Origin of the sequence: Herbaspirillum sp. DW155, assembly GCF_037076565.1 — a bacterium.
GTDB lineage: Bacteria > Pseudomonadota > Gammaproteobacteria > Burkholderiales > Burkholderiaceae_D > Herbaspirillum.
Genome location: NZ_AP029028.1, coordinates 3,844,558 through 3,959,900, shown reverse-complemented (window position 1 = coordinate 3,959,900; position 115,343 = coordinate 3,844,558). Strand labels below are relative to the sequence as shown.

98 protein-coding genes, 1 tRNA gene and 2 pseudogenes (2 of these 101 only partly in view) are annotated in these 115,343 nt (G+C 61.1%); 54 read left to right on the top strand and 47 right to left on the bottom strand.

Features of this window, described 5'->3' with window-relative positions; all coding sequences use genetic code 11:
• Both AACH55_RS17980 and AACH55_RS17975 read left to right on the top strand, forming a co-directional pair.
• A protein-coding gene (locus AACH55_RS17980) for an MlaD family protein (protein WP_338716029.1) crosses the window boundary here: on the top strand, nt 1-1,402 show its 3' portion. The gene continues 227 nt to the left of window position 1, outside the view; the window shows 1,402 of its 1,629 coding nt (coding positions 228-1,629); its start codon lies off the left edge, out of view; the stop codon is at nt 1,400-1,402.
• Nucleotides 1,399-2,037 carry a PqiC family protein gene (locus AACH55_RS17975; protein WP_338716028.1) on the top strand — a complete coding sequence of 213 codons (639 nt, stop codon included), beginning with the start codon at nt 1,399-1,401 and terminating at the stop codon, nt 2,035-2,037. The genes AACH55_RS17980 and AACH55_RS17975 overlap by 4 nt, the downstream gene beginning before the upstream one ends.
• Nucleotides 2,038-2,115: 78 nt before the next feature.
• On the opposite strand, the gene AACH55_RS17970 is transcribed toward AACH55_RS17975, so the two are convergent.
• Nucleotides 2,116-3,624 (bottom strand): DEAD/DEAH box helicase, encoded by a 1,509-nt coding sequence (locus tag AACH55_RS17970; protein WP_338716027.1) that lies wholly within the window; start codon nt 3,622-3,624, stop codon nt 2,116-2,118.
• 401 nt (nt 3,625-4,025) lie between these two features.
• A complete protein-coding gene (gene fabI / locus AACH55_RS17965) occupies nt 4,026-4,808 on the bottom strand; it encodes an enoyl-ACP reductase FabI (RefSeq protein WP_013235368.1) in 783 nt (260 codons plus the stop codon).
• 369 nt (nt 4,809-5,177) lie between these two features.
• Between fabI and AACH55_RS17960 the strand changes: the two genes are divergently transcribed.
• The 4 genes from AACH55_RS17960 to AACH55_RS17945 are packed head-to-tail and all read left to right on the top strand — an operon-like array spanning nt 5,178 to nt 10,741.
• The gene (locus tag AACH55_RS17960) at nt 5,178-6,995 is read left to right on the top strand and encodes an extracellular solute-binding protein (protein ID WP_338716026.1); all 1,818 of its coding nucleotides are present in this window, start codon (nt 5,178-5,180) and stop codon (nt 6,993-6,995) included.
• A gap of 58 nt (nt 6,996-7,053) precedes the next feature.
• Nucleotides 7,054-8,109: a microcin C ABC transporter permease YejB gene (locus AACH55_RS17955; protein ID WP_338716025.1), complete on the top strand. Its 1,056-nt coding sequence runs from the start codon at nt 7,054-7,056 to the stop codon at nt 8,107-8,109.
• Entirely contained in the window at nt 8,106-9,155 is a 1,050-nt protein-coding gene (locus tag AACH55_RS17950) for an ABC transporter permease (protein ID WP_338716024.1), read from the top strand. The genes AACH55_RS17955 and AACH55_RS17950 overlap by 4 nt, the downstream gene beginning before the upstream one ends.
• Complete coding sequence (locus tag AACH55_RS17945) at nt 9,152-10,741, top strand: dipeptide ABC transporter ATP-binding protein (RefSeq protein WP_338716023.1); 1,590 nt, start codon at nt 9,152-9,154, stop codon at nt 10,739-10,741. Before AACH55_RS17950 ends, AACH55_RS17945 begins: the two co-directional genes overlap by 4 nt.
• Nucleotides 10,742-10,898: 157 nt before the next feature.
• On the opposite strand, the gene AACH55_RS17940 is transcribed toward AACH55_RS17945, so the two are convergent.
• Both AACH55_RS17940 and gloB read right to left on the bottom strand, forming a co-directional pair.
• Nucleotides 10,899-12,419: a transglycosylase SLT domain-containing protein gene (locus AACH55_RS17940; protein ID WP_338716022.1), complete on the bottom strand. Its 1,521-nt coding sequence runs from the start codon at nt 12,417-12,419 to the stop codon at nt 10,899-10,901.
• Between the two features lie 341 nt (nt 12,420-12,760).
• Nucleotides 12,761-13,555 carry a hydroxyacylglutathione hydrolase gene (gene gloB, locus AACH55_RS17935; protein ID WP_338716021.1) on the bottom strand — a complete coding sequence of 265 codons (795 nt, stop codon included), beginning with the start codon at nt 13,553-13,555 and terminating at the stop codon, nt 12,761-12,763.
• Between the two features lie 62 nt (nt 13,556-13,617).
• Here gloB and AACH55_RS17930 point away from each other — a divergent pair, with 62 nt between their 5' ends.
• From AACH55_RS17930 to AACH55_RS17910, 5 genes are all read left to right on the top strand, one after another.
• On the top strand, nt 13,618-14,412 hold the full coding sequence (locus tag AACH55_RS17930) for a methyltransferase domain-containing protein (RefSeq protein WP_338716020.1): 795 nt from the start codon (nt 13,618-13,620) through the stop codon (nt 14,410-14,412).
• A gap of 100 nt (nt 14,413-14,512) precedes the next feature.
• A complete protein-coding gene (gene rnhA, locus AACH55_RS17925; protein WP_034350828.1) occupies nt 14,513-14,947 on the top strand; it encodes a ribonuclease HI in 435 nt (144 codons plus the stop codon).
• Between the two features lie 60 nt (nt 14,948-15,007).
• On the top strand, nt 15,008-15,742 hold the full coding sequence (gene dnaQ, locus AACH55_RS17920) for a DNA polymerase III subunit epsilon (protein WP_338716019.1): 735 nt from the start codon (nt 15,008-15,010) through the stop codon (nt 15,740-15,742).
• Between the two features lie 148 nt (nt 15,743-15,890).
• Nucleotides 15,891-15,965: transfer RNA gene (locus AACH55_RS17915), tRNA-Val, on the top strand.
• A gap of 118 nt (nt 15,966-16,083) precedes the next feature.
• On the top strand, nt 16,084-17,493 hold the full coding sequence (locus AACH55_RS17910; protein WP_338716018.1) for a DUF2130 domain-containing protein: 1,410 nt from the start codon (nt 16,084-16,086) through the stop codon (nt 17,491-17,493).
• 28 nt (nt 17,494-17,521) lie between these two features.
• Here the strand turns inward: AACH55_RS17910 and AACH55_RS17905 are convergent, their stop codons facing one another.
• From AACH55_RS17905 to AACH55_RS17830, 16 genes are all read right to left on the bottom strand, one after another.
• Nucleotides 17,522-17,788: a PAAR domain-containing protein gene (locus AACH55_RS17905; RefSeq protein WP_338716017.1), complete on the bottom strand. Its 267-nt coding sequence runs from the start codon at nt 17,786-17,788 to the stop codon at nt 17,522-17,524.
• A gap of 9 nt (nt 17,789-17,797) precedes the next feature.
• Nucleotides 17,798-18,877 (bottom strand): DUF6708 domain-containing protein, encoded by a 1,080-nt coding sequence (locus tag AACH55_RS17900; RefSeq protein ID WP_338716016.1) that lies wholly within the window; start codon nt 18,875-18,877, stop codon nt 17,798-17,800.
• Nucleotides 18,878-18,880: 3 nt separating this feature from the next.
• Complete coding sequence (locus AACH55_RS17895; protein WP_338720340.1) at nt 18,881-19,690, bottom strand: hypothetical protein; 810 nt, start codon at nt 19,688-19,690, stop codon at nt 18,881-18,883.
• Nucleotides 19,691-19,897: 207 nt separating this feature from the next.
• Nucleotides 19,898-20,974: a DUF6708 domain-containing protein gene (locus AACH55_RS17890; RefSeq protein WP_338716015.1), complete on the bottom strand. Its 1,077-nt coding sequence runs from the start codon at nt 20,972-20,974 to the stop codon at nt 19,898-19,900.
• A 2-nt stretch (nt 20,975-20,976) separates the two neighbouring features.
• A complete protein-coding gene (locus tag AACH55_RS17885) occupies nt 20,977-23,478 on the bottom strand; it encodes a T6SS effector BTH_I2691 family protein (protein ID WP_338716014.1) in 2,502 nt (833 codons plus the stop codon).
• The gene (locus tag AACH55_RS17880; RefSeq protein ID WP_338716013.1) at nt 23,475-24,146 is read right to left on the bottom strand and encodes a DUF4123 domain-containing protein; all 672 of its coding nucleotides are present in this window, start codon (nt 24,144-24,146) and stop codon (nt 23,475-23,477) included. Before AACH55_RS17880 ends, AACH55_RS17885 begins: the two co-directional genes overlap by 4 nt.
• Before the next feature lie 240 nt (nt 24,147-24,386).
• On the bottom strand, nt 24,387-26,873 hold the full coding sequence (gene tssI, locus AACH55_RS17875) for a type VI secretion system tip protein TssI/VgrG (protein WP_338716012.1): 2,487 nt from the start codon (nt 26,871-26,873) through the stop codon (nt 24,387-24,389).
• A gap of 179 nt (nt 26,874-27,052) precedes the next feature.
• Entirely contained in the window at nt 27,053-28,534 is a 1,482-nt protein-coding gene (gene xylB / locus AACH55_RS17870; protein WP_338716011.1) for a xylulokinase, read from the bottom strand.
• 32 nt (nt 28,535-28,566) lie between these two features.
• Nucleotides 28,567-29,448, bottom strand: a complete 882-nt coding sequence (locus tag AACH55_RS17865; protein WP_338716010.1) for an AraC family transcriptional regulator — start codon at nt 29,446-29,448, stop codon at nt 28,567-28,569.
• Nucleotides 29,384-30,607: a sn-glycerol-3-phosphate ABC transporter ATP-binding protein UgpC gene (gene ugpC, locus AACH55_RS17860; RefSeq protein ID WP_338716009.1), complete on the bottom strand. Its 1,224-nt coding sequence runs from the start codon at nt 30,605-30,607 to the stop codon at nt 29,384-29,386. The genes AACH55_RS17865 and ugpC overlap by 65 nt, the downstream gene beginning before the upstream one ends.
• A gap of 2 nt (nt 30,608-30,609) precedes the next feature.
• On the bottom strand, nt 30,610-31,647 hold the full coding sequence (locus AACH55_RS17855; protein ID WP_338716008.1) for an NAD(P)-dependent alcohol dehydrogenase: 1,038 nt from the start codon (nt 31,645-31,647) through the stop codon (nt 30,610-30,612).
• A 9-nt stretch (nt 31,648-31,656) separates the two neighbouring features.
• Entirely contained in the window at nt 31,657-32,469 is an 813-nt protein-coding gene (locus AACH55_RS17850; protein ID WP_338716007.1) for a carbohydrate ABC transporter permease, read from the bottom strand.
• The gene (locus tag AACH55_RS17845; RefSeq protein ID WP_338716006.1) at nt 32,457-33,335 is read right to left on the bottom strand and encodes a sugar ABC transporter permease; all 879 of its coding nucleotides are present in this window, start codon (nt 33,333-33,335) and stop codon (nt 32,457-32,459) included. Before AACH55_RS17845 ends, AACH55_RS17850 begins: the two co-directional genes overlap by 13 nt.
• Before the next feature lie 77 nt (nt 33,336-33,412).
• Complete coding sequence (locus AACH55_RS17840; RefSeq protein ID WP_338716005.1) at nt 33,413-34,684, bottom strand: sugar ABC transporter substrate-binding protein; 1,272 nt, start codon at nt 34,682-34,684, stop codon at nt 33,413-33,415.
• Between the two features lie 363 nt (nt 34,685-35,047).
• Complete coding sequence (locus tag AACH55_RS17835) at nt 35,048-36,427, bottom strand: sensor histidine kinase N-terminal domain-containing protein (protein WP_338716004.1); 1,380 nt, start codon at nt 36,425-36,427, stop codon at nt 35,048-35,050.
• Complete coding sequence (locus AACH55_RS17830; protein WP_338716003.1) at nt 36,420-37,091, bottom strand: response regulator; 672 nt, start codon at nt 37,089-37,091, stop codon at nt 36,420-36,422. The genes AACH55_RS17835 and AACH55_RS17830 overlap by 8 nt, the downstream gene beginning before the upstream one ends.
• Before the next feature lie 298 nt (nt 37,092-37,389).
• On the opposite strand from AACH55_RS17830, the gene AACH55_RS17825 reads away from it, so the two are divergent.
• The 4 genes from AACH55_RS17825 to mdtD all read left to right on the top strand — a co-directional run bounded on the left by AACH55_RS17825 (nt 37,390) and on the right by mdtD (nt 41,897).
• A complete protein-coding gene (locus AACH55_RS17825) occupies nt 37,390-38,403 on the top strand; it encodes an ABC transporter substrate-binding protein (protein WP_338716002.1) in 1,014 nt (337 codons plus the stop codon).
• A gap of 124 nt (nt 38,404-38,527) precedes the next feature.
• A complete protein-coding gene (locus AACH55_RS17820) occupies nt 38,528-39,355 on the top strand; it encodes an ABC transporter ATP-binding protein (protein ID WP_338716001.1) in 828 nt (275 codons plus the stop codon).
• Between the two features lie 170 nt (nt 39,356-39,525).
• On the top strand, nt 39,526-40,380 hold the full coding sequence (locus tag AACH55_RS17815) for an ABC transporter permease (protein WP_338716000.1): 855 nt from the start codon (nt 39,526-39,528) through the stop codon (nt 40,378-40,380).
• Nucleotides 40,381-40,481: 101 nt separating this feature from the next.
• Nucleotides 40,482-41,897 carry a multidrug transporter subunit MdtD gene (gene mdtD, locus AACH55_RS17810; protein WP_338715999.1) on the top strand — a complete coding sequence of 472 codons (1,416 nt, stop codon included), beginning with the start codon at nt 40,482-40,484 and terminating at the stop codon, nt 41,895-41,897.
• Between the two features lie 47 nt (nt 41,898-41,944).
• On the opposite strand, the gene AACH55_RS17805 is transcribed toward mdtD, so the two are convergent.
• Together AACH55_RS17805 and AACH55_RS17800 are read right to left on the bottom strand one after the other, a co-directional pair.
• Nucleotides 41,945-42,631: a Fe2+-dependent dioxygenase gene (locus AACH55_RS17805; protein ID WP_338715998.1), complete on the bottom strand. Its 687-nt coding sequence runs from the start codon at nt 42,629-42,631 to the stop codon at nt 41,945-41,947.
• A 16-nt stretch (nt 42,632-42,647) separates the two neighbouring features.
• Entirely contained in the window at nt 42,648-44,855 is a 2,208-nt protein-coding gene (locus AACH55_RS17800; protein ID WP_338715997.1) for a TonB-dependent siderophore receptor, read from the bottom strand.
• 360 nt (nt 44,856-45,215) lie between these two features.
• Here AACH55_RS17800 and AACH55_RS17795 point away from each other — a divergent pair, with 360 nt between their 5' ends.
• The 8 genes from AACH55_RS17795 (at nt 45,216) to AACH55_RS17760 (ending at nt 54,748) form a co-directional block, all read left to right on the top strand.
• Nucleotides 45,216-45,878 (top strand): response regulator transcription factor, encoded by a 663-nt coding sequence (locus tag AACH55_RS17795; RefSeq protein ID WP_338715996.1) that lies wholly within the window; start codon nt 45,216-45,218, stop codon nt 45,876-45,878.
• 16 nt (nt 45,879-45,894) lie between these two features.
• Nucleotides 45,895-47,331, top strand: a complete 1,437-nt coding sequence (locus tag AACH55_RS17790; protein WP_338715995.1) for a sensor histidine kinase — start codon at nt 45,895-45,897, stop codon at nt 47,329-47,331.
• A 108-nt stretch (nt 47,332-47,439) separates the two neighbouring features.
• On the top strand, nt 47,440-47,658 hold the full coding sequence (locus AACH55_RS17785) for a hypothetical protein (protein ID WP_338715994.1): 219 nt from the start codon (nt 47,440-47,442) through the stop codon (nt 47,656-47,658).
• 92 nt (nt 47,659-47,750) lie between these two features.
• Nucleotides 47,751-48,410 carry a DUF1345 domain-containing protein gene (locus AACH55_RS17780; protein ID WP_338715993.1) on the top strand — a complete coding sequence of 220 codons (660 nt, stop codon included), beginning with the start codon at nt 47,751-47,753 and terminating at the stop codon, nt 48,408-48,410.
• Nucleotides 48,411-48,682: 272 nt separating this feature from the next.
• A complete protein-coding gene (locus tag AACH55_RS17775; protein ID WP_338720338.1) occupies nt 48,683-52,165 on the top strand; it encodes a response regulator in 3,483 nt (1,160 codons plus the stop codon).
• Entirely contained in the window at nt 52,150-53,001 is an 852-nt protein-coding gene (locus tag AACH55_RS17770) for a CheR family methyltransferase (protein WP_338715991.1), read from the top strand. Before AACH55_RS17775 ends, AACH55_RS17770 begins: the two co-directional genes overlap by 16 nt.
• Nucleotides 52,998-53,633, top strand: a complete 636-nt coding sequence (locus tag AACH55_RS17765) for a chemotaxis protein CheB (protein WP_338715990.1) — start codon at nt 52,998-53,000, stop codon at nt 53,631-53,633. Before AACH55_RS17770 ends, AACH55_RS17765 begins: the two co-directional genes overlap by 4 nt.
• Nucleotides 53,630-54,748: a HAMP domain-containing sensor histidine kinase gene (locus tag AACH55_RS17760; RefSeq protein WP_338715989.1), complete on the top strand. Its 1,119-nt coding sequence runs from the start codon at nt 53,630-53,632 to the stop codon at nt 54,746-54,748. The genes AACH55_RS17765 and AACH55_RS17760 overlap by 4 nt, the downstream gene beginning before the upstream one ends.
• 88 nt (nt 54,749-54,836) lie before the next feature.
• Here AACH55_RS17760 and mgtA read toward each other — a convergent pair whose 3' ends face one another.
• Complete coding sequence (gene mgtA, locus AACH55_RS17755; RefSeq protein WP_338715988.1) at nt 54,837-57,599, bottom strand: magnesium-translocating P-type ATPase; 2,763 nt, start codon at nt 57,597-57,599, stop codon at nt 54,837-54,839.
• A 298-nt stretch (nt 57,600-57,897) separates the two neighbouring features.
• Nucleotides 57,898-58,065 (bottom strand): hypothetical protein, encoded by a 168-nt coding sequence (locus AACH55_RS17750; RefSeq protein ID WP_338715987.1) that lies wholly within the window; start codon nt 58,063-58,065, stop codon nt 57,898-57,900.
• Nucleotides 58,066-58,488: 423 nt separating this feature from the next.
• Here AACH55_RS17750 and AACH55_RS17745 point away from each other — a divergent pair, with 423 nt between their 5' ends.
• Nucleotides 58,489-58,671 carry a hypothetical protein gene (locus tag AACH55_RS17745; RefSeq protein ID WP_338715986.1) on the top strand — a complete coding sequence of 61 codons (183 nt, stop codon included), beginning with the start codon at nt 58,489-58,491 and terminating at the stop codon, nt 58,669-58,671.
• 134 nt (nt 58,672-58,805) lie between these two features.
• Here AACH55_RS17745 and AACH55_RS17740 read toward each other — a convergent pair whose 3' ends face one another.
• Nucleotides 58,806-60,122, bottom strand: coding sequence for a diguanylate cyclase (locus AACH55_RS17740; protein WP_338715984.1), 1,317 nt, complete (start codon nt 60,120-60,122; stop codon nt 58,806-58,808).
• A 336-nt stretch (nt 60,123-60,458) separates the two neighbouring features.
• On the opposite strand from AACH55_RS17740, the gene dacB reads away from it, so the two are divergent.
• The 11 genes from dacB to AACH55_RS17685 all read left to right on the top strand — a co-directional run bounded on the left by dacB (nt 60,459) and on the right by AACH55_RS17685 (nt 71,240).
• On the top strand, nt 60,459-61,898 hold the full coding sequence (gene dacB, locus AACH55_RS17735) for a D-alanyl-D-alanine carboxypeptidase/D-alanyl-D-alanine-endopeptidase (RefSeq protein ID WP_338715983.1): 1,440 nt from the start codon (nt 60,459-60,461) through the stop codon (nt 61,896-61,898).
• A gap of 251 nt (nt 61,899-62,149) precedes the next feature.
• Complete coding sequence (locus tag AACH55_RS17730; RefSeq protein WP_338715982.1) at nt 62,150-62,488, top strand: hypothetical protein; 339 nt, start codon at nt 62,150-62,152, stop codon at nt 62,486-62,488.
• The gene (locus AACH55_RS17725) at nt 62,457-64,316 is read left to right on the top strand and encodes a peptidase domain-containing ABC transporter (protein ID WP_338715980.1); all 1,860 of its coding nucleotides are present in this window, start codon (nt 62,457-62,459) and stop codon (nt 64,314-64,316) included. Before AACH55_RS17730 ends, AACH55_RS17725 begins: the two co-directional genes overlap by 32 nt.
• Nucleotides 64,273-65,724: an HlyD family type I secretion periplasmic adaptor subunit gene (locus AACH55_RS17720; RefSeq protein WP_338715979.1), complete on the top strand. Its 1,452-nt coding sequence runs from the start codon at nt 64,273-64,275 to the stop codon at nt 65,722-65,724. The genes AACH55_RS17725 and AACH55_RS17720 overlap by 44 nt, the downstream gene beginning before the upstream one ends.
• 107 nt (nt 65,725-65,831) lie before the next feature.
• A complete protein-coding gene (locus tag AACH55_RS17715) occupies nt 65,832-66,674 on the top strand; it encodes a hypothetical protein (RefSeq protein ID WP_338715977.1) in 843 nt (280 codons plus the stop codon).
• 25 nt (nt 66,675-66,699) lie between these two features.
• Nucleotides 66,700-67,266 carry a DUF5625 family protein gene (locus tag AACH55_RS17710; RefSeq protein WP_338715976.1) on the top strand — a complete coding sequence of 189 codons (567 nt, stop codon included), beginning with the start codon at nt 66,700-66,702 and terminating at the stop codon, nt 67,264-67,266.
• Between the two features lie 13 nt (nt 67,267-67,279).
• The gene (locus AACH55_RS17705; RefSeq protein WP_338715975.1) at nt 67,280-67,984 is read left to right on the top strand and encodes a hypothetical protein; all 705 of its coding nucleotides are present in this window, start codon (nt 67,280-67,282) and stop codon (nt 67,982-67,984) included.
• A 47-nt stretch (nt 67,985-68,031) separates the two neighbouring features.
• Nucleotides 68,032-68,598: a hypothetical protein gene (locus AACH55_RS17700; RefSeq protein WP_338715974.1), complete on the top strand. Its 567-nt coding sequence runs from the start codon at nt 68,032-68,034 to the stop codon at nt 68,596-68,598.
• 194 nt (nt 68,599-68,792) lie between these two features.
• Nucleotides 68,793-69,359 carry a DUF5625 family protein gene (locus AACH55_RS17695; RefSeq protein WP_338715973.1) on the top strand — a complete coding sequence of 189 codons (567 nt, stop codon included), beginning with the start codon at nt 68,793-68,795 and terminating at the stop codon, nt 69,357-69,359.
• An 11-nt stretch (nt 69,360-69,370) separates the two neighbouring features.
• Complete coding sequence (locus AACH55_RS17690; protein WP_338715972.1) at nt 69,371-70,075, top strand: hypothetical protein; 705 nt, start codon at nt 69,371-69,373, stop codon at nt 70,073-70,075.
• Between the two features lie 10 nt (nt 70,076-70,085).
• Nucleotides 70,086-71,240, top strand: coding sequence for a cupin domain-containing protein (locus AACH55_RS17685; RefSeq protein WP_338715970.1), 1,155 nt, complete (start codon nt 70,086-70,088; stop codon nt 71,238-71,240).
• A gap of 168 nt (nt 71,241-71,408) precedes the next feature.
• Here the strand turns inward: AACH55_RS17685 and AACH55_RS17680 are convergent, their stop codons facing one another.
• Genes AACH55_RS17680 through AACH55_RS17665 form a run of 4 tightly spaced genes read right to left on the bottom strand, consistent with a single transcriptional unit; the run spans nt 71,409 to nt 73,681 of the window.
• A complete protein-coding gene (locus AACH55_RS17680; RefSeq protein ID WP_338715969.1) occupies nt 71,409-71,639 on the bottom strand; it encodes a hypothetical protein in 231 nt (76 codons plus the stop codon).
• A gap of 31 nt (nt 71,640-71,670) precedes the next feature.
• Complete coding sequence (locus tag AACH55_RS17675; protein WP_338715967.1) at nt 71,671-72,204, bottom strand: TPM domain-containing protein; 534 nt, start codon at nt 72,202-72,204, stop codon at nt 71,671-71,673.
• 1 nt (nt 72,205) lies between these two features.
• A complete protein-coding gene (locus AACH55_RS17670; protein ID WP_338715966.1) occupies nt 72,206-73,066 on the bottom strand; it encodes a TPM domain-containing protein in 861 nt (286 codons plus the stop codon).
• Nucleotides 73,067-73,087: 21 nt separating this feature from the next.
• Nucleotides 73,088-73,681 carry a LemA family protein gene (locus AACH55_RS17665; protein ID WP_338715965.1) on the bottom strand — a complete coding sequence of 198 codons (594 nt, stop codon included), beginning with the start codon at nt 73,679-73,681 and terminating at the stop codon, nt 73,088-73,090.
• Nucleotides 73,682-73,846: 165 nt separating this feature from the next.
• Between AACH55_RS17665 and pyrF the strand changes: the two genes are divergently transcribed.
• The gene (gene pyrF / locus AACH55_RS17660; protein WP_338715964.1) at nt 73,847-74,665 is read left to right on the top strand and encodes an orotidine-5'-phosphate decarboxylase; all 819 of its coding nucleotides are present in this window, start codon (nt 73,847-73,849) and stop codon (nt 74,663-74,665) included.
• 73 nt (nt 74,666-74,738) lie between these two features.
• On the opposite strand, the gene AACH55_RS17655 is transcribed toward pyrF, so the two are convergent.
• The 3 genes from AACH55_RS17655 to thiL form a co-directional block, all read right to left on the bottom strand.
• Nucleotides 74,739-75,221 carry a CinA family protein gene (locus tag AACH55_RS17655; RefSeq protein ID WP_338715963.1) on the bottom strand — a complete coding sequence of 161 codons (483 nt, stop codon included), beginning with the start codon at nt 75,219-75,221 and terminating at the stop codon, nt 74,739-74,741.
• Nucleotides 75,222-75,360: 139 nt separating this feature from the next.
• The gene (locus AACH55_RS17650; protein WP_338715962.1) at nt 75,361-75,906 is read right to left on the bottom strand and encodes a phosphatidylglycerophosphatase A; all 546 of its coding nucleotides are present in this window, start codon (nt 75,904-75,906) and stop codon (nt 75,361-75,363) included.
• Nucleotides 75,903-76,868: a thiamine-phosphate kinase gene (gene thiL / locus AACH55_RS17645; protein WP_338715961.1), complete on the bottom strand. Its 966-nt coding sequence runs from the start codon at nt 76,866-76,868 to the stop codon at nt 75,903-75,905. The genes AACH55_RS17650 and thiL overlap by 4 nt, the downstream gene beginning before the upstream one ends.
• A gap of 414 nt (nt 76,869-77,282) precedes the next feature.
• On the opposite strand from thiL, the gene AACH55_RS17640 reads away from it, so the two are divergent.
• The 4 genes from AACH55_RS17640 (at nt 77,283) to AACH55_RS17625 (ending at nt 84,644) form a co-directional block, all read left to right on the top strand.
• The gene (locus AACH55_RS17640; protein WP_338715960.1) at nt 77,283-79,595 is read left to right on the top strand and encodes an NADP-dependent malic enzyme; all 2,313 of its coding nucleotides are present in this window, start codon (nt 77,283-77,285) and stop codon (nt 79,593-79,595) included.
• 415 nt (nt 79,596-80,010) lie between these two features.
• Nucleotides 80,011-81,396, top strand: a complete 1,386-nt coding sequence (locus tag AACH55_RS17635; protein WP_338715959.1) for an MFS family transporter — start codon at nt 80,011-80,013, stop codon at nt 81,394-81,396.
• A gap of 106 nt (nt 81,397-81,502) precedes the next feature.
• Nucleotides 81,503-83,311 carry an ATP-binding protein gene (locus AACH55_RS17630; RefSeq protein ID WP_338715958.1) on the top strand — a complete coding sequence of 603 codons (1,809 nt, stop codon included), beginning with the start codon at nt 81,503-81,505 and terminating at the stop codon, nt 83,309-83,311.
• Nucleotides 83,312-83,315: 4 nt separating this feature from the next.
• Nucleotides 83,316-84,644, top strand: a complete 1,329-nt coding sequence (locus AACH55_RS17625; protein WP_338715956.1) for a sigma-54 dependent transcriptional regulator — start codon at nt 83,316-83,318, stop codon at nt 84,642-84,644.
• A gap of 138 nt (nt 84,645-84,782) precedes the next feature.
• On the opposite strand, the gene AACH55_RS17620 is transcribed toward AACH55_RS17625, so the two are convergent.
• The 3 genes from AACH55_RS17620 to AACH55_RS17610 are packed head-to-tail and all read right to left on the bottom strand — an operon-like array spanning nt 84,783 to nt 86,507.
• Nucleotides 84,783-85,442, bottom strand: a complete 660-nt coding sequence (locus tag AACH55_RS17620; protein WP_338720336.1) for a DUF799 domain-containing protein — start codon at nt 85,440-85,442, stop codon at nt 84,783-84,785.
• A complete protein-coding gene (locus AACH55_RS17615; protein ID WP_338715955.1) occupies nt 85,442-85,813 on the bottom strand; it encodes a DUF4810 domain-containing protein in 372 nt (123 codons plus the stop codon). The genes AACH55_RS17620 and AACH55_RS17615 overlap by 1 nt, the downstream gene beginning before the upstream one ends.
• A gap of 25 nt (nt 85,814-85,838) precedes the next feature.
• Nucleotides 85,839-86,507, bottom strand: a complete 669-nt coding sequence (locus AACH55_RS17610) for a CsgG/HfaB family protein (RefSeq protein ID WP_338715954.1) — start codon at nt 86,505-86,507, stop codon at nt 85,839-85,841.
• A gap of 299 nt (nt 86,508-86,806) precedes the next feature.
• Here AACH55_RS17610 and AACH55_RS17605 point away from each other — a divergent pair, with 299 nt between their 5' ends.
• Nucleotides 86,807-87,445: a carbonic anhydrase gene (locus tag AACH55_RS17605; protein WP_338715952.1), complete on the top strand. Its 639-nt coding sequence runs from the start codon at nt 86,807-86,809 to the stop codon at nt 87,443-87,445.
• 35 nt (nt 87,446-87,480) lie between these two features.
• Here the strand turns inward: AACH55_RS17605 and AACH55_RS17600 are convergent, their stop codons facing one another.
• The 7 genes from AACH55_RS17600 to AACH55_RS17570 form a co-directional block, all read right to left on the bottom strand.
• Nucleotides 87,481-88,434, bottom strand: a complete 954-nt coding sequence (locus tag AACH55_RS17600; RefSeq protein ID WP_338720334.1) for an aldo/keto reductase — start codon at nt 88,432-88,434, stop codon at nt 87,481-87,483.
• A 149-nt stretch (nt 88,435-88,583) separates the two neighbouring features.
• Nucleotides 88,584-88,964 (bottom strand): helix-turn-helix transcriptional regulator, encoded by a 381-nt coding sequence (locus AACH55_RS17595; protein ID WP_338715951.1) that lies wholly within the window; start codon nt 88,962-88,964, stop codon nt 88,584-88,586.
• A 491-nt stretch (nt 88,965-89,455) separates the two neighbouring features.
• Nucleotides 89,456-90,109 (bottom strand): GntR family transcriptional regulator, encoded by a 654-nt coding sequence (locus AACH55_RS17590; protein WP_338715950.1) that lies wholly within the window; start codon nt 90,107-90,109, stop codon nt 89,456-89,458.
• 186 nt (nt 90,110-90,295) lie between these two features.
• Nucleotides 90,296-91,120 (bottom strand): ABC transporter permease, encoded by an 825-nt coding sequence (locus AACH55_RS17585; RefSeq protein ID WP_338715949.1) that lies wholly within the window; start codon nt 91,118-91,120, stop codon nt 90,296-90,298.
• A 21-nt stretch (nt 91,121-91,141) separates the two neighbouring features.
• Nucleotides 91,142-92,416, bottom strand: coding sequence for an ABC transporter permease (locus AACH55_RS17580; protein ID WP_338715948.1), 1,275 nt, complete (start codon nt 92,414-92,416; stop codon nt 91,142-91,144).
• A gap of 78 nt (nt 92,417-92,494) precedes the next feature.
• Nucleotides 92,495-93,526 (bottom strand): ABC transporter substrate-binding protein, encoded by a 1,032-nt coding sequence (locus AACH55_RS17575; RefSeq protein WP_338715947.1) that lies wholly within the window; start codon nt 93,524-93,526, stop codon nt 92,495-92,497.
• 67 nt (nt 93,527-93,593) lie between these two features.
• Nucleotides 93,594-94,781 carry an ABC transporter ATP-binding protein gene (locus AACH55_RS17570; protein ID WP_338715946.1) on the bottom strand — a complete coding sequence of 396 codons (1,188 nt, stop codon included), beginning with the start codon at nt 94,779-94,781 and terminating at the stop codon, nt 93,594-93,596.
• A gap of 216 nt (nt 94,782-94,997) precedes the next feature.
• On the opposite strand from AACH55_RS17570, the gene AACH55_RS17565 reads away from it, so the two are divergent.
• From AACH55_RS17565 to AACH55_RS17545, 5 genes are all read left to right on the top strand, one after another.
• Nucleotides 94,998-96,125: a phosphotransferase gene (locus AACH55_RS17565; protein ID WP_338715945.1), complete on the top strand. Its 1,128-nt coding sequence runs from the start codon at nt 94,998-95,000 to the stop codon at nt 96,123-96,125.
• A complete protein-coding gene (locus AACH55_RS17560) occupies nt 96,122-97,387 on the top strand; it encodes an aminotransferase class III-fold pyridoxal phosphate-dependent enzyme (RefSeq protein ID WP_338715944.1) in 1,266 nt (421 codons plus the stop codon). Before AACH55_RS17565 ends, AACH55_RS17560 begins: the two co-directional genes overlap by 4 nt.
• Before the next feature lie 51 nt (nt 97,388-97,438).
• Complete coding sequence (locus AACH55_RS17555) at nt 97,439-98,176, top strand: SDR family oxidoreductase (RefSeq protein WP_338715943.1); 738 nt, start codon at nt 97,439-97,441, stop codon at nt 98,174-98,176.
• Nucleotides 98,169-99,629, top strand: a complete 1,461-nt coding sequence (locus AACH55_RS17550; RefSeq protein WP_338715942.1) for an aldehyde dehydrogenase family protein — start codon at nt 98,169-98,171, stop codon at nt 99,627-99,629. Before AACH55_RS17555 ends, AACH55_RS17550 begins: the two co-directional genes overlap by 8 nt.
• Nucleotides 99,630-99,941: 312 nt before the next feature.
• The gene (locus AACH55_RS17545; protein ID WP_338715941.1) at nt 99,942-100,904 is read left to right on the top strand and encodes a porin; all 963 of its coding nucleotides are present in this window, start codon (nt 99,942-99,944) and stop codon (nt 100,902-100,904) included.
• 588 nt (nt 100,905-101,492) lie between these two features.
• Here the strand turns inward: AACH55_RS17545 and AACH55_RS17540 are convergent.
• Together AACH55_RS17540 and AACH55_RS17535 are read right to left on the bottom strand one after the other, a co-directional pair.
• Nucleotides 101,493-102,661, bottom strand: a pseudogene (locus AACH55_RS17540) (alpha-hydroxy acid oxidase).
• Nucleotides 102,627-102,869, bottom strand: a pseudogene (locus AACH55_RS17535) (MerR family transcriptional regulator); the annotation flags it as partial. The pseudogenes AACH55_RS17540 and AACH55_RS17535, both read right to left, overlap by 35 nt.
• A 175-nt stretch (nt 102,870-103,044) precedes the next feature.
• Between AACH55_RS17535 and AACH55_RS17530 the strand changes: the two are divergent.
• The gene (locus AACH55_RS17530) at nt 103,045-103,788 is read left to right on the top strand and encodes a fumarylacetoacetate hydrolase family protein (RefSeq protein ID WP_338715940.1); all 744 of its coding nucleotides are present in this window, start codon (nt 103,045-103,047) and stop codon (nt 103,786-103,788) included.
• 16 nt (nt 103,789-103,804) lie between these two features.
• On the opposite strand, the gene bla is transcribed toward AACH55_RS17530, so the two are convergent.
• Nucleotides 103,805-104,704: a class A beta-lactamase gene (gene bla, locus AACH55_RS17525; RefSeq protein WP_338715938.1), complete on the bottom strand. Its 900-nt coding sequence runs from the start codon at nt 104,702-104,704 to the stop codon at nt 103,805-103,807.
• A gap of 401 nt (nt 104,705-105,105) precedes the next feature.
• Between bla and AACH55_RS17520 the strand changes: the two genes are divergently transcribed.
• Both AACH55_RS17520 and AACH55_RS17515 read left to right on the top strand, forming a co-directional pair.
• Nucleotides 105,106-105,255, top strand: a complete 150-nt coding sequence (locus AACH55_RS17520) for a hypothetical protein (protein ID WP_338715937.1) — start codon at nt 105,106-105,108, stop codon at nt 105,253-105,255.
• A 278-nt stretch (nt 105,256-105,533) separates the two neighbouring features.
• Complete coding sequence (locus AACH55_RS17515) at nt 105,534-106,769, top strand: HD-GYP domain-containing protein (RefSeq protein WP_338715936.1); 1,236 nt, start codon at nt 105,534-105,536, stop codon at nt 106,767-106,769.
• A gap of 108 nt (nt 106,770-106,877) precedes the next feature.
• Here AACH55_RS17515 and AACH55_RS17510 read toward each other — a convergent pair whose 3' ends face one another.
• Nucleotides 106,878-107,867 (bottom strand): M48 family metallopeptidase, encoded by a 990-nt coding sequence (locus AACH55_RS17510; RefSeq protein ID WP_338715935.1) that lies wholly within the window; start codon nt 107,865-107,867, stop codon nt 106,878-106,880.
• Nucleotides 107,868-107,870: 3 nt separating this feature from the next.
• Nucleotides 107,871-108,992 carry a YjgN family protein gene (locus tag AACH55_RS17505; protein ID WP_338715934.1) on the bottom strand — a complete coding sequence of 374 codons (1,122 nt, stop codon included), beginning with the start codon at nt 108,990-108,992 and terminating at the stop codon, nt 107,871-107,873.
• 347 nt (nt 108,993-109,339) lie between these two features.
• Between AACH55_RS17505 and AACH55_RS17500 the strand changes: the two genes are divergently transcribed.
• The 5 genes from AACH55_RS17500 to AACH55_RS17480 all read left to right on the top strand — a co-directional run.
• Nucleotides 109,340-110,107 (top strand): dienelactone hydrolase family protein, encoded by a 768-nt coding sequence (locus AACH55_RS17500; RefSeq protein WP_338715933.1) that lies wholly within the window; start codon nt 109,340-109,342, stop codon nt 110,105-110,107.
• A 205-nt stretch (nt 110,108-110,312) separates the two neighbouring features.
• Nucleotides 110,313-111,035: a gluconate 2-dehydrogenase subunit 3 family protein gene (locus AACH55_RS17495; protein WP_338715932.1), complete on the top strand. Its 723-nt coding sequence runs from the start codon at nt 110,313-110,315 to the stop codon at nt 111,033-111,035.
• A 2-nt stretch (nt 111,036-111,037) separates the two neighbouring features.
• Complete coding sequence (locus AACH55_RS17490) at nt 111,038-112,819, top strand: GMC family oxidoreductase (protein ID WP_338715931.1); 1,782 nt, start codon at nt 111,038-111,040, stop codon at nt 112,817-112,819.
• Nucleotides 112,820-112,830: 11 nt separating this feature from the next.
• On the top strand, nt 112,831-114,156 hold the full coding sequence (locus tag AACH55_RS17485) for a cytochrome c (protein WP_338715930.1): 1,326 nt from the start codon (nt 112,831-112,833) through the stop codon (nt 114,154-114,156).
• A gap of 254 nt (nt 114,157-114,410) precedes the next feature.
• Nucleotides 114,411-115,343 carry the 5' portion of a type VI secretion system Vgr family protein gene (locus AACH55_RS17480; RefSeq protein WP_338715929.1) on the top strand. Its footprint extends 1,854 nt past the window's final position, so the window shows 933 of its 2,787 coding nt (coding positions 1-933); the start codon lies at nt 114,411-114,413; the stop codon falls past the right edge of the window.

Genomic DNA, 115,343 nt, shown 5'->3' with positions numbered 1-115,343 from the left:
TGTGGAAATCGGCCAGGTACAGAGCCTGAAACTGGCCGCTGACCGCTCGCACGTGCTGGTAGGCATCCAGCTCAACCAGGATGCCGCCGGCTTCAATGCCGAGGACACCCGCTTCTGGGTGGTACGTCCGCGCATTGCCGCCTCCGGCATCTCGGGCCTGGGTACGCTGCTCTCAGGCGCCTACATCGGCGCCGACGCCGGCGCCTCGGGCGAGACCAAGAAGAACTTCGTCGGCCTGGAACAGCCCCCCATCGTGACCCGCGATTCCTCCGGGCGCCAGTTCGTCCTGCATACCGATGACCTGGGTTCGCTGGACATCGGTTCTCCCATCTTCTATCGCCGTATCAAGGTCGGCCAGGTGGTGGCCTATGACCTCGACAGCGATGGCCGCGGCGTGACCTTGCGCATCTTCGTCAATGCGCCCTACGACAAGTTCGTTACCCCGACTTCGCGCTTCTGGCATGCCAGCGGCTTCGACATGGAGCTCAATGCCAGCGGCTTCAAGCTGCATACGCAAGCGCTGTCCACCGTGGTGCTGGGCGGCATCGCCTTCCGCGACCGCGATGAAGGACCGTTGGGGACGCCGGCCAAGGAAGGCACCGAGTATGCGCTGGTGGAAGACGAAAGCGCGGCCATGAAGGAGCCCGACGGGGCACCGCAAACCGCCTTGCTGTATTTCGACCAGTCGCTGCGCGGCCTGCAGCCAGGCGCCACGGTGGACTTCCGCGGCGTGGTGCTGGGCGAAGTCAAGAGCATCGGGGTCGAGTATGACAAGGCGCGCGCGGAGTTCCGCATGCCGGTGCTGGTGCAGATCTATCCGGACCGTCTGGATCATCATTTCCGTGACGAGACTGGTGCCGAGCGCCGCTCCAACGCACAGGTGATGCGCATGCTGGTCAAGCGTGGCATGCGTGCCCAGCTGCGTAACGGCAACCTGCTGACCGGCCAGTTGTATGTGGCCATCGATTTCTTCCCCAAGGCCGCGCCCGTGCAGTTCGATCCGGACAAGATGCCGCTGGAACTGCCGACCATTCCGGGCAGCCTGGACGAATTGCAGCAGCAGCTCTCGGACATTGCAGGCAAGCTCTCCAAGGTACCCTTCGATGAGATCGGTCGTGATCTGCAGACCACGCTGAAGACCTTGAACAAGACCTTGAGCACGGCCGAGCAGACCGCCGCGCGCATCAATAACGACATCGCGCCCGAGATGCAGGCCGCGATGAAGGATGCCCGCAAGACCTTGAATGCAGCCGAGCGTACGCTTTCGGACGACGCCCCGCTGCAGCAGGATATCCGCCAGACCATGCGGGAACTGACCAAGGCTGCGGCCTCGATCCGCATCCTCACCGATTACCTGCAACAGCATCCGGAATCGCTGATCCGGGGCAAACAGGAGCCATGATGCAAGCCACCAAGCGTTTTTCCCTCAAGACCCTGGGCGCAGTCGCCCTGGCCGCAAGCCTGCTGGCCGCCTGCGGCAGCACGCCGCCGACGCAGTTCTACACGCTGGCCATGCCCGCCGAGGGCGCTGCCTCTGCGCGCAGCGCCAGCCAGGGACCGCAGGCCTTCATCGAGGTCATGCCGGTGGCCGTGCCGGAGCGGCTGGCGCGTCCGCAACTGGTGGTGCGCAGCGATGCCACGCGCCTCGATGTGCTGGAGCAGGACCGCTGGTCCTCGCCCTTCAACAATGAATTGCGCGATGCGCTGTCCGCCGGCGTGGCCGCAAGACTGGGCGCCATCGACGTCTCCCGCGGCGCACGCCCGGCGGACCAGCCCAGCTACCGTATCAATGTGGAATTGCGCGATTTCGACGCCGCCCGAAACGGCCGGGTCCAGGCCAGCTTCGGCTGGACCATCACCCGTTCAGATGATCGCAGCAGCGCCGCTTGCCGCTTGACGGTAGTGGAGCGTGTGGCCGGTGGCAGCAATGCCGATGTGGTCGCGGCCACGCAGAGGGCGGTAGGGCAGGCGGTGCAGGCGATTGCCGATAATGTCCGAGCTTTGCAGGCGCGGCAGGGTGGGCAGTGCGCAAGTTGAGCAAGCACATTCTGTAGCACCAAAGAAAAAGCCGCTTCCTCGGAAGCGGCTTTTCAACATCAGCACTGCCTGCAGCAATCAACGATCACCGTAGGAGCGGCGCGGGCCGTCGGCGCGGAAGCCGCCGCCGTTGCCCTTGTAGCCACCGCCGCCACCTTCGCGACGAGGACCGTTGCCGGCCGGCTTGGCGCCGCCGAAGCTGCGGCCTTCGCGGTTGTAGCCGCCTTCGCGATGGCCGCCTTCACGATTGCCACCGAAACCACCTTCGCGATGACCACCGCCTTCGCGGTTGCCGGCGCCGAAGCGCGGGCCGTTGTTGCTACGGCCATCACCCGGACGCCAGCCGCCCGGCTTGCGCGGGCTGCGCGGTGCAGCCGACTTCTTCGGCTCGAAACCTTCGACCACATCCACCGGAATGGTCTGCTTGGTGAAGCGCTCGATGCGCTTGACCTGCATGCCTTCGGCGTGATTGACCAGCGAGATCGCCACGCCATTGCGGCCGGCACGGCCGGTACGGCCGATGCGGTGCACGTAGTCTTCAGCGAACTTGGGCAGGTCATAGTTGAACACGTGGGTGATGCCCGGCACGTCGATGCCGCGCGCTGCCACGTCAGTGGCCACCAGCATGCGCACCTGGCCGCGGCGCAGGCTGTTCAAGGTACGGTTGCGCGCGCCCTGGTGCATGTCGCCATGCAGTGCGGCGGCCGCGAAACCGGCGATGTTGAGGCGATCGGCGATGGTGTCGGCGTCACGCTTGGTGGCGGTGAAGATCACGGCCTGGTCGATGCTGGTGTCGCGCAGCAGGTGGTCCAGCAGGCGGTTCTTGTGCGACAGGTCATCCACGAAGTGCACGCGCTGCATGATGTTTTCATGACGGGTCGACGAGCTGGCGATCTGGATGGTCAGCGGGTTGTTGGTGATGCGCTTGGCCATGTTGCCGACCACGCCGTCCAGCGTGGCCGAGAACAGCATGGTTTGGCGCGTGGCCGGGGTGGCGGCGACGATCTTTTCGATGTCGTCGATGAAGCCCATGTCCAGCATGCGGTCGGCTTCGTCCAGCACCAGGATCTGCAGTTGCGAGAAGTCGATCTTGCCCGACTCCATATGGTCGATCAGACGGCCCGGGGTCGCCACCAGGATTTCCGGATTGCGCGACAGCAGTTGCATCTGCTTCGGATACGGCATGCCGCCCAGGATGGACACCACGCGCACACGGCGCATGTAGGCACCGTACTTGTCGGTGGCGGTGGTCACTTGCAGAGCCAGTTCGCGGGTCGGGGTCAGCACCAGCATCTTCGGCTGTGCCGGCTGGTAACGCGGACGCTCGCCACGGGCACGGCTGGCCTGGCGTTCCTGGTTGGGGGTACGGGCTGCTTGCGGCGCCTGCGGCAGGTCGGCCAGCTGGTGCAGCGACGGCAGCATGAAGGCGGCGGTCTTGCCCGAGCCGGTCTGCGAGGACACCAGCAGATCCTGGCCGCTGATGGCGGCGGGGATGGCCTTTTCCTGGACCGGGGTCGGGGAGGTATAGCCTGCTTCGGTCAGGGCTTTGATGATCGAAGGGTTCAGGCCGAGTGCTTCAAAAGTCATAATCTCTTTCGTGAATGTGAACGACAGGCACGAGACGGGCGCACGCAAGCGCGCCGGGCATCGAGTGCCTGAACGAAAAAAAGCAACGCCAACCGACGAAATGACTATGAAAAATACAAAGAAATTTCGGCACAAAAGCTTTGCGCCGGGACGGCATCATCAAAGGATGCCAGGGGCGGGGGGCTTTTACTGGGAACTTGTCGTAATGACAGGTAAGGCTTGCGAAGCTGCTTGGGCAAATACGGCGGGAAACTCTACAGGGCAGATTTCACATCCGATTCGCCTGTACATCGGTTATTGCGATGCACAAGGCGAATCATACCCTAAAACCTCGAAATTAGCACGAAGCTATTTCGAGAAACTGTCTCTTTATTGTGGGGGACGCTTGCAAATTTCAGCAATTACTCCGCCATGCCGCCCACCACGCGGGAGAAACCGCCATCCACGTAGGTGATTTCGCCGGTGATGCCCGAGGCCAGGTCGGAGAGCAGGAAGGCCGATGCATTGCCGACGTCTTCGATGGTGACGTTGCGGCGCAGCGGGGCGGTCGCCGCCACGGCACCCAGGATCTTGCCGAAGCCTTTGATGCCGCTGGCGGCCAGGGTCTTGATGGGACCGGCCGAGACGCCATTGACGCGCACGCCCTTCGGGCCCAGCGATTCGGCCAGGTAGCGCACCGAGGCTTCCAGCGAGGCCTTGGCCAGGCCCATGGTGTTGTAGTTGGGCACCACACGCTCCGAACCCAGGTAGGTCAGGGTCAGCAGGGCGGCGTTGGACGAGAGCAGCGGCATGGCAGCCTTGGCCATGGCCGGGAAACTGTAGGCGGAGATGTCGTGGGCGATCTTGAAGCCCTCGCGCGAGAAGCCTTCCAGGAAATCGCCGGCAATGGCTTCGGAGGGGGCGAAGCCGATGGCGTGCACCAGGCCGTCCAGCTGGCTCCAGGACTTGCCCAGGTCGGCGAACAGGGCATTGATCTGCTCATCGCTGCCGACGTCGCAGTCGAAGACGAGCTTGCTGTCGAATTCTTCGGCGAACTTGGTGATGCGGTCCTTGAAGCGTTCACCAACATAGGTGAAGGCCAGTTCAGCGCCTTCGCGCTTGCACGCCTGGGCGATGCCGTAGGCGATGGAACGGTTGGACAGCAAGCCGGTGATCAGGATTTTTTTGCCTTGCAGAAATGCCATGTTGACTCCGTAGGGGCCGCCGCGTGCTGTGCACTCCTGGCAGGCAGAAGCAGGCGCGGTGCGGCCGGTAAGTGATAGCGGCGCCGCGCGGGGCGGCAGCCGGGATGGGACAGACCCGGATTGTAGGGGCTTGCGGCAGGCGCGGCAACCTTTGCGGCGCTGGCGGGGCTGGGCGCAGTGGGGCCAAGCCGCATTTGTTAAGTTGCTTTAATTGCTTCCCTGTAATCGCTGCTCTCTTTACAATGCCCCGACACGGAAATCGTTTCCGGATCCCGGCCCACCCCTTCAGGCAGCAGGCATCAAGCCATCAGGCGCGGGACTTGCTTGCCAGAGACATCACAGCCCACGAGAGTTCAGACAGACAACCGCATGGTCCAGCCCCTGAAGACAGCCAAGATTTTCCTCTCCTGCCTGCTGGCCGCCGCCCTGGCCCATGGCACCCCGGCCGCCGCCGAGCATGCCTTTTCGCTGTATGACACGCCCAAGTACCGGCCCGGCTTCACCCATTTCGATTACGTCAATCCGGATGCCCCCAAGCGCGGCACCCTTTACCTGGCCAATCCGGACGCCCGCACCAGCTTCGACAAATTCAATCCCTTCTCGCTCAAGGGCGTGGCCGCTGCCGGCGTGGACCAGTTCATGTTCGAAACCCTGGCCGTGGGCTCGGCCGATGAAGTGGCCTCCATGTACGGCCTGCTGGCCGACGATATGGTGGTGGCGCCGGACCGGCGTTCGATGCGTTTCCATCTCAACCCCAAGGCACGCTTCAACAATGGCGATCCGGTCACGGCCGCCGACGTCAGGTATTCCTTCGATACCCTGATGAGCAAGGGCTCGCCGCAGTTCAAGTCGCTCTTCGGTGACGTGGAACGTTGCGTGGTGGTCGATCCGATGACGGTGCGCTTCGACTTCAAAAGCGACAACCATGAACTACCCCTGATCGTGGGCGGCCTGCCGGTGTTCTCGCCCAAGTGGGGCGCGGGCACGCCATTCGACCGCATCCAGCTCACCCCGCCCATTGCCAGCGGTCCTTATGCCATCGAAAGCTACGATCCGGGCCGCAGCATCATCTATCAGCGCCGTGCCGATTACTGGGGCAATGACCTGCCCACGCGGCGCGGCATGTACAACTTCGCGCGCATCGCCTATCGCTTCTACAAGGATGACCTGGCCCGGCTGGAAGCCTTCAAGGCAGGCGAATTCGACGTCGTGGTCGAGTACAGCGCCAAGAACTGGGCGCGTGGCTATACCGGTCCGAAATTTTCGGATGGCCAGATCGTCAAGCGCGCCTTCCCGCATCACAACGGCGCCAACATGCAGGGGTTCGTGATGAACCTGCGCCGCCCGCAATTCCAGGATGCGCGGGTGCGCCGCGCGCTGGGCCTGGCGCTGGACTTCCAGTGGATGAACCGGCAACTGTTCTACAACCAGTACACCCGCGTCGATTCCTACTTCGCCAATTCCGAACTGGCGGCCACCGGCAGCCCGTCGGCGGACGAACTCAAGCTGCTGGAACCCTTGCGTGCCCAGTTGCCGGCCGCCGTCTTCGGCCCGGTACCGGCGCCGCCCAATACCGATCCGCCCGGCTCCTTGCGGGCCAACCTGATGCAAGCGCGACGGCTGTTCCAGGAAGCCGGGTGGACTTATCGCGACGGCGCTTTGCGCAATGACAAGGGCGAGGTGTTCCAGATGGAAATCCTCGACGACCAGCCTTCGATGTCGCGCGTCATCAGCATCTATGTCCGCAACCTGGAGAAACTCGGGGTCCGCGTGAACCAGCGCACGGTGGATTACGCGCTGGCGCAAAAGCTGCTGGAGAACTTCGAGTTCGACATGACCAGCCTGGCCATCCCCGCCACCAACAGTCCGGGCAGCGAGATGTTCGACATCTACGGCTCGCGCGCGGCCGACGAATCCGGTTCCAACAATGTCTGGGGACTGAAGAATGCCGCGGTGGACCAGTTGATCGGCAAGGTGGTGGCGGCCCATTCGCGCGCCGAACTGCTGACAGCCACCCACGCGCTGGACCGGGTGCTGCTCAATCTCTACATCACCGTGCCGCACTGGTATTCGTCCACGCACCGCATGGCCTACCGCAACCGCTTCGGCATTCCTGCGGTACTGCCCAGGTACTACGAAGCCAATCCCTACGTGGTCAGCATGTGGTGGGAAGAAAAGCCGCGCTGAAAAAGCGCTGCCTTCCCATGACACCGATCCTGCCTCCGGAAACAAGAAAGCACTTGCCATGAATATCTGGGCTTACATTCTCAAGCGCATCCTCCTGATGGTGCCCACGCTGCTGGGCGTCATCGCCATTACCTTTGCCGTGATCCAGTTCGTGCCGGGCGGTCCGGTGGAGCAGATGGTGCAGGAGTTGCGCGGGCGCTCCGGCGTGCACGAATCGGCCGGTGGCAGCGGTGCCTATCGCGGTCGCCAGGGTGTGGATGCCGAACGCGTCAAGGAAATCAAGGCCCTGTACGGTTTCGACAAGCCACCGTTGGAGCGCTTCTGGCTGATGCTCAAGGGGTTCGCCACCTTCGACCTCGGCCGCAGCTTCTATCGCCATGCCGATGTCTGGGAGCTGGTGAAGTCGAAGATGCCGGTCTCCATCAGCATCGGTTTGTGGACCTTCTTCATTACCTACCTGATCTCGGTACCGCTGGGAATCGCCAAGGCTGTGCGCGAGGGCAGCCGCTTCGATTCGGTCACCAGCGCTGCGGTGCTGGTGGGCTACTCGATTCCCGGTTTCGTGCTGGGCGTGTTCCTGCTGGTGATGTTTGGCGGCGGCAGCTTCCTGCAATGGTTCCCGCTGCGCGGGCTGACCTCCGACAACTGGGCGCAGCTCTCCTGGTTCGGCAAGATCACCGACTACCTCTGGCATATCACGCTGCCCATCATTGCCTCGGTGGCGGGCTCGTTTGCCACTATGACCATGCTGACCAAGAACACCTTCCTCGAGGAAATCCGTAAACAATATGTACTCACTGCGCGCGCCAAGGGCCTCTCGGAAAAGCGGGTGCTCTACAAGCACGTCTTTCGCAATGCGCTCATTCCGCTGGTGACCGGTTTCCCGGCCGCCTTCATCGGTGCCTTCTTCGCCGGCAGCCTGTTGATCGAGACGCTGTTCTCGCTGGACGGACTGGGTTTGCTGTCGTATGAAGCCGTGATCCGCCGCGACTATCCGGTGGTCATGGGCACGCTCTACCTGTTCACGCTGATCGGCCTGGCGGTCAAGCTCATCGGCGACCTCTGCTATGTCTGGGTCGATCCTCGCGTGCAATTTGAAAGCCTGGCGAAATGAATCCCGCATCTCTTCCCACCACGCCCTCCGTCTCGCCCGGTCGCCGCATCTGGCTGCGTTTTCGTAGCAACCGCACCGGTTACTGGAGCTTGCTGATCTTCTCGGTGCTGTTCGTGCTCAGCCTCGGGGCCGAACTCTTTTCCAATGACAAGCCGCTGGTGGCCAGCTACCAGGGCCAACTGATCTTCCCGATGTTCAAGGATTATTCGGACAAGAGCTTCGGCGGCGACTTCGATACGCCGGCCGACTACCTCGATCCCTTTATCCAGGATCAGTTCAAGAAGGACGGCAACTGGGCCCTGTATCCCCTGAACCGCTACAACCACGAGACCCTGAACTATTTCGCCAAGTCGCCCAATCCGGCCCCGCCTTCGGCCGACAACTGGCTCGGTACCGATGATCGCGGACGCGACGTGTTTGCCCGGCTGCTCTATGGTTTCCGGCTTTCGGTGCTGTTCGGTCTGGCCTTGACGGCCATCGGCGTGGTGTTGGGCGTGCTGGCCGGGGCGATACAGGGCTACTTTGCCGGCCGTACCGACCTGTTGATCCAGCGCCTGCTGGAAATCTGGGGTTCGATGCCGGAGCTGTATCTGCTGATCATCTTCTTTTCCATCTTCCAGCCCAGCCTGCTGGTGCTGCTGGGCTTGCTGGCCGCCTTCGGCTGGATGGGCTTGGCTGATTACGTGCGCGCCGATTTCCTGCGCAACCGCAACCTCGAATATGTGCAGGCCGCACGTGCCTTGGGCTTGTCCAATCGCCAGATCATCTGGCGCCACGTGCTGCCCAACAGCATGACCACAGTGGTGACCTTCCTGCCGTTCCGCATGAGTGCGTCCATCCTCGCGCTGACCAGCCTGGACTTCCTCGGCCTGGGCGTGCCGCCTTCCACGCCCAGCCTGGGCGAGTTGCTGTCGCAGGGGAAGAACAACCTCGATGCCTGGTGGATTGCGCTGTCGACCTTCCTGGTGCTGACCGTCATGCTGCTGTTGCTGACCAATATCGGCGATGCCCTGCGCAACGCCCTGGACGTACGGAGGAAGGCATGAGCGCCGCCCTGCTGGAAGTGAAGGAGTTGACGGTGCGCTTCGGCGACGCCGTGGTAGTCGATCGCGTGAGTTTTTCGATTGCTCCTGGCGAGAAGTTCGCCCTGGTAGGCGAATCCGGTTCAGGCAAGACGGTTTCTTCGCTGGCCGTCATGCAGCTCAACCAGGATGCCCGCTACGAAGGCAGCATCCTGCTCGACGGCCAGGATGTGCTGAAGAAAAATGAGCGCCAGATGCAGCAGGTGCGCGGCAACGACGTCGCGATGATCTTCCAGGAGCCGATGACGGCCTTGAATCCGCTCTTTACCATCGGCAACCAGATCGCCGAAGTACTGATGCATCACGAAGGTCTCAATGCCCGCGATGCGGCCCGGCGCGCCGTAGCGCTGCTGGAAAAGACCGGCATCCCCGAACCGGCGCGGCGGGCACTGTCATATCCGCATGAACTCTCGGGCGGCCAGCGCCAGCGCGCCATGATCGCCATGGCGCTGGCCTGCAAGCCCAAGCTGCTGATCGCCGATGAACCGACCACGGCCCTGGATGTGACTATCCAGGTGCAGATCCTGGCGCTGCTGAACCAGTTGCAGCGCGAAGAAAACATGGCCGTGCTCATCATCTCGCACGACCTGAACCTGGTGCGCCACTTCGCCGACCGCGTGGGCGTGATGGAAAAAGGCAGGCTGGTGGAAAGCGCCAGCGTCACCGAACTGTTTGCCCACCCGCAGCAAGCCTATACGCGCAAGCTGCTGCAAAGCCGCCCGCAGCGCAATGCGGCCGATGTGGTGGCCGGGGCCCCGGTGGTGCTGCAGGCAGAAAAGCTGCGCTGCACCTATCACATCAAGCAGGGCTGGTTCGCCAAGCGCGCCTTCCATGCCGTCGATGGCATCGACCTGCAATTGCGGCGCGGTGAAACCATAGGCATCGTCGGCGAATCCGGGTCCGGCAAGTCGACCCTCGGCATGGCCTTGCTGCGCCTGTCGGCGGCCAGCGTGACCGGCAGCATCCGTTTCGGGGGCGTGCCGATTTCCGAGCGCAGCAGTCGTGAACTGCGGCCCTTGCGTGCGCGCATGCAGGTGGTGTTCCAGGATCCCTTCGCTTCCCTCTCGCCGCGCCGCACGGTGGAGCAGATCGTTGGCGAGGGCCTGGCCCTGCATCATCCCGACAAGAGCCCGGAGCAGCAGCGCCAGGCCATCATCGCCGCGCTCGAAGAAGTCGGCCTGACGGCGGCGGTGCTGGATCGCTATCCGCATGAATTCTCCGGTGGTCAGCGCCAGCGCATTGCCATTGCCCGTGCATTGGTGCTGCAACCCGAACTGCTGCTGTTGGACGAGCCGACCTCGGCGCTGGACGTGACCGTGCAGCAGCAGGTGCTGCAACTGCTGGCCGAGCTGCAGCGCCGGCACGGGCTGGCCTATCTCTTCATCACCCACGACCTCGCCGTGGTGCAGGCGATGGCGCATCAGGTCATCGTGATGAAGGATGGCAAGGTGGTCGAAAGCGGCCCTACCGAGCAGGTGCTGCAGCATCCGCAGCAGGATTACACACGCCGTCTGGTGGCCGCGGCCAGCTACGCCGAAGCGGCGCACTGAAACGCAGGCGGTAAAAGAAAAAGAAAACCCGAAGTCCGGATCAGCTCCGGGGCTTCGGGTCCATGCAGACTGCCATCTTTTTCTTCTTCCGTGCTTCGTGCGCGTCTTCTTGTGATGGGCGGTCAGGCCGCCCGGGTCTCCTCCGGCTTCCTCCGGATTATTGCTTGCGCGCGCCGTTTCCGGAGGCCAGCGTCAGCGGCTTGCCGGCGACCTTGCGGACCGGGGCAGGTGCGGCCTTGCGTACGGGGCCCTTGGCCGAGGCGACCTGGCGGCGCGCCGGTGCGGCGTGATGCGCGGCCACGCGAGTCGTCGCTGCGGCATTGGGCACATGCAGCTGCAGGCTCTGGCCGGCAGCCAGGGTGTCACGCTTCAAACCGTTCCATTCCTTGATCTGCGCCACGCTCACGCGATAGCGGCTGGCGATGCCGGCCAGGGTGTCGCGCTTGCCGGCCTTGACGTAGATGTGGCGGGTCTCCGGCACGTCCGGAGCGATGGCCAGGCGGGCGTTGTCAGCGATTTCCGGGGTCAGGTCGGTATCGAGGGAGGCGGTTTCCTCGGTCTTGGGCACCAGGATGGTGGAGCCAGCCTTCAAGACCATGCGCGGCGGGATCTGGTTGACGCTGCGGATCACTTCCGGGGTGGTGCCGAACTTGCTGGCGATGGTCTCGATGCGCTCGCGGGCGCTGGAGACGGTATGTGCGGTCCAGGTCGAGAAGGCCTGCGTCCACTTGGACATGTTGGCCTTGAACTTCTCGGCATTGCTTTCCGGCAGCAGGATCTTGGTGTCTTCGCCGCCGATGATGACGGGGCGGTTGAATTGCGGGTTCAGCGCCCTGAACTCATCGACCGACAGCTCGGCCAGTTGCGCCGCGACCTTCACGTCGATGTTGCGGGTCTTGCCGATGGTGACGAAGTAGGGCTGGTTGTCCACCTTGGGCAGGGCGATGTTGAAGGCGCCCGGGTTGGCGATGATGTTCTTGACCGCCTGCAGCTTGGGCACGTAGTTGCGCGTCTCGTTGGGCATCTGCGCCGACAGCGTATTGAAGTCGATCGGCAGGCCCGCCGCCAGGTTGCGGTTGACCGCGCGCTGCACCGAACCTTCGCCCCAGTTGTAGGCCGCCAGCGCCAGCTGCCAGTCGCCGAACATGCCGTAGAGCTTCTGCAGATAGGTCAGCGCGGCGTCGGTGGAGGCCAGCACGTCGCGGCGCTCGTCAGTGAACATGTTCTGCTTGAGGTTGTAGTCACGCCCGGTGGAGGGAATGAACTGCCACATGCCGGCGGCCTTGGCGGTCGACAGCGCTTCCGGATTGAAGGCCGACTCGATGAAGGGCAGCAGTGCCAGTTCGGTGGGCATGCCGCGCTTTTCCAGTTCCTGCACGACGTGGAACAGATAGCGCGAGGCGCGTTCCGTGGTGCGCTGGATGTAGTCGGGACGGGAGCTGTACCACTGGGTCTGGCTCTCCACCAGGGCGTTATCCAGATCGGGAATCCCGAAACCCTTGCGAATGCGCGTCCAGATGTCGATGTCGTTCATCCCCGGCAGGGCATTGCCGGCCAGTTCGGGATTGATCGCATTGAAGGGGGCGGGGTAGATCGAGATATCGTTGGCGTAGGAGAGCAGCGGGGTGCCAGCGCAAAACAGGGCGGCAATGGCGAATTGTTTCAAAGTACGCTGCATGTGGGCGATATCCTGTGCCAGAGGCAAAAGTTTGCGTGCGGCGCTTCCGTTGCAGAGCTGTGATGAAGCTCGACACCTCCTGCCGGCGGAGTCCGGATCAGTCCGATCACGGGCGCGTGCAGGTTGACGGTAATGCAAGGTCGGAAGCTGCGAGTTTCCCCGGCGTGGTGCTGGGCAGACAGCATTTCGTAAAAACGCGTAAAAGCGCTGGCGCCCAAATTGGGGAATTGGAGGAGTGTACGGAAGACCCTTTTAGCCAGTCAAGCAGAAATTGGCCTCTGTTACAAAGCCAAGTCCTTGATTTGGCAGGTTTTTGCGGCTAACTGTCCCTCAATTTGGCGCTATCTGTACGTATTCTTCCATTCGCGCAGTGCTGCAAAGCTGCTAACTTCGTCCAACTGCGCCAAACGGCCACTCTTTTGCAGGGATTCGAGAATTTCCTTTTCCTGGGTGCGCAGGAAGGGGTTAGTCTCGCGCTCCAGCGCAATGGTGGTCGGCACGGTAGGCTCGCCGCGTTCGCGCCGGGCGCGTTCGCCAATGATGCGCTCGGCCAGCGCGGCATTGCCCGGCTCGACCTCGGCCGCAAACTTCAGGTTGGAGAGCGTGTATTCATGGGCGCAGTAGACCTGGGTAGCGCCGGGCAGGCTGGCCAGCTTGCCCAGGGACTCCACCATCTGCGCCGGTGTGCCTTCGAAGACGCGTCCGCAGCCGCCCGCAAAGAGCGTATCCCCGCAGAACAGCAGGGCCTGCGCGGGCGCGTAATACGCGATGTGGCCCAGGGTATGCCCCGGCACCTCGATGACCTGCAAGGACAAGCCGAGGGAAGCGATATTCACCTCCTCATTCCCGTGCAGCGGGACCGTCATCCCCTTGATGCGGGATTGCTCGCGCGCCGGCCCGTAGACCGGGATGGTGGGGAATTCATCGCTCGCGGCAGCCCGTGCCAGCTCGACCACACCGCCAACATGGTCAGCATGATGATGAGTCAGTAGAATAGCGGCCAACGTCAGGCCCTCGGCCTGCAATGCGGCCAGGACGGGGACCGCGTCGCCCGGGTCGACCGCGGCGGCATGGCGCCCGTCATGGATGATCCACAGGTAGTTGTCGTCGAACGCCGGAACGGCCAGGACGTCCAATGAAGTTTTCTGATCTGCTTGAGCTGGCTTGGCTGGCTGGGTCATGAGGCGCGAAAGAAGAGATGGCTGACAAGGCTGAAACTGCTGTGACTGCGAACAACGCCGAAATTATAGACCTGGCCGCCTGGTTGCAGACGCCTATCGGCGACTACCTGCGCCAGTGGGAGCAGCGTCATCTCAACACCCTGACGGCCGACATCTTCGGCTTCAACGCCGTGCAGATCGGCTCGCCCCAGATCCACGCCCTGCAGGCCAACCGCATGCCTTATCGCTGGCTGGCCGACAACCGCATGCCGGTGGAAGGGCAGTCCGAGCTGGAAATCCCCCAGGTGGTCACGCAGAATTTCGGCGAACTGCCCTTCGCCACCCAGAGCCTGGACCTGGTGGTGCTGCCGCACGTGCTGGAATTCGCCGCCGAGCCCCACCAGGTGCTGCGCGAGGTGGAGCGGGTCTTGATCCCGGAAGGGCAGGTCATCATCTGCGGCTTCAATCCCAGTAGTCTCTGGGGCATGCGCCAGGTCGCCGGACGCCTGACCGGTGCCCACTTCCTGCCGCAGGATGGCGAATTCATCCGCCTCCCGCGCCTCAAGGACTGGTTGAAGCTGCTCAACATGGAAGTCAATCGCGGCCACTTCGGCTGCTACGCGCCGCCCTGCGAGACGGCGCAATGGCTGGACCGCTTCGGTTTCATGGAAAAGGCCGGCGACCGCTGGTGGCCGTATTTCGGCGCGGTCTACATCGTCCAGGCGATCAAGCGGGTGCCCGGCATGCGCCTCATCGGACCAGCCCTGCAACGCCAGAAACTGACGGCCCCGCGTGGCGTGCCGGTGACCAACCGCATCCATAAAACGGACTGAAAACCGACCGAATTTACCGGCCTGGTAGCGCGATCAGGTATCATCGCGGCCCGCCTACTGTGCGCACAAGTGCACAAGCAAACAGATTGAAGTGAAGAGTATGGATAAAGTAGAGATCTATTCCGATGGCGCCTGCAAGGGCAATCCTGGCCGTGGCGGCTGGGGTGCCTTGCTGGTAGCGGGTGGCAAGGAGAAGGAAATCTTCGGCGGCGAGCCCAACACCACCAACAACCGCATGGAACTGATGGCGGTAATCCAGGCCTTGAATGCCTTGAAGCGCCCGTGCGAAGTGGTGGTCCACACCGACAGCCAGTACGTGCAGAAGGGCATCAGCGAATGGATCCACGGCTGGAAGGCGCGCGGCTGGAAGACCGCCAGCAAGGAACCGGTCAAGAACGCCGACCTGTGGCAGGCGCTGGACGCCGCCCAGCAGCAACACCAGGTGGAATGGCGCTGGGTGCGCGGGCACAACGGCCACGCGGGCAACGAGCGCGCCGACCAGCTGGCCAATCGGGGCGTGGACAGCATAGGCTGATCCGCCCGGCTTTTTCTTCATATCGGCATTTTTCAGCATCAGAATCAGCAGGGAGCAAGCATGCGTCAGATCATCCTCGATACCGAAACCACGGGCCTTTCGCCGCGCAACGGCAACCGCATCCTGGAAATCGGCTGTGTGGAGGTGCTCAACCGCCAGCTTTCCGGCAAGAACCTTCACTTCTACATCAATCCCGAGCGAGACTCCGAAGAAGGTGCGCTGGCCGTGCACGGCCTGACCACCGAATTCCTGGCCGACAAGCCGACCTTCAAGCAGATCGCCGCCGAGTTCCTGGATTACGTGCGTGGCGCCCAGATCATCATCCACAACGCGCCCTTCGACGTCGCCTTCCTGGATGCCGAACTGGCCTTGCTGGGCCTGCCGCCGTTCAAGGAACACGTGATCGACGTGGTGGACTCGCTGCAGATGGCCAAGGAGCTGCACCCGGGGCGCCGCAATTCGCTCGATGCGCTGTGCGACCGTTACGGCATTTCCAACGCCCACCGCGTGCTGCACGGCGCGCTGCTGGATGCGGAGTTGCTGGCCGAAGTCTATCTGTCGATGACGCGTGGCCAGAACACGCTGACCATGGACCTGGGCGCCGAAGAAGAGGTCAGCGAAGGCGAGGGCAAGCTGGAACTGGCTCCGCTGGCCGAGGTGATCGTGGTGGCGGCCAGCGAGGAAGAACTGGGCCTGCACGAAGAGGTGCTCAACCAGCTCGACAAGGAAGCGCGCGGCAGCTGCGTGTGGCGCTTTGAACCGCCACCACCGGAGGCGGCTGCTGAAGCGGCGTGACGCGGCTGTTGGTCAGTTCTTTGTCGTCATCCGGCAGCGCTTTCGATAAAAAATGAAGAATTATTTACGAAGCACTTGCGCAGGTCGAAAAACGTTGGCATAATCTCGCTTCTCGATTGGCGCTGCAGCAAAAAAGCCAGTCAGGTACGGAAGGTTAGCTCAGTGGTAGAGCACTGCATTCACACTGCAGGGGTCGCAAGTTCAAACCTTGCACTTTCCACCAAATTCAGAAAAGCCCGCCTAGTGCGGGCTTTTCGCATTTCTGTTTTGTTTTCCTGTCAGCGCGGCGTGTCTGATCCGTTAAGCTAGCGCCCATCCGTCAAGAACAGGACCCAACAGCCATGCACGACATCATCTGCCCCCACTGCGGCAAAGCCTTCAAGATCGATGAAGCCGGTTACGCCGACATCCTCTCGCAGGTGCGCGACAGCGCCTTCGAGCAGCAACTGCATGAGCGTCTGGAACTGGCCGAGCAGGATAAGCGCAACGCCATCGCGCTGGCCAGCGCCAAGGCCGAGGCGCAATTGCAGAAGGCGGCAGCGGCCCGCGATGCCGAGATCCAGGAGCTGAAGGCCAGGCTGGAAGCCGGCGAGATGGCGCAGAAGATGGCCGTCGCCGAAGCCATGGCCAACGTCGAGCGCGAGCGTGACAAGCTGGCCAACGAACTCGAACAGGCCAGAAAAGAAAAGCTCGCCGAACAGCAACTGGCTGAGGCCCGCCTCGCCCAGCAATTGCAGCAGACCGTCAGCGAAAAGGATGCCGAGATCCAGGCATTGAAAGCGAAGATGGATTCCATCGCGCTGACCCAGAAGCTGGCCGTGAACGAAGCCGTCGGCGTGGTCGAGAAGGAGCGCGACGAACTCAAGAGCAAGCTGATGCACGCCGAGCTGGAAAAGCAGCTGGCCGAGAAATCACTGAAAGACAAATACGAGACCCAGCTCAAGGACCGCGAAGACATGATCGAGCGCCTGCGCGACATGAAGGCGCGGCTCTCCACCAAGATGGTCGGCGAGACCCTGGAACAACACTGCGAGACCGAGTTCAACCGCATCCGCGCCACCGCCTTCCCGCGCGCGTATTTCGAGAAGGACAACGATGCCCGCAGCGGCAGCAAGGGCGACTACATCTTCCGTGATACGGATGAGGCCGGCACCGAGATCGTCTCCATCATGTTCGAGATGAAGAACGAGAGTGATCGCACCGCCACCAAGAATCGCAACGAAGACTTCCTCAAGGAACTGGACAAGGACCGCCAGGAGAAAGCTTGCGAATACGCCGTGCTGGTCTCGATGCTGGAGCCGGAGAGCGAGCTGTACAACACGGGGATCGTGGATGTGTTCCACCGCTACCCGAAGATGTACGTGGTGCGTCCGCAGTTCTTCATTCCCATCATCACGCTGCTCAGGAACGCCGCGCTCAACTCGCTGAAATACAAGACCGAACTGGCGCTGGTGAAGGCGCAGAACATCGACATCACCAATTTCGAATCCGAGCTGGACACCTTCAAGGCGGCGTTCGCCAAGAACTACGACCTGGCCTCGCGCCGCTTCCAGACGGCCATCGACGAGATCGACAAGTCCATCGACCACCTGCAGAAGACCAAGGAAGCCCTGCTCGGCACCGACCGCAACCTGCGCCTGGCCAATGACAAGGCGCAGGATGTGACCATCAAGCGCCTGACGCGTGGCAATCCGACCATGGCGGCGAAGTTTGCGGAGGTCAAGAAAGAGCAGTCTGGCGAGGGGCAGTGAATATTCTGGCCGTGCTGACTTTTTGATGCTATGACAGCGAAGCGATCAGGCTTGCACCGCAGGCAGTCGTATCTCCGTCATACGCCACCTGCTTTCCATGATGCTTGCGGGTGCTATTGCCACCACCGGGCTGGATGGCGAACTGGCCCTTGCACTTGGGACAGTGCGTCATATCGCCTTCGAGCGCGACGCCTTTGCCCATGGCCTTGAGCGTGTCACTGGCTGAAATCACTTCACCGCCGTGAGAGGTTTTGTCGCCGAGGCGGATGACGGCTCGGCCTTGTTCGTCTTTCATGTGAGGCTTTCAGTTGATGTGGGGAGGAGTGTCTTGTGCCCAGAGACGTGCGTTGGCGGCGGGATCTTTTTTGCCGTACCAGTTGGGCATTTCTCTTCTATCGCCATCGGGATACTCGTTGCGATCAATGGCATGTGTCGTTTCCGCCCAACCCACCGGAGTGCGCCCAGAAGGTTGGTCGAAAGGATCATCGGGTTCAATGACGCTGACCTTGTTTATCGAGTCGGGCCAGATCGGATCGCGGCAGGTCCAGAGTGCCATCAGGCGGTGAGTGGTCATCAAGAGGATGGCCGGCATCATCATGGTGCGATAGGCGGGGCTCGCCCGCATGCCGAAGTCATACATGCAAAATAGAAAGCTCTCCAGGATGTCCTCTTTTTCTTTGAAGAAGAGTAGAGGCTTGGGTAACTCCGCGGGGCCGTGATTCATGTACCAGCACCAGTAGTTCCATTGCGACAGGAGATCTTCCAAGCTCTCATCACCTTCCCATTTCCGACCTATCGCGAATGCGCGAACGACGTTGCCATTTTGATCTACGTCGTAGTATCGAATATGGTAGACGTTTCGGTGATCAACTACTCCACGATGGATGCAGAAGATCGAGTTTTCATTCCAAGGAGCCTCCCATGTAATATCACCCTCGCCCGATTCGGCGAAGAATCTCCGGCGCCGGATGGCATAGATTTTTCTCTCTTTTCGATGGAAGCGTATAGGGCGTCGTTTCAGTGAGAAGAATTCATCTCGGCCATATTTGACGACGAAAAATCCGAATGTCGAAATTGCGCTCAGTACCAAAAGTGCTGTCGTGATCAGATAACTATCAATAGTGTTGTTTGGATTTTTTATGACACTGGTGCCATAAAAAATTGATGCAGCAATCCCCAGGCACAGCGTGAGTACCCCACCGGCCTGCCATTGACGATCCCGATACGGTTGATCTGTCACATCCATGTGGCACGAATTGATTCTGAAGATCGTAGATGAGTCTTTCATCTCGGGGCCAACAGGTCTATGAATATCGAGACGATGATTTAGGTCCCATTCAGGAATGGGCTGGCATGCTTTGAAGTGAAATACGCGCTCATCCATAGTTCATCCTCCGGTCGCATCCCGAAGTGCTTTCAATTGCATCTCGAACGAGCTGTATTTTTCTCCGGTTGAAAATTCACACCGGGAAATCCAGCTCTTTAAAGCACTGGCGTTGTGATGAGCTATTGCGATTCCTACCACGAACGAGAATACGAATAGTGGCCAGATTATTGCACCTACCGAAAAATAAATTGCGGCCGGGAGAACGATTCCTAATATTCCATTGATGAAATAGAGCTGAGATAGCCGCTCGTCTCCGGCTTTATCAGCATTTATGGAATTGATCAAGATATCGTATGCTCCCGCGAAAATGCCTGCGAGCATTCCGAAAATCCTGGCCCCTTTTATTATTCTCTCTAGGTGTTTTTCGGTTGCAGTCCATTGCTTCCGGATAAATGCTCCTAACGGATGCTCAGTTGATTGGGCACCGCTCACCGCCGCCATTTCTATAATGGTTGCTGTCAGGCTAATGATCGCCAGTGCTGCTTTGATCCGTGTTTCCTGTTGATTGAATTGGTCGCTCTTCACTAGATCCTTCATCGCAAAATTCAGCGCCACCATCTGGACAATCATGGTCACCACCCCAAGTCTGAAATCTCGCGGTACCCCGGACCCCAGCCATTTCTGCGTCAAGGCAAAACCCGGAAGTCCAATCCCCTTGATGCTCCCAGGCGCAATCCGTCCCTCCTTCTCCAGCTTGGCGATATCCAGTTCGTAGACGACATGCTTCTCCACTTTGGCTCGCTTGACAGCCCTGCCAGCCTCGGTTCGAGCATAGGCTCTGGTTTCCCGGCGCTTGGCTTCCGGTTTGATGCCTTGCTCTTCGATTCTGTAAGGCTTTCAGTGGAGGCGGGGAGGGATTTCTGCTGCCTAGACATGTACGTTGGTGGTGAGGTCTCTTTATCGTGCCAGCGGGATTTCTCTCTTTTGGGCCTGTCGATTGGTACGCCCCGCCTCAAATCTCATGCATAAGCAGGCTGGCTCATCTTGTCGGGGCAGGAGCTTCTATCCATAAGAAATCTAATACGTTGGCGGAATGTCTTGAGCCCACAGCAGCGCATTCACTGCCGGATCTCGTTCTCCCCGCCAATCCATGATTTCCATCTTCGGATCCTCTGGATAGTCACCTCTTTGCTTGGCAAGGACGGTCTCTCCCCAACCGATTGGAGTATGCATTTGCGGCTCGTCATAGGGATCATTTGGATCAATGACGCTGACATCCTCGACTTCCTGCGGCCATACAGGATTGCGGCATGTCCATAGCGCAAAAAGTCGATACCCTGTCATGATCAGGATGAATGGCATCATCGAAATGCGGTAGGCAATGCTTGCCTGCATCCCGAAGCCATACAGGCAAAAGAGGAAGCTCTCCCTCATGCTTTCGTTTTCACTGAAAAACAATGGTGGCTTGGGTAATTCCCCAGGTCCGTAGTTCATGTACCAGCACCAGTAATTCCATTGAGATAGCAGTCCTTGAAGGTTCTCGTTCTCTTCCCATTTGCGGCCAATTGCGACACTGCGAATAACTTTATTTTCGTTGTCCACTTCGTAATGACGGATGTGATAGACCGGCCTGCCTTCTGCATATCCCCGGTGAATGCAGAAGATGGATTTTTCGTTCCATTCCATCTCCCATGTGATGTCGCCCTGACCTGTAGTTGCAAAGAATCTGCGACGCCGAATAGCATAGATTTTTTTTTCTCTACGATTGAAGCGGATAGGGCGTCGCCTCAGCGCGAAGAACTCATCACGTCCATATTTAAATGCCAGATATCCGAATGCAGAGATGCCAACTAGTACCAAAAGGAGCGTCGTAATCAAATAAGTGTCAAGGTGATTATTAGGATTTTTTATGACGCTATAGCCGTGGTAAATCGCTCCAATGATTCCCAGGCAACAGAAAATTACTCCTCCCCCCACCCATTGACGGTCCATATAGGGCTGATCAGTGATGTCCATAAAGGTGGAATTGATTCTGAAGACCGTCGCGGTGTCTTTGCACTCGCCGCTAACCGGCTTGTCGATCGGTAGCCGATGTTGCCAATCCCAGTCCGGAATTGGATCGCCAGCTTTATATTTAAATACGCGTTCATCCATTTTTAAGCTCCAACCGCTCTTTCAAAGGAACTTAATTGTTCATCGAATGACCTGTATTTGTCCCCAGTGCTGAATTCACAGCGCGCAATCCAGATTTTTAGCGCACTGTCATTTAATGATGCGATCGCGATTCCAATCCCGATGGATATAACGAAGAGCGGCCAAAAGATGGCGCCTATCGAGAGGTAGATGGCAGCTGGAAGTGCTATTCCCACAAGGCCGCTAATAAAATAGAGCCGAGCAAGCACCTTGTCTCCTTCTTTATCCGCGTTGCGAGCGTTATAGAAAATATCGTAAAGCCCCGCAAGCACACCTGCTATTGCGCCCACTCTCTGCGCCATTTTTGCAATCCTGCCTGCTCTTTTGCTATCAATCTTCCATTGATCACGGATAAATGCTCCGAGTGGATGTTCTATGGACTTCTCTACACTGACAGCTATTGTCTCTACCAGGGTCGCGGCCAAGCTGACGGCGGCCACCGCGGCCTTGAACCGGGTCTCCACTTGATTGAAATGATCATTTCCCGCCAAGTCCTTCATCGCAAAATTAAGCGCCACCATCTGCACAATCATGGTCACCACCCCAAGCCTGAAATCTCGCGGTACCCCGGACCCCAGCCATTTCTGCGTCATGGCAAAGCCCGGAAGTCCAATCCCCTTGATGCTCCCCGGCGCAATCCGTCCCTCCTTCTCGAGCCTGGCGATATCCAGTTCGTAGACGACATGCTTCTCCACTTTGGCTCGCTTGACAGCCCTGCCAGCCTCGGTGCGTGCATCGGCCCTGGTCTTCTGTCGGGTGGTCTCCATTTTGATGCCTTGCTCTTTCGCTTCTGCGATCGCCCATCTGGCTACGTCAGTACTGCTCATGTTGCTGACCTTGATGGCAACGCCTGCCATCAATTGAAGATGAATATGCGCCAGCCCCTTTGCCAGCAAGCTGCCACTCTCGCTGATGGCCTTTGCAATGACGTTGCCCGTCGTCAGCGCCAGACGATCAATCAATTGTTCCGCGTGGCCCGCGTTGTGCAATCGCTCAATTGCGCCCTTGTAGATGTTGAGTATGTTCTCAATCTGGATATCGCTGCCCTTGAGCTGTATCTCGGTGGCCGCGATGATATCGGCCTGGTTGAGCAACAAGGCGCGGCCATACAGGTTGCGCGTGTCCTTGAGATTGTCGCTGGAGATCCAGCGCATGAGCTGGTCAACACAAGGCTTGGAGCAGGTGGCCTTGCCGATGCATTGCGCCATCGATTCGCTATAGGCATAGCCACTGCGGATATCGGCATCGTCGTGAACGCCTTCCATCCAGTTCGCCAACTGCTCGCTCTTGAGCCAGCCAAGGTGCGCCATCACCAGCTGCATCAAGCGCGGTTCAAACTCCTTGAGTGCTGCGTCGTAGGTAGCAGGAAAGGCCTTCAACCTCGCCTCATCCAGAATCGGCTTGTCATTGTCATGGGTCAATTCATGCCAGGCGTCATCGGCCGCTGCCTGCTGGCGTCCGGCCAGATCCTCGCCGTATTTCTTGCGCTGTTCGCGGAGCTTCTTCTCATGACGGTCTATCCCGCCCAGCTTGAACATGGCGCCCAAGGTCTTCAAGCCATTGTAGACATCGCCATCCGGATGGTGCGTGGCGGCTTCTGCAACGGCATCTCTGAAGGCCACTTCCTGGCGGGCCTCCTGGCGTACATGATGCTCGGTCAGCGCGAGCAGGTCAGCAATCATCTTGCCCTGATGCAGTTTCTCATCGAACCCGGCCTGCAGGTCCGGTATCGTCAATTCGCTCAAGTCGTTGGTCATTCCCACCGGATCATTGAGTGCGGCGATATAGCCCTTGTGATGCGGCCCGTGCTCCGCCATGATCGCCTTGAAGCGCACGGCCGAGGCGAGCTTGCGTGTCTCGGATTCAATCGGCGTGTTGCTGAAGGCGTAGGCTTTTTTCATGGTGGCTTCGTCCGCCACGAAATGTGCCACCTTGTCCGCACTCGCGTTGAACTCCCCGGTGTGGGCCGCACTGCCAGCCAACATGGCCGGGATATCGATGCACTGCATGTGCTTCTTGCGCCAGCCCGCGTCACTGACCTTCTTGAGCAAGGCCTTGGTCCACTGTACGTTGGACCAGCCTATCCAGAAATTGCCCGCCGGATCGGACGCCGTGTGGACAATATCGACACAATAGGCCCGCACCAGCTCGCCGGGATCAATGCAGGCAAAGCGAATCTTCGCCGGATGCGGCGCGTTGTACTCCAGCGGATAGTGCCAGAGATGCCCGGTCGGCATGACCACATAGGCTTTGAGCCGTCCTCGCTTCTCGTCATAGGTATAGAGATAGCCGGGACGTAGCGCGCGCAAGCTGTATTTCGCCCCACCCGCGGACTGCGGTGCACCCTCGATCTTGAAATTGCCGGACAGCCCCGGTACTCCTGCCGCGCCATACGGACTGGCCACGGCATAGCGTACTGGATAGATCAGCAAGCCTTTCTTGTCGCAAAAATTGCATCCGTTCATTGTGCTGCTCCTGTGGTAGGGGACATGAGATGGCACAGAGCGTCCATCTGCCGATAATCATCCGGACCGAGCCGCTGGAGCAGGGCGTTCCAACTGAGCTCGCCACTGGCCAGCGCAGGCCAGGCACCATGCAACGGGGGATGGTCCAGAATAGCGCTGCCATAACGCAGGCAAAGCAAGGCGTACCCCATCAGTTCACCAGGAACGGTGAGCTTGAGTACCTGACGTGCGTGCATCAAGGCCGAGTCGCCGCGCCGCAGATACAGCAGGATTTCCGGCGGCGTGCAGGCGGCCAGGCTCTCCGGCAGCTGCCGCAGAACCTTGTCGAGCACATCGCAGTGCGCCAGGCTGTGCCACTGGCTGGCGTCGGGCCAGGCCGGCTGACTGCCGCCCAGCAAATCAACCTCCTCGCCCGGACCGGTGACGCCCCACCAGTGGCCATTCCAGGGAAAGCGCCACTGCGTGACCGGCCCCATTAGGGCGCGGGTTTGCTCGCCAGAGAACAACTGCAGGGTCAATGCCAGCACGCGTGGGTCGTAATAGCGCCAGTAGACCTGACGGCCGTCCACGCCGGGTCCGATCAAGAAGCGTGTGAGGCCGCGCACGAGGCGCTCGGGATCCGCGGCGCTCTCCAGCCAGGCACACAGGATGGGGGGGCTCTTCTGCATGGGGTGCATTGCGCAGCGCCGCGGTCATCCATTGTTGTTGGTCGGCAGTGAGCGCGGCTATATCGATGAGCCTGGGGGTGAGGTCGTCCGCATCCTTGAGCCGCCCGACTTCGCACACTCGCATGGGCAGTTCGTGCAAGGGCGAGCGCGGGTCCAGATTGGACGGTTCCACCAGTACTTGACCATGGGTGATGACCTCGGCGGGAAACGAAATGGCTTGCATGCGTTCTCCTCGAACGATCAGGACAGCGCAACACTGGCGCTGCCAGACTGCGCCGCACCACTGGCACGCGAAGGACATAGCTGTGCCCCGGGGAACTCGGCGGGCTTGGCCTGCGGCCCCAAGGTCTGGTGATCGGCGGCGTGGACGTGATGCGCCCCCTGCGTGAAGCCGGTGATGCCCTCCGCGATCACCAGTTCGCTGCCGCCGCCGTTGAGGCGGATACCTTTCTTGGCCTTGAGATTGATCCAGTCGCGGGTGCTGATGATGTCCACCACCTTCTGCGCGAGGATTTCCATGCCATCGTTCTGTGCCTGAATCTCCACCCGGCCGCTGGCGGCGATCAGCTTGGCGCCCAGGCGATAGGCCAGCAGCGAGAGTTTCTCTGCGGCGCTGGCAAAGAAGGATTTGCCAGCAGTGACGGAGACGTGGCTGCCGGCGGTCAGGGCCGCATGTTCGGCACTGGCCAGATGAGTAGAGGCGCCGGAACTGGCTTCGATACCGCTCGGGCTGGAGAGGACCAGATGCGGTTCGGCCAGCTCAGGGAAGCGGCCGTTCTGGGCAGCGCCATCCCCCTTGATGGCCGCGTTCTGTGCCTGGATGGCCTGTGCGGCATCGTGCTGATCCGCATCCTTGTCCTGCGCCTGATGCTCCTGGGCCAGTTTGCTCAGGCTTGCCACGGTGCCTTGTGCCTGCGCCAGTCGGCCCACGGTCTCGCCCAGGTCGGTGACGTGTCCGCGCGCCTTGGGCCGTGGTTCGCTGGTGAGCACCAGGCCCTGTGCGGCACGCACCACGCCGTGGGCGTCGGTGCGCAACTCGAAACCTTCGCCCCGGGCATCCTGGCGTCCGCCATGATGTTCGATACGGGTTACGTGCCCCAGCGCGAGCTGGCTGTCGAAGGCATCGCTGCGCACCTGAGTCTGGATGGCCTCATGGGTGTCGTCGAAGAGCACATGGCCGGACCGTCCGCCCGGCGTATTGCCCGCCTTGGGCGCCAGTTCGCGGCTGCGCAGCCCGGACAAGGCTGCCTGCGAAGGCAGGGTCCAGGGCGGCATGTTGAGCTGGTTCACCACCGAGCCGGTGATGATGGGCCGATCTGGATGACCGCCCAGCCATTGCACGATCACCAGTTGCCCGATGCGTGGCACGGCTATCAGTCCCTGTTCTGCACCGGCCCAGCTGCTGGCTACCCGCATCCATGCCGTGCTGTGTTCATCATTGTGGCCCAGCAGGTCCCAGTGGAACTGCACCTTGACCCTGCCATATTCATCCACGTGCACGTTCTCACCGGAAGGGCCGACGACGGTGGCGGTCTGCATGCCGTGCAAGGCCGTCGGCCGGCTGTAGTAGCCACGGCCTGGTCGCCAGGGGACGGGCTTGCGCACGCAGCGCACGCGGTTGGCATAGAAGGGCGGCGTTTCCGAGTCCTGCAGATAATTGTTGGTTGCGCTGTGTTCCACGCTAATGATCAGGAATTCTTGCTGCTGGTGGCGCGCGGCGCTGTCGGCGCCCGGGCGGGGCTGGTCCGAAAAATGACCAGTCAGATGAAAGGTCCGCCCTGGCTGGAGAAAGCGGCAATTGCCCACGCCCTCGAATAGCTGGGCCGATGCCTCGAACTCCTCCATGCGCAGCCGGCTTTGCCGGTCGCCGTCGTCGAGATGGGAAAAACCATAGGCCCCCGCATATTCGTAATGCTCCACCGGCAGTACCGCGCCCTGCTGGTTCAATGTCGGTATATCTACCTGCTGTGGTCGTGTCGTCTTGAAGTCATAGCTGGAGAGCCGCGTGCTGGCAGGCTGGAACTGGCGCACCATCGACCACTGCGCCATGCCGTCTTCCTCGATGGCGCCACCGTGTTGCTGGAAGGGGACTTGTCCAGGACCGTCGATGGCTTGGGCATAGGTCGAATCATCCGACAGTCTCAGCTGATGGCCGTCTGCCTGGTGTTCGTAGTGGTAATGCCAGCCGGCGTCTTCCCAGCGGCGATGCAGCAGGTTGCTGTCGCTCTCGTCGAACTGGAACATTTCTGTGCGTACCGCATCACCGTGCCGCAGCTGGCAGTCCCATCGTGCATGCGAGGGGTAGGCGCTGAAGATCTCTGCGCTCAGGCCTTCCAGGCTCAGATGATGGAAGACGCGATTGTTCCTGCGTGATGCCAGGAAGGCCAGCCAAGGCACCAGTCGCGCCTCGTAGAAGGCGATACCGCCATCGCTGCGCAGGAACGCAAAGCGCTCTACGTAGCCGGTGAAATGGCGCAGCGTGCCGTCCGGGCGGACCAGTGCCACGCACAGCAGCTTGCCCATGACCGCCTCCAGCGCAATACAGGCATCATTGCTGAGCAGTTCCAGCGTATAGGCGTAATCACGGCTCAAGGCCTCGCTAGCATCAAGTCGATTGATCAGCAGTTCGGCGTCGGGAGCGTCGTCATTGACGAAGGAGAGTTGCAGGATGCGGTTGTGCTGGCGCTGCCGGGTGAGGCGGTCCCAGCGGGTGGTACTGGAATGCATGGATGTCCTTCTGCGGGAAAAATGGATGTCCCGAAGAAGGCGGGGAAGACGTCAGCAGGCCGAATCGGGAAGCGCAGATGGTGCCCGAGGACCCGCATGAAGTCTGTTGAATTGCTTCGATAAATGGCGGGTTTTTATCTCTGTCACAGAGCAGATCGGATGCCAGCACTCAGCCAGCATCAGGCCTGCGAGAAGGCCATGAATTCGTCCGCAAGACAGCGATAGAGGCGCCGGTATTGTGCCAGCCTGCGATGAAGTTGTGGCTGCCTTCCCATGTCGGGCCGATACCATTCCAGCACCTCGGGCGCCACGCACACGCGCCCCGCATCCTCCCCCGACTGCGCCAACCTCGCCAACCTGGCCGCTCCCATTGCCGCCCCCACTTCCGCTCCCGCATGCCGCCGCAGCGCAATACCCAGGGCCGTCGCACACAGCTCTCCCCAGAACGCACTACGCGACCCGCCGCCGACGAAGGCCGCACTCTCCAGCACCGTACCAGCCGCCTGCAAGGCTGCATAGCCATCGGCCATCGCAAAGGCCACGCCCTCCATCACCGCATAAGCCAGATGCGCAGGCTCATGTGCAGGCGTCATGCCAAACAGCACTCCCTTGGCCGCCGCGTCGTTGTGCGGCGTGCGCTCGCCATTCAGATAAGGGAGGAACAAAGGCGCCTGGGCCTGCTGCGTGGCCGTCAGCTGCTCCGCACCCGCCACCAGTTCGGCCACCGGCCGCGCCGTCACGCCAGCGAGCCAATGCAGGCTGGCCGCTGCCGACAGGATCACGCTCATCTGATGCCATTGCCCCGGCAGGCAGTGGCAGAACGCATGCACGCCCTGCTGCGGATTGGGCGCATGCCGCGCCGTAGCGGCGAACAAGACGCCCGAACTGCCCAGCGACAGGAAAGCATCGCCAGCCTGGATCACACCGATGCCCACTGCGCTGGCCGCATTGTCGCCTGCACCGCCGGCCACCACCACCGGTCCGCTGATGCCCCATTCACGGCGCAGTTCGTCGCGCAGATGGCCGGCCACCGCGCTGCCTTCGACCAGGCGCGGCATATGGCTGCGATCCAGTCCGGTAGCCGCCAGCATCCGGTCGGACCAGTCGCGTCGCGCTACGTCCAGCCAGAGCGTGCCGGCCGCATCCGACATCTCGGAGACAAATTCGCCGGTCAGCTTCCAGCCCAGGAAATCCTTGGGCAGCAATACCTTGTCGATGGCGCGATAGACGGCCGGTTCATACTTCGACAGCCACAGCAGCTTGGGCGCCGTAAAACCGGGCATGGCCCGGTTGCCGGTGATGAGGGCAGCGTCCGGCACCAGCGCTTCCAGTTCCACGCATTCGGCGTGGGCGCGCATGTCATTCCACAGGATGGCCGGGCGCAATACGTTGCCGTTGCGGTCCAGCAGGGTGGCGCCATGCATCTGGCCGGAGATGCCGATGCCGCGCAGCGCCTGAAAGGCTTGCGGGGTCTCGGCGCGCAGGGCGGCGATGGCGTCCAGCGTGGCATTCCACCAGGCCTGCGGTGCCTGCTCGGACCACAGCGGATGCGGATGGTCCACGCGCAGCCGGGCGCCGCTGCTGGCGATGACGCGGGAGTCGTCGTCGGTGAGGACGAGCTTGACTTCGGAAGTGCCGAGGTCGATGCCGAGATAGCTCAAATCGTTTTCCTTTGCATGCAATTGGATGGCCTTTACGCGACCGCACTAACTTCGTCATTGAGCCGGTGCAGCGCACGAAAGCGCGAGGGCGGCATGCCCTTGTAAGCCAGGAACTGGCGGTTGAAATTGGAGAGATTGTTGAAGCCGACGCGGTAGCACACTTCCGTCACGCTCAGGTCGGTACACATCAGCAATTCGCAGGCTTCGTTGAGCCGCAGTCCGTTCTGGTACTGGATGAAGGTGCAGCCCGTATGCCGCTTGAAGAAACGCGTGAAGCCGCTCACGCTCATGCCGGCCAGTTCGGCCACGTCGCTCTCGCGCAGGTTGCCGCCCAGGTTCTGGCGGATGCAGGAGAGTACCTGGTTGATGGTCGACGACATGTGGCGCTGCGCATCCAGGTCGTAGCCCGGTCCGGCCAGCGGCTTGCGTTCGCGGCAGGAGGCCAGCTGTTCCAGCACGGTCATCATCAGCACCACGCGGCGCGCACCGCTGGCCTGTGCCAGATCCTGCATGAGCGGGATGATGGCTCGCCCCAGCGCATCGGGAAACTGCAGTCCGCGCGCGGCGCCCTCCAGCAGATCCTGCAAGGGCGAGAGTTCGGCAATGGCGCCCAGCATGCGGTCGGCGAAGGAGCGCGAGAATTGCAGCACCAGATCGCGTGCGCCCACATGCTCACCAGCGGCGAGATTGCTGATCCAGTTGTGCGGCAGATTGGGCCCGGTCAGCACCAGGTTGCCGGGACCGAAGTCGCCGATGAAGTCGCCCACGAAGAACTTGCCGCCGGAAGCGGTGATGACGTGGACTTCGTATTCGGGATGGAAATGCCACTTGGCCACCGTGTGCGGGTAGTCATGCACCCAGGCCCTGAACGATTCGTCCTGGCGGGTATGGACCAGCTCCAGATCCGGACTCATGCTTTGTCTCCTTGCCATGCGGGCCGTCGTCATGTCCGCTGGCCGCCAGGGCAGCCTCGGGCAGCGACAGGTTCTCTCCGCTTTCTACATCGAACACGTGCAGCTCTTGCTGATCGAAGGCCAGATGCAGGCGTTGGCCCACTTGCGGCAGTTGCTGCGCGCTCACCAGGGCGGTCAGCGTCTGCGCGCCGCAGCGGGTGGTCAATAACGCATCGGCGCCCAGGATCTCCACCAGTTCCACGCTGACCGGGCAGGTCAGGCTGCGCGCTTGCTGTTCGTCCGCGCCCGCGATGCGGACGTAATCAGGACGCACCGCCAACTTTACCGCCATTGCCTGCGTCAGGCGTGAAAACCTTGCACCCTGCAGGGTCCAGCGCTGCTGTTCGCAGCGCACGGCTACCGTATCGCCATCGCGTTCGATCACACCGGAGAGGAAGTTCATGGCCGGCGTGCCGATGAAGCCCGCCGCAAAGAGCGTACGCGGATAACGGTAGAGTTCGGCCGGCGTACCGGCCTGCACGATCTGGCCGCCATGCATGAGGATCACGCGGTCGGCCAGGGTCATGGCTTCCAGCTGGTCATGCGTGACGTAGACGGTGGTGGTGCGCAGGCGCTGGTGCAGGCGCTTGATGTCGCCGCGCAATTGCGCGCGCAGCTTGGCGTCGAGGTTGGAGAGCGGCTCATCGAAGAGGAATACCGAGGGCGTCTTGATGATGGCGCGCGCAATCGCCGCGCGCTGCTGCTGGCCACCGGACATGGCGCGCGGCTTGCGCTCCAGCAGGGCATCGAGATTCAACATGGCCGCCACTTCCCGCACGCGGCGGTCGATCTCGTCGGCCGGGCGCTTCAGGCGTCGCAGTCCGAAGGCGATATTGTCATACACGTTCATGTGCGGATAGAGCGCATAGTTCTGGAACACCATGGCCACGTTGCGCTCCCGTGCCGGTAGCGCATTGACCACCTTGCCGCCGATGGAGAGGGTGCCGCCGCTGATCTCTTCCAGCCCGGCGATCATGCGCAGCATGGTCGATTTGCCGCAGCCGGAGGGGCCGAGCAGGACCACGAATTCGCCGTCACCTATCCTCAGGTCCAGCGGATGCAAGACCGGCGGGCCACCGGCGTAATGCTTGGACAAGCCCTGGCAGTGGATGTCGGCCATGATCAGCCTTCCATTTCGATCTGGATCTTCACATCCTGCGCACGGCCGCGCGCGGCTTCCTCGAAGGCCTCAATCCCCTGCGAGAAGGGGAAGCTGCGTGAAATGAAAGGCTTCACATCGATCATTCCGGAGCCCAGCAGCGCCAGTGCGCGCGGAAAGATGTTGGCATAACGGAAGACCGATTCCAGTCGCACTTCCTTGGTCTGCATGGTCACCACGTCCAGCGCCACCGGCTCCGGCGGCATGCCCACCAGCACCGCGCAGCCGCCGGGGCAGACCATCTGCAGCAGCGTCTGGTAGACACCGGCATGGCCCGACGCCTCGAACACCACATCCGCACCCCAGCCCTCGGTGACCTGCTGCACGACCTCGGGCAACGCCTGCTGCGTCACATCCACCGTGATGACGGCGGGATTGCCGGCGAAATGCGCAAGCTTCTCCGCCACCACATCGGCCAGGATCACGCGCGCCGCGCCCCCGGCCAGGGCGGCCAGCGCAGTCATGGCACCGATGGTGCCGGCCCCGATCACCACGGCCGTATCACCGGGCTTCATGCGCGCCTTGGTGGCGGCTTGCAGGCCGATGGACAAGGGCTCGACAATGGCGCCCTCGGCAAAGCTGACGTTATCCGGCAGGCGATAGGTAAAGGCCGCCGGATGCACCACGCTGCCGGTGAGGCAGCCGTGGATGGGCGGCGTGGCCCAGAAGCGCACCGACGGGTCGAGGTTGTAGAGGCCGCGCAGCGTGGCCGGCGAATCCAGGCGCGGGATGCCCGGTTCCATGCACACGCGGTCGCCCACTTTGAGCTGGCTGACTTCGCTGCCGACTTCGATGATGGTGCCCGAGGCTTCGTGCCCCAGCACCATGGGCGCTTCCACCTTGAAGGGACCGATGCGGCCGTGGGTGTAGTAGTGCAGGTCGCTGCCGCAGATGCCGACCGTGTGGATGCGGATGCGGACATCCTGTGGACCGAGCGCTTGCGGCAGGTCGATGTCGCGCAGCGACAGGGTGCGGGTGGCTTCGAGGACGAGGGCTTGCATACGATTCTCCTAGTGTGCTTTGAGCATGGAATTCAACAGCCGGCTCAGTACGCCGACAAAGATCAGCGGAGGCAGCGCGAGCAGGACGGTAGAGGCATTGATGACGCCCCACGGCACTTCCTGCCCCAGCGAAGTAAAGGCCGAGGCCACCACCGGCAGGGTGGCGCTGTTGGAAGAGGTCAGCGCCAGGGCGATCATCAGTTCGTTCCAGACCAGCACGAAGCTGAAGATGATCCCGCCCAGCAAGGTACCGGCGCAGTTGGGCAGGGCGATCTTCCAGAACACCGCGTAGGGGCCATAACCGTCGAGGGTGGCAGCCTCTTCGATCTCGCGCGGCATGCGCTGGAAGACGGGGATCGACAGCCAGGTGATGGTCGAGAGCGTGGTCAGCAGGTAAGTCACGATCATCGAGAAACGCGTGTCATACAGGCCCAGATCGACCCAGATCGCAATCAAGGGAATGGCCACCGCCACCGGCGGCAGGAAGCGCAGCGAGAGCAGGAAGAACTGGATGTCGCGCTTGCCCGGCACGTGATAGCGCGCAATCACGTAGGCCGCCGGCACACCCATGAGCGTACCCAGCAGCACGGCGCTGCCGACGATGACGGCGCTGTTGGTCAGGCCTGTCAGCACTTCCGGGCTGCCGATGACCTGGCGATAGTTTTCCAGCGTCGGCGTGAAGACAAAGCGCGGTGTCGGCGTGACGATATCGAGCAGGGTCTTGAGCGAATTAAGCAGCGCCCACAGCAGCGGAAACACCGCCACCAACACCAGCAGGATGCCCACGCCCCAGATGGCGCAGCGTGTGATCAGTCTTCCCATTGGCTCACTCGTTTCCAGATCAGGGTAAAGATCAGCGTGGTGACCACCATCATCAGCACCGCCATGGTGGAGGCATACGAGACCTTGCCGGACAGTCCGATGCCTTGTGCATACGCATACATGTCCAGCGTTTCGGTGGCGACACCCGGTCCACCCTTGGTCATCACGTAGATCAGGTCGAAGGAACGCAGCGACTCCACCATCTTGATGAAGACCAGGCTGATGATGGGCGCCTTCAACATCGGCAGGGCGATGTAGGCATACACCTGCCAGGTGCGCGCATGGTCCAGCCGGGCGGCCTCCAGCGGTTCGGGCGGCAGGGTTTCCAGCAGTTTCAACACGATCACGGCGAAGAACAATCCCCACTGCCAGATATCGACGGCGGCCACCGCATAGAGCGCCAGCACCGGGTCCGACAGGAAGGCCGTGTCATGGATGCCCACCAGCCCCAGCAGCCAGCCCAGGATGCCGGTCAGCGGCGAATACATGAACTTCCAGATGAAGGCGGCCGACACGCGCGGCAGCAGCACCGGTGTGATCAGCAATACGCACATGGCCTGACGCCATTTGCCGTGGACGTTCTCGAACAGGTAGATGGCGATGAGGATGCCCACCGCCACCGCACCCACGACGGTCACCACTTCCCACATCGCCGAGACTTCGATGGCATTGAGAAAGCGGCGATCCGACATGAGCCGTTCGAGATTGCGCAGCCAGACGTAATCGCTGTCGGGATAGCGCAATACACGGTTCTTCAGTGCCAGGTTGATCGCCGCCACCGTCGGCACCAGTCCCAGCACCAGCATCACCAGCAGCGAGGGTCCGAGGAACAGATAGGGCAGCGAGGTCTTTCCACGATTGAACATGCAGGACTCCGGAGTGCGCCCCGTTCCGGCAAGGGAACAGGGCGGCTACATCGTTTGACGCGGTGAAATGACGGAAATTATTTACGCGCGTGTTCCATCGCGTCCTGCGCATACCGGGCGGCCTCGTCCAGAGCGCGCGGGATGTCCTTCTGCGTGCCTGTGAAGACTTCTTCCAGCGCCACGCCCAGGTTGTCGCCGATGTCCGGCCACTGCGGGCTGGGCCAGATGGTCAGCCTGGAGACCGGGGTGGTGTCCTTCAAGCCCGCCAGGATCTGCGGCTTGACGTTCTTCTGGAAGTAATCGCTCTGGATGGTGCTGCTGCGGTTGTAGTCGCTGAAGACCTTCTCGCGCAGGCGCGCCTGTTCCTGCTCCTTGCCGGTGGCAAAGGCGATGAACTTGCCGGCCGCCTGGCGCGTGCACTCATCCTTGGCGCCGACGGACGAGATCGCCAGCCCGTGGCCGTAGGCCGCCGAGGGCAGCGGTGCGGGCGGGCGCGCATAGCCCACCTTGTCGGCCACGCTGGACTTGCTGCTGTCTTCCATCCAGTCGGCAAAGGGCGTGGATTCGATCATGAAGGCCACCTTGCCGGAGCGGAAGGCTTCCAGCGCATTGCTCCAGTCATAGGTGGCCGCGCCCGGGGGCGCATACCTGAACAGCTCGGCATACAGTTGCGTGGCCTTGACGGCAGCGGGCGAATTGAAGGCCGGCTGGTTGTTCTTGTCGGTCCACTGGCCGCCCTGGGCCAGCATGAAGGGCGCCCAGCGCCACACGTTCATGCCCGAGCCGCGCTGGCCGCGCGCCACCCAGCCATAGACGTTCGGCGGCGAATGCAGTTTCTTGATGTCGGCCACCAGTTCGTCCAGCGTGCGCGGCACCGGCAGGCCGGCCTTCTCCAACAGGTCGCGGCGATAGAAGAGGAAGTCCGAACCACCGATCAGCGGCGCGAAATACGCCACGTCCTTGTAGCTGGCCACCGCCCTGCGGCCGGGCAGGAAGTCTTCATAGTCGGCTTCCTTGGGGAAATACTTCAGCAGCGGCACGATCCACCCGGCCGAGGCGAACTCGGCCACGTTGGCTTCATCGACGTAATACACCTGGTAGGAACCGGCCTTGGTGGAGGCATCCAGACGCGACTTGGCGCGCCGGTCGTTCTCGCCGAAGTAGCTGATCTCGATACGGGTGCCGGTGCGCTTCTGGTAATCGGCCAGCGATTTTTCCATCACGGTCAGGCCCAGGCTCTTCTGCGCCAGTACCTTCAGCACGGGGACATTGCAGGACTGCGCCGATGCCACCAAGGGCAGGGCAGCGCCAAGGACGGCGCACGCGGCGCCCAAGCAGATCTTGTTCACGGTTTGTCTCCTGGTATTTTTTTTCGTTCAGGTCGGGCGCGGATGCTGGGGGGACAGCGCGGCGCGCATTCGCCGTTCTAGCGGCAGGAGCAAGATTACGAGGGCAGGGCGCGCTGCTCCACGCCAAAAGCGTGCGGCGGGCTGATACTTTTTGATCGTTTGTTGTGCGGGCTGCGCGGTTTTGTATTGCTCCGGGCATTTGGAAACAGGACGGACCGTTCGTCCTGAGTAGCGGCGTAGCCGCGTATCGAAGGCGCACCGGCCGATGACAGCGCGCCCCTTCGGCTGGTCAGGACAGGCTTCGATACGGCCCCGAGGGGCCTACTCAGTGGGAACGGATCGTTGGTGTTTTCACCGAAAGATTCAGCTCTGCAATGCAGGCAGGCAGACCGTCGCCACCAGCCCGCTGCCTTGCGCCGGCGCGTCGAGCCGTATCGATCCCTGCGAAGCCTGCACGATCTCGCGCACGATGGCCAGGCCCAGGCCGGAGCCTGGTTGGTCCGGCGCGGCATTGCGATAGAAGCGTTCGAACACGCGCTCGCGTACCTCGGCGGGGATGCCGGGACCATTGTCGGTGACGGTGATGATGAACTGGCTGCGCTTCTTTTCCAGTCCCACGGTGACCTTGCCGCCTTCAGGCGTATAGCGCAGGGCATTGTCGATCAGGTTCATCAGCAAGCCCATCAGTTGCGCCTCGTTGCCGTTGACCATGGCGCTCTCCAGCGTGGTCTCCAGCCCCAGGTCGATGCCTTTCTTCAGGGCCAGTCCGGCCAGTTCCTCCAGCACCATCGCGGCCACCGCCACCAGGTCCACCGGCGCGCGCGGGAAGGCGCTGCTGTTGGAGGCCTCGGCCTGCGAGAGCAGCAAGAGCTTGTTGGTCAGGTCGGTCATGCTGCGGCTGCCCTCCTGCAGCGCTGCGAGCACTTGCGCTACGCGTGCCGGGTCGTCCAGCTGGCGCGCGAACTGGATCTGCGAATCGATCACCGCCAGCGGCGTGCGCAACTGGTGCGCTGCATCGGCGACGAAGCGCTTCTGCACCGTCACCTGCGCATTGAGGCGGAAGATGTACTGGTTGATGGCTTCCACGATGGGCCGCAATTCCTGCTGCAAGCCGCCTGCGCGCAACGGCGTGAGCGAATCCGGCTCGCGCGTGGCCAGCTCGTCCTTGAGTGCCAGCAGCGGCCGCAATTCCATCGTCAGGCCCAGCACCACCAGACTGATGGCCAGCAACAGCAACACGATCTGGCGCCGCAGCGAGGCATGCCACTGGTCGTCGATCATTTCCTGTCGTCCCTGCATGGTCTGGCCCACCGAAACCGCCACCATGCGCAGCGTGCCTTCGTCGAAGAGTGCGCGGATGTAGCTGACCACGCGCAGAGGCTTGCCGTTGAAAGTGGTCGTGGTATAGACCGGATAGAGCGCCGCAAAGTCAGGCTCGGCGGGGAAGTCCGGGCGGCCGGCCAGGAGCGTGTCGTCATCCATCAGCACCTGGTAATACACCGCATCCTGGGCGGGAGAGGCGAACAGCTCCAGCGCCGCCGGGGGGATCGAGACCACCGGCGCACCATCATTCCAGCCGACCTGGCCGGCCATCATGCGGGCCGAGGCCAGCAGCGCCCGGTCCTGCACCACGGTGGCGCTGGAGACGGCATTGTCATACGCATCGCTGGTGGACAGGCCCACGTAGACCGCCATCGGGATCAGCAGCCACCACAACAGCCGCAGGCGCAGGCTGTCAATCATCTTTCTGCTTCAGCAGGTAGCCCAGGCCGCGCAGGGTCATGATGGCGGCGCTGGAGTGCTCCAGTTTCTTGCGCAGGCGCGAGATGTAGATTTCGATGGCATCGGCACTCGGTTCTTCGGACAGGCTGAAGACGCCTTTCATGAGCGCCGTCTTGGAGACGGTCTTGCCTTGCTTCAACATCAGCACTTCCAGCACATCGTGCTCCCGCGCCGGTAGCGCCAGGGTCACGCCGGCCACGGCGAACTGGCGCGTGTTGCTGTCATAGACCAGATCGCCGCAATGGATCTCGGCAGCCTTGTCGGGTGTCTGGCGGCGCACCAGCACCTTGATGCGCGCCACCAGTTCGCGGATCTCGAAGGGTTTGACCAGATAGTCGTCGGCGCCCGCGCCCAGGCACTCGACCTTTTCATCGATGGAGCCGCTGGCGGTCAGGATCATCACCGGCACGCCGTTGTGGCGCTCGCGCAGGCGGCGCAGCACGTTCTTGCCGTGCAGCTTGGGCAGCATCAGGTCCAGCAATACGACGTCGTAGTTCTCGTCGCGCAGGACCTGATCGGCGATCTCGCCATCGGCGGCGATATCGACCGTGAACTTGTGTTCCTTGAGAATCTGCTCCAGCCAGTGGGCGAGCTGGGGATTGTCTTCGATCAGGAGCAATTTCATGCGATGGTCTCGTGTTTCTTGAGGTGCTTTTATGCTGCGTTGCAAAGCAAAAAGCCGGAATTTGGAAAGCTGGATGAAGGTTTCGGCTTCTTAGAATAGGCCCGCAAGTCTACAAGAAGTGAGGATGGCTTCAGACCATCTCGCCCAAAAAATTCAGGAGACAATCATAATGCGTGCCGGTTTTGCCGTCTTGCCCGCCCCCCAACCGCCGTGGCCCGACGCGGTAAAGTGAATTTTGCCGGTGATATGAATGCACCGTAGAATCCACGGGCTTTCGCATCGATTTCCAGGAGCTGACGTGAACAAAAATCTCCGCCGAGGCCTGCTTTCGCTGGCCGTTGCCGGCACCATGCTGGCCGTGCTGCCGATCCAGGCAAGGGCCGCCGCCAAGGTCACCATCATGGTGGGCGGCATCAACAAGATGGTCTACCTGCCGGCCAGGCTGGCCGAACAACTGGGCTACTTCAAGGACGAGGGGCTGGACGTGGAGCTGCAGTCGCAGCCGGCCGGGGTCGATGCCGAGAACGAACTGCTGGCCGGCGCCGTGCAGGCCGTGGTCGGATTCTATGACCACGCCATCGACCTGCAGACCAAGGGCAAGGAAATCACCGCCATCACCATCCTCGCCCAGGTGCCGGGCGAGGTGGAACTGGTCTCGACCAGAGCCGCGCCACACTTCCAGAGCATGGCCGATGCCAAAGGCAAGACCCTGGGCGTGACCGGGCTGGGTTCCTCCACCAACTTCCTGACGCAATACCTGGCCGCGCGCCAGGGCATCAGTTCCAAACAGTTCTCGGTACTGCCGGTGGGGGCGGACAACACCTTCATCGCCGCCATGAAACAGGGGCGCATCGATGCCGGCATGACCACCGAACCCACTGCGTCGCTCCTGCTCAAGAGCGGCGACGCCCAGGTGCTGGTCGACATGCGTACCGTGGAGGGCACCATCAAGGCGCTGGGCGGGCTTTATCCGGCCTCCAGCGTGTATGTACAGCGCAGCTGGCTCAACAGCCACAAGGACGAGGCCCAGAAACTGGCGCGCGCCTTCGTCAGGACGCTCAGGTTCATCCATACGCATACGGCCGAACAGATCGCCGACAAGATGCCCAAGGACTACTACGGCAACAACAAGCCGCTGTATATACAGGCGCTGGCCAATTCGCTGCCCATGTATTCGCAGGACGGCAAGATGCCCAAGGGCGGACCGGAGACCGTGCTGGCCGTGCTGTCGGCTTTCAATCCCAACGTCAAGGGCAAGCATGTGGACTTGTCCAAGACGTATACGGATGAGTTCGTCAACAACGTGAAGTGAGGCAGGGGCCGGCCGGTGACCGGTCTTCTCCCGGATTTTCGGAAATGATATAAATGATTTACACCATGATGCGCGCCGGCGCGTCAGGGATGCACTCAACCTTCCGCTACGAAAGATCTCCACGATGAATGCGATCAACCAGCAGGCCTTCACGCCCACCGGCCAGGTCGCGCAGGCCACCCCGGCCATCGAACTGCGCAACGTGAGCTGCCGCTTCATCACTGCCGATGGCCGGGCGACGGTGGCCCTGCGCGACTTTTCCATGAGCGTGGCGCGCGGTGAATTCGTCGCCGTGGTCGGCCCCACCGGCTGCGGCAAGTCGACCACGCTCTCGCTCATCACCGGCCTGCTCAAGCCGACGCTGGGGGAGGTGCGGGTGATGGGGCAGCCGGTCGCCGGCATCGATCCGCGCATCGGTTTCGTGTTCCAGAACGATGCGGTCTTTCCCTGGCGCAGCGTGCGCGACAACGTGGCGGCCGGCCCGATGTTCCGTGGGCAGTCCAGGGAGCAGGCGCATGCGCTGGCCGACGAATGGATCCGCCGCGTGGGCCTGGACAAGTTCGGCGACCATTATCCGCACCAGCTCTCGGGCGGCATGCGCAAGCGCGTGGCGCTGGCCCAGACCTTCATCAACAGCCCCGAGATACTGCTGATGGATGAACCCTTCTCGGCGCTGGACATGCAGACCCGCACCCTGATGCAGGATGAACTGCTGCGCCTGTGGTCGGCCCATTCGGGCTCGGTGGTGTTCGTGACCCATGATCTGGAAGAAGCCATCGCCCTGGCTGACAAAGTGTATGTGCTGACCGCGCGGCCGGCTACGCTCAAGAGCGTCTATCTCATCGACCTGCCGCGTCCGCGCGTGATGGAGGAGGTGCGCTATGAGCAGCGCTTCATCGATATCTCGCGGCGCATCTGGGCGGATTTGCGCGAGGAAGTGCATATCGCGTAAGCCGTCGCATCAGTCGGAGCGCTCCTTCGATACGCCGCTGCGCGGCGACTCAGGCCGAACGGTTCACTTGGTGCATCAATAATGCCCCGTTCGCTCTGAGTCGCCGCACAGCGGCGTATCGAAGAGCGCGCACAGCACGGAAGCAATTTTCTGAAAAACAGGTGAGCAACATGACACAAGCACAAGCCAGCCACCGCGCCGCGACGATGGACATCGCCGGCGTCGAAGCCGAGGCCCGGCGCAAGCTCCGCGCGCGAAAACAACTGGTCATCGGCCTGCGCATCGCCATCCTGGTGATCGTGCTGGGCGGATGGGAAGGCGGCGCGCGTCTGGGCTGGATCGATCCCTTCTTCTTCTCGCAACCGTCGGCCATCGTGGCGCAGATCGTCGAGTGGATGGTCGAGGGAACCTCTCAAGGCCCGCTCTGGACGCAGGTTCTGGTGACGCTCGAAGAAACCGTGCTGGGTTTCCTGATCGGCTCGGTGGCCGGGGTCATCGCCGGCATCATCCTCGGGCGCAACCAGCTGCTCTCGGACGTCTTCAGCCTCTACATCCAGATCGCCAATTCGATTCCGCGCGTGGTGCTGGGCTCCATCTTCGTTATCGCCTTCGGCCTGGGCATGGCTTCCAAGGTGGCGCTGGCGGTGGTGATGGTGTTCTTCGTGGTGTTTGCCAATGCCTTCCAGGGCGTGCGCGAGGCCGACCGCACCATGATCGCCAATGCCCGGATCCTCGGTGCCTCGCCGCGCCAGGTGACCATGGCCGTGGTGATTCCGTCGGCGCTGTCGTGGATCCTGGCCAGCCTGCATGTGAGCTTCGGCTTTGCGCTGGTGGGCGCGGTGGTGGGTGAATTCCTCGGCTCCAAGCAAGGCATCGGCCTGCTGATCTCCACCGCCCAGGGTGCTTTCAATGCCAGCGGTGTGTTTGCCGCGATGATCGTGCTGGCCGTGGTGGCGCTGGCGGCGGACTGGCTGCTGCATGCGCTGGAACGGCGGTTGCTGAAGTGGCGTCCGCAGGCCTTCTGATGAGAAACGCCTGAAGGCGTAGAATGACGCGGCAATGCACGGGGACACGGCAACGTGTCCCCGCCGTGTTTTGATCCGCGCATTTCCACTTTCTTTCCGTCATGTCCGCCAACCAGCCGCCCCGTCTGAGCGACACCCCTGCCTCTTCCTCCGTCAATGATCCCGTGACCCAGCGCGCGCTGCTGTGGATCGTCGCCTCCGGCTTCTTCATGCAGACGCTGGACACCACCATCGTCAACACCGCCTTGCCCGCCATGGCGCACAGCCTGGGCGAGCCGGTGCTGAACATGCATCCGGTGGTGGTGGCCTACACGCTGACCATGGCTTCGCTCACGCCCGCCTCGGGCTGGCTGGCCGACCGCTTCGGCACACGCCGCGTCTACTTCGCGGCGATCCTGCTGTTCGCGCTGGGCTCGCTGCTGTGCGCCATGGCGCCGACCCTGCCGCTGCTGCTGGCCGCGCGCGTGGTGCAAGGGCTGGGCGGTTCCATGCTGTTGCCGGTCGGACGTCTGGCCGTGCTGCGGGCGGTGCCGGGTGCGCAGTACATCGCCGCGCTGGCCTCGATCTCGATTGCCGGGCAGCTCGGTCCGGTGGTCGGTCCTGTACTGGGCGGGTGGCTGGTAGAAAGCCTGTCCTGGCACTGGATCTTCCTGATCAACCTTCCTGTAGGTGTACTGGGGATGGGGGCCGTACTGTACTTCCTGCCCGATGACAGCCTTACCGGTACACCTCGCTTCGATCTGTTCGGCTGCGCCTTGCTGTCCGCCTGCATGGTGGCCTTCTCGCTGGCGCTGGACGTGCCTTTCGATCACAACCGTACTGGTTGGAGTCTCGGACTGTTCGTTCTGGCGGCAGTCACTGTACTGGTCTACTGGCGCCATGCGTCTGTTCATCCCCGTCCACTGTTCCGGCTCGGTTTGTTCGGGGAACCCAATTTCAGCATCGGACTGGCAGGCAACCTGGTATGCCGTATCGGTTCGGCTGCAGTGCCGTTCCTGTTGCCGCTGCTGTTGCAGGTGCGGCTGGGCTATTCACCGCTGCACGCGGGCATGCTGCTGCTGCCGGCGGCCATTGCCGGCACCATCGCCAAACCGTGGATTGCGCCGCTGGTCAAGCGTTATGGCTATGACCGCTTCCTGCTGATCAATACCGCCATCGTCGGCCTGTCCATCGTATCGTTTGCGCTGATCACGCCGGGCTGGCCGCTGGCCGCGTCCATCGTACAACTGGCGGTGTTCGGGGCGTCCAATTCCATGCAGTTCGCGGCCATGAACAGCGTGACCTTGAAGGGCTTGCGCAGGGAAGATGCTGGCAGCGGCAACAGTCTCTTCTCGATGGTGCAGATGCTGGCCATCGGCCTGGGTGTGACCATCGGCGGGACTCTGGTCAATGTCTTCAAGAGCGAGGCGGGGGCGGCCACCAATGCCAGCTTCCAGATCACCTTCGTCATCGTGGGCGTGATCACCCTGGTCTCGGCCTGGGTGTTTCGCAAGATGGATCCGCGTTACTTCAAATAAACGATATAAATAATTTGAGCGTGGGAGGTTGAGCCTGGGAAGGGCGCTCAGGTCTCGCTCCACTGCCGCAGCAGGTTGTGATAGCAGCCCACCAGGGTGCGTCGCGCGAGTGCATCGGCGTCGGTCTGGTTCAGGCGCTGGATGGCGTTGTCCATGTCGAACAGCATCTGGCGCTGGCCATCGTCGCGCACCAGGCTCTGCACCCAGAAGAAGCAGCCCACGCGCACGCCGCGCGTGACGGGCGTCACCGTATGCAGGCTGGTGGCCGGATAGAGCACCATGTCGCCGGCGGCCAGCTTGACGCTGTGCATGCCGTAGCTGTCATCGATCTGCAATTCACCGCCGTCGTAGTCGGCCGGGTCGGCCAAAAACAGCGTGGCCGAGACATCGGTACGCAGCTTGCGTCCATTGTGCGGATGGATGCGCACGCTGCCATCGACGTGGGCGCCAAAGGTCATGCCCTCACCATAGCGGTTGAACATGGGCGGGTAGATGAGGTTGGGCAGCGCCGCGCTGATGAAGCGCGGATGCCGCTCCAGCGCGGAAACGATGATGCGCTGGCATTGCAGGGCGACCTCGGAATGCTCGTCGATCTGCTGGTTGAACTTGACCGGCGCGCCCTGGTAGCCCGCCGTGACGCGCCCATCCACCCAGGCATCCCCCGCCTGGTCCAGCAGCTGGCGTACATGCTGCAGGGTTTGCGGGTCCAGCAGCTGAGGGATGGTGATGAGCATGGGCGCGTCTTCTTTCTTACATGCGATAGGTCAGCGACAGCATGGCGGTACGGCCCGAACCCGGGACCGAACGGCCGCCGTCGGATTGGATCAGCGCATCGTAATACATCTTGTCGGTCAGGTTGTAGAGGTTCAGGCGGATGTCGTAGGCCTTGGTGGTGTAGGCCAGCATCGCGTCGTAACGGGTGTAACCGCCGACTTGTACCGTGTTGGGCGCGTCGGCATAGCGCTGCGACATGTAGGTCGCGCCGCCGCCGATCTGCCAGTGCGGGGCCAGGTCGTAGGTGGTCCAGGTGGTCAGGGTGTGCTTGGGCGTGTTGACCGGGATCTTGCCTACCGAGTTATCGCCCGCCGCGCCGTTGAGCACCTTGGCATCCAGATAGGTGTAGTTGGCGGCGACCTGCCAGTCGTGCGTAATGTGGCCGGTGGCACCGGTGCGGGCACCATTGACGCGTACCGTGCCGTCCAGCACGTAGACACCGGTGGCAACCTGGCTGCGGGCGTTTTCCTTGGTGATCTGGAAGGCGGCGGCAGTCAGGGCCAGGCCATTGGCCAAATCCCATTTGCCTCCCACTTCATAGGAGCGATTTTTTTCGGGGTCCAGATTCTGCTGACCCTGGGTACCGGTCAACTGTTCCAGCGAGGGGTTGAACGAGGTGCCATACGAGACGTAGTAAGCCTGGGCCGAGGTCGGCTGCCAGATTGCGCCTGAGCGCACGCTCAGGAAATTGACGGTCTGCTCGGCGTAACCCGGATTTCTGGTGCTGGAGATCGAGTTGCTGACGCTGGCCACGTAGCGGTCATAGCGCAGACCGCCGACCAGCTTGAATTGCGGGGCCAGTTCTATGGTATCGCCCACGTAGGCGGCCAGGGTGTTGGCGCTGCCGCCGGCATGGTTTCCTGCGGTGGAGGTGACGTTGCTGCCGGCAGAGCTGTAGCTGGGATTGACCGCCGAGACGCAATCCACGTAGCCGGTAGTGGCGCCGCTGGCATTGAGCGAGCGACCATTGCAGCTGCCGTTGCGATAGTAGTTCTGGTTGTCGTAGCCGTCATGCCCCACTTCTACGCCGGCCACCGTATCGTGCTTGACGCTGCCGGTAGCGAACTTGGCCGCCAGCTCGGTCTGGTTGAAGATGGAATAGTCGGTAATTAAACGATCATGGCTCTGGCCGCGCACATACAGGCTGGACAGGGGCAGATTGCTACTGGTCAGGCTGGTGAAGCTGCCGGAGGACACCGTGCCGAGGCTCTGGGGCGCCGTTTCCACAGCATCGGTACGCACGTAGTTGAACTGGGTCTGGTTGCGCAGGGTGACGTCGGGCGCGATTTTATGTTTGATGCCCGCGTTGAACGAAGCCACATCCTGAATGGTGCGGTCGCTGTCCAGGCCATAGGCGGTGTTGCGGTCGACGTTGACGGGGTGGCCGTTCAAGGGCGGCAGGCCATAGTCGGGCTGGTCATTGTTATGCTGCAGCAGGGCCGACAGGGTGATTTCGGTGGAAGTGCCGATGCCCCAGACGTAGGAGCCGGCCAGGCCGAAGTCTTGCACGTCGGTCTGGTTGCGCGTGCTGGCCGCGCCCTTCTGGGCCATGGCTTCGATACGCATGGCCGAGGTATCGGTCAGCGGACGGTTGACGTCCACCGTGCTGCGCACCAGACCATTGGTGGTCACCGAGGCGCCGACCTCGGTGGCGGCGGTCAGGTTGGCTTTCTTGCTGACCTGGTTGATGATGCCGCCGGTCGAGCCACGGCCAAAGAGCATCGAGGAGGGGCCCATCAGGACTTCCACTTCTTCGATGGCGAAGGTGTCGCGGTAGTACTGACCACGGTCGCGGAAGCCGTCGAGGTAGATGTCGGTGCGTGCCGAGAAGCCGTTGAGGTTGATGTTGTTGCCGATCTGGCCGCCTTCGGCACCACCCAGCGTGATGCCCGAGACGTTGCGCAGCGCATCGGCCAGCGACGTCACGCCCTGTGACTGCATCTGCGCCTTGTTGACCACGGTCACCGATTGCGGCACGTCGTGCAGGTCGGCCGGCAGCTTGGTGATGGCCGTGCCGGTGCTGGCGAAATCATCGCGGCGACCCTCGACGGTCACGGGCGCCAGCTGGCTGTCGGCCGCCGGCTTGCTGGTCGAAGGAGTGGAAGTGACCTGCTGTGCATGCAGGCTCAGGGGCGCGGCAAAGGTGGCGACCAAAGCGGCGGCAATCGGCGTAAGACGGTTCATGTTGTTCTTGTCGCTAGTGGAGTAGAAGACGATGAGCCGGTCCTGCTCCTGCAGGACCGGCCCGAATGGCTGGCTACTCCGTTCTTCGACGAGGAAGACCGTTTGGCTGGCTAAGACCAGTGTTGTTCTGTTTCACGCTAATGATTTGGATTCTCATTCGCATGGCTGCCAAGCCTAAGGGCGAAGTCTGACAAAATGCTGTCAACAAGCTGACATGGAACTGAGTGTAACCAAAATGCAACGCTCTGCGAGCGCCCGGCCCGGCCTGGGGGATCGCCCGATTTGCAGCATCGCCTGGGCTGCAATACGATGCTGCGGTCACGCAGTAGTTTTGCGCTGTTTATTCTTCCGAAGTCCCCTATGAATGTTCTGCTGGTCGAAGACGACCCGGTACTCACCGATGGCCTGTCGCGCGTGCTCAATTCGCACGGTTTTACGGTGCATACCGTCAACAATGGCAACGACGTGCTGTCGCAGCGCTTCAACGCGGCCGTGCTGGTGCTCGATATCGGCCTGCCCGGCATCGATGGTTTCGAAGTCCTGCGTCGCATGCGCGCGGCCGGCAACAATACGCCGGTGCTGCTGCTGACCGCACGCGACACCATCCCTGACCGCGTGCACGGCCTCGAACTGGGTGCCGATGACTATCTGGTCAAGCCCTTCGCCACGCCCGAGCTGGTGGCGCGCATCAAGGCGCTGATCCGCCGTAGCGCGCCGCAGCCGGCGCAACTGAGCGTGGGCGGCCTGTCGCTGGACAATGCCACCAAGCGCGCCGACATCGACGGCCGCAAGATCGAACTGTCGCTGCGCGAATGGACGGTGCTGGAATATCTCATGCAACACACATCGCGCGTGGTCTCCAAGCAGCAGATCATCGATGCCGTCCTGCCCTGGGGCGAGGACTTCACCATCAATGCGGTGGAGGTCTACGTCTCGCGCATCCGTCTGAAGATCGCCGATTCGGGAGTGGTGATCCGCACCATTCGCGGCTTCGGCTACATGCTCGAAAAGAGCGAGGGCTGAGCCGGACCGGCGCGCCATGACGGTCATCGACCAGAAGCCGGCCGCCAGCGCCGCCAGCCGCGCAGAGACAGCGCCTGCTGCGGTATCGCCCACCCACGCCAGCATCCGGCGCGACCTGCTCAAGTGGCTGATCGCGCCGCTGCTGCTGCTGAACCTGGTGGGCGCCGGCCTGACCTACTGGCTGGCCTGGCTGCCGGCCCAGCATGCCTTCGACCAGAACCTGATGGATTCCACCTGGGGCCTGTATGCCCAGGTGCGCCATCGCCAGGAGCGCACCACTGCCGAGCTGACCCAGCAGGCCGAGCAGATCCTGCGCAGCAATCACTCCGACACCACCTTCTTTGCCGTGCGCAACACCCAGGGCGAGATCCTGGTGGGCGACAGCGGTTTCCCGCAATTGCCGGAAAGCGAGATCTTCGACCGTCCCTTCAACTATGACGGCGAGATGCGCGGCGAGCCTGTCCGTATTTCGGCCATGCAGGTGCGGGTCAAGAATGGCGTGATCTCGGTGGCCGTGGCCGAGACCCTGCGCAAGCGGGATCGCGCCCACTACACCATCCTGCTGTCCTTCCTGCTGCTGGATGGCGCGCTGACCTTCGGTTCGCTGTCGGTGGTGCTGATCGCCGTGCGCCGTGGCCTGCGTCCATTGAAGAGCCTGCAGCGCAACCTGGAGCAGCGCGGCCACGGCAAGCTGGGTGCCATCGACGGCATCGGCGCACCGGTGGAACTGCAACCGCTGATCGTGGCCATGAACGAGCTGATGGGCCGCATCAGCAAGGGCGAACAGGCGCAGCAGAATTTCATGGCCGACGTGGCTCATCAGTTGCGCACGCCCCTGACGGGCCTGAAGCTGCAACTGGAACTGCTGCACGACAAGCATCAGGACCAGCCCGATACCGCCCGCTCGCTGGCAATGATGAATTCCTCGGTGGAGCGCATGATCCGTCAGAGCCGGCAACTGCTGGCGCTGGCGCGTTCCGAGCCGGGTCTGTTCGAAAGCCGCAAGCTGGAAGACCTGTCGCTGAACAAGCTGGTGGAAGAATCGGTACAGCACTTCATCGAAGAGGCCGACAAGAAGCAGATCGACCTCGGCTTCGACCTGCAGCCGGCGCGCCTGCGCGGTGACCGCTTCCTGCTCGCCGACCTGATCGACAACCTCATCGACAATGCCGTGCGCTATTCCCCCCAGCACGGCACGGTGACGGTGCGCTGCCTGGAACAGCAGGGCGCAACCGTCCTCTCGGTGGAAGACTCCGGTCCCGGCATTGCCCCCGAGCACCGCGAGCTGATCTTCGACCGCTACTACCGCGCCAACGACAAGATCGCCGGCAGTGGCCTGGGCCTGGCCATCGTGCGCGAGATCGCGCATGACCATGGCGGCGTCATCACGGTGGACTGCAAGGAGCAGGGGCAGGGCACCATCTTCACGGTGCGTTTCCCGCTGCCTGCCTGAGCCTTTCTCCGTGATGGTCGCGCTTGTCGCACGGCATCTTTGCCTCGCCGAACCTCATGCCTGCCGCTGTGTCCAACGGACTTCATCGTCGACGACACAGGAGGCAGCATGACCGACAAGGTATTGCAAAGCGGTACCCACATCGCCCGCTATGACGCGGTGGAAAAACCCGACGAAGGCTACGAAGCGCAAGTCTTCGTGCGCCTCTCGCGCGAGCCGGAGATCGCTGAAACCTACATTCCCGTCGGCATCTTCCCGACCGAGGAAGAAGCCCTGGCCAGCGCCCGCGAACGTGCCGAGCGGGCGTTGAAGGAGCATGAGTTCTAGGCAGCGGACGCGGCTGGCGCGGGCGGGCCGGGCATGCTAATGTCCAGCCCATCCATGGCGCCTTTACCGCAGCCTGCACATCAACAAGAACAATGTCCGTCGCCCGCCACATCGTCCAGGTCCATCCGCGCTTGCTCATCGGCATCGGCGTCGGGATCGCCGCCTCCCTCCTCATTCCTGCCAGCACCTGGATCGGCCGCAGCCTCATCGGCTGGAATGCCGGGGTCTGGTTCTATCTGCTGAGCCTGTGGCTGATGATGCTGCGGGCCGATGCCAGGGCGGTCAAGCGACTGGCCGAGACCGAGGATGAAAGCGCCCACGTGGTGCTGGTGATGATCTGCGTGGCCGCCATTGCCAGTCTGCTGGCCATCCTGGTCGAACTGGGCGGCAGCAGTCATCACACGGAAGGTGGGCGACTGTTGCGCTACGCCTTCACGGCCTCCACCGTTTTTGGTTCCTGGGCCTTGATCGGCACCATCTTCACGCTGCATTACGCGCGCCTGTTCTATGCCGATGACGACAACCCGGATGCGCCGCCGCTGCGCTTTCCGGACGGCATCCGCAATCCGGGCTACTGGGATTTTCTGTATTTCGCCTTCACCATCAGCGTGGCCGTGCAGACCTCGGACGTGGCCGTGGCCACGCGCGCAATGCGCAAGGCGGTGCTGGCGCACTCGCTGATCTGCTTCGTCTTCAACGCTGCCATCATCGGCTTGTCCATCAATATCGCCGCCGGCCTTGCCGGCAATTGACGCGGCCTGTCGGCGCCCGGATGACAGCGTTACGGAACCGACGCGGCGGCGCTTTGTCCTAGCCGGGTTCAGGGCCGTGCGCATGCGTTTGCACCGCATGCGCAGGCGCCCTGCGCAAACCGGAAGCCGGCCGTATAATCCCCGGCTTTCCCGTCAGCAATACCAAGGGGAGGGGGCAAGACCACAGACAGCCCCTCGCAGCTCGACCAATGATTCCAACAACGGAGCGCACCGTGCGGGTTTATTCCAGCCAAGCTGAAGAACGTATTGCCATGTTGAAGCGCCAGGGCAAGGGCGCCTTTTCCGGACTACCGCTGCCCCTGGGGCCGCTGACCGGTTTTGCCGTTGCCATCCTGGCCGTGTTGCTGATCGCCCTGTTCACCTACGAGGCCTCGGTCAGCCGGGGCGAAGCCGCCAATGCGGTATCGCACTCCATGAAGGTGCGCGAGCAACTGCAGGTGCTGGTGTCGACCTTGAAGGATGCCGAGACCAGTCAGCGCGGCTTCCTGCTGACCGGCACCGAGTCCTATCTCAGTCCCTACAATCAGGCGCGCGCCGCGTTGCCGGGCGAAATCGCCCAGCTGCGCGAACTGCTCTCCGACAACCCCGACCAGTTGCAGCGCCTGTCGCAAGTGGAGCGCGTGGCTGCTGACAAGCTCGAAGAGCTGGCCGATACCATCACCCGCCGCCGCAATGGCGACACCGCCGGCGCACTGGCGGTGGTGCAGTCCGATCGCGGCAAGATGTACATGGACCGGGTGCGCGTGCTCACGCGCGACATGGAAGAGCAGGAACGTGAGCTTCTGGCCGGCCGCCAGTCGGACTGGCGCGATGCCGTGGTGTTTTCCACCGCCGTAGCCTGGGGCGGATCGGCCTTGCTGCTGGTGCTCATCCTGGCGGCCGCCGTCACCACATCGCGCGACTATCGCGCCCGCGAAAAGCAGGCCTGGATCCGCGCCGGCCAGATGGGCCTGGCCGAACGCCTGCAGGGCGAACAGCGTCTGGGCGCGCTGGGCGAGAACACGCTGGCTTTCCTCACGGCCTATCTGAATGCGCAGGTCGGTGCCATCTACCTGCGCACCGAACGCGGCGAGTTCCAGCGCTTCGCGGCCTATGCGCTGGAGGAGGACGACACTGCCCAGCCGCCTCATCTGCGCGAGGGTCAGGGCTTGCTGGGCCAGGCCGCCAAGCTCAACCGCCCGATGCATGTCAGGGAGGTGCCGGAGCAATACCTCACCGTGTCTTCCTCGGTGGGCCGTCATGCCCCGTGCGAACTGCTGATCGTACCGGCGGCGGCCGACGGCCAGGTGCAGGCGGTGTTCGAACTGGGCTTCCTGCGCCGCGTGCGCCCCGAGGAAGAAGAGCTGCTGGCGCGCCTGTCGGACCAGATCGCCATCGCCGTGCGTTCCTCCAAGGATCGCACCCGCCTGGAAGAACTGCTGGAAGAAACCCAGCGCCAGTCCGAGGAATTGCAGGCCCAGCAGGAAGAACTGCGGGTCAACAATGAAGAGCTGGAAGAGCAGGGCCAGGCCCTGAAAGCCTCGCAACTGCGCCTGGAAACCCAGCAGGCCGAACTGGAAGAAACCAATGCCCAGCTGGAAGAACAGACCCAGCTGCTGGAACTGCAGAAGGAAGACCTCGCCAAGACCCAGGTGGTGCTGCTGGAAAAGGCCACCGAGCTGGAACGCGCCAACCAGTACAAGAGCGAGTTCCTGGCCAACATGAGCCACGAGCTGCGCACACCGCTGAACTCCACCCTGATCCTGGCCAAGCTGTTGGCCGACAACAAGCAGGGCAATCTCTCCGAGGAACAGGTGCGTTTTGCGCAAACTATTTCCTCGGCGGGCAACGACCTGCTGGCCTTGATCAACGACATCCTCGATCTGTCGAAGATGGAGGCCGGCAAGCTCGACATCATTGCCGAATCCTTCGTGGTCGCCAAGATGGCCGAGGAACTCAAGGCCAGTTTCGCCATGACGGCGCAGCAGAAGGGACTGGCCTTCAAGGTCGAGGTCGATGCGGGCGTGCCGCAGCGCATGGAAACCGACATGCATCGCCTGGGCCAGATATTGAAGAACCTGCTCTCCAACGCCATCAAATTCACCGAGAAGGGCGAGGTCAGCCTGCGCATCTATCCGGATGCGGGCGGACGCATCGCCTTTGCCGTGCGCGATACGGGCATCGGCATTGGCGCCGACCAGCACCAGTTCATCTTCGAAGCCTTCCGCCAGGCCGATGGCAGCACCCACCGCAAGTACGGTGGCACCGGTCTGGGCCTGTCGATCTCGCGCGACCTGGCGCATTTGCTGGGCGGTGACATCCAGGTGCAGAGCCGGGTCGGCGAGGGCAGCATCTTCACGCTCTCGCTGCCGCAGGTCTACAGCGGCGAGTCGGCCGTGGTCCGCGCCGAGTCGTCGGCCACCACCAGCGCTGCCGCCACCTTGCAGGCAGCCCAGGTGGCCACTGCACCGGACGTGCGCATTCCTGCTCTGCAGGTAGTGCCGGCAGCGCCGGTGAAACTGCAGGACATCGCCATCGACGATGACCGCCACCGCATCGAATCGTCCTCGCGCCTGATCCTGGTGATCGAGGATGATGCGGCGTTCGCCATGATCCTGCGTGACCTGTCCCATGAGATGGGCTTCCAGTGCGTGGTCACGCATTCGGCCAACGAGGGCGTGGCGGCGGCCGAGATGTATCGGCCCAGCGCCATCCTGATGGACATGAACCTGCCTGACTTCTCGGGCCTGGGCGTGCTGGACCAGATCAAGCGCAATCCCAAGACACGCCATATCCCGGTGCACGTGGTCTCGGTGGCGGATTATTCGCATGAGGCGCTGGAACGCGGTGCCATCGGCTATGCCTTGAAACCGGTGCAGCGCGAGGAACTGGTGGGCGCCATCCGCAAGCTGGAAGCCAAGTTCCTGCAGGGACTGCGGCACGTGCTGGTGGTCGAGGATGATGCCCGCCAGCTCGACAGCATCCGCCAGCTGCTGGCCGGCGAGAACATCAACCTGGTCGGCGTGCGCACCGCCACCGATGCGCTGGCGCGCCTGCGCGAGACCACCTTCGACTGCATGGTGATGGACCTGAACCTGCCCGATCTCTCCGGCTATCAGCTGCTGGAGAAGATGGCCGAGCAGGAGCACGTGGCCTTCCCACCGGTGATCGTCTATACCGGGCGTTCGCTCTCGGCCGAGGAAGAGCAGCACCTGCGCCGCTTCTCGCGCTCCATCATCATCAAGGATGCGCGCTCGCCGGAGCGCCTGCTCGATGAAGTGACGCTGTTCCTGCACCAGGTGGAAACCACGCTGCCGCCCGAGAGCCAGCGCATGCTCAAGGTGGCGCGTGACCGCGAGACGGTGTTCGAAGGGCGCCGCATCCTGGTGGTGGAAGACGACGTGCGCAACATCTTTGCGCTATCCTCGGTGCTGGAACCCAAGGGCATGAAGGTCGACATCGCCCGCAATGGCCGCGAAGCCCTGCAAGCTCTGCAGCGCAGCCAGGAGCAAGCCGGCGCGCCGATCGACCTGGTGCTGATGGATATCATGATGCCCGAGATGGATGGACTGACCGCCATGCGCGAGATCCGCAAGCAGGCCATCTGGCGGCGCCTGCCCATCATCGCACTGACCGCCAAGGCCATGAAGGATGACCAGGAGAAGTGTCTGGCCGCAGGCGCCAACGATTACATTGCCAAGCCCCTGGATGTGGAAAAACTGCTGTCCCTGGTACGCGTATGGATGCCGAAATAAACCAGGCACTGGCCAACCGGCATTTCGATATCGAGATGCAGTTGCTGCTCGATGCCATCTACCTCAAGTACCACTGCGATTTTCGCGGCTATGCCGGTGCGTCGCTGAAGCGCCGCCTGGCCACGGCCATGATCCGTTTCCACTGCGAGACGCTGTCGCAATTGCAGGACAAGGTGCTGCATGATGCGGCGGTCTTTCCGGCACTCATGGATTACCTCACGGTGCAGGTCAGCGAGATGTTCCGCGATCCCGGTTACTTCCTCGCGCTGAGGGAAAAGGTGGTGCCGCTGCTGCGCACCTATCCCTCGCTGAAGATCTGGGTGGCCGGCTGCAGCAGCGGCGAGGAAGTCTATTCGCTGGCGATCCTGCTGCGCGAGGAAGGGCTGCTTGAACGCAGCATCATCTACGCTACCGACATCAACCAGGCCGCCCTGAAGAAGGCGGAAGCCGGTGTCTACGATCTGGACCGTATCGCCGGCTTTACCAGCAACCATCAGAAATCCGGCGCACGGACCTCGCTTTCGGATTACTATACGGCCGCCTATGGTGCCGTGATGTTCGATAAATCGCTGCGCAAGAACGTGGTCTTTTCCGACCACAGCCTGGCCACCGACAGTGTGTTTGCGGAGATGCACCTGGTGTCCTGCCGCAATGTGCTGATCTATTTCAACCGCCATCTGCAGGAACGTGCGCTCGGGCTGTTCCGCGAATCGCTGGTACGCAAGGGCTTCCTGGGGCTGGGTTCCAAGGAGTCGATGCGCTTTTCCTCGCATGGCGTGGCCTTCGATGAAGTGGCGCGGGAAGACCGCATCTTCCAGAAGAAGGGCGACCTGTGAGTCCCTTGCCCTTGCCAGCCCTGGGTGGACGGGCCATCGACGCGATCGTCATCGGCGCCTCGGCCGGCGGGGTGGAAGCCCTGTCGGAGATCCTTCCTGCGCTGCGGCGGGGTGCGCGAGTGGCCACGATGGTGGTGCTGCACATTCCGCGCGAGCGGCCCAGCCTGCTGGCCAGGATATTTGCCGACCGCTGCGGTCAGCCGGTGGTGGAAGCGCAGGACAAGGAGCCGGTTGAACCCGGCGTGATCTATTTCGCGCCGCCGGATTACCATCTGCTGGTGGATCGCAGCGAAGACGGGCCCTTGCTGGCCATGTCCAACGATGAACTGGTGAATTATTCGCGCCCGGCGATTGACGTGCTCTTCGAGTCGGCCGCCGATGTCTACCGTGAACGCCTGCTGGGCATCGTGCTGACCGGTGGCAATCATGATGGCGCGGCCGGATTGCAGGCCATTGCGCGCGCCGGTGGCGTCACCGTGGTACAAAGTCCGCAACAGGCACAGGTGCCTTACATGCCGGCACAGGCATTGGCACTGGGGAAGATCGATTATGTGCTCACACTCCCGCAGATCGCTGATCTGCTGCGCACCCTGGGCGTAACAGGGAATGACCAGGAAAAGGAACGCAGGTGACAGAAAAGCACAAAGAGAGAGACCTGCCGCGGGTGAAATTCCTGTTGGTCGACGATCTCGACGAAAATTTGTTGGCCCTCTCGGCCCTGCTGCGGCGGGATGATGTCGAACTGCTGCTGGCGCGGTCGGGCCTGGAAGCGCTCGAACTGCTGCTGCAGCATGAGGTGGCGCTGGCCTTCCTAGACGTGCAGATGCCGGACATGGATGGCTTCGAGCTGGCCGAGCTGATCCGCGGCAGCGAGCGCACCCGCAACGTGCCGCTGATTTTCGTGACGGCCGGTGTGCGCGACGAGCGCCGCTTGTTCAAGGGTTACGAGAGCGGCGCGGTGGATTTCCTCTACAAGCCCATCGAGCCGCACATCCTGCGCAACAAGGCCGAGGTGTTCTTCCAGTTGTATCGCCAGAAGCAGTTGCTGGCGCTGGAATTGCAGGAGCGCACCGAGACCCTGCGCATGAACGAGATGTTCGTGGCCATTCTCGGCCACGACTTGCGCAATCCCTTGAGTGCGGTGGTGATGGCCGCGACGCTCTTGCAGCGGACCTACAAGGAAGAGGTGGCGCAGAAGGCCTCGCAACAGATCCTCAATGGCGGCAAGCGCATGGCCAAGCTGATCGAGAACATGCTCGACCTGGCCCGCGCCCGTCTGGCCGGCGGTATCCCGCTGGCGCGCGCCAGCGCCTGCCTGGGCGAGATTACCGAACGGGTGGTGCAGGAATACCAGACCACCTATCCGGGCAGCATCATCGAGCGTCGTATCGAAGGGGATGACAACGGCTATTGGGACGGCGACCGCCTGGCACAGGTGGCCGCCAACCTGCTGGGCAATGCCTTGCAGCATGGTGTGGCGGGCAGCCCGGTCTGCATCGGCATCGATGGCCGTAGCGAGCAGGAAGTGGTGATGACCATCGCCAATCGCGGCGTGATTCCGGCGGCGCTGCTGCCGGTGATCTTCGATCCCTTCCGTGGTGGCGAACGCGAGATCGGCCGCAAGGAAGGGCTGGGCCTGGGACTGTTCATCGCCCAGCAGATCGTCAAGGCGCATGGCGGGAGCATCACTATGACTTCTGACGATCAGGTGCAGACGATGGTGACGGTGAGGTTGCCGCGCAGGTGAGCGCTGCGTATTGCGCCGCGTGGGCGCTATGCGTAAAAATGCCTGCTCCGTAGAGCAGGCATTTTCATTTCAGAACTCAGGCTGTCGCTCACTGCCACCCATACCGCTTGGCATACCACCCCTTCATCCCCTGAATCAGCACCGCATAGGCGACCAGGATCGCCACCAGCCACGGGAAGTAGGACAGCGGCAGCGCCTCCAGCTTGAAGTAATGCGCCAGCGGTGTCATCGGGATCGCAATGCCGATGGCCATGATGGCCAGCGTCATGCCCATCAGCGGCCATGAGGCGCGGCTCTGGAAGAAGGGGATGCGGCGCGTGCGGATCATGTGCACGATCAGCGTCTGCGACAGCAGCCCTTCGATGAACCAGCCGGACTGGAACAGGGTTTGATGTTCCGGCGAGCTGGCACCGAAGATGAACCACATCAGCGCAAAGGTCGTGATGTCGAAGATCGAGCTGATCGGACCGAAGAAGACCATGAAACGGCCGATGTCACCGGCATCCCAGCGCTGCGGTTTTTCCAGGAATTCCTTGTCCACGTTGTCGAACGGGATCGAGATCTGCGAGACGTCATACAGCAGGTTCTGCACCAGCAGATGCAAGGGCAGCATCGGCAGGAAAGGCAGGAAGGCGCTGGCGATCAGGACCGAGAAGACATTGCCGAAGTTGGAGCTGGCCGTCATCTTGATGTATTTGAGCATGTTGGCGAAGGTCTTGCGGCCTTCCAGCACGCCTTCTTCCAGTACCATCAGGCTCTTTTCCAGCAGGATCAGGTCGGCCGCTTCCTTGGCGATATCGACCGCCGTATCCACCGAGATGCCGATGTCGGCGGCACGCAGGGCCGGGGCGTCGTTGATGCCGTCGCCCATGAAACCGACCACGTGGCCACGGTCATGCAGCACGCGCACGATGCGCTCCTTGTGGGCCGGCGAGAGCTTGGCGAAGACGGTCACGGTTTGCACCGCCTGCGACAGTTCGGCATCGCTCATCTTTTCCACATAGGAACCCAGCAGCATGCCCTTGACCTCCAGTCCGACCTCGCGGCAGATCTTGGCGGTGACCAGTTCATTGTCGCCGGTCAGGATCTTGACCTTCACGCCGTGGGCGCGAAGGGCGGCCAGGGCCGGAGCGGTCGATTCCTTGGGCGGGTCGAGGAAGGTGATGTAGCCGATCAGCACCAGGTCCGATTCATCGGCCAGGCTGTAGACCTCCTTGGTCGGCGGCAAGTCCTTGGCAGCGACTCCCACCACACGCAGGCCCTCGGCGTTCAGGCGGCCGGTGGTGGCACGGATCTCTTCGAGCAGGGCCGGTGTCAGCGGCACCACTTCGCCATTGACGCGGGCACGCGAGCAGACCGAGACGATTTCCTCGACGGCGCCCTTGCAGATCAGCTCATGGTGATCCTCGCGCTCGGACACCACCACCGACATGCGGCGGCGCTGGAAGTCGAAAGGAATTTCATCGACCTTGCGATAGGCCGAAGCGATGGACATTTCACGTTGCAGCTCGGCATGCTCCAGCACGGCCACGTCCAGCAGGTTCTTCAGGCCGGTCTGGTAATAGCTGTTCAGATAGGCGTATTGCAGCACTTCATCGTCGGGCTCGCCGTGGATGTCGGTATGACGTTCCAGGAAAATCTTGTCCTGCGTGAGCGTGCCGGTCTTGTCGGTGCACAGCACGTCCATGGCACCGAAATTCTGGATCGCATCGAGCCGCTTGACGATCACCTTCTTGCGCGACAGCGCCACCGCGCCCTTGGCCAGGGTCGAGGTCACGATCATGGGCAGCATCTCGGGCGTGAGGCCCACGGCCACCGACAGGCCGAACAGGAAAGCCTCCACCCAGTCGCCCTTGGTGAAGCCGTTGATGAAGAACACCACCGGCGTCATCACCAGCATGAAGCGGATCAGCAGCCAGCTCACCTTGTTCACGCCCGCCTGGAAGGCCGTCGGGGTGCGGTCGGTGGCGGTGACGCGCTCGGCCAGCGCGCCGAAGTAGGTGCGCTTGCCGGTGGTCAGCACCACGCCCGTGGCCGAGCCGCTGACCACGTTGCTGCCCATGAAGCACAGGTTGTCCAGCTCCAGGGGGCTGCTGGTCTTGAGGTTGCCGGGGGAGACGAATTTTTCTACCGGCAGCGATTCACCGGTCATCGCAGCCTGGCTCACGAACAGATCCTTGGCAGCCAACAGACGCAGGTCGGCGGGAATCATGTCGCCGGCCGAGAGCAGCACGATGTCGCCCGGCACCAGCTTGCGGATCGGCACCTCGACCCGGCGCGCGCCCTTGGGATGCAGGGTCACGTCGAAGTAGCGCTGGGCTTCGGCGGCGATCTCTTCCACCTGGTCGTGGCGCATCACGGTCGCGGTATTGCTGACCATGGCCTTGAGCTTGTCGGCAGCGGTGTTGGAGCGCGCCTCCTGGACGAAGCGCAGCAGCGTGGAGACCACCACCATGGTGCCGATGACGGTGGCGGCCTTCATGTCGTCGGTGTAGAAGGACACGGCCGCCAGCAGGGTCAGCAGCAGGTTGAAGGGGTTCTTGTAGCAGTGCCACAGGTGGACGTACCACGTCAGCGGCTTCTCGTGCTCGACTTCGTTGGGGCCGCTGTGCTCGCGGATGGCATCGGCTTCCGATTCGGTCAGGCCATCCAGCCGTGTGTGCAGGCGCTGCAGCAGGGCCTGGGCCTCGCTGCGGGAGGCATCGCTCAATTGCTCGGCCAGGGGTTGCGGGACGTCGCGCGTCACCGGGGCGCTGCGGAACATGTCCATGCCCAGGCGGCGGAAGTGGCGATCCATACCGCGTGCGCGGATGAAGCTGACAAAGGTTTCTTTCAGCAGGTTCAGAGTCATGGCGTGCTTCTTTTCTTGTTGGGCCTCGTCCCGTGGACGAAGCGGTTTGCATCGCGTCGGCCTGCATCTGGGGCGGGCCGGCATGGGGTTGGGCGCCGTGGCCGGCCCCCGCATCAACGGGCGGCCAGCGGCGCGCCGGGTCTTCGCGTGTTCATGATGGATATGTCTGTCGCATTGCAGCCTCCGCCTGGTTGAGCGGAGCCCCTGTCATCGGCGCCTGATGGCGCAAGCGGACGTGCAGCCGCATGGCGGCTGGCCATGCGGAACGTGCTGCGTCAACGCGCGCGCCGGCATCGGATCATCCGGCGGCAGGCTCAAGCCGGCGTCGGATGGTCGTGATGCGGCATGCGTTCTGACGCCGTGTCTGCGGCGGTCGATCGTCGATCTGTCGTTGTGAGGGAATATCGTTGCCGGCGGCGCTGCTGATGCTGATATCGGCCAGAAAAAGGCCGTGCGCTGCCGACATGAAATGCCGTCATCTGCCTGGTGCAAGATGACGACAGGAGAAAGTCCTGCTGAAATCCTTGCCTAGGCTTAACCCGGAATTAACCGGCAACAACTGTCACCCGAACAAGTGCCCATGAGAGGGACTCCAGAAAATGAAAACGGGCGAATTCTACGCCCGCGCGGAAAACAGGGTCAAGGCAAATCCCGCCTGATGCGGAAAATTTGTGCATCTGCAACAGACTTGAGAGCAAGCTTTTTGCTTCACGATGTGATGGAAGAAGCCGCACTCCGGCGCTTTGTACGCTGCTGTGCAGCAACGATTCTCGCCCGGTGAGCCTTGTCTTCTATGGTGTACGGCATATACTCGAACCGAGGCAAGCCATCAACGAGAGACTGCGCAGTAGTCCGCGCAAGACCAATAAACTCGCCCAGGAGACGTATCATGCCCAACCTCATCATGAACAATCTGATGTTCTTCCTCCCCATGGCTTTGGCCGGACTGTTGCTCTGCGGGGAGGTACCGGTGGCTTCACGGGTGGTCCGTACCAGTTTGAGAGCAGTGGGCGCGGTCTTCGGCGCGCTGCTCGCCCTTTTAGTACTGGAAGCACTGCCAGTGCTAATTTAGCGGGCTTTCTGCGGCCCGCTTTGCCGCTCGTTGCGGCAGTGGCCGGGGCATCGGCGCAGGCATTTTTCTAGCGAAGTACGCCTATCATTCCGTCATGCCGATTGCCCCGCCTTGGTTTCCCTAGGTCGATGTTTTCACAGTGGTCTCGTGGCGGCCCCGAAAACATCGGCCTTTTTTGCGTCCATCGTTTTGGTGGAGTCGTCGCCGGCAGGCCTCGCGCAGCAGGGCGGCGGCGCTTGATTGGGGGCGCCCTGCGTGCGTTCCAGTCCCGGATGCCAGACCACCAGACGATCCCGGCCACTTTCCTTGGCGCAGTACATGGCATGATCAGCCCGTTGCAGCCAGACGAAATGGGCCTCCATGTCCGGGGAGAAGGGCACCAGTCCGGCGCTGACGGTACAACCATATAAATTATTTTCATCATTGCGGTTGCGTACCGCGTCGATCACCCGCTGTGACAATGCCAGCGCTTCGCCAGGCAGGACGTCACGCAGGATCACCCCGAATTCCTCGCCGCCATAGCGACCGATCCAGTCATCCTCGCGCAGCCTGGTGCGCAGCAGGCGCGCGAAGTTGCGCAACACCTCGTCACCGATCAGGTGGCCGTAGGTATCGTTGATGCTCTTGAAGTGGTCCAGGTCCAGCAACAGCAGGAAGGTCTGTGCGTCCGCCGGTTTCTGGCGGCGCCGGCGTTCGAATTCGCCCAGCAGCAGGCTTTCCCAATAGCGGCGGTTGAAGAGCAGCGTGAGGCCATCGAGCTGGCTGACGATCTCGAACTGACGCGAACGCTCGGCCAGCTTCTTGGACATCAGATAGGTCGACTGTCCCAAGGCCAGTGGATAGAGCGCCATCATGGGCAGGCAGGCGAGGATGGTGTTGAGGTCCGACTGCGGCTGGAATTGCGCCTGCAGCAGCCACCACCCCAGTACACCCGCGAGCAGGCTGGCATACAGCCCGCGCATGAACAGCCGCAGCCCGCCTGCGGCGATATTGTCCATCGACAACATCGAGAGGATGACCGCACTGGGGACCAGGTTGCCCTGGAGCGCGGCGATCCAGAAGCCGCCGAAGGCGGCATCGATGACCAGATTGCGCCGTTCGGCGCGATAGGGAATGCGACTCTTGAGCGCCCACAGGCGCGCCGCGTGCGGCCACACGTAGCCATGCGCGACCAGCAGCAGCCACAGCGGCCACGCGACAGGATGCTGGACGAAACCGGCAGCGACGCAGAAAAATCCCACCCCCAGGCCGATCACCCGCAAACGATAGATGCGCTGCACGAAGCGCACACCCTTGCCGGCCAGCAAGGCGGTAGCGGCATCGTCGGCGCGTGTCGGGCGCTGGCGATACAGCGCGAGGGGATTGAGCACGTCCCGCAGCAGGCGCAGCAGTCCGGGCAATGAGGGCCGCGCGGATTTGCAATCGGGGTTGGAGGGGGAAGACATGTTCATGTTTTTCTTTCGTCTGGTCCGCGGGCACTGTCAGCCGGGCAGCGACCATCGTGCGGCAGGTACGCAATGATTACATGGTCGGCATGACTTTCAGTAACGCAGCGTAACGCCATCGGACGGCTTTCTGCAAGCCAGTCCTGCCCAAGCCCGGCCCTGCTTTGCCCGCGCCGGGGAACCGTTTCCGGCAGGCATCTGTCATTGATGACCGGGCCTTGCGACTGCGAGTGTGGCATCGCAAGGTGACGTACTGATGTCCTCTGCCAGCGGGTCGCCTGTGCGTGACGGCGACTTGCACCGCATCCCCTATAATGCCTGCTCCTCACTTTCGTCTGAATCATGTTCCGCTTCCCCCGTATCGTGCAGTGTCCCCGTCTTGCTTTTTCCACCGTTGCCCTGGCCTTGCTGACCAGCACCGCCGTCTGCGCGCAGGGGCTGCCGCCCTCCGTGGTAGGGGCCCTGCGCGTGGCCCGCATCCCGCAGCAGAGTACCGGTGTGGTGGTGGTCGATGCCGAGAGTGGCAAGCGCGTGCTGGCCTCCAACAATACGGGGCAGCCCTTCAATCCGGCCTCGGTGATGAAGCTGGTGACCACCGATGCCGCGCTCGAGATCCTCGGCCCGACTTATACCTGGAAGACCCAGGCCTACATCGATGGCACTCTTTCCGGCGGCGTGCTCAATGGCGACCTGATCCTCAAGGGCGGTGGTGATCCCAAGCTGGTGCTGGAGAATTTCTGGCTGTTCCTGCGCCAGTTGCGTGCGCGCGGCATCAAGGACATTCGCGGCAATCTGCTGCTGGACCGCAGCTATTTTGCCGAGTCCGCTTATGACCCGTCGCAGTTCGATGGCGACCCGCTGAAGCCCTACAACGCCGGCCCTGACGCCTTGCTGTTGAATTACCGTACCCAGGCCTTCCGCTTCGAGCCGGATGCGGCCAATGGCGTCGTCAACGTCAGCATGGACCCGCCCATGGCCGGCATCACCCTCACGCCGCCGCGCCTGTCGCAGGAGCCGTGCGGCGACTGGCAGGGCAAGCTGAAGATGAACAACGATGCCAGCGCTGTCAATTTCGCCGGCAGCTATGCGGCCGATTGCGGTCCGCGCGTGTGGTATGTGCATCCCTATCGCATGAACAACGTGCAGTACGTGGGCGCAAGTTTCGTGCAGATGTGGGCGGACCTGGGCGGCAGTTTTGCGGGACGGGTGCTCAGCGGCCAGGTCACACCATCGGCGCGGCTGATGGTGGAAGTGCAGTCGCCGCCGTTGCCGGAAGTCATCCGCGACATCAACAAGTACAGCAATAACGTGATGGCGCGCCAGGTGCTCTTGACGCTGGGCGCCGAAATGAGCGCCCAGCCCGGGGATACCGTCAATGGCGCGCGTGCGGTGCGTGGCTGGCTCGGCGACAAGGGCATCGACACCACTGGTCTGGTGATCGAGAATGGCGCCGGCCTCTCGCGCGTGGACCGCGTGACGCCGGCGCTGCTGGCCAGTGTGCTGGTGCAGGCGTATCGCTCGCCGCTGATGCCGGAGTTCGTCTCTTCGCTGCCGCTGGTGGGCTATGACGGCACCATGCGCCGCCGCCTGAAGACGCAAAGCGTGGCCGGCCAGGCGCACATCAAGACCGGCACGCTCAATGACGTGAGATCGATTGCGGGCTATGTGCAGGCGGCCTCGGGCAAGACCTATGTGGTGGTGTTCCTGATCAATCACGCTGCTGCGCCCAACGGGCAGCAGGCGCAGGATGCCTTGTTGCAGTGGGTGTACGAGAACGGCTAGGCCGATACTGATCCATACAGAAGGGTTCTGTTCGAAGAACCGCCGATCCGCGAGGAACGGCGGTTTTTTTTTGATCTTGCGTCCATTGTTTTTGCCTTAAGTATTTCTCCTCCGCCGATCGACTCTAACAGCGCTTCCCTATTAGGCAATAATAATGATTCTCATTTGCAAATATCGTTGCGCTTGGCAGTTGACCTGGCTCGACCTTCTAGCGAAGGGGCTTGCCGCAGCACCAAAACGAGGAGGTAGACATGAAGTCATCCGATGGATCAATCGACAAAGGCATGCAACGTGTGCTGGCCTGCCTGCGCGTAGCAGCATCCACGCTGGGAATCGCGATGCCGGCAGGGATGGACGGGAACGCCACTCTGGTCTCAGGACGGCCAGGCGCTGTCGTCGAAATGGCGCGTCGCTATGCGATGCGGGGCCGGGTGAGACGTCTGGACGGCATCCGGCAAGGACGCATCAGATTGCCGGCTTTGCTGGAGTGGGAAGGGCAGGACTATCAACTCCTGATCAGGATGGACTCACGGCAACTGGTGCTGTTCGATCCAGGGGGTGCCGGATCGTCCGCGCATCCTCAGTCATGAGGCGTTCCGGGGCCGTCTGCCGCTGCAGCTGATTGAACTGGATGCCCTGCGGGATACAGCAGAAAAGGACAAGAACTTTGACCTCAGTGAATTGATGCGGCCCTTGCTGGAGAGACGTTCCGTCGCAGCGGAAATCCTCTTCGCATCACTGGCGTTGCAGATATTTGCATTAGCCGTTCCGCTGTTCAGCCAGATGATCATTGACAAGGTACTCAATCACCGCAACCTGGCCAGCTTGCATGTGCTGGGTGTCGCCATGATCGTGCTGATCGGCTTCGAAGCAACGTTCTCGATACTGCGCGCGCGTCTGCTGGCCTATGTCTCATCGCGTATCGACGCCTTGCTCGGCATGCGTGTGGTAAGACATCTTCTCCGTCTGCCGCTGCGGTATTTCGAATCGAGGCCGATGGGTGTCCTGCTTTCTCAAACCAGAGAGATGGAACCGATACGCCAGATCCTGGCGGGCTCGTCCTTCTCCGGTCTGGTCGATCTGATCTTCACGTTGGTGTTCGTGGCGGTCATGTTCAGCTATAGCGCCACTCTCACGGTGGTGGTGCTGCTGGCGGTTCCTGTGCTGATCGTTTTTTCACTGGTGGTACGCCCACTGATGCGCCGCACACTGGCCCGCAAGCATGAGATGGCTTCCAGGGCGAGTAGTGTCTTGCTCGAACTGGTTTCTGGCATCCACGCCATCAAGGCCCTCGCCATTGAAAATGCCATGCAGTCGCGTTGGCAACAGGCATTGTCCGAACAGGTTGCGGCGACCCGGGAGGCCAGTGGCTTGAGCAGCATGAATGCGGCTTTCAATATGTTGGTACAGCGCGCAGTGGTATTAGCGGTCTTGTGGCTGGGTGCTCATCAGGTGTTGGATGGTCAACTGACGGTGGGACAGGTGATCGCATTCCAGATGCTGGCCTTGCGCTTCATCCACCCGGTGACTCATGTGGTCCAGGTGTGGCAGGAGCTGCAGCAATTGAGCCTGTCCAGCGATGAACTGGGCCAGATCATGAATGTCCCGCCTGAGTCGGACGCGGGTAGTGCCCGGACCGCGACTGATGAGGTGAGAGGGGATGTGCAGCTTACCGACCTGGTGTTTCGGTATTCTCCGCAAGCGCCGGTCGTCCTTGATGGCCTCTCCCTGGTGGCGGCGCCGGGCGACATCATCGGCATCGTCGGGCGCAGCGGAGGCGGCAAGAGTACACTGGCCAAGCTGCTGCATGGATTGTATCGACCCACGCAAGGACAGATACTGGTCGATGGCATCGATATGGATCACCATGATCCGCTCACCTTGCGCGCCCAGATCAGCGTGGTGCCGCAAGACATCTTCCTCTTCAGCGGCACCATCGGCGAGAACATCGCCATCAGCGACGGCGACACGAATCTTGAGGCCATCGTGGCCGCAGCCGAACTGGCGGACGCCCACGCCTTCATCATGGCCCTGCCTCAGGGGTATGACACGGTTGTCGGTGAGCGCGGCGGGATTTTGCTCTCGGGTGGCCAGCGCCAGAAGATCGCCATTGCCAGGGCCGTGTATGCGCGGCCCCGCATACTCATCCTCGATGAGGCCACCAGCGCCCTCGACCACGAATCTGAACGCCGCGTGCAGAACAATCTGCGCCATGCCTTTCCCCATTGCACGGTGTTCGTCATCGCGCACCGGCTGAGCACGGTAAGGCATGCCAGCAAGATCCTGGTGCTGGATCAGGGACGGTTTGTCGAGGCGGGCAAGCACGAGGAACTCATGCAGCGGGACGGTTTGTATCGTCGTCTCTACACCATGGATGGGCAGCAAGATCAGGAGGGCAAGCGTGCGGCCGGCCGTTGAATGGCTCATTCAGGGACGGGACCGCTTGCGTCGTCGCGCTCAAGCCTTGGCCGTGAGTGTCAACGCACGGGACGCATGGAAGACCCCGCCCGGGCCATGGGAGCCTGCGCCAGGAAGACCGGTGCTGTGGATGTTGATCAGCTTGTTGGCCGTGCTGTCGATCTGGGCGTGCCTGGCCAGGATCGATGTGGCCGCGAGCGCGCCGGGCAAGCTGGTTCCCGAGGGAAAAACCCAGCTATTGCACGCCACAGAAATCTCTCTGGTGCGCGCCATCCATGTCAAGGAGGGGCAGCGTGTGAAAGCGGGCGACCTGATTGTTGAACTGGATGACACCATCAACCGGGCAGAACACAAGGCGGTGACGCAGAAGCTGATCCAGTTGCGGCTGGAGCGGGAGCGTTTGCAGGCCGAACTGGAAGAGCGCGAGCCCGTCTTCGATGTCGCCGACGCACTGCCGGAAAGCATCGCCGCACAACGGGCCTTGTTCACCGCACAGCGACACGCCCATCAATCCAGGGTCGCCGAGGCCGAGCGCAATCGTCAGCATCGCCTGATGCAGCAGGCGGCTGCCACGGCCGTGATCGCCAAGCTGCAGGCCAATCTTCAGTCTGCGCGCGAACGTGTGGAAAGGGTGCGTCCATACGCGGGAGAGTCCATCGCCCACTTCGAGTATCTGCGATTGCAGGACAACGCCAACAGCCTGGCAGGCGAACTGGCTTCACAGCGTGCATCGGCGCAGGCGGCGAGGCAGGAATATCTGGCAGCCCAGCAACGCCTGCAATTTCTGGAAGCGGAGTACCGCAGTTCGCTGCTGGCGCAAGCGCAGGAAAAAACCGCCCTGATGGTCGCGGCCCAAAGCGATCAAGCCCGGATCGAACAACTGCTGAGGCAGAAAAGGCTGCACGCGCCCGTGGACGGGCAGGTGCAGAGCCTGTCCGTGACCACCTTGGGCGGGGCGGTGACACCTGGCCAGGTCATAGCCAGCATCGTCCCGGAGGGGATGCCCTTGTTGATAGAGGCCGCGCTATCGAACGAGGATGCCGGCTTCGTGCGCGTCGGGCAGCGGGTCGATATCAAAGTGGATGCCTTTCCTTACCAGCAGTATGGAACCTTGTCTGGCGTGGTGACCTGGATCAGCCCCGATGCGGAGCTGCGGGCATCAGGCGGTGCCGATGCGGCCACAGCGGCCAAGGGAGTGGAGCCGCCCGGCCTTCCAGTCAAAGGCGGCTTGATGTATCGACTGCACATCAAGCCTGAGAGTACTGCGCTGGAGCGTAATGGCGTGCGTCATGCGGTGGGCATCGGGATGAGCGTGCAAGCCGACATCGTGACGGACCGCAGGCGAGTGGTCGAATTTTTGCTGGCGCCCATTATCAGGAATCTTGATGAAGGGATGAAGACACGGTGATTGTGGGTTGCTGATTCTGATATGGCAGAGAAATTTATCAATGACAGAAAAGGAGGTGCTACGGATAAGTCGGCGTAATGACAGGACAACGAAGAATCTGACAGGAGATGAAATTGATGGTCTGGAAAAAAATTGGAAAGTTGATGGTTCTGATTGGGATGGTCTGTGCTGTTCCTGTGCCCTCTGTAAAGGCATCAGAGCTGCCCGTGTCATGGGCGATTCATGAGAGCAGATTTCATATGCCTTTTCCGGTACAGAAAGCAGGGGGAAAGTTGGATGTATTGGTGAGGGTCGACAAGGCGGATCGAGCTTATGGGTTCTATCTGATTCTGGTGGAAGAAAAAATCTGGCCGATACAAAAAAAGGAAGATCTGCGTCGGATTTTTTATGGCTGGGTGGGCGGCGATACGGGAACACTTCCTTACCCTATTAGAACCCATTTCATAAATAGGCGTGAGATGCGTTCTGTCCAGAAAGGGCGCTGGCAAGGCGCGCGACGCGTCGTGTGGCGGTGCCACACGCAAGGAGCGCAACGCGGCCAGCGCCCTTTCTGGACAGAACCCGGAGGGAGCGGCCCGTTTGGGCGAATTGCTGCGTTACGAATTTGGGTCAAGACGCCCAGTCTTGACCCAAATTCGCGCCTTGCACTTCATCCCAAACGGGACTCGCTCGCACTCACGCCTATTTATGAAATGGGTTCTAGAGTCCGTTTGAAGATCGATTCGGTAGATCCTGAAAACGAGATTCATATTGATGAGGTCGTGGCTGAACGTGCTCCTCGATACGGACGATCAGTCAATGAAGGTCGCGAGACTTGGCGAGCTGAAGTGCTTTTTATGAGCGCTCTGCCAACTGGAGTCTATCGGGTTCGCCTGGAAAATCTGGCCGCCGTTCCGCAAATTGACTTCGCTACGCTGTTCGCTTTTGAAAAAGATAACCGCAAGTACTGAAATTAAGAAAACAAGGAGATGAAAGATGATGGTCAAGAAGAAACTTAGAAAGTTGATGGTGCTGATCGGAATGGCTTCTGCTGTCCCTATTCCCTCTGTACAGGCGACAGATCTGCCAGTGTCAGGGAAGGTCCATGAGAGTGGATTTCATATGCCTTTCCCAGTGCAGAAAGGAGGGGAGACGATTGATATCTTGGTCAAAGTGGAGAAGACCAAGCGGGCGTATGGTTTTTATCTGATTTTGGTCGAAGATCTGAGTTGGTCAATGGACAAAAAAGAAGACTTGCGAAGGGTGCACAGGGGATGGGTCTTTGGAGATGAGGGAACCCTGGCTTATCCCTTCAAGGTTCGCTTGCGCATAGATCCTGTCGAGAAAAGCAATCAAAAAAGCTTTGATCTAATCATCACGGAACGAAGTCCCGCATTCAGCCAGTCCTCGAATCTGAGTAAAGAAATATGGCGAGCGCAAAAGCTGCATTTCGGTGTTTTGCAGGAGGGTACCTATCGGGTTCGCTTAGAAAATCTGGCCGCAGCGCCGCAAATCGATTTTTCCACCCTATTTGCATTCGAAAAAGATACTCGGAAATTTTAAATAGGAATAAAACATGGGAAACGCATTACTGAAGCTTCACATTGAAGCTCCTGGAACATTGTACAAAAATCCTGACGGTGAAGTTTCGCCCTCGTTGGCAGGTCATGCTTGGATGGAGTTGGTTAGGTCTGATGGGACTTCAATTCAGGCCGGATTCGGACCTTCTTTGGCCAAGACTAGCGTTGCTTCTGTTGAAGGGAAGATATTTGAATCGGACCGCGAATCTTATGCTGGTGATTCCTACTTTTCAGCTACCTATGTAATTACCGAGGGACAAGCTAAAGCGCTGGAGCGTTTCATTAGTTTGCCTGAGGAATATGGCTTCGACAAAGCTCACTACCACGCAGTGACAAACAGCTGTGTCGATTTCGTCTGGAAGGGTCTTCAACAAGTAGGGATGAACCCTGAGCGCTTCGAAGGCGACCTCCACCCCATGAGCAATATCGACAATTTTTCCAATCTGAAGAACCCCCTGATCCCCGGCGGCGGGCTGCTCAACGTCGAGTCCCGGGACGTTCAGCCAGTGATGGAAGAGCCAATGGTGTCACCCTTCAATGACTGGTGGTGGGCTGCGCCAGCGCCCTGGATTTCAGTCTCGCCGGTTCCCGCTGAAGATGCCTACCTGCCACGCGGAACGATTACTGTCGGGCCTTTATCTCCGCCGGTGCCGGTGCAACAGGATGGCACCAATTACGCGGATGGTACGGGCTATCAATGAGGCGGAGGATGAGAAGCGCTGCTGAACAATATTCAAAAAGGAAATTGATGATGGTCAAGAAAAAACTTAGAAAAATAATGGCCTTGGTTTGGTTGGGTCTTTCGATAAAGACCTTGCCGGCGTTTGGGAAGGACGCGCAGGTATCTGAAAAGATACATGAGAGTCGATACCACACTCACTTCCCTCTACAAAAGGGCGGAGAAAAATTGGATGTGCTGGTGCGGGTCGAAGAGACCCAGCGAGCATACGGCTTGTATTTGATTTTTGTTTTGAAGAAAAACTGGCCGGAGGAAAGAAAGGAATCGTTATACCGGCTTTTCAAGGGATTTGTCGACGGGCGGGAAACAGTCAAGGCGTATCCAGTAAAAATCCATCTTCAGATCGATTCTGTAGACCTGAAAAATGCTGTCCATATCGACCGATTGGTGGCGGAGAGATATCCCCTATACATCCGGGACGTCAATAACGGTGAGGACATCTGGTTTTCGCAAATCCTTTTCCAGGGACGGCTTCCTGCTGGCGTATACCGCATTTGTCTTGAGAATAGGGCAGCCGTGCCAGAGATCGACTTCGACACACTGATCACTTTCGAGAAAGATCTCAGCAAACATTAAGGAGGAAAAATGAGCACTACGATGCTGAAGATTCATGTTGAGAAACCTGGTACAGATTATCGGCACCAGGATGGAAGTGTTGTTCCGTCGTCTGCCGGTCATGTCTGGATGGAGCTTATTTACGTGGATGGTACGGGCTATCAATGAGGCGGAGGATGAGAAGCGCTGCTGAACAATATTCAAAAAGGAAATTGATGATGGTCAAGAAAAAACTTAGAAAAATAATGGCCCTTGTCGGGTTGGCTTTTGCGGCAAAGGCTTTGGCGATGGAGGGAAAGGATGAACAGGTATCCGGAAAGATACATGAGAGTCGATACCACACTCCTTTTCCGTTGCAGAAGGGTGGGGAGAAAATTGATGTGCTGGTCCGGGTTGAAGAGACTGACCGTGCTTATGGCCTGTATCTGATTTTTGTCTTAAAGCAGAACTGGCCCGAAGAAAAGAAAGAAGCCTTATATCGGCTCTATCAGGGTTACATCGCTTGGAGAGAGCCGCATAAGCCTTACCCCGTAAAAATCCGACTGCTGATTGACTCGGTTGATTTAAAAAACGATGTTCACATCGACCGATTGGTCACGGAACGATCCCTGAAATTCAGTCGGGACGCCGACAATGGAGCGGAGACCTGGTATGCAAATGCTTTGTTCATGGAGAGGCTCCCCGCTGGCGTATATCGCATCCGTCTTGAGAATGCAGTGGCGGTTCCTGAGATCGATTTTATGACGTTGTTTGCCTTTGAAAAAGATAATCGAAAATACTAAAAGGAAATCATATGAGCGATGTGATGATGAAGTTGCATATTGAGAAGCCTGGTACGACCTATTTTCATAGGGAAGGAGGCGCCGATGCATCTCTTGTGGGGCATGTGTGGATAGAAATCGCTTATCCCGATGGAAAAACCTCCCAGGGTGGATTTGCACCAGCAAATTCCAAAGAAGGCATCTACTCGGTTCAGGGCGAGGTTCAACGTAGCGACAAAGACGCCTATGCAGGTGAGTCCGAATTTACCGCCACCTATAAGATCACGGAGATGCAAGCGCAAACACTGGAGAGGTATTTCCTCTCACCTGCTCCCTTCGGGTTCGACAAGTCCAACTATCATGCTCTCACCAATAGCTGTGTCGATTTTGTCTGGAAAGGTCTTCAGCAAATTGGCATGAATCCCTCAGGCTTCGAAGGTCACACCTTGCCGATGGCAAACCGCGACGATTTCTCGACCTTGAGGAACCCGCACATCCCCGGAGGCGGACTGGTCCACGTCGAGTCCCGGGACGTTCAGCCCGTCATGGAAGACCCGATGGTGTCTCCCTTCAACGACTGGTGGTGGGCTGCGCCGGCGCCGTGGATTTCAGTCTCGCCGGTTCCTGCTGAGGATGCCTACCTGCCGCGAGGAACGATTACTGTGGGGCCTTTATCTCCGCCGGTGCCGGTGCAACAGGATGGCACCAATTACGCGGATGGTACGGGTTACCAATGAGGAGAATGTCATGTGCATCGATTTTGGTATGTCCCGCGCTGATTTTCGGGCTGTATATCAAGAGAAGAAGCCCTTGCTGGTCAGAGGGGCGGTGAGTCCAGGCAGTTTCACCTGGCGCGATGTCAATGCGCTGTTCGAACGTTGCAATGTTGCCGAGGACAGCTTCAAGCTCGCCTACGACGGTATCCGGCCCAAGCAGGAATATGTCGAACGTTATCTGGATGTCGGTACGCCCCGGTATCGACTCATCAAGCCAGTGGTCTATGCCTACATGCGCAAGGGGGCTACCCTCATCGCCAACAAGATCAAGCATGAACCGAAGGTCAGTGCTTTTGCACGAGCGGTAGGAGAGTTCACCGGCCGGCAGGTGGTCAGCAGCGCCTATACGGCGTTTGGTCAGCGCAGTTCATTTCGCTGTCATTGGGATACGCGGGACGTCTTTGCCATCCAGTTGATTGGACGCAAGCGCTGGCTGATCTATCCTCCTTCGCTGGAATCGCCCCTGCATACTCAGCAAAGCAAGCATTATGAAGATCGCTACCCGTGTCCTTCGGAGCCTTGTATGGATATCGTGCTGGAACCTGGCGACGTCTTCTACCTGCCTCGCGGATGGTGGCACGATCCTTTGCCGGTGGGCGAAGGCTGCTTTCATCTGGCGATCGGAACATTCCCGGCGTATGCAGCAGATTATCTGGAATGGAGCGTGCGTCAGATGCATGCCAGCCTTGAGGTGCGGCGGTCGCTGGAGCGCTGGGAAGAGGATCAGCAGCTTCTGGCTGATATCGGGCCGCTGTTCAGTACTTTTATCCAGTCGCCAGAAAACTATCAGCGCTTCATGGAGCAGTTTCATGCAGCCAGTCGCGATGAGGCGGCTCTGGCGCTGGAGCATTTCGGTGATCCCGGCGCGGATTCGATCAATGAGCAGGCAAGCCTGCATCTGCGTGCGCATTCTTCTTATGGCCTGGAACAGGACTATTTGATGCATGACGGGCACAAAATGAAGTTCCATCCATGCATTGCCGATCTGATTCGGATGATCAGGGAATCGCCAGGCTTGCAGGTTCGCACCTTGCTGGAGCGATCCGGCTTCGAGGACAGGCAATTGCTCCGTGATTTGCTGACCCAGTTGTGTCGGCAAGAGGTTGTTTTTGTCTCCGATGCCTAGGGCCTGTTCACATTAAATCTGCGAGATGCGTTGCCCCCAGAAGGCGTGGTTTCCCGCCGTCGCCGTCGCGTATCGGCATCACCTCCGCCAGCACGGCATTGCGCCTGGCCAGCCCAGGGAGGCTTGCTTCCATGACTGACCCTCGACGTTAGCCAGTTCCTGCGCACCTCAGTCGCAACTTCCGCCGCCACCGCCATCTCCACCACCGCCGCAGTCCCCGCCGCCATCACCGCCGCTCCCTCCATCGACCATCCCGCCGCCGGAGCCGCCATCGCCGCCCGAGGGCTCGGGCTTGTGCTCGCCGCTGAAGGCTTCGATGATCGCGCCAATGAAGACCAGGGCGAACCAGCCCAACATCACGTACGGAATGAACGAGAGCAACTTGCGAAGGTAGTCCATAGAGGGAATGTCTGCCTGCGGCCGTTTTTGGCTAGAGCAGCAGGGGCTTGTCGGAAAGCTCGTTAGTCGCTTTCCCGTCGCCATCGTTCCCACGTGGCAGGACTGATTGCAGCAATCCATGCAGGTCAGTCAGCGCCTTCAAGGTACTGGCCTCGTATTCCCCTTGGGCATACCCGGCGGTCATCTGTCTGCATACCTGCTGCCATTGCTCCCGCGTGATCTTCGCACTGACTCCGCGATCAGCCACGATCTCGACCTTGCGGTCGGCCAGATTGACGTAGACCAGTACGCCGCAATTTTCCTCGGTATCCCAGATGCGGTAATGCGAAAACAGCTCATGCGCGCGCTGCCGGGCGCTTTCGCCGCGTCGCACTGCGCCCAGTGTGAGCGCGGCTTCGACGATCACGCGCACTTGCGCGCGATGCTGTCGCTCACCTTCGCCGATGCTGGCCTGGATCGCCTTGAGGGTGGAAGAGGGAAAGATGCGCCGCGCCGTCGCACGCGTCATGCGCAGGTGGCGCAGCAGGCGCGCAAAGAGGGAAGGGGATGCATTGTTGCGCGCCATGTCACCAGTCTCCCGAGGCGCCGCCGCCATCGAATGTGCCGCCACCACCGGAGAAACCACCTCCGGACGAACCGCCAAATCCACCACCGAAGCCGCCGCCACCCGAACGGGAACCACCTCGTCCGGAACTGGCCTGGCGCAAGGCCTCATCGACCAGGCTGCCGATGATGACCCCGGCCGTCGTACTGCCGCCGCGTCCCCAGTCATTGTTGTTGAGGGCGTTGCGGCTGCTGCGGCGCGACTTGAGCAATACCGTGAAGAACACCACCAGGAACAGTCCGATCACCAGCAGCGCGATCCAGCCTGCGCCATTGTCGATCTGTACCGTGCTGGTCCGGTGCTTGGCCGCAGGCAGCTTTTCCTGTTCCAGCAGCGCGGTGATGGCGGTCACGCCCGCCGTCAGGCCGCCATAGAAATCGTTCTGGCGGAAATGCGGGGCGATCACGTCTTCCAGGATGCGCTTGGATTGCGCATCGGTGAGGCTGCCCTGTACGCCACGCCCGGCTTCGATGCGCAGGCGGCGCAGGGATTTGGGATTGTCCCTGGCGACGATCAGGATCACGCCGTCATCCACGCCTTTGCGGCCCAGCTTCCAGGCCTCGGCCACGCGGATGCTGTATTGCTCAATGACTTCGGGCGCGGTGGAGGACACCAGCAGCACGCCGATCTGGCTGCCGGTGCGCTGTTCGATTTCGGCCAGCACGCCTTCGAGCGCCTGGCGCTGCTGCGGCTGCAGCAGGTGGACCTGATCGATCACCCGGGCCGACAAGGGCGGCACCGGCACCAGGCCGTCATCGGCGCGGGCCGGGCCGGCCAGCGCGATCCACGCCAGCAGCCAGCAGGTCAGGAGCAGCTTGCGCATGGCCAATCGGGGCTCCCCGGCTTACTTGCCGAAGTTGACCGTGGGCGCGGTCGAGATGGCTTTTTCGTTTTCCACCGTAAACGAGGGTTTTACTTCATAGCTGAACAACTTGGCCGTGATGTTGGTGGGGAAGCTGCGCGCCAGGATGTTGTAATCCTTCACAGCGGCAATATAGCGCTGGCGTGCCACGGTGATGCGGTTCTCGGTGCCTTCCAGCTGCGACTGCAGGTCGCGGAAGCTGGTATCGGCCTTCAATTGCGGATAGTTCTCGGACACCGCCATCAGGCGCGACAGCGCCGAGGACAATTGCCCCTGCACCTCCTGGAATTTGGCAAAGGCCTGGGGATCGTTGAGCACCTCGGGGGTGATCTGGAAGCTGGTGGCCGCGGCACGGGCGCGGGTGACGGCTTCCAGGGTGTCCTTCTCATGGGAAGCATAGCCCTTGACGGTGTTGACCAGGTTGGGGATCAGGTCGGCGCGGCGCTGATACTGGTTGACCACTTCGCCCCAGGCGGCCTTGGTGGCTTCATCCTTGGCCTGGAATTCGTTGTAGCCGCAGCCGGAGAGGGTGAGGGCAGTCATGGCAATGGCCAGCCAGGCGAAGAGTTTTTTCATGTTGTCTTTCCTCGTAGCAAAAGTGAAGCAAAGGGAGCGCATGAGACCAGAAAACCCGGATCTGGTGCCCGATGTTCCGCGAAAAAGGCCGAACATCAGTCAAAAATCGAGGTCGGGACAGGCCAGCGCGCTACAATAGCGCATCTTTCAGTTAAAGGCATCACCGTGACATTCATCGAGAAACTCAACGCCGCGTGGACTTCGCGCAATTCCCTCCTGTGCGTCGGCCTGGACCCCGACCTGAAGAAATTCCCCGCCGAGCTGCAAGGCAAGCCGGACGCCATCTTCGAATTCTGCCGCGCCATCATCGATGCCACCGCTGAAGCCGCCTGCGCCTTCAAGCCGCAGATCGCCTATTTCGCCGCACTGGGCGCGGAAGAGCAGCTCGAGCGCATCTGCGCCTACCTGCGCAGCAACTACCCCGAAATCCCCCTGGTGCTGGACGCCAAGCGCGGCGACATCGGCGCCACCGCCGAACAATATGCGCGCGAAGCCTTCGAGCGCTATGACGCCGATGTGGTCACGGTGAGCCCCTACATGGGCTGGGATTCGGTCTCGCCCTATCTGGAGTGGAAGGATCGCGGCGTGATCGTGCTGTGCCGCACCTCCAACGCCGGTGGCTCCGACCTGCAGTTCCTGGAAGTCGATGGCAAGCCGCTGTACCAGCACGTGGCCCGTCTGGTGGCCGAGAAGTGGAATACCAACGGCCAGTGCGGGCTGGTGGTCGGTGCCACCTTCCCGCACGAACTGGCCCAGGTGCGCGCCATCATCGGCGACATGCCGCTGCTGGTGCCGGGCGTGGGTGCGCAGGGTGGCGATGTGGAAGCCACGGTCAAGGCCGGCAAGACGGCCTCGGGTACGGGCATGATGATCAATTCTTCACGTGCCATCCTCTACGCCAAGCCGCAAGCCAGCGAAGATTTCGCCGCTGCGGCGCGCCGGGTGGCTATCGAGACGCGTGACGCGATCAACCGCTTCCGCTGAGCTGCGCAAGCAGAGATGAAGAAAAAGGCGGCGACTCCGAGGGAGCGCCGCCTTTTTCTTCATGTTCGCTGCTTCAGTCTGCCAGAAGCTTCAGCAGACCCTTGAGCGAATGTTCCACGGTCTGGGCCCGCACCTGCTGGCGGTCGCCCTGGAAGACTAAGCGCTCGGTATAGGTCTTGTCGCCCACGCGCCAGCCGAAGCAGACTGTACCGACCGGTTTGCCCGGCACCGCACCGCCGGGGCCGGCGATGCCGGTGGTGGAGACGGCCACGTCCGAATTGCTGTTGGCCACCGCCCCTTCGGCCATGGCGCCGGCAATCTCTTCGCTGACCGCGCCGTGCTGGGCGATCAGGGCTTCGGAGATATCCAGCAATTCATTCTTGGAAGCGTTCGAATAGGTCACGAAACCGCAATCGAACCATTCAGACGATCCGGCGATTTCGGTGATGGCATGGGCGATGCCGCCACCGGTACAGGATTCGGCGGTGGCCAGGAGCAGGCCACGGGCTTTGAGGGTGTGGCCCACGCGGGCGGCCAGGTCCAGGGTGCTGTCCATGAGTGTCATCCTCGGCTGTGCCGCAGTCTGCGCCGGGTGGCGGGCGCGCTGCGGTCGGTTGATCAACGACGTGCGTGGACTAGCATACTCCGATGTCCGGATTTGTTGTGCCAGACATGTTCTGATTGTTCAGTTCAGCTCACCAGTAAGTGTGCCAAAACGCAAACACCAGCAGCGTATAGAAGGCCGCCACGATGTCATCCCACATGACCCCGAAACCACCCTTGAAGCGACGGTCGAACCAGGCGATGGGCGGCGGCTTCACCATGTCGAAGAAGCGGAAGACCACGAAGGCCGCAAACTGCGTCTTCAGGCTGGCCGGCATGACCAGCACCAGTACCAGCCAGAAGGCGATGATCTCATCCCAGACCATGCTGCCGTCATCGGGCGAGTTCAGCGCCTGCCCGGTGCGATGGCAGGCCCAGATACCGATGATGAAGCCGGCCGCGATGATGGCCAGCCAGTTGCCGGCCGTGAAGACCTGCGGCCAGCGGGTCGAGAGCACTGCATAGGACAGCCAGGCGAAGAGCGTTCCGGCCGTGCCCGGCATGATGGGTGAGAGGCCGCTGCCAAAGCCTTGGGCGATCCAGTGCGCCGGATGGGCCAGCATGAAGTGCGGGGTCGGTTTGCGTTTGCGGGGCGAGGCCGAAGGCGGCGGCGGGAAGGGCGAAGAAGCTTGGTTCATGAACGGAAGTGATCGAAGGAATCCGGCGTGTCCTGCAGCGGTTCTCCGGCGGCATCCAGCAGACGCAGACCGGCCTGGGCATCGATGTGCCCGATGCGGGTGACCATCGTGCCGGCGGATTTGGCGGCTTTCAGGACGGCCTCGCGCTGGCGCGCCGGGGCGGTGAAGCAAAGTTCATAATCGTCGCCACCCGACAGGCAGAAGCGCCGCCGCAGGTGCAGGTCGCGCTGTTGCAGCGCCGGCCCGGGCGGCAGCGCATCCACGTCCAGCGTCGCACCGACGTGCGAACGGTCGAGGATATGCCCGAGGTCGCCCGCCAGCCCATCGGAGATATCGATGGCGGCATGCGCAATGCCGCGCAGCGCCAGCCCCAGCGCTACGCGCGGCGTGGGCGTATGCATGCGCGGGGCGGCCTGCTGCAGTTCTTCGGTGTTGATGTCGAATTCCTGGCGGTAGCCGGCCAGCGCCAGCCGCGCATCGCCCAGCGTGCCGGAGACCCAGATGTCGTCGCCCGCGCGCGCGGCATCGCGGCGCAGCGCCTGTTGCGGCGGTACTTCACCGAAGACGGTGATGCTGATGGTCAGCGGTCCCTTGGTGGTATCGCCACCGATCAGCTCGCAGCCATGTTCATCGGCCAGCGCCAGCATCCCTTGCGAGAACGGTGCCAGCCATTCGGCGCGCGCCTGCGGCAAGGCCAGGGCCAGCGTGAAGGCAATCGGCTGCGCGCCCATGGCGGCCAGGTCGGAGAGGTTGACGGCCAGGCACTTGTGGCCCAGCAGGTAGGGATCGGCATCGGGGAAGAAGTGGCGGCCCTCTACCAGCATGTCGCTGGAAATGGCCAGCTGCATCCCCGGTGCCGGTGTCATCAGCGCGCAGTCGTCCCCCACGCCCAAGGCCGTGCGGCTGTCGGGCGCGGGCGGGCGACTGAAATAGCGCGCGATGAGTTCGAATTCGGAAAGCATGGCGCGATTGTAACCAATCCGTCACGGCTTCAGGCGCACAATATCTGCTTTACCGCCCATGCTGCGGTGCAGCGCAAACTGGTTTGTGATTGCGGGCCGCGGCGGGGCGGAGGAGTGCATCAGGAGGGGGCTAGGGGTTTTCCCCAATACCGCGGCGAGGAGGGCGATGGCAGCCTCTTGTGCGTAAAACCCGCTGCAGGCAACTGCGTACATCAGACGACAAACGGCTGTCATCTGACCCCGGAAAAGCCATGTTCGCGGTCATCACCGCTTGTGGTCGATGCCCCGCAAAGCCAGTCGGCAGAAGGCTTTGCGCGGAGCAGCATGGATTTGCCGGCCTATGATTGAGGGCCGACCTCTGCTAGAATCGACCCCCTTCGCAAGTCAACTAGAGTCAACTAGAGAATACAGAGTATGGATTCGATGATCAGTAAGAAAGAAGAAGTGCGTCAGCAACTTCGTCAGGCAGCGCTGGACTACCACGAGTTTCCGACCCCCGGCAAGATCGCGGTCACGCCCACCAAGCTGCTGACCAACCAGCGTGATCTCTCCCTCGCGTATTCTCCGGGCGTGGCTGCGGCCTGCGAAGAAATCGTCGCCGATCCGCTCAACGCCTTCCGCTACACCGCCCGTGGCAACCTGGTGGCCGTCATCAGCAACGGTACCGCCGTGCTGGGCCTGGGCAACATCGGCGCGCTGGCTTCCAAGCCGGTCATGGAAGGCAAGGGCGTGCTGTTCAAGAAGTTCGCCGGCATCGACGTCTTCGACATCGAAATCAATGAAACCGACCCCGACAAGCTGATCGACGTCATCGCGGCCCTGGAGCCGACCTTCGGCGGCATCAACCTGGAAGACATCAAAGCCCCCGAATGCTTCTACATCGAGCGCAAGCTGCGCGAGAAGATGAAGATCCCGGTCTTCCACGATGACCAGCACGGCACCGCCATCATCGTCGGCGCGGCCATCCTGAACGGCCTGAAGGTCGTCGGCAAGGACATCAAGAACGTCAAGCTGGTGGTCTCCGGCGCGGGCGCGGCTGCGCTGGCCTGCCTGGACCTGATCGTCGATCTGGGCTTCCCCATCGAGAACATCTTCGTCACCGACCTGGCCGGCGTGGTCTACAAGGGTCGCAAGGAACTGATGGACCCGGACAAGGAACGTTTCGCCCGCGAAACCGATGCCCGCACCCTGGCCGAAGTGATTCCGGATGCCGACATCTTCCTGGGCCTGTCGGCTGCCGGCGTGTTGAAGCCGGAGATGGTCAAGCAGATGGCGGCCCGTCCGCTGGTGCTGGCCCTGGCCAACCCGACCCCGGAAATCCTGCCCGAAGAAGTGATGGCCGTGCGTGACGACGCCATCATCGCCACCGGCCGTTCGGATTATCCGAACCAGGTCAATAACGTGCTGTGCTTCCCCTACATCTTCCGTGGTGCGCTCGACTCGGGCGCCACCACCATCACCCGCGAGATGGAAATCGCCACCGTGCACGCCATCGCCGAGCTGGCCCAGGCCGAGCAATCCGATATCGTGGCCTCGACCTATGGCATCTCCAACCTGTCCTTCGGCCCGGAATACATCATTCCCAAGCCCTTCGACCCGCGTCTGATGATCAAGATCGCGCCGGCCGTGGCCCGTGCTGCCGAAAGCTCCGGCGTAGCCGCCCGTCCGATCCAGGACATGGATGCCTACATCGAGAAGCTGGAGCAGTTCGTCTACCACAGCGGTACCTTCATGCGCCCGATCTTCCAGGTCGCCAAGAAGGCCGCCGAAGCCAAGAAGCGCATCGTCTACGCCGAAGGTGAAGAAGAGCGCGTGCTGCGCGCGGTGCAGGTGGTGGTCGATGAAAACCTCGCCAAGCCCATCCTGGTGGGCCGTCCGGAAGTGCTGGAACAGCGCATCCAGAAGTTCGGCCTGCGCCTGCGCGCCGGTGTCGACTTCGAGGTCATCAACCCCAACTTCGACAACCGCTATCGCGATTACTGGCAGACCTTCCTGGAGATGTCGCGCCGCAAGGGCGTCACCGAGCAATACGCCAAGCTGGAAATGCGCCGCCGCCATACCCTGATCGGTTCCATGGCGATCCACAAGGGCGATGCCGATGGCCTCATCTGCGGCACCTACGGCACCACCCAGCTGCACCTGCACTACATCGACCAGGTGCTGGGCAAGCGCGAAGGCGTCAACGTCTACGCGGCCATGAACGCCGTGATCCTGCCCAATCGCCAGCTGGTGATGGTCGACACCCACGTCAACGAAAACCCCAACGCCCGCGAACTGGCCGAGATCACCATGCTGGCCGCCGAGGAAATGCGTCGTTTCGGCCTGCATCCGCGCGCCGCACTGCTCTCGCATTCCAACTTCGGTTCCAGCAACAACGAATCGGCCCGCAAGATGCGCGACGCCCTGGCAATCCTGCGCGAAATCGCGCCGGACCTGGAAGTCGATGGCGAAATGCACGGCGATACCGCGCTGGACTCCAAGCTGTTGAATGCGGTGATTCCGGATTCGCCGTTGAAGGGCGATGCCAACCTGCTGGTCATGCCCAACATCGATGCCGCCAACATTGCCTACAACCTGCTCAAGACCGCCTCGGGCAACGGCGTGGCCATCGGCCCCATCCTGCTGGGTTGCGCCAAGCCGGTTCATATCCTGACGCCTTCGGCCACCGTGCGCCGCATCATCAACATGACCGCCCTGTGCGTCATGGATGCGTTGTCGGAGCGTTGATCGCAGGCCTGACAGAGCAAGACCGTGAAGACGGCGCATGTCGCAAGGCATGCGCCGTTTTTCATTGTGTGGCCAGTGGTGCCGGATGGTTTTCCGGACATGGCGCGCAGCAGCATTCCGGGAATCCGCACGGGGTTTGGCAGCCGTTTTTGACGGATGTTGTAAAAATCCTTTTTAATCAATGCCTTGCCATTTTATTGCCGTGCTTTTCGTGCTGGCACGAAGCCTGCAATATGAACACCAAAACAAAAAAGCAAACACGGAGACAGACACCTGATGCGCTCTTTTGCATCGTCTTCACGCGCCCGGTCCCGCTGGTCTCTGCGTTATGCCTTGTTCCGGTTCCATCCAAGAACGATGACTCGCCGCCCGCGCCGTCCCCGGGACGAAGCGGTGGCCCCAACAGGAGATCTTCATGAGTGTCACCCCGCAAACGAGCAGCGCGCCAAGCACCCCCCTGAGCGCCGCCGACTACCGCAAGCGCATCTTCGCCATCCTCGGCGCCTCCTCCGGCAACCTGGTCGAATGGTTCGACTTCTACGTCTATTCCTTCTGTGCGATCTACTTCGCGCCGGCTTTCTTCCCCAAGGGGGATGCCACCAGTCAGTTGTTGAATACCGCCGGCGTGTTTGCGGCCGGTTTCCTGATGCGTCCCATCGGCGGCTGGCTGTTCGGCCGCATCGCCGACAAACACGGCCGCAAGACCTCCATGCTGATCTCGGTGCTGATGATGTGCGGCGGCTCGCTGGCCGTGGCCGTGATGCCGACCTACGCCACCATCGGCGCCTGGGCACCGGCACTGCTGTTGCTGGCGCGCCTGTTCCAGGGCCTGTCGGTGGGCGGTGAATATGGCACCTCGGCGACCTACATGAGCGAGGTGGCGCCCAATGGCCGCCGTGGTTTCTTCGCTTCCTTCCAGTACGTGACCCTGATCGGCGGCCAGTTGCTGGCCGTGCTGGTGCTGTTCGCCATGCAGCAGTGGCTGACGAAGGCCGAGCTGATGGCCTGGGGCTGGCGCATTCCCTTCGTGCTGGGCGCGGTGGGTGCGCTGGTGGCGATGTATCTGCGCAGCTCGCTGGCCGAGACCTCTTCGGCTGGCGCTCGCAAGAAGAAGGAGGCCGGCACCCTCAAGGGCTTGCTGCAGCACAAGCGCGCCTTCCTCAACGTGGTGGGCTTCACCGCCGGTGGCTCGCTGATGTTCTATACCTTCACCACCTACATGCAGAAGTACCTGGTCAACACCGCCGGCATGGACCCGAAGGTCGCCAACGGCGTCATGACCGGCGCGCTGTTCGTCTACATGATCCTGCAACCGATCTTCGGCGCCATCTCGGACAAGATCGGCCGCCGCAATTCCATGCTGTGCTTCTCCTTCCTGGGCATGGTCTGCACCTTCCCCATCCTGCATTTCCTCAAGGATGTGAGCAGCCCCGGCATGGCCATGGCGCTGGCCATCCTGGCCCTGACCATCGTCAGCTTCTATACCTCCATCAGCGGCCTGATCAAGGCCGAGATGTTCCCGCCTGAAGTGCGGGCGCTGGGCGTGGGCCTGTCCTATGCGGTGGGCAATGCCCTCTTCGGCGGTTCGGCCGAATTCGTGGCGCTGTCGCTGAAGTCGGCCGGGGTGGAATCGGCCTTCTACTGGTACGTGAGCGCACTGTGCCTGGTGGCGCTGATCATCAGCCTGCGCATGCCTGACCCGCAGCGTCACGGCCATCTGAAGGGCGATGTCGCCATGAACCCGGACGAGCATCACGACGATGCCGACGCCAGCGCCGGCAAGCTGCACAAGCCGGCCTGAGTGTCGGGCACGGCCGCGCCTGCCTGCCCGGGCGCGCGGCGCGTTATCATGAGGCCTTCAACGCGGCGCCCTGCGGGGCGCCGCGCTGTTTTCGACCTTTCTCTTCATGCGCGCACGACGAAACCTGCTGATCCTGACCCTGTTCCTGGCCGCCACCCTGCTGGTGTGCGGGACGACCTATCGCGTGGCGCTGGGCCGGGCCGAGAGCGACCAGCAGAACCAGGCCGCCGCGCAACTGCAGATCGCCGCGCTGGACCTGGAATCGATCCTGCAGAAATATGAAGCCTTGCCCTTCGCCTTGGGCTTCCAGTCGGACGTGCGCCAGGTCTTGCAGCATCCCGAGGATGCCCTGTCGGTGGACCGCCTCAACCGGGCGTTCAAGACCATCCAGCAGCAGTCGCGCGCGGTCAATATCTTCATGTTGAACCGTCACGGAGTGACGCTGGCGTCCAGCAACTGGGATGAGGAATTCAGCTATGTCGGCCGCGATTTCGGTTTCCGGCCGTATTTCCGCGAGGCCATCCAGGGGCGGGCAGGGCGCTTCTACGGCATCGGCAATATCTCCAGCGAACCCGGCTACTTCATCGCCCAGCCCATCTATCGTCGCCAGGATCAGGCCGAGGGCGATCTGCCCATTGGCGTGATGGTGGTCAAGGTGGACCTGGCCGAGTTCGAACATACCTGGCGCAGCAGCAGCGATCCCATCACGCTCACCGATGCGGGCGGGGTGGTCTTCCTCAGCAATCGTCCCGAATGGAAGTACCACAGCCTGCAAGCCCTGAGCGCGCCCGTACAGCGTGAGCTGGAGGGAACCCATCAGTATGCGGACCGGCCCATCACACCGGTATCCACCTTGCCGCCCGCTTTGCAGCGCGGCTTCGGCACCCATGTGTCGCGACCGGTGGGGCGGCTGGGATGGCAGTTGATGCTGTTTCCTTCGCAGGCGCGCATGCAGCGCACGGCCATGTTGTGGGCGATGGCGGCGGCGCTGTTCATGCTGGCGCTGGCCATTTCGCTGCTGGCCTGGTATCAGCACCGTCGCCGCCTGCAGGAGCGGCTGGCCTCGCGCACTGCCTTGCGCCGCGCCGCCGAGGAACTGGATCAGAAAATCGCCCAGCGCACCGAGGAACTGACGGCCGCCAACCAGGCCATCGCCGCGAAATACGCCAAGCTGCAGCAGACCGAAAGCCTCTTACGCACCACCCAGGACGAACTGGTGCAAGCGGGCAAGCTGGCCATGCTGGGCCAGATGGCCGCCGGTATGACCCATGAACTGAACCAGCCGCTGGCAGCCATCCGCGCCTTTGCCGACAATTCGGTGAAGTTTCTGGCACGCGGCCAGACCGAGCAGGTCGCCCAGAACCTGGAACACATCAGCCACGCCAGCGCCAGCATGGGCAAGATCATCGGCCAGCTCAAGGGATTTGCACGCAAGAGCCGCGAGGCCGTGGCCACGGTCGATCTGCGCCAGGCGGTGGAAGCCTCGGTGCGGCTGCTCGCCAGCGACTTCCAGAAGCAGGGCGTGGAGGTCAGCATCGACATGCCGCTGGCCGTGCAGGTGACGGGCGACGCGGTGCGCACCGAGCAGGTCATCGTCAATCTCTTGCGCAATGCCCTGGATGCGGTGGAAGAGGCGCCGCAGCAGCGCGTCTGCGTGAGGCTGGAGGTCGATGCGCAGCGCCAGCAGGCGGTGTTGCGTATCCGCGATTCCGGCGCCGGCATTGCCGACGAGGTGGCGCCGCACCTGTTCGAACCCTTCTTCACGACCAAGGCGTCGAGCAAGGGGCTGGGACTGGGGCTGGCGATTTCCTCGTCCATCGTACAGGCCATGAATGGTCATCTGAGCGCACATAATCATGAACAAGGCGGCGCGGAATTCGTGGTGCGCCTGCCGCTGCAAAAGACGGAGAACTGATGTGATGGACAAACCAGCCACGACCCTCAGCGCCATCCTGATCGAGGACGAACAGGCGGTCCGCCGCGCCACCGCCCAGGCGCTGGAGCTGGAAGGCTTTACGGTGACTGCCTGCGCCAGCGCGGAAGAAGCCTTGCCGCTGCTCACGCGCGATTTCCCGGGCGTGCTGGTGACCGACGTGCGCCTGCCCGGCTGGTCCGGCTTGCAGGTGCTGGCCCATGTGGTGGGCATCGATGCGGATTTGCCGGTGATCGTGGTCACCGGCCACGGCGACGTCGGCATGGCGGTGGAAGCCATGCGCGCGGGTGCTTACGATTTCGTGGAGAAGCCCTTTGGCTCGGACAGCCTGCTCGACATCGCCCTGCGCGCCCAGGAAAAGCGCAGCCTGGTACTGGAAAACCGCCGCCTGCGCGAAGCCTGGGCGCAGGACCCGGAACTGCCGCCACTGGTGGGCCAGTCGCCGGCCATCGAGCGGGTGCGCACGCTCATCCGCAGCCTGGGGCCGGCCGACGTGGACGTGCTCATCAATGGCCAGACCGGCAGCGGCAAGGAAGTGGTGGCACGCCAGCTGCACGCCGCCAGCGGCCGCAAGGGGCCGTTCGTGGCCCTCAATTGCGGGGCCTTGCCGGAAACGGTGTTCGAAAGCGAGATCTTCGGTCATGAGGCCGGCGCTTTCACGGGCGCGCAGAAGCGCCGCATCGGCAAGCTGGAATACGCGCACGGTGGCACGCTCTTCCTCGATGAAATCGAGAGCATGCCACTGGCCCTGCAGGTGAAGCTCCTGCGCGTATTGCAGGAGCGGCGCCTGGAGCGGCTGGGTGGCAACGAATCGGTGGCGATCGATTGCCGCGTGGTGGCGGCCAGCAAGGCTGACCTGCTCAAGCTCTCGGCCGAGGGCCAATTCCGGGAAGACCTGTATTACCGCATCGGCGTGGTCTCCATCGATCTGCCGTCACTGAACCAGCGCAGCAGCGATATTCCTTTGCTGCTGGCGCATTTCTGCCAGGCCGCCGCCGTGCGTTACCGGCGCGACGTGCCGGCATGGACGGCAGCGCAGATGCAGCAGTGGCAGCAGCGGGACTGGCCGGGCAATGTGCGCGAACTGCGCAACTTCGCCGACCGCTGGGTGCTGGGGGTGGAGCAGATTGCCGCCGTGCCGGCCGCAGCGATGTCGGCATCGCTGCCGGAGCAGGTGGAACAGTTCGAGGCAGGCCTGATTGCAGCCGCATTGAAGGACAGCGAAGGCAGCGTGGCACAGGCAGCCGAACGGCTGGGCATTCCGAAGAAGACGCTCTACGACAAGATCCGCAAATATCAGTTGGCCGGTACTTGATCGCTGGCCGCACGTGCGGGTCTTTTCTTCAGGCGAGCCTGTGCGCAGATGAAAAAAACGCCGCTGCGGTGATGATCCGTAGCGGCGTTGTGCGATTCGGCAGCGCTTGCGCAGGCGAGCACTGCGAAGCGGACCTGCTCAGTCCTTCTGGTATTGCGGCGAACGCGGACCGTACAGCAGGCCGTTGTTGCCGCCGGCACGCAGCAGGCGGTTGCTGGTCACGCTGGCCATCTTGTAGCTGGCGTCGGTGGTGGTGCTGATGATCTGGTTGACCACGGCCGAGAGCAGGATGCCCACCAGACCATTGTTCTGGTTCTGACGCTGTTCGGCACTGGAGGCGCGCGCCGAACCCTGCCACAAGGTCTTGCCCGAGCGCAGGTCGACCAGCTTGGCATCGGCCGCCACCACCGTATCACTCTGGACCACCTTGTAGGAAGTGCCATAGTCGGTCACGTTGATGTACAGCGCGGCGTCGGCACCGAAAATGTCACGCAGCTTCTTGACCGGCACCTCGTGGATGTCGGCGGCGTTGGTCAGGCCGTTCTGCTTGAAGGTCTCGTTTGCCAGCGAGACCGGGATCACGTAGTAGCCCGATTCGGCCAGCGGCTGGGTGGCCTGCGCCAGCATGCCGTAGGGCGCGATGACCTCGGAAGAGCTGTTCATCGGCGGCAGCACCAGGATCGAGGCCGGACGCGCGGCCTTGAACTCGGCATAGTCATACGGCTTTTGCTGGGTGGCGCAGCCCGAAGCCAGCAGCGCCAGCAGTACGGCGCCAAGCGCCTTGAATTTGTTCAGCATCATTTGCTCAATCCCTTCTTGTAGTTGCGCATCAGGAAGTCCATGTAGGGTGCGGATTCCGGGAACAGCGACTTCTCGGTCTGCAGTTCCTGGATCAGCTGGTCTTCCTTGCCGATGGAGGCGTACAGCAGGCCCAGATGGGCGTGGTAGCCAGGGGGTACGGCGTCGTTGTTGGAGCGCATCTTCTGCAGGTTTTCTTCGAGCGCGGCGATCTCGGCGGCATTGCCGTTGCCTTCGGTCTTGAAGTGTTCGTACAGCTGGTCCTGGTAATTGCCCCAGCCATAGAGGGATTTCTGCTGCTGATTGGCACAGCCGGAGAGGGCCAGCGCCAGGCCGAGGGCGAACCCGGCAGCGAGTTTCTTGTTCATCATGGGCGTTCTCGTTCGTGTAGAGGGATCAGGGCTTCCATGCGCCGGAATCGATACCGGCCACGAGGTTCTGCACGGCTTCACGGATGGCCAGGTCCAGCACCTTGCCATTGAGCGTGGAGTCATAGCTGGCGGTACCGCCGAAACCGACGATCTCACGGTTGTCCAGACTGTATTCCCCCGCGCCTTGCGACGAGTACACCACCTGCGAGGTGTTCACATCCACGATGTTCAGGGCCACCTTGGCATAGGCCACCTGCGATTTGCCGCGACCGAGGATGCCGAACAGCTGGCGGTCGCCGGTCTCCTTGCGGCCGAACTCGGTGACGTCGCCGGTGACGACGTAGTTGGCACCCTTGAGGGATTGGGCCTGCTTGTTCAGCTTGGCTTCCTGGGCAAGTTCGCCCATGTTGTCGCGGTCCATGACGGAGAAGCGATTGCTCTGCTGCAGATGCGTGATCAGGATGGTCTTGGCCTGGCCGCCCAGCCGGTCCACGCCGTCCGAGAAGATGCCGCGCAGATAGCTGGAACGGTTGTCGAACTTGCCGACGGCGATCGGGCTGCGTGCCCCTTGATATGGCTGCTGCGCACTGGCCACCTGAGCCACTGGCAGACTGCGTGAATTTTCCGTGGCGCAACCCCCGAGCGCCGTCGCCATGGCAACCGCAGCCACAGCCGTGAAATACCTGCTAAACATAGTTGTTTCCCCGAATTGTTGATGTCGACAAGGGCAATCCAGATGCCCTTCGATATAGGCTGATGCTCTCGAAAGTGCCGGGCATTGCGCCAGACAAGTTTCGAGGCGGCAATTTTATCAGGGAGCAAGAGTTGTAGCGGTACAAAAATCCCTATTTCTTGATGAAATTTAACGGAGAGCGGTAATTCGTTATTACGCTTATAACGACTTGCCGGAGGGCGGCCGGTTTGCAGGTGATATCATCCGCCTCGCGCCGACGCCTGGCGTCTATCTTCATTAAGAATCAAGGCCATCCCCCCATGCGCGACATCATCAACGGCTTCCTGCGTTTCCAGCAGGAGGTCTTTCCCTCCCGTAAAGAACTGTTCAAGAGCCTGGCCAACGGGCAGACGCCCACGACCCTGTTCATCTCCTGTTCCGACAGCCGCATGGTGCCCGAGCTGGTGACCCAGCGCGAACCGGGCGACCTGTTCGTCATCCGCAATGCCGGCAATATCGTGCCGTCCTTCGGTCCGGAGCCGGGCGGCGTGAGTGCGACGGTGGAATATGCGGTGGCGCAGCTGAAGGTGTCCGATATCGTCATCTGCGGCCACTCCGATTGCGGCGCCATGACGGCGGTTGCGACTTGTGCCTGCCTGGATCACATGCCGGCCGTGCGCAACTGGCTGCATTACACCGATGCCGCCCGCATGATCAACGAGTCGCGCCATCACGAGACCGAGAAGGACCGTATCGATGGCATGGTGCGTGAGAACGTGATTGCCCAGCTCAACAACATCCGCACCCATCCCTCGGTGGCCGTGGCGCTGGCGCAGGGACGGCTGGGGCTGCATGGCTGGGTCTATGACATCGAGAGCGGTTCCATCCTGGCGCACGATACGGCCACCAATACCTTCGTGCCGCTGGCGCAGCACCCGGCGGCCCGCAGCGACGCCTGATCCGCCGCCCGCCAGCTTGCTCGGAGGCTGAGCACTCAGAGGCTGAGCATCCTCATGCTGGCTGCGGTGTAGCGCTCACCGGCGGCTGCCCCGCGCGGGAAGACCGCTTCCAGCGCCAGCAGATTTTCGGAAGAAAGCTTCACTGCGGTGGCGCCCGCATTTTCTTCCAGATAACGGCGGCGCTTGGTGCCCGGGATCGGCACGATGTGCGGGTCCTGGGCCATCACCCAGGCCAGCGCCAGCTGGCCCGGCGTGCAGCCATGCCGGGCTGCCATTTCCTTCACTTGCTCCACCAGCCGCAGATTGCGGGCGAAATTCTCGCCCTGGAAGCGCGGATTGGTGCGGCGGAAATCGTCCTCGGCCAGGTCTTCAAAGCGCTGGATGGTGCCGGTCAGAAAGCCCCGGCCCAAGGGGCTGTAGGCCACGAAGCCGATGCCCAGCGCACGGCAGGTCGCCAGCACGTCGGCTTCCGGATCGCGCGTCCACAAGGAATATTCGCTCTGCAGGGCCGTCACCGGATGCACCCGGTGTGCGCGCTGCAGCGTGGCCGCCGAGGCTTCCGACAGCCCGATGTAGCGGATCTTTCCGGCCCGTACCAGGTCGGCCAGCACGCCCATGGTGGCCTCGATGGGCGTGGCCGGGTCGATGCGGTGCTGGTAGTAGAGATCGATGGTCTCGATCCCCAGGCGTTTGAGGCTGCCTTCCACCGCCTGGCGGATGTAGGCCGGGCTACCATCCACGCCGCGCGCATCCGGATTGGACGGGTCGCGCCGCATACCGAACTTGGTAGCGATGAAGAACTTGTCGCGGCGTCCCTTGATGGCGCGGCCGAGCAGTTCTTCATTGGTGTAGGGACCGTACATGTCGGCCGTGTCGAGCAGGTTGATGCCCAGCTCCAGGGCGCGGTCGATGGTGGCCAGCGATTCGGCGTCGTCGCGCTGCGAACAGCAAGGATTAGTGGGGAGCCTATGGACATGTCTGAAAATCAGTCTGTAAGCGGCTTTGGACTTCTTGATGAGTGTCCACACTACCGTAGCATTTTTTTCAAAATATTACGCACGCAGCCTATTTCTATCTGTTCCAAAATTCGCCTACGATCTCTGCCCATAGATCTTTCTTCACCGAAACTAATGCATTTCTATGAACGAGGTGATAGAGCATGCGCTGAAACGTAAACGCCGATTAAGGACATAAGCGTATCTAGATCGGTAGAGGAAAGCGCTGTAAGTTTATCTGCGGAAATCAGCCTTGTAAGAGCCTTCTGATCGTTATTTGGGACGAGTAGTTTCCAAGTGGCAACGTCAAGGATTTTTGCTATCGCTTCTATCTGTTCCAAGCTTAGATTGCGCAGTCCGCGCACATATCGGGAGATCGTTTCAACTTCCAACCCTAATGCAGCGGCGAGTGGAGATTGAGTAATGGAGTTGGCCTTTCGAAGCGACGAAGATTTTGACCCAAGATCTTGGCAGCTGATACTGGCTGTTTTTGAAGAGATGTTCTTTTCATGTGCACGTTTCACGATATGCACATGGTCTAGCGACGGCGCAAAATATAACAGGACGCATAAAGTCAAAAAGTTAACTTCATTGGTCTATTTGCAATAGTATCCGCGAACTTCCTTTGCACCGATATCGCAGCTGGGATACCTGCCCCTAGCGATTTAATATCTCGTCATATTAATTACTCATCCTTCCTGGAGTGTTGCCGGTGTTCCATCTGCTTTGCTTAAGCCATTTATTCCTTGGCATTCTGCATTGCTGGATATCAGCCGGCCCTATTTCTTTTTGGCTCCTAGCAAAGGTATTGACCTGCCCCCAGACTTTCCGCTTGGTTAAGCGCAGAGACGGTCAAATCTCGCAAGCAAAGAAAGACCCTGAAACAGATGTTCCTAGACTTAAGAGAGCTGGGATATGAAGGGTCGTATGACCGCGTAGCTGCCTTCAGCAGGCAATGGAAGGTGGGTCAAATAGAAAGGGTCATATCTGCGAGCAAATCAATAGGAAAGAGGGATTAAGTGCTTTCGCCGTCACCGCTCAAACGGTCAAGAATGACCTTGCCTCCGGATATGATGTCCGTTTGCACTGCAATGCGCGCGGCGCGCGGATCTTTCTGCAAGAAGGCCTCGATAAGGGGGTAGTGGTGATCCACCATGTCGCGCCCACCCGCCTCATATGACTGTGCGATTAACGGCCCCATCTTGAGCCACAGCCCACTGAGAATTTCCAGCAGCGTCGGCATGCCCGCGATGCGACAATATTCGAAATGGAAAGCTTGATTTAACTGGACAGCATCTACGAAACGTTCCTCCCGGAGCGCACGTTCGTTCTTACCCATTAAATCGCGAAGTCGTTCGATGTCCTCGCTGGTCGCTTTGGAGGTTGCTGCGGCGGCGGCCATGCCCTCGAGTTCAACGCGGATGTCACGAATCTCCATGTACTCGGCACGGCCAATCCTGCGAACCCGAATGTCGCGTGGGCTGCGCATAACCAATGCGCCTTGCTGGACGAGTTGTTGGATTGCATCGCGCACCGGCGTGACGCTAGTTCCCATTGAATCGGCCAGCTCACGAATCTTGAGTCGGTCATCCGGCCTGAGTTGCCCCCGGATGAGCGACTCAGACAGCCTCGTGTAGATCTTGCCTCCACGGCTCAGATCGTCTTCCATATCTTCGGTTTCCAGCAAGTTGTACACCGTAATCCATTTATTTGGTCCCGGGTGAGAATTGTACACCGCTGTCCTGCTATATGGCCCGTAGGACTAGTCTTTCCAAGACTCGAGAGTGGGTTCAACATCCTCGAGTCTTTATGCACTCAACATGAGCGGCTAGATTCAATGGATGCCAACCATGTTTCAGTGACCGTTGCCGCGCATCCGCTCACTACGGCGACGCACCCACTCCATCACAATCAGCAGGGCTAACGCCGATCCAATCAGCAACGTTGCAGCGGCTGCGATGGTGGGGTCCAGGTTTTCCTTAATGCCGCCAAACATCTGAATCGGCAAGGTCCGCTGCGTGGGGCCTGCAAGGAAGAGTGTCACCACTACTTCATCGAAAGAGGTAGCAAAAGCAAGCAATGCGCCTGCCGCCACGCCGGGCCCAATCAGCGGCAGCGTAACTCTCCGAAAGGTCAGCATAGGGGAGGCACCCAGACTGGCCGCGGCGCGTGACAGGTTGCTGTCGTATCCCTGCAAGGTGGCACTCACCGTGGTGACGACGAAAGGCAGGCCTAATGCAGTATGGGCGAGAATCATGCCACTATAGGTGTTGACGAGGTCCATCCGTGCAAAGAAGAAGTACATGCCCACAGCCACGATAACCAGCGGCACCACCATGGGCGAGATAATCAATGCCATGACTAAGGCCTTGCCTGGGAATTCTCCCCGAGACAGGCCCATGGCCGCCAATGTGCCTAGCAATGTCGCCAGAATCGTCGCCGCTGGCGCAACAATCAGACTATTGCGCAGCGCGTCGATCCAATCTTGTGAGTCTAGGAAGGCCTTGTACCAGCGCAGAGAAAAGCCGCTGATCGGATAGCTTAAGAACGAACCTTCGTTGAACGAGAGCGGCACCATGACCAAAATGGGCAGGATCAGATAGACCAGCAATGCGCTGCAAAAGAGTCCAAAGGCCCAGCGCCAAAGCAATGATCCATTGGAGGAATAGGTTTTCTGCATAAAATTCTCCTAGCTGGCAATTTAAGCGGGCTTCACAGCTGTCGGACGGGTGGCACGTGCATAAATGACGTAGAGCAGCAGCACGACTATCAACAACTGACTGCCCAGCGCTGCGGCCATGCCCCAGTTGATAGTGCTATTGGTGTAGTAGGCGACGAAGTAACTGGCCATCTGGTCGTCCGGCCCACCCAGAAGGGCTGGCGTAATGTAGTAGCCAATCGCCATGATGAACACCAGCAATGCGCCGGCGGTCAAACCGCTATAGGTCTGTGGTACATAGACACGCCAGAATGCCTCGATTGGATGGGCGCCCAACGAGATCGCCGCTCGCACATAGTGCCCGGAGATACCCTTCATCACTGCGTAGAGAGGTAGGATGATGAAAGGCAAAAGAATGTGAGTCATGGCGATATAGACGCCGGTACGATTGAATACGAGCTCCAGCGGCTTGTCGATCAGGCCCATCCAGATGAGCGCTCTGTTCAGAATCCCCGCCGACTGCAGCAAAACTATCCAGCCGGCAGTACGCACAAGCAGCGACGTCCAGAATGGCAGCAGCACCATCAGCATCAGTAAGTTAGCGCGACTGGTGGGCTGGCGGGACAGCCAGTAAGCCAGTGGGTAGCCTAACAACACACATCCCAGCGTCACCATGGCCGAAATCCAAAGCGTGCGCAGCATCACGTCTACGTACAGCGCCTGCTCGGCTGGCCGCTTGACCACTTCGCCCGTAATCGGATCCACCCGACGATCAATCGCCGCCCATTGATAGTGCGACGTCAGTGGCGTGCCTGCACGTACGACCGTCTTCCAAGTAGACACTTGCCCCCATAAGGGGACGGCCTCGACGAGCTGGTCACGCATTGAGGATGTGCCGTCGACAGGGATTTTGCGCAACGCTGACAAGGTGACGGATGGCAGACTGGACAGCGCAGCGTCGTCGTAGCCTAGTCGCTTCCCCAGCGTGGGTACCAGACCCGCTCCACGATCACGTGCCGTCCGCAGGTCCTCGGCCAGAGCACGGTAGCTGGCCTCGTCGGGCAGCTCACGCCCATTCCAGGACTTGAGAGTCGCGAGTGTCTCAGGCAGCGCTCGCCTGACCTCTGGGTTCTCCACACTGCGCCAAAGCACCGTGGCGATCGGCCAGACGAAACAGGTCAGCAGGAACAGCAGTACGGGCAGCAGCAACAGCCAGCTGATGCGATGCTTGCTGAGGCGTGTCCGCAGAGGCGGCCTGGAGACAATGGGCTTCGCCTCAGAGGCGGCCAGTGTTGCAGTGGGGCTGGAGGACGACATGGAGTGGACTCATCAAAAAGACATTCAGGGAATACAGTGCGGTGTGCGGACAAAGAACGTCCCGCACCGCCAGTGGATTTACTTTGCGGCCCAAGCGTTGAAGCGCTGCTCCAATTGCTCACCGTTGTCGATCCAGAACTGCGTGTTCACGCTCAGCGCCGCGTGCAGGTTATCCGGCGCGGTCGGCAGGTTCTGCAACGCCTTCGGGTCAATCATGGCAGAGGCGCGCTTGTTGGTCGTGCCGTAGGGAATGGTCTCTGCAAATGCCTTCTGGCTTTCTGGCTTGCTGGCAAATGCGATGAACTTCATGCTCTGGTCCTTGTTGGGAGAACCCTTGACGATAGCCCAACTGTCCATGTCGTACAGGCTGTCGGTCCACACAATATTGAGCTTGTGGCCCTCGCCTTGTGCGGCGGTTACCCGACCGTTGTAGGCCGACGTCATTACCACGTCACCAGACACGAGCCATTGAAGAGGCTGCGCGCCAGCTTCCCACCACTGGATGTTGGGCTTGAGTTGGTCGAGCTTACGGAACGCGCGGTCCACACCGGCCGGGGTAGCGAGAACTTTGTAGACATCTTCACGCTTGACGCCATCAGCCAGCAGGGCGAATTCCAGAGTGAACTTGGCCGTCTTGCGCAGGGCGCGCTTTCCTGGGAATGTCTTAGTGTCCCAGAAGTCAGCCCAGCTAGTCGGGGCCTTGGACAACTTATTGCTGTCGTAAGCCAATACAGTGGACCAGATAAAAATGCCCACGCCACATTCGCTGACTGCCGAGGGCAGGAATTGGCTCTTGTCACCGATCTTGCTCCAATCCAGCGACTCAAAGAGGCCTTCATTACAGCCGCGAATCAAGTCAGGGCTTTCCACCTCTACCACATCCCAGCTGACCTTTCCAGTTTCAGCCATAGCCTTGACCTTGGCCATTTCACCGTTGTATTCGGCTGCGCGAACGCTGCCCAGACCGGACTTCTCGAAGGGGCGATAGAAGGCCTTCTCTTGCGCTTGCTTGTTCAGACCGCCGAAGGAAATGACGGTCACGGGTTCGGCCGCGTGGGCGAGCAGCACGGTAGAGGCCAGGGAGAGAACGGTGAGTTTCTTGAGCAACATGTGGGGACTCCAGAGGTTGAGGTAAAAAGAAAACGAGAACGGCGAGCGAGAACCTGCAAGAACAAGGTCAGGAATTACAGTCGAGTGCACTGGCATCCTGGTGGCGCCAGGACACCGTCACGTTGGTACCAGCGGCCCATTCGGAGCGCATCTGCGACGCTGGGATCCTGGCAGCGAACTCACCACCATCATCCAAGGCCAACTGAGCACGCACGTGGTCACCCAAGTAAATCAGCTGGACGATGCGGGCCGGCAACTGGGCGTCCAACGCAGAGGTATTGATCTCGACCCGCTCTGGGCGTACCGACACCAGGGCCTGCTCTCCGAGCTTGGGCGTAGCTGGCGTAGTACGGGTGCTAAGCAACGAGCCGCTCGGAAGGCGCACGTCGGACCAATCGGTTTCGCGACGCTCCACCACACCTTTGAGCACATTGTTCTCGCCAACGAACTGCGCGACGAATGCATTGGACGGCCGCTCGTAGAGCGCCTGAGGGGCGTCAATTTGCTGAATCACGCCGTCATTGAAGACGGCCACACGGTCCGACATGGTCAGCGCCTCCGATTGATCATGTGTGACGAATACCACCGTCAGGCCCAGATCGCGGTGCAGGCGGCGAATCTCCAGCTGCATCTGCTCGCGCAATTGCTTGTCGAGCGCTCCCAGGGGTTCATCCATCAGCACCAACTTGGGCTCGAAAACCAACGCCCTGGCCAGCGCAATGCGTTGCTGCTGACCACCTGACAGCTGCGCGGGATAGCGCTCGGCCACATGAGCCAAACGCACCATGTCCAGCGCCCGCGCCACTTTCTCTTTCACGTCGCTGTGCGACAGGCGTCGCACACTCAGTGGGAAAGCCAAGTTCTGCGCCACAGTCATGTGGGGGAAAAGCGCGTAGTTCTGGAAAACCATTCCGATGTTTCGCTGGTGCGGCGGCAGCGTGTGTATCGGCTTGTTGTTCACCAAAATCTCGCCGGATGAGGGCTGCTCGAAGCCAGCCAGCATCATCAGGCTGGTGGTCTTCCCCGACCCCGAGGGGCCGAGCAGGGTCAGAAACTCGCCCTTATAGATATCCAGATTCAAATCACGAACCACGAAATGCTCGTCGTCATAGCTTTTCTGGATTCCCTTGAAACGTACGTATACCGGAGCGTGAGTCATTGAAAACCTCTTGTAACGGGTGAACTTTCGACAAATTATCAGATGATGATGCATCATCTGGATAGCAGCATCCGTGCCAGCCTTTTCCAAACCCAAGTGCATTTGTCCTGTTCGCCGGCGCACTCATCAATAGCGACGGCGCACTCATTTGGCGATTTATCAGTTTTTATGCACTAATGTTAAGCATGACCCTCCTTGCTGAGCCGAATGTCACCAAAAAATTTTAGTTAATTAAATTGGCACAAAAGTTGCTGTGCCATTGCATCTTCTGATTTATGATGCATCATATTGAATTTGACACTTCGCCAGCCCATGACCATCTCCCTTCTATCTGAACCCGTTCTACTGGATGCGCAGACATCCCTTGCGACTACCACCGCAGGCGGATTGCTCAGCACCGCGCCACCTCCCATTGACCAAGCGTTGGCCCTGGCGGTGGCGACCCAGCAATTTGGCTTCTCTGCGCCAGTGAGCCGCCTGAGCGGTGAGCGCGACAGCAATTTCTTATTGCGCTCACCCACCGGAAGCCGCGTGGTCCTCAAGTTCATTAATGCGGCCGAGTCGGCTGTCGAAACCGATTTTCAGATCTCCCTGCTGCGACATCTACTTGGGCGCGGCGCACGAGATTTCACGCCACACCATGTCCCTGCCCTCAGCGGCGCGGATTGGGTCGAGGTACGCGGCCAGGACGGAGGCGTGTACCGAGCGCGGGCATATAGTTTTCTAGAGGGCAACCCCGCCGCACGTGCGCCGGCGTCTTCAGCATTGCGCCTTGCACTCGGTCATACGCTTGCGGTGTTCGATGATGCGGTATCTGACTTCGTGCACCCGGGTATCGACAGGGTCTTCCTGTGGGACGTGATGCACCTAAATCTGCTCAAGTCCCATGTGATTCACATTGACGACGTGTCGCTGCGCGAGAACGCCGACCGCTTCATTGATGTATTCGCACAATCCATCCGCCCCGCGCTAGCGAATGTGCGGTGCCAACCGATCCATAACGACCTGAGCCAGAGCAATTTCGTGGTGAAAGAGAGTGACCCCACCCTAGTGGCAGGCGTGCTGGACTTCGGCGACATGACACACGCACCGCTGGTGTGCGATTTGGCCATCGCCGCTTCTTACCAGATGGCTGATGCTCCAATCCCGCTGCAGGCCCTGCATGACGTCACGGAAGGCTTCGAGTTGGTCACCCCGCTGCAGGACGTCGAACGAGAACACCTGCTGGACTTGGTTCTCGCGCGGATTGTGCAGCGGTTGGTCATCACCGAATGGCGGGCATCCCAGTTCCCTGAGAACCGCAGCTACATCTTGCGTCACAACCCTCAGGCACGCCGATTGTTATCCGAGCTCGAACCTGTTTGGCGTCAGCAGTCCAGGCATGGCCGCGACGCTGCGCGCCTCGCATCCCTATCAACCTCTAACGCTTCGCGCCCATGACCACACATCTCGATCCCCTTCTGACACGCCGTCAGCGCGTTCTGGGCCCGGCCTACCGCCTGTTCTATGAAGAACCCTTGTCGCCCGTCCGTGGTAAAGATGTCTGGCTATACGACGCCCAGGGCAAGGCATTCCTCGATTGCTACAACAATGTTCCTTCCGTAGGACATTGCCACCCGCGGGTGGTGGACGCCCTGGCACGCCAAGCAAACATTCTGAATACGCACACTCGCTATCTTCACGAAGACGTTGTGGCCTATGCAGAGTCTCTGGCGGCCCTCTTTCCTGAACCACTGGACACTGTGATGCTCACGTGCACTGGTAGCGAGGCAAACGACTTAGCCCTGCGTATTGCACACGATGTGACAGGGCGACGCGGTCTCATCGTCACAGAGAACGCCTACCACGGCGTCACCGTGGCTCTGGCGGACCTTTCCCCGTCGCTGCAGCCGGTGGGCGCACACGTGCGCAAGGTGCGAGCGCCCGACACCTATCGCAGTGAAGAAGGTGAAGACGTGGCCGAACGCTTTGCGAGCGACATCCGCGCCGCCGTGGAAAGCCTGCGTGCAGCAGGTCTCGAGCCGGCCGCATTGATGGTGGACACGGTGTTTGCCAGCGACGGCATCTTTCCAGAAGCCGAACGCGTGTTGACAGCCGGCGCCGCCGCAATTCGCGAGGCAGGCGGCTTGTTCATTGCAGACGAGGTACAAGGTGGCTTCGCTCGAACAGGCCAGGGTTGGTGGGCCTTCCAGCGCGAAGACGAGCTGGTGCCAGACATGGTCAGCTTGGGCAAGCCGATGGGCGCGGGCCATCCAATCGCCGGTCTGGTTCTTCAATCGCGCTGGGCCGAGCCCTTCGGCCGCGGACGTCGCTACTTCAACACCTTCGGGGGCAACACAGTTTCCGTCGCCGTTGGTCAGGCTGTGTTGCAGGTCATAAAGGAAGAAGACTTGCTTGCCAGTGCCGCTGGTGTCGGCGCACATCTGCTTGCTGGATTACGCAACTTGGCTGGTCACCATTCTGTCATCGGCGATGTGCGAGGCCAGGGTCTGTACGTGGGCGTCGATCTCGTAGAGGGATCCAAGACTCCCTCTGCCGCACTGGCGACTCGAGTGTGCAACGGATTGCGACAACGCGGTGTGTTGCTCAACACCAGCGGCCCGCACGGTAATGTCCTGAAGATTCGCCCTCCGCTGACCTTCAAACAAGAACACGCAGATCAACTACTGGATGCCTTGGACAGCATTCTCAAGCAAGGTTGACACCCCCCTTCTCTCTCCATCCATCGCAGAAACTTTTATCAAGGAGTCACTATGACCGCTCGCAAAACCATGTTGCTCACTGGCGCAAGCCGGGGAATCGGCCACGCCACCGTAAAGCATTTCAGTGCCGCAGGGTGGCGCGTGTTAACTGTTTCACGCCAACCCTTCGATGCCAACTGCCCTTGGCCCGAAGGCCGCGATAACCACATCCAGCTCGACCTGGCTGACATCGATAGCGTTGATCGAAACATCAAGGAAATCCAAAGCCGTCTGGAGAGCGGACATGTGGACGCGATCGTCAACAATGCTGGGATTTCCCCCAAGCTGCCGGGGGGCGCCCGCATGGGCATTCTGACGACTGACTACAGCACTTGGTTGCAGGTCTTCAACGTGAATCTGTTCTCCACAGCATTGATTGCACGAGGTCTTTTCGACGAGTTGCGGGCGGCGCAAGGCATCGTGGTCAATGTCACCTCTATCGTCGGCTCTCGCGTTCACCCGTTCGCTGGTCCGGCTTATGCCGCGTCTAAGGCCGCGCTGCTGGCGCTCACCCGTGAAATGGCGCATGAATTCGGACCGTACGGCGTGCGCGTCAATGCCATCGCCCCCGGAGAAATCGATACTTCCATTCTGTCTCCAGGCACAGCCGAGATCGTCGAGCGGGATATTCCTCTCAAGCGCCTTGGCAAGCCTGAGGAAGTGGCCGCCACAATCTACTTCCTGTGCACGGCAGGTGCTGCGTACATCAGCGGCGCCGAGATCCCAATCAATGGAGCGCAGCATGTCTAAATTGCTCTCCAAGGTGTCTCAGCAACACGACAACCTGATCAACGGCGAATGGCTACCCGGCGCAAGCTACAGCGCCAATGTCAACCCCAGCAACCTGTTCGACGTCGTCGGCCAATTTACACAAGGTGATGCATCGCACATCGATGCGGCAGTGGCAGCTGCCACTGCCGCCTTCCCCGCGTGGGCCACCGGTAGCGTACAAGCCCGCTCCGATGCGCTGGACAAGATTGGCACAGAGATCCTAGCTCGCAAGAAAGAGTTAGGTGCTCTGCTAGCCCGCGAAGAAGGTAAAACCATGCCTGAGGGCATTGGCGAGGTCACTCGCGCTGGCCAGATCTTCAAGTTTTTCGCGGGCGAGTGCTTGCGCCTGGCTGGTGAGACTCTGCCATCAGTACGTCCCGGCGTTGGAGTAGAAATCACTCGCGAACCCGTCGGTGTCGTGGGTCTCATCACCCCTTGGAACTTCCCCATCGCCATTCCTGCCTGGAAGATTGCACCTGCGCTTGCCTTCGGCAACTGCGTGGTGTTCAAGCCCGCCGACCTTGTGCCAGCTAGTGCTTGGGCGCTGACCGAGATCATCAGTCGTTCGGGGATACCGGCGGGCGTATTCAACCTGGTCATGGGGCGCGGGCGGGTTATTGGAAATGCACTGGTCCAACATCCCGGCATTCATGCCATCAGCTTCACTGGCTCGACTGACGTCGGCCGTGCCATTGCACTGGAATGCGTGAAGTCCGGCAAGAAGGTGCAATTGGAGATGGGTGGTAAAAACCCGCAGGTCGTTCTGGACGACGCAGACTTGAACCGAGCTGTTGAGTTGAGCGTACAGAGCGCCTTCTACTCGACGGGCCAACGCTGTACGGCTTCCAGTCGCCTGATCGTCACAGAAGGTATCTATCCCAAGTTCATCGAAGCGATGAAGTTGCGCATGGCCAGGATCAAGGTGGGTGATGCACTGGGGCACGACACGGATATCGGCCCAGTTTCCAGTCAAAACCAGCTCGAACAGGATTTGGCCTACGTTGCCATTGGCAAGAGTGAAGGCGCCACTTTGGCCGCCGGCGGAGAGCGCCTGAAACTGTGCACCGAAGGTTTCTACATGTCGCCAGCGCTGTTCAGTGAGAGCGCACGGACCATGCGTATTAACAAAGAAGAGATCTTTGGACCGGTCGCCAGCGTCATCCGTGTCAAGAACTATGAGGAGGCCCTGGACACGGCTAATGACAACGAGTTTGGCCTATCAGCAGGTATTGCCACGACCAATTTGAAATACGCCGTCCATTTCAAGCATCACGTGCAGGCCGGTATGGTGATGGTGAACCTGCCCACGGCAGGTGTGGACTATCACGTGCCGTTCGGTGGACGCAAAGGCTCGAGCTACGGCCCACGGGAACAGGGTACTTATGCACGCGAATTCTTCACGACCGTGAAGACGTCCTACACGATGGCCTGAAGCCCCTGAACTCGCGATCTTGCGTTCTCATTGGAGTGGGTGAAATCTTTCGATCTGACGCGCAGACCAGTATTTCCTCATCCAACAGAGAAACGCACGTGGCATCCGGCATCCCCATGTTATGACCGACGTCATCCTATCGCGGCGTAATTCCGCCTCGCACTTTTCAAGGAGGAAATATGCATTAACACCATAGCCAGCCAATATGAAATACCACGAGCACCTCGCGAATGAATTTACGGATCAAAAGAAGATCTAGAACGCATCTCACGCCTATTGATGAAATGGGTTCTAGTCAAACTGGGAGAGAATATGAAGAAAAGCACTTTGGCATTGGCACTGCTGGTGTCCTCCGGAGCAGCTTCGGCGCAGTCTAGCGTGACAGTTTATGGCCTCATGGATACAGGAATCGGTTACACCAAATCATCCACGACAAAGAGCACTATTAGCATGGATAGTGGCAATTGGTACGGTTCGCGTATCGGTTTTAAAGGTACCGAAGATTTGGGTGGTGGGTTATCTGCCGAGTTTCGCCTCGAAACTGGCTTCAGTTCTGATACCGGTGCGCTGGGTCAAGGCGGACGGCTCTTTGGACGTCAGTCTTGGATAGGGATCAATGGTGGATTTGGCTCGGTCAAGCTCGGCCGCCAGTGGATTCCAGCATATATTACGCTGGGCGATATCGAGCCATTCGGTATTGGTATGGCAGGCGATGCCAGTTACTGGCTTGGCGCCAACGTATTTCAAGATATCGATATTCGCATGAGCAATGCCGTGAACTACAGCTTTTCTTCGCACGGAATGGAGGGCATTGTGACCTATGGAATGGGTGAAACTGCGGGAAGCATCGCCACTAATGCGCAGCTTGGAGGTTCGCTCGCATACAAGGCTGGACCTGTTGTTGCGGCTATTACGCACCACCAGGTGAAGGATGCGGCTGGTAGCGGCTACGCAAAGACAACGATTTTTGGTGGCTCTTATGACTTCGGGATTCTGACCGTGCATGCAGCAGCATCTGTCGACCAGACAGACGCAAATAATATTCGCACCTATGATCGCCGAAACGAAGTTGTTGGTGTCAGTGTTCCGATCGGCATGGGGAAGCTCATTGCAGACTTTATCTCGCAACAGAATAAATTGGGCATGAGTGCTCACCAATACGCTCTCGGCTACTACTACGAAATCTCCAAGCGGACTAGCGTGTACACATCGTACGCCTATGAAAACGGAAATAAGACGACGAAGATGAACGCCGGTATTAAGCACTTGTTCTAAATGCTCTATGGCACCTTTTGAACTGGATGGGCCTCGTTAGTGCGTACACGTTTGCAGCATCCTCCAAAGATTGGGGAGCGCCCCAATCTTTGGGATTTTCTTTTAGAACCCATTTCATCAATAGGCGAGTGCGAGCGAGTCCCGTTTGGGATGAAGTGCAAGGCGCGAATTTGGGTCAAGACTGGGCGTCTTGACCCAAATTCGTAACGCAGCAATTCGCCCAAACGGGCCGCTCCCTGCGGGTTCTGTCCAGAAAGGGCGCTGGCCGCGTTGCGCTCCTTGCGTGTGGCACCGCCACACGACGCGTCGCGCGCCTTGCCAGCGCCCTTTCTGGACAGAACGCATCTCACGCCTATTGATGAAATGGGTTCTAGTTGATTTCATTCCAGCTGCAGCGAGATGCGGGGCGAACAGACAGTAAGAATGGGTGACTACGATCGTGCTGCAGGAATCTTTGGATCGTTCACTACCTACCCGGATCGCGGCAAGTCCTCTTCTTTCGCTTTGTAGGAAGCCGAGAATGTTCCTTGCAAACGCATCCTTAGCGGCAGACCTTACTTAGCAAGGCCGACTCCACCAGAAGCCGCTTCAAGCGAGCACGTCAGGGCCCACTTCGTCGATGGATGTAGTGCCCAGCATTGCCATGTTGCGGTCGATTTCATCCCGGAGGAGAGATATCGCGTGTGAGACGCCAGCCTTACCACCGACAGCGGCGGCATAGATAAAGAGTTTGCCAAGAAACACTAACTGAGCACCATGAGCTAGCGCTTTGAGTGCGTCACTTCCCCGACGAACGCCACTATCCATCATCACTACCGCTTTGTGTCCAACTTCGTCGCAAATCTTTGGCAATGAAAGAAACGGCTCAACGGCGCCGTCAAGTTGACGGCCTCTGTGTTGGACACGGTGATGCCATCAGCCCCCATTGAAACGGCCTTCTTGGCATCCTCGGGGTGCAATATACCTTTTAGGACCAAGTTACCTTTCCACTGCCGGCGGATACGCTCGAGGTCTGACCAGGACAAATGGTCTCGTCCGTTGGTGTCACGCAGAGCTGAAGCAGAAAGAATTGGTGCTCCCCTGGTGGCGAATGAGTTTTCAAAGTGTGGCATACCGGTCGTTGCGAGCGTCCGAAGGAATGTCTGGAGCAGCCAACGTGGGTGGGTGGCCCCCTCCCATGCCAACTTCGCAGAGGGGCGAAGTGGCAATGAGAATCCGGCGCGAACGTTGTTTTCTCGATTTGCCCAGACGGAAATGTCCACGGTAACCACAAGCGTCTCATAACCTGCAGCCCCGATGCGCTCGAGCAAGGCGTCTCGTTTAGACTCGACTCCAGGGAGGTATGCCTGAAACCAAGTGTTAGGAGCTGTGGAATGAACCGTCTCCATCTTAATAAGCGACGAACCGCTCATGATGGCAGGTATATTTTCTGCAGCAGCGGCTTCTGCAAGGACAATATCTCCTTGATAGGCCGCTATGGCACTGACGCCCACAGGTGCAACTCCAATAGGAGAGTCGTATAGCATGCCGAAAATGTCGACCGCTTGAGCTCTCTTCGACACGTCAACGAGCACCCGAGGCTAAAACCTGACGGAGTCAAATGCCCTGCGATTTCCCGTCAGGGACTTATTGTCTTCAGCGGCCCCCGATATATACGCAAAAATAGGATGAGGTAGGACTTTACGGGCCGCCACCTCAAAATCATCCAGTGAAATAAGAGACCTCCACGGTATTGCCCGCCCGGCGCAGCTCGGCATAGCGCAGCATGGCGCGCACCGGCAGGCCGGTGGCCTTGAGCTTCTTCAGGAAGTCGATCCAGTTCAGGTCTTCCTGGGTGTAGCGGCGATGGCGGTTGTCGCGCCGCTCCACCGGATCGAGCAGACCGATGCGTTCGTAATAGCGCAGGGTATACACCGACAGGCCGGTCGCGTCGGCCGCTTGGGCAATGGTCAGGGAAGTCGTCATGGCAGCCAGTCTAGAAGTTGGAGTGCACTCGAAGTCAAGCGCTGCCTGCCATTATCGGCATCCTGGTCGGAGCGTGCTGGCGGCCGCGAGTTCATTGCCGCGCTGCAGTGGGCGGGGGGGCCTGCCAGCCAGTACAATGCGCGCTGCATTCATTTCTGCCCCGGAGACTTCGCGCATGCACATCGACGCCGCCACCCAACTTCTGCTCGACGCCCGCCACAGCGGCCTGGCCCTGGACTGGCGCCGGCTGGCCGTAGGCGATGCCGAAACCGCCTATGCCGTGCAGGACGCCCAATTGCGGCGCCTCGGGCCGGCTGGTGGCTGGAAGGTCGGCAGCAAGGGGGATGGCAGCCTGCCGGGCTGTGCGCCGTTACCGGCCTCGGGCGTAGTGCCGTCCGGTACGACGCTGGCCGGACCGCAGTGGCGCATGCGCGGGCTGGAAGTGGAACTGGCTCTGCGGGTGGGGCGTGATTACGATCCGGGCGCACGGGTGCCGGACGAGGCCGAGCTGCGCACGGTCTTTGATGCCATCCTGCCGGCCATCGAAGTGGTGGAGACCCGGCTGGGTCATCCGCCCTGTACCAATCCCTGGGCCGGCATGGCCGACCTGCAAAGCCATGGCGCCCTGGTGACCGGCATGCCGCAGCCGCTGCCGGCTGTGCTGTCGCTGCGCCAGGTGGCAGCCAGCCTCTTCATCGATGGTCAGGAAATCACCCGCACCCTTGGTGGCAATCCGGCGGATCTGTGGCCGATGCTGGGCTGGCTGGCGCTGCACTGCGCACGCCGCGGCCAGCCCTGGCGCCAGGGACAGATCATCACCACCGGTTCCTGCACCGGTCTGCAACGGGCGCGCGCCGGGCTGCAGGTCGAGGCGGCGCTGGAGGGCGTCGGCGCGGTCTCGTTCAGCTTCGCCGGCTGAACAGGCGGCGCTTTTCTCAGGCCATCAACTGGCCGATCAGACGGCCTACTTCCGCATGCACGGCATCGCGCCGGGCGTCGGTGGCCGCATTCTCCGTGAGATAGACCGCAAACAGCAGCGGCGCGCCCTTGTCCGTCCAGACCACGCCGACATCATTGGCCGTGCCCAGGCGGCCGGTGCCGGTCTTGTCGCCGGCCTTCCAGCCGGCCGGCAGGCCGGCATGCACGCGCTTGTCCCCCGTCTGGCTGGCGACCAGCCACTGCGTGAGCTGCTGGCGCGAAGCGGGTGTGAGCGTATCGCCCAGCACCAGCCGGCGCAGGTCGGCGGTCATGGCGGCCGGTGTGGTGGTGTCGCGCGGGTCGCCCGGGACGGCTTCATTGAGCGTGGGCTCATTGCGGTCCAGGCGGGTCAGCGCATCGTCCAGCGTACGCACGAAGCGGGTCAGTCCGGCCGGGCCGTCCATGGTCGCCAGCATCAGATTGGCGGCGGTGTTGTCCGAGAGGGTCACGGCCGCTTCACACAACTGCGCCAGTGACAGCCCTTCACCGCCGGTGTGCTTGCCGGTGACAGGAGAGTAGGGCAGCACATCCTGCCGGCCATAGACGATGCGGCGCCCCAGCTGATCCAGACCCTGATCCACGCGGCGCAGCACGGCAGCGGCCGCCAGCAACTTGAAGGTGCTGCACATGGGAAAGCGCTCATCGGCGCGATAGCCCCACTGTCGGCCTCCGTCGATATCCACCAGCGACACGCCCAGGCGGCCGCCGACATCGGCTTCCAGCCGGGACAGGGTGGTGGTGATGACGGATGCGTCCCCGGGCTTACTGGCGCCTTGTGGCTGTGCCGCCCAGCTGCGGCTGAGCAGGCCGCTTGCCGCCAGCGCCGCGAAGGACAGGAAATGGCGTCTTCCGGTCATGCTTTTTCCTTGATCAATGAGGGAAACAGGACTGCATCATAGGCAGTTGCAGCAGGTCTCACAATGCGCCGTCCTCGGGCGCATCGTATTTTGCAGATGGCACTGTCACAGGAGCGCGATCATGTGCGCCGTTTTTTTGGCGATGTTACATGCCATGACAACACGGCTGAACATTCGTTCGAGCCGCCACCGTAGGTGCAGATGAGATGATGATTGTGCGCAACACTGACAGCAATGTCAGAGAAATCCTGATAGACGCCAGGCCGGCATGCAAATAGAATAAATGATATAAACAATTTATACGGTTCGTGCCGGCCGTATGAATCAAAACCAAGGACAGCCCGGCACTGGCAGACACCCTCGGGGCCCTGCCATTCGTCAACAGTGAAAGGGGGTAAGTCATGCACTACTTCGCACAACTCTATCGCAAGCTGGTCGATTTCCTTAACGACTCCAGCGAACTCGATACCGGATCGCACCGCGGTGCGCCGCATTGCTGCAGCCTGTATTCAGGCTTGTCGAGCATGCCGCAGGATGAGCAGCGTCACTGAGCCGCCGCTCGTTACGCCTGCCTCACCTGACAACCCGGGCCGCGCCAGCGCCCGGGTTTTTCTTTGGCCCGGGGGCAACGTACTTCTCGCGCAGCGAGTTGCTGATCTTCATTGCTTTTTATCATTACGCGGTTTTTATTAAGAGTGTCATCAGGAATTTCCTGCTAATCAAGCGGCACGAGATGTAATACATTCGTGGAAGCCATGCGCGCGCTGCGGCCACGCCGGAGTGCGACGCCTTGCTGGCGGTCCAGCGAAGCAACTTCACTCAGGCTCAGATGACTCAAATCAAAAAAATCAGCGTCAGCGACTTGGCAGTGGGCATGTATTTTTCCGGATTCGATGCCCCCTGGATCGACAATCCGTTCTGGCGCACCAAGTTTCTCATCGAACACGCGGCGGACGTGACCCGCGCCCGCAACGCCGGCTTCGAATTTTGCTGGATCGACACGTCGCTGGGCCGGGATGTCAGCGTCGTCACCGATACCGGGACCGATGAAGCGGCCATCGCGCCGCCTGCACCGCCCATGCCGGAAAACGAATACCGCGAGGAATTGAACGAAGCGTTGCGCATCTACGAGAGCGCCAAGGAATCGACCCAGCAGATGTTCAAGCAAGCACGTCTGGGCAAGACCCTGGATGTGGAGCGATGCCAGGATCTGGTGGAGGAGATCGCCGCCTCGGTGACGCGCAATTCGAATGCGCTGCTTAGCATCATCCGTCTCAAGCGCGCCGATGAATATACCTATCTGCACTCCATTGCCGTATGCACCATGATGGTGGCGCTGGCCCGGACCATGGGCATGGACACCATCGCCTGCAAGGAAGCAGGCCTGGCCGGTTATCTGCATGACGTGGGCAAGGCCTTCATCCCGCTGGACGTGCTCAACAAGCCCGGCAAGCTGACCGACCAGGAATTCCGCATCATCCAGCGCCATCCCACGCTGGGCTACGAATATCTCAGTGGCTTTGCGGGCGTGCCCGATTACGTTCTCGACGTCTGCCTGCATCACCATGAAAAGATCGATGGCAGCGGTTATCCCGGGCGCCAGCAGGGCAACCAGATCGACCTGTATTCACGCATGGCGGCAGTGTGCGACGTGTATGACGCCATCACCTCGGACCGCAGCTACAAGGCCGCCTGGGACCCTGCCGAATCGCTGGCCCGGATGGCCAGCTGGACGGGCCACTTCGACCGTCCCATCTTCCTGACTTTCGTCAAGACGCTGGGCATCTATCCCATCGGCTCCATCGTCAAGCTGCGCTCGGGCCGGACGGCCCTGGTCATCCGCCAGAACCACAAGGATCTGACCAAGCCCGTGGTCAAGGCGTTTACCACCGCGCTGTCGATCGAGGCACTGGAAAGCGAGATCATCGATCTGTCTGCACCGGACCAGGATGACGTCATCATCGAACGCAGCGGGCAGGACTGGATTCGCAGCAACGGACTGGTGCTGGATTCCTTGAAGGCACTCTTGGAAGGTTTCGAAAGTGCGCCCGATCCCGGGCAATAGTCGCCACTGCCCGCCAGGATGGAAGAGGCAGGATGCGCTCTGCCGCAGCTGGCAAGAAAACTGAAGGCCGCCATTGAGGCGGCCTTCGCGTTTTGTCAGGGACCGCCTTCAGGGCGCGCCCAGGATGTGGGCGATGCGTTCGTCATTGGCCGGATGGCTGGAGAGATAGCGCGAGGCCGGGCCCTCTTTGCCTTCGCTTTCCAGCTTTTCGAACACCTGCGCCAGTTTCTGACGCGGCAGGCCATTGGCCTTGAACATGGCGATCGCGTAGTCATCGGCTTCGCGTTCGATGTCGCGCGAGTACTTCAGATCCAGCAAGACCGTGGGGATGTTGGCCAGCACCGCCGATACATCGCCGAACAGCACCGTGGCCGTGGCCGCGATGGCCGAACTCTGGATCAGCCGCCGCATCAGGTGGCGCCGGTGTACGTGACCAAGTTCATGTGCCATCACGCCCATGAGGGCGTCATCATCGTCCAGCAACTGCACGATCTCGTCGGTCACCACGATCTGGCCCGAGGGCAGCGCAAATGCATTGGGCCCGATGAGGCTCTTGCGGAACACGATCTGGTAATCCGGCGCATCGGCCAGCGGTGCCGTCAGGGCGCGAAAGCGCGCCGTGATGGCCTGAGCATGGCGTGCATCGAGCTGGCTGGGGGCCAGTACTTGCTGGTCGAGGAAGTCCAGCGTTCCTTGTCCGACCTGGCGATCCACCGCCACCGGCAGTAGCGCCGTGATGCCTTGCGCGGCCAGCGGCAGCAGATACACATAGCTCAGCACCACCACCGCCACCAGCGCCGCGCACGCTGCCAGCGCATGACGCCAGCTTTGCTGCAGCCGGACCACCCAGGAATCGCGATGGCCGGTGTCATGCAGCAGGGCGCTGAAGGCGGCGCCATCGATGATCTCCAGATAGGCGCCATCCGGAAAGCTGACCTTGCGCGCCGCCCGGTTCAGACGTTCGGAGACGCGCAACTGCGCAATCGGACAATCCCGTTCCACCTCGCCACGCACCTGCGCCACGCCGTCAGTAACGGTCAGCGTCACCTGGTGGCGCCTGGACGTCTTGCCATCGTAATAGGAAGCGGAGACCGTCATGGTTTACATCGACAGATCGAAGTCGAGCAGGTCGCCCAGGCCTTCACCAGTGGCCGAGCCGGGCGATTCGCTGGAGGCGATGAAGTCATCCAGGCTACCGGTCGGCAGCAAGGTGATTGACTCGATGCGATAGCGCATCATGCGGATCTGCGCAAAGGGGGTGAACAGGCCCAGCGTGAAGGCGATCGCCAGGACGTTGGTCAGCATGATGACCGCCGTGCGGCTCCAGCGCATGCGGCTTTGGAAGCGATGTTCGCCCAGACGGGTATTGTTCCAGACGAGGTTTTGCAGCAGGGTCACCCACAAAGGAATGATCAGGAAGGACCACACATAGAGCGCCAGCAACATCGCCACGAAGGTGAGGAGGATACGCCAGTCAAAGTGCTCCACGTGCAACAGTGCCGCACCGTCAAAGCTGAGGAAGATGATCACCAGGCCGGCGATCCAGCTGCCGATGCCGGCCAGGAAGGCCCGGTAGAAGGCGCCTACAGAACCGTGGAAGGAAAAGTGGGTCGCACCGAAGCGCGCTTCATTATGCTGGAAGCGCTTGAAGCGCTGCGCCGCCATCGGCATCAACAGGCCCACGCTGAAGCCGGAGATCATGGGCCACAGCAGGAAGTTCTTGAAGGCGCCGCCGAAGCTGCCGCGAAACCCGAAGCGAATGCCGCGGTAGCTGGTGTTGTAGAGCTTGAACTGCAGGCTGCGCCAGATCAGCCAGGGGCTGCCCAACATGAGTGCCAGCGCCGCGATCAGGCCCAGCAGAATGTTGACGTAACCGGCAAGCTGGTAGGCCACCAGCACGACGACGGCCAGGATGCGGCCCTTGAGGATGGCGACGGGATTGCCGTGATAGTCGAAGCTGGCGCCGGCCAATGAGGTGTTGTCGTAGAAGTAGCGCAGCCGCCGCACCTTGGCCCAGGCCGAATAGATGCCCAGGGTGACGATGGACAGCAGCAGGTTGACGATCCAGATGCGGAAATATTCAGAACCGCTTCCGGAAAAGGAAAACGCCTGCGGCGCGCTGTGGTCGGCCGAGTCGCGCAGGGCGGTGGCGAAACTAGCAGGCGTATTGGAAGCAGGAGGAGTCGGAACGGCGGAGTCAGGCAAGTCAGGTTGATCGTTCATGGAAGCGCTCGTGTTGGCTGTTGTAGGGAAGAGGTCTGCCGATGGGGTCGGGCAAGAATCCATTGCTCGCAAGTAAAAGTCAAGTTGCCCGGCAGCACCCTGCGTCTTGTATGGGTTTTGTAGGGGTGAGCCTCGCATTTGTTCGAGGTCCATTGGTATGACCTCCTGCAGAAATGCAGTGTTTGTGCGAACATTGCTGCCCACATGCGGTCAAGCCAAGGGCATGGCTGAGCTGAAAATGGCCTGGCACTGCCGCCCTGACCGACCGCATTGACGCCAAACACAAGTTTCCTGAACGCCGCCCGGCCTCAACGCCGGGGCGGCGTTTGCCAACCAAAGGAGCCTCCATGTCCACATCCTGGAACACCGCCGCCATCGCCGAGAAGCTCGGCATTGCGGCTTCCGATCTCGGTATCGAGACCATCGCCCACAGCGCCGATGGCATCGACTACGAAAGCGTCCTGCTCTACAACAAGGCCCATCCGCCGGTCTCGGGTGTGCTGAGCGTGCCCAACTATTTCGGTCTGCGCCAGCAGGCGCTGGAGATCGCCGCTACCACCATCGGTGCCGGTCATGCCATCCTGGTGGCCGATGTGTTCGGCAAGACCCTGCGTCCGACCAATCCGGATGAAGCGCTGGCGGCCATCATCCCGCTGAAGAAGGACCGGGCCGAACTGCGCAAGCGCATGCACGGCGCGCTGAAGGTCTTGCGCGAACAGTCCTTCGTCAGGCTCGACAGCGGCAAGCTCGGTGCCAGCGGCTTCTGCTTCGGCGGTACGGCGGCGCTGGAACTGGCGCGTGATGGCGCTGACCTGCGCGGCACGGTCTCGCTGCACGGCGCGCTCGATACCCCCGCCCCGGCCCAGAGCAAGGTCAAGGGCGCGGTGCTGGTGCTGCATGGCGTGCAGGATCCGTCGGTACCGCGCGATCAGGTCAATGGTTTCATCGACGAGATGAGCGCGCTTCAGATCGACTGGCAACTGGTCAACTATGGTCAGGCCGGCCACTCCTTCACCGACCCGGATGCCAATCATCCCGGCTTCTTCTACCACCGCCAGACGGCAGAGCGTGCGGCCGTGGCGTTGCAGGCCTTCTTCGCCGAAGTGCTGGCCTGATGTCTTCAGGCGGGGCCTTAACCTTGGCCCTGCCGATCTGTTCTCCACCCTGAGCGGCTGCGCCCGAAGGCTGCACAGGGGCAGCACCACAACAACAAGAGACGGCGCAGGTCCGGTCCGCAGGGGGAGGGTTCATCTTCGTGTGTGACCAGTCGTGTGAGCGTCCAGGTATTGCCTCGTCAAATCCCACGTCCAAAGGATACTCATGTCCCAAGATAAAGAGCCCAGGCGGCGCTTCCTGCGCCAGGTGTTGGCCATCGTCCCAGCCGCGACCACGCTAGGCGGCGCCACCACCGTAGCAGTCAGCCAACCGGCCATGGCCGACAGCAGCGAGCCGGGCAAGCCCCGCGCCTACACGCCCACCTACTTCACCGCGCCCGAATGGGCCTTCCTCAACGCCGCCGTCGATCACCTCATTCCCTCGGATCAGTATGGCGCCGGTGCGCTGGAAACCGGCGTGCCCGAGTTCATCGACCGCCAGATGGAAACCCCCTATGGCGCCGGCAAGCTGTGGTACATGCAAGGCCCCTTCCATCCGGACAGCGTGCCTGAACTGGGTTACCAGCTCTCGCTGGTGCCGCGCGACATCTATCGCCAGGGCATTGCCGCCTGCAACGACTGGTGCAGCAAGAACCACGGCAAGGTCTTCGCCGAACTCGACAAGGCCAGGCAGGTGGACGTGCTCAAGATGATGGAAGGCGGCAAGATCACTTTCGATACCGTACCGGCCAAGACCTTCTTCAGCTTCATGCTGGGCAATACCAAGGAAGGCTATTTCGCCGACCCGATGTATGGCGGCAACCAGAAGATGGGTGGCTGGAAGATGGTCGGCTTCCCCGGTGCGCGCGCCGATTTCGCCGACTGGGTGGACCAGTACAACGTCAAGTATCCATACGGCCCCGTGTCGATTCTGGGAGAGAAGGGCTGATCATGGCTATCAAAAAAGACAAAGTGGATGTAGTGATGGTGGGCCTGGGCTGGACCGGTTCCATCATGGGCATGGAGCTCACCGAAGCCGGCCTGAACGTGCTGGCGCTGGAACGCGGCGACATGCGAGACACCAATACCGATACGCCTTATCCCAAGGCGGTCGATGAACTGAAGTACTCGGTGCGCGGCGCGCTGTTCCAGGACCTCTCGCGCGAGACCGTGACGATTCGTCATACGCTCTCCGACGTAGCCGTCCCTTACCGCCAGCATGGTTCCTTCCTGCTCGGTGACGGCGTGGGCGGTGCCGGTTTCCACTGGAACGGCATGATGTACCGCAACCTGCCCGAAGAGCTGGAAATGCGCACGCACCATGAGCAGAAATACGGCAAGAAATTCATTCCCGAGGACATGACCATCCAGGATCATGGCGTGACCTACAAGGAGCTGGAGCCGTTCTACGATTTCTCGGAAAAGGTCATGGCCGTCTCCGGCAAGGCCGGCAATCTCAAGGGCAAGATCGTCCCCGGCGGCAATCCGCTGGAAGCCGAGCGCAGCGATGAATTCCCGACCCCGCCGCTGCAATACCAGTACAGCGCCTCGCTGGTGGAAAAGGCCATGCGCGACGTCGGCTATCATCCGTATCCGACACCGGCCGCCAATGCCTCGCAGCCCTTCACCAATCCGTATGGCGTGCGCATCGGTCCCTGCAACTATTGCGGCTTCTGCGAAAACTACGGCTGCTACATGTATTCCAAGGCCTCGCCGCAGACCACCATCCTGCCGGTGCTGTTGAAGCGCAAGAACTTCGAGGTACGTACCAAGGCCCAGGTCATCAAGGTCAACCTGGATGCCTCCGGCAAGCGTGCCACCGGCGTCACTTACATCGACGCGCAAGGCCGCGAAGTCGAGCAGCCCGCCGACCTGGTCCTGCTGACCGCCTTCCAGACCCACAACGTGCGTTTGCTGCTGCTCTCGGGCATCGGCAAGCCCTATGATCCGGTCTCCGGTGAAGGCGTGGTGGGCAAGAACTTCGCCTACCAGTACAACGGCGGCATCAACGTGGTCATGCCCAAAGGTACGCAGTTCAATCCCTTTATCGGCACCGGTGCCGGTGGCGTGGGCATGGACGACCTCAACGCCGACCAGTTCGACCACGGTCCGCTGGGCTTCATCGGCGGTGCCTCGATTCGTCACGTGCGTTACGGTGGCCGCCCCATCAAGCAGGCCGGCACCATGCCCGGCGAGAAGGTTCCCAACTGGGGTTCCGAATGGAAGGCCAGCGTGCAGGATGCCTACCAGCGCACGCTCACCATCGGCATGTCCGGTTCGGTGATGGCCTATCGCGATTGCTACCTGTCGCTGGACCCGACCTACAAGGATGCCAATGGTCAGCCGCTCTTGCGCCTGACCCTGAACTGGAAGGAGAACGAAGGCAAGATGCTGACCTACATCGCCGGCCAGATGGAAAAGGTCGGCCAGGCCATGAATCCGGAGAAGGTCGTCAAGGCCGTGCGCAAGACCGGTTCGTCCTGGGATACCCGGGTTTATCAGTCGACACACCTGACCGGTGGCGCCATCATGGGCACCACGCCCAGGAACAGCGTGGTCAACAAGTATCTGCAAAGCTGGGACGTGCCCAACGTGTTCGTCTACGGGGCCTGTGCCTTCCCGCAGAACATGGGTTACAACCCGACCGGGCTGGTCACGGCGCTGGCGTATCACTCCGCCCGTGCGATCCGCGAGCAGTATCTGAAAAACCCCGGCCCGCTGGTGCAGGCATAAGGATGACGACCATGATCAAGCATTATTTCATCGCCGCCTGCGCGGCAGTCATGTCGCTGTCCGCCTTCACCGCAGCAGCGCAGGGCAATCCGGCAGCGTCCCCGGTTGACCAGCAGCTGGTGCAGCGTGGCGAGTACCTGGCCAAGGCCGGGGACTGCGTGGCCTGCCACACCGCCAAGGGCGGCAAGCCTTTTGCGGGTGGCCTGCCCATTGCCACGCCCGTGGGCACGGTGTATTCCTCCAACATTACGCCGGACAAGGAAAACGGCATCGGCAGCTACAGCGAAGAGGATTTCGACAAGGCGTTGCGTCACGGCATCCGCAAGGATGGTGCGTCGCTTTATCCGGCCATGCCGTATCCCTCCTATGCCAGGGTCAAGCCGTCTGACGTGAAGGCGCTGTATGCCTACTTCATGAATGGCGTGCAGGCTGACCCCGCACCCAATCGCGGTGTGGACATCACCTGGCCGCTGTCGATGCGCTGGCCGCTGTCGATCTGGCGCAAGGTCTTCGCACCGGCGGTTGCGGTCGATGGCCCCGAGGACAACAGTCCTCTGGTCCGTGGCCAGTATCTGGTCGAGGGGCTGGGGCATTGCGGTGCCTGCCACACTCCGCGCGGCGTCGGCATGCAGGAAAAGGCGCTGTCCAACGACAGCAGCCTGTACCTCTCCGGTGGCGTCATCGATGGCTACCTCGCCAACAACCTGCGCGGCGACGCCCGCGATGGCCTGGGCAACTGGAGCGAGGCTGACATCGTGGCCTTCCTCAAGACCGGCCGCAACAGCCATTCCGCGGCCTTTGGCGGCATGGCCGATGTGGTGGCGCAGAGTACCCAGTACATGACCGAAGAAGATCTCTCGGCCATGGCCAAGTACCTGAAGTCCTTGAAGGCGGTGAAGGAGGGCACGGCCGCGCTGGCCTATGACGACAAGACCCACCAGGCCTTGCGCAAGGGAAGTGACCAGAGTCCGGGAGCGATGGCCTTCCTGAGCAACTGCGCGGCCTGCCACCGCAGCAGTGGCAAGGGCTATGACGAGACCTTCCCGACCCTGGCCTTGTCACCGACGGTCAATGCCGGGAACCCGGCGTCGCTGATCCGCATCGTGCTGGAAGGTGCCGAAATGCCCTGGACCCACAAGGCCCCGACGCAATTCGCCATGCCGGGCTTTGCCAGCCGCCTGTCGGATCAGGAAGTGGCCGATGTGGTCACCTTCATCCGCAGCAGCTGGGGCAACCAGGCGTCGTCGGTGAGTGCGTCCGATGTGGCCAAGGTGCGCAAGCAATTGCCGGAGAAGAAAGCGACGGAGGCGGGCAGTGCGCCGCTGGCCAGGCAGTAAGCCTTGAGGGACGGGCCTGTCAGCCGCTGCTCCAGGGCAGCGGCTGGCGGTCTGTGCAGCCTTGATCTCTGCGAGCCCACGTCTTCACGGACGTGGGCTTTTTTGATGGCTGTCAGAAGTTGGAGAAATCATCCAAATAATTTGAAAAACGAATCGCTGATTTTCGATTGCTGGCCGTTTTTTTCTGATCTTTTCCATGATGGCGCACGGGCCGAACAAGAATGGCGGCCCGTCATTGCACACCGCCCCCCTTCATGGATACCACCAGCCGTCTGCTCTCCCGCCTGATCCGCTTTTCTGCGGCAACGCGCTTGTACCGCCTGGATATTGCCGGTCAAACCGAGGACCGCTTCCTGGTCGAGGCCTATGCCGCTGTCGACGCCTTGCATGCGGTGGGCGCTACCGAAGTGATCGTCCTGAGCCTGGAGGCGGATGCAGCGCCGAGTTCCCTGCTGGGTCGCCGCGCCACGCTGGAGATGCGCCTGGCCGACGGCGGTGTCCGGCGAAGTACCGGGCTGATCCATGAAGTCGCCAAACTGGGTGGTGATGGCGGTTTCTGTCGCTATCGCCTGCGTCTGGCGCCCTGGCTCTGGCTGCTCACACAAGCCAGCACCAGCCGCGTCTGGCAAGACAAGAGCCTGCTGGAAGTGGTCGAAGACGTCTTCCGTGAATTCCCGCAACATGCCGACTGGCATTGGTCTGCCGATGCGCTGACGTGCCTGGGCCGCTTGCCGCTGCGCAGCTATACCGTCCAATACCGTCAGACGCATTTCGATTTCATCAGCCGCCTGCTGGCCGGTGAAGGGCTCTCATGGCGCATGGAAGAACATGCAGCCAGCCCGCAGGGACATCGCATGGTGATCTTTGCCGACAGTACTGCGCGCAGTTCCTTTCCCGAAGATGCGACCAGCGCGGCCCATCGCGGCATCCGCTTTCATGGCGCCCGGGAGCAGGAGCAACGGGACGTCATCCATGCCCTGGCCGCCTGCCGCAGCCTGCAAGCGGCCAGCTACACGCTGCTGGCCTACGACTACCAGAACAAACAAGCCATCGCCTCAAGCATCCCCACCCATCATGCATTCGGCGGCCGCGCTGCACCCTGGCTGGAAAGCTACGACAGCGCAGGCCCGTTCGCCCATGACGACGGCCACGCCGCAGACCGCCACGCACGCCTGATGATGGAAGCC

Bases quoted from the DNA above. Each gene is read 5' to 3' on its own strand.
- AACH55_RS17580 (WP_338715948.1), bottom strand. From the start codon at position 92,416: ATGTCGTCCTCCAGCCCCACTGCAACACTGGCCGCCTCTGAGGCGAAG.
- AACH55_RS17485 (WP_338715930.1), top strand. From the start codon at position 112,831: ATGATCAAGCATTATTTCATCGCCGCCTGCGCGGCAGTCATGTCGCTG.
- AACH55_RS17800 (WP_338715997.1), bottom strand. From the start codon at position 44,855: ATGAACCGTCTTACGCCGATTGCCGCCGCTTTGGTCGCCACCTTTGCC.
- AACH55_RS17845 (WP_338716006.1), bottom strand. From the start codon at position 33,335: ATGTTCAATCGTGGAAAGACCTCGCTGCCCTATCTGTTCCTCGGACCC.
- AACH55_RS17970 (WP_338716027.1), bottom strand. From the start codon at position 3,624: ATGACTTTTGAAGCACTCGGCCTGAACCCTTCGATCATCAAAGCCCTG.
- AACH55_RS17835 (WP_338716004.1), bottom strand. From the start codon at position 36,427: ATGATTGACAGCCTGCGCCTGCGGCTGTTGTGGTGGCTGCTGATCCCG.
- AACH55_RS17710 (WP_338715976.1), top strand. From the start codon at position 66,700: ATGATGGTCAAGAAGAAACTTAGAAAGTTGATGGTGCTGATCGGAATG.
- tssI (WP_338716012.1), bottom strand. From the start codon at position 26,873: ATGCATTCCAGTACCACCCGCTGGGACCGCCTCACCCGGCAGCGCCAG.
- AACH55_RS17620 (WP_338720336.1), bottom strand. From the start codon at position 85,442: ATGCTGAACAAATTCAAGGCGCTTGGCGCCGTACTGCTGGCGCTGCTG.
- AACH55_RS17565 (WP_338715945.1), top strand. From the start codon at position 94,998: ATGACCATCTCCCTTCTATCTGAACCCGTTCTACTGGATGCGCAGACA.
- AACH55_RS17585 (WP_338715949.1), bottom strand. From the start codon at position 91,120: ATGCAGAAAACCTATTCCTCCAATGGATCATTGCTTTGGCGCTGGGCC.
- AACH55_RS17865 (WP_338716010.1), bottom strand. From the start codon at position 29,448: ATGAGTCCGGATCTGGAGCTGGTCCATACCCGCCAGGACGAATCGTTC.
- AACH55_RS17560 (WP_338715944.1), top strand. From the start codon at position 96,122: ATGACCACACATCTCGATCCCCTTCTGACACGCCGTCAGCGCGTTCTG.
- AACH55_RS17955 (WP_338716025.1), top strand. From the start codon at position 7,054: ATGAATATCTGGGCTTACATTCTCAAGCGCATCCTCCTGATGGTGCCC.
- dacB (WP_338715983.1), top strand. From the start codon at position 60,459: ATGTTCCGCTTCCCCCGTATCGTGCAGTGTCCCCGTCTTGCTTTTTCC.
- AACH55_RS17575 (WP_338715947.1), bottom strand. From the start codon at position 93,526: ATGTTGCTCAAGAAACTCACCGTTCTCTCCCTGGCCTCTACCGTGCTG.
- AACH55_RS17700 (WP_338715974.1), top strand. From the start codon at position 68,032: ATGATGGTCAAGAAAAAACTTAGAAAAATAATGGCCTTGGTTTGGTTG.
- mgtA (WP_338715988.1), bottom strand. From the start codon at position 57,599: ATGACTCTGAACCTGCTGAAAGAAACCTTTGTCAGCTTCATCCGCGCA.
- AACH55_RS17950 (WP_338716024.1), top strand. From the start codon at position 8,106: ATGAATCCCGCATCTCTTCCCACCACGCCCTCCGTCTCGCCCGGTCGC.
- AACH55_RS17705 (WP_338715975.1), top strand. From the start codon at position 67,280: ATGGGAAACGCATTACTGAAGCTTCACATTGAAGCTCCTGGAACATTG.
- AACH55_RS17615 (WP_338715955.1), bottom strand. From the start codon at position 85,813: ATGATGAACAAGAAACTCGCTGCCGGGTTCGCCCTCGGCCTGGCGCTG.
- AACH55_RS17805 (WP_338715998.1), bottom strand. From the start codon at position 42,631: ATGCTCATCACCATCCCTCAGCTGCTGGACCCGCAAACCCTGCAGCAT.
- mdtD (WP_338715999.1), top strand. From the start codon at position 40,482: ATGTCCGCCAACCAGCCGCCCCGTCTGAGCGACACCCCTGCCTCTTCC.
- AACH55_RS17975 (WP_338716028.1), top strand. From the start codon at position 1,399: ATGATGCAAGCCACCAAGCGTTTTTCCCTCAAGACCCTGGGCGCAGTC.
- AACH55_RS17885 (WP_338716014.1), bottom strand. From the start codon at position 23,478: ATGAACGGATGCAATTTTTGCGACAAGAAAGGCTTGCTGATCTATCCA.
- AACH55_RS17850 (WP_338716007.1), bottom strand. From the start codon at position 32,469: ATGGGAAGACTGATCACACGCTGCGCCATCTGGGGCGTGGGCATCCTG.
- AACH55_RS17815 (WP_338716000.1), top strand. From the start codon at position 39,526: ATGACACAAGCACAAGCCAGCCACCGCGCCGCGACGATGGACATCGCC.
- AACH55_RS17770 (WP_338715991.1), top strand. From the start codon at position 52,150: ATGGATGCCGAAATAAACCAGGCACTGGCCAACCGGCATTTCGATATC.
- AACH55_RS17930 (WP_338716020.1), top strand. From the start codon at position 13,618: ATGGCTGACAAGGCTGAAACTGCTGTGACTGCGAACAACGCCGAAATT.
- AACH55_RS17675 (WP_338715967.1), bottom strand. From the start codon at position 72,204: ATGGCGCGCAACAATGCATCCCCTTCCCTCTTTGCGCGCCTGCTGCGC.
- thiL (WP_338715961.1), bottom strand. From the start codon at position 76,868: ATGCTTTCCGAATTCGAACTCATCGCGCGCTATTTCAGTCGCCCGCCC.
- AACH55_RS17740 (WP_338715984.1), bottom strand. From the start codon at position 60,122: ATGAACATGTCTTCCCCCTCCAACCCCGATTGCAAATCCGCGCGGCCC.
- AACH55_RS17780 (WP_338715993.1), top strand. From the start codon at position 47,751: ATGTCCGTCGCCCGCCACATCGTCCAGGTCCATCCGCGCTTGCTCATC.
- AACH55_RS17665 (WP_338715965.1), bottom strand. From the start codon at position 73,681: ATGAAAAAACTCTTCGCCTGGCTGGCCATTGCCATGACTGCCCTCACC.
- AACH55_RS17730 (WP_338715982.1), top strand. From the start codon at position 62,150: ATGAAGTCATCCGATGGATCAATCGACAAAGGCATGCAACGTGTGCTG.
- AACH55_RS17910 (WP_338716018.1), top strand. From the start codon at position 16,084: ATGCACGACATCATCTGCCCCCACTGCGGCAAAGCCTTCAAGATCGAT.
- AACH55_RS17520 (WP_338715937.1), top strand. From the start codon at position 105,106: ATGCACTACTTCGCACAACTCTATCGCAAGCTGGTCGATTTCCTTAAC.
- AACH55_RS17940 (WP_338716022.1), bottom strand. From the start codon at position 12,419: ATGCAGCGTACTTTGAAACAATTCGCCATTGCCGCCCTGTTTTGCGCT.
- AACH55_RS17745 (WP_338715986.1), top strand. From the start codon at position 58,489: ATGCCCAACCTCATCATGAACAATCTGATGTTCTTCCTCCCCATGGCT.
- AACH55_RS17790 (WP_338715995.1), top strand. From the start codon at position 45,895: ATGACGGTCATCGACCAGAAGCCGGCCGCCAGCGCCGCCAGCCGCGCA.
- AACH55_RS17900 (WP_338716016.1), bottom strand. From the start codon at position 18,877: ATGGATGAGCGCGTATTTCACTTCAAAGCATGCCAGCCCATTCCTGAA.
- AACH55_RS17680 (WP_338715969.1), bottom strand. From the start codon at position 71,639: ATGGACTACCTTCGCAAGTTGCTCTCGTTCATTCCGTACGTGATGTTG.
- AACH55_RS17890 (WP_338716015.1), bottom strand. From the start codon at position 20,974: ATGGATGAACGCGTATTTAAATATAAAGCTGGCGATCCAATTCCGGAC.
- AACH55_RS17855 (WP_338716008.1), bottom strand. From the start codon at position 31,647: ATGCAAGCCCTCGTCCTCGAAGCCACCCGCACCCTGTCGCTGCGCGAC.
- AACH55_RS17945 (WP_338716023.1), top strand. From the start codon at position 9,152: ATGAGCGCCGCCCTGCTGGAAGTGAAGGAGTTGACGGTGCGCTTCGGC.
- AACH55_RS17650 (WP_338715962.1), bottom strand. From the start codon at position 75,906: ATGAACCAAGCTTCTTCGCCCTTCCCGCCGCCGCCTTCGGCCTCGCCC.
- AACH55_RS17905 (WP_338716017.1), bottom strand. From the start codon at position 17,788: ATGAAAGACGAACAAGGCCGAGCCGTCATCCGCCTCGGCGACAAAACC.
- AACH55_RS17695 (WP_338715973.1), top strand. From the start codon at position 68,793: ATGATGGTCAAGAAAAAACTTAGAAAAATAATGGCCCTTGTCGGGTTG.
- ugpC (WP_338716009.1), bottom strand. From the start codon at position 30,607: ATGGCCGACATCCACTGCCAGGGCTTGTCCAAGCATTACGCCGGTGGC.
- AACH55_RS17635 (WP_338715959.1), top strand. From the start codon at position 80,011: ATGAGTGTCACCCCGCAAACGAGCAGCGCGCCAAGCACCCCCCTGAGC.
- fabI (WP_013235368.1), bottom strand. From the start codon at position 4,808: ATGGCATTTCTGCAAGGCAAAAAAATCCTGATCACCGGCTTGCTGTCC.
- AACH55_RS17590 (WP_338715950.1), bottom strand. From the start codon at position 90,109: ATGGAAGACGATCTGAGCCGTGGAGGCAAGATCTACACGAGGCTGTCT.
- AACH55_RS17830 (WP_338716003.1), bottom strand. From the start codon at position 37,091: ATGAAATTGCTCCTGATCGAAGACAATCCCCAGCTCGCCCACTGGCTG.
- AACH55_RS17640 (WP_338715960.1), top strand. From the start codon at position 77,283: ATGGATTCGATGATCAGTAAGAAAGAAGAAGTGCGTCAGCAACTTCGT.
- AACH55_RS17550 (WP_338715942.1), top strand. From the start codon at position 98,169: ATGTCTAAATTGCTCTCCAAGGTGTCTCAGCAACACGACAACCTGATC.
- AACH55_RS17610 (WP_338715954.1), bottom strand. From the start codon at position 86,507: ATGTTTAGCAGGTATTTCACGGCTGTGGCTGCGGTTGCCATGGCGACG.
- dnaQ (WP_338716019.1), top strand. From the start codon at position 15,008: ATGCGTCAGATCATCCTCGATACCGAAACCACGGGCCTTTCGCCGCGC.
- AACH55_RS17515 (WP_338715936.1), top strand. From the start codon at position 105,534: ATGACTCAAATCAAAAAAATCAGCGTCAGCGACTTGGCAGTGGGCATG.
- AACH55_RS17530 (WP_338715940.1), top strand. From the start codon at position 103,045: ATGCACATCGACGCCGCCACCCAACTTCTGCTCGACGCCCGCCACAGC.
- AACH55_RS17820 (WP_338716001.1), top strand. From the start codon at position 38,528: ATGAATGCGATCAACCAGCAGGCCTTCACGCCCACCGGCCAGGTCGCG.
- AACH55_RS17555 (WP_338715943.1), top strand. From the start codon at position 97,439: ATGACCGCTCGCAAAACCATGTTGCTCACTGGCGCAAGCCGGGGAATC.
- AACH55_RS17960 (WP_338716026.1), top strand. From the start codon at position 5,178: ATGGTCCAGCCCCTGAAGACAGCCAAGATTTTCCTCTCCTGCCTGCTG.
- AACH55_RS17715 (WP_338715977.1), top strand. From the start codon at position 65,832: ATGAAATTGATGGTCTGGAAAAAAATTGGAAAGTTGATGGTTCTGATT.
- AACH55_RS17500 (WP_338715933.1), top strand. From the start codon at position 109,340: ATGTCCACATCCTGGAACACCGCCGCCATCGCCGAGAAGCTCGGCATT.
- bla (WP_338715938.1), bottom strand. From the start codon at position 104,704: ATGACCGGAAGACGCCATTTCCTGTCCTTCGCGGCGCTGGCGGCAAGC.
- AACH55_RS17605 (WP_338715952.1), top strand. From the start codon at position 86,807: ATGCGCGACATCATCAACGGCTTCCTGCGTTTCCAGCAGGAGGTCTTT.
- AACH55_RS17510 (WP_338715935.1), bottom strand. From the start codon at position 107,867: ATGACGGTCTCCGCTTCCTATTACGATGGCAAGACGTCCAGGCGCCAC.
- AACH55_RS17775 (WP_338720338.1), top strand. From the start codon at position 48,683: ATGTTGAAGCGCCAGGGCAAGGGCGCCTTTTCCGGACTACCGCTGCCC.
- AACH55_RS17625 (WP_338715956.1), top strand. From the start codon at position 83,316: ATGGACAAACCAGCCACGACCCTCAGCGCCATCCTGATCGAGGACGAA.
- AACH55_RS17505 (WP_338715934.1), bottom strand. From the start codon at position 108,992: ATGAACGATCAACCTGACTTGCCTGACTCCGCCGTTCCGACTCCTCCT.
- AACH55_RS17685 (WP_338715970.1), top strand. From the start codon at position 70,086: ATGTGCATCGATTTTGGTATGTCCCGCGCTGATTTTCGGGCTGTATAT.
- AACH55_RS17795 (WP_338715996.1), top strand. From the start codon at position 45,216: ATGAATGTTCTGCTGGTCGAAGACGACCCGGTACTCACCGATGGCCTG.
- AACH55_RS17655 (WP_338715963.1), bottom strand. From the start codon at position 75,221: ATGGACAGCACCCTGGACCTGGCCGCCCGCGTGGGCCACACCCTCAAA.
- AACH55_RS17750 (WP_338715987.1), bottom strand. From the start codon at position 58,065: ATGTCGGCAGCGCACGGCCTTTTTCTGGCCGATATCAGCATCAGCAGC.
- AACH55_RS17720 (WP_338715979.1), top strand. From the start codon at position 64,273: ATGGGCAGCAAGATCAGGAGGGCAAGCGTGCGGCCGGCCGTTGAATGG.
- AACH55_RS17630 (WP_338715958.1), top strand. From the start codon at position 81,503: ATGCGCGCACGACGAAACCTGCTGATCCTGACCCTGTTCCTGGCCGCC.
- AACH55_RS17785 (WP_338715994.1), top strand. From the start codon at position 47,440: ATGACCGACAAGGTATTGCAAAGCGGTACCCACATCGCCCGCTATGAC.
- AACH55_RS17690 (WP_338715972.1), top strand. From the start codon at position 69,371: ATGAGCGATGTGATGATGAAGTTGCATATTGAGAAGCCTGGTACGACC.
- AACH55_RS17490 (WP_338715931.1), top strand. From the start codon at position 111,038: ATGGCTATCAAAAAAGACAAAGTGGATGTAGTGATGGTGGGCCTGGGC.
- AACH55_RS17495 (WP_338715932.1), top strand. From the start codon at position 110,313: ATGTCCCAAGATAAAGAGCCCAGGCGGCGCTTCCTGCGCCAGGTGTTG.
- AACH55_RS17670 (WP_338715966.1), bottom strand. From the start codon at position 73,066: ATGCGCAAGCTGCTCCTGACCTGCTGGCTGCTGGCGTGGATCGCGCTG.
- AACH55_RS17545 (WP_338715941.1), top strand. From the start codon at position 99,942: ATGAAGAAAAGCACTTTGGCATTGGCACTGCTGGTGTCCTCCGGAGCA.
- rnhA (WP_034350828.1), top strand. From the start codon at position 14,513: ATGGATAAAGTAGAGATCTATTCCGATGGCGCCTGCAAGGGCAATCCT.
- AACH55_RS17880 (WP_338716013.1), bottom strand. From the start codon at position 24,146: ATGCAGAAGAGCCCCCCCATCCTGTGTGCCTGGCTGGAGAGCGCCGCG.